We start from the raw sequence: 112,817 nt of genomic DNA, 5'->3' as shown, positions 1-112,817 counted from the left end.
GGGTGCGCGCGATGCGTTCGAGCATCTAATCGCTGATGTCGTGGGGATCGTTCATCCTGACGTTCAGGAGGTGCAAGCCAACCCCGGGGATTGGGGCATCGACGCGTTCGTGGGCGAGCTCACGACCGGGAGCGAAGTGCGCGTATGGCAGGCCAAGTACTTCATCCACGGCTTTGGAAAGACGCAGCAAGGCGACGTTCGTGAATCCTATGCTTCCGCGCTCAGGGCGGCAGCGAAGCACGGGTACGTGCTCAAATCTTGGACGCTCTGTCTGCCTATCGAACTCGACGGTCCAAACCTGAGCTGGTGGCAACGTTGGGCTAGGCGGACGGAAGCCGCTGACGGTGTCGGTATCGAGCTTTGGACTGCGGGGACGCTGCGGCGGCGGCTGATGGATGACGAAGCGACTAAGGTCCGCCTTTACTACTTCTCTCCAGTCTTTCCGATACCGGGCGAGGCTGGCGACGCGAACCCACCAGCGACGCGACCGCTGCAACACCTTCCTGATCTCGACGAATACCAGGATGCGTTGTTTGCGAGGCAGATGGATGAAGCAGGTCTGCCGGAAACCTATGCCGCCCGGGAAGCGTTCTTCAATGCGGAGATTCTTTCCCGCGAGGTCGACGACAAGGGGATACAAACGGAAGTCGACTCCCTGCGAGGCTGGCGCATCCGGGTGCACGCAACGTGGTCTCAAATTTTCAACGATGCGTGTCAGAGTTCAGGAGAGCGCGTTCCACCAGGGGTGTTTCGACAGGTGATGGAAGCAATCGAGGTGAACCACAAACCCGAAGCGGATGCGCTGCGAGCATCCGTTCTCCACGGCGCGGGATTGATGCATCAGTCGGTTGACAACGCGCGTGCGGGTTGGGTGCGGGACTGGCGAAGGGTGGCTGACGAATACGCGCGCGCATCGGCATCCAACGGTTCCCAGCCCAGAACGGATCCGGTCGAGGGTCGAACGAAGGAACAGCCCAATGACTGAGCCTGATGATGCAAACGGAATCCAACCCGAGTCGATTCAACAGTTCCGGATGGCTCAACTCTTGCTTGCACTCGCCGTCGCAGCCGAGTCGAAGAAGAGACTCGACCTCGAGCGTCTCGCGGTCATCGAGTTCTTGGCCGCAAACCCATTCTTGGTGATTGACGCGGACTCTTTGGAAGCAGAGCACCTGCGGTTGAAGGGATTCGGCCGCCATTCGATCGCGTATGCGTCTCCAGGTCAGCGATTTGTTTCGCGTCGACAACGGATCATGGCGGACGTGGCCCAGTTAGTGGTCTTAGGACTGGCCAGGGTCAGCGCGCACAACGGTCGAAGGGTGGTAGATCTGACGCAGCTGGGCCATGTCACTGAGCGAGAACTGAATTCGGTATACGCCGACGCGTACCGTGCGAGCTCGCGGAAGATGGTCCCAGTGGTCGCGAAACTGACAGATGCGGCGCTCTATAAACGGCTTCAGGAATGGCTGAGATCTGACCCACTGCTATTCGACCTACTCGATGTCAGCAGTGCAGAGGAGTGGGCAGACGCGCAAACAATTCTTGAGTGGAGAGACCAATGACCAATGCCCCGCTTGTTGTTCGAGGTCTCAAGCTGGTCGGGCCAGTACGAAGCTATCGGGTCGATTTCAACGAATCGCCCGACGCCTCAGCGAGGTCGTTGGCCATCATCGCCGGGGAAATCAGCACGGGCAAGACTACGATCTTGGAGTTCATCGATTGGTGTCTGGGCGCGAAAGCACATCCGGAACATGACGAGGTACTTACCAACGTGCGATCAGCTCAACTCGCCGTGGAGGTGCAGGACTCGGAAATCGGCGGGGACGGTCGATCTGGTCGTGCTCAATATGTAATCGAGCGACCGCTCGGCGGGCCGACCACGAAAGCCTGGCTGTATGCCGGCGATCTTGACTCGATGTCCGATCGCCCGCTGCGATCGTTGGAGGCGGATCCAGCCGACAACGACTCAGTGTCGCAGTACCTTCTTCAGCTCTGCGGTCTTGCGGGAGTGCGGTTGCGCTCAGCGCCCACGAAGGAAGACTCCGCAACGAGCATCCTGAGCTTTAGAGACTTGCAACCGTTGTGGTATCTCCAGAACCGGAGGATGGATAACGCCAATCTCGCGTTCGAGCGAGACCCCCATCGGTCGATCAAGCTTGTTCAGGTGGTGGACCTCATTTTCGGTGTCAGTGACGACACCTCATCCGCGCTTGCTCGACAAGTAGAAGAGCTGGCCGCGGAGGAGCGGGAGCTTCGACGAGCCCTCGAGACATTGAAGCGGTTCCTCGCGGATGCCGGATTCCAGAGCATCGAAGGAATCGATGAAACCTCTGACAAGGTGCGAGCTGAACTCGTAAGGCTGTCAGCTGAACTTGCCGGAGTGGATGCTCGCCTCGCTGCGTCAACACAGTTTGCCGAGACCCTGCGCATTGAGTATCGCCGTCAACTCGATAGAGCACGAGCACTAGAGAGCGACATTCGGGACCGCGAGACGCTGGCCAAACGGCTTGACCCTCTGAGATCTCAGTATGCGGATGAGCTGCGAAAGCTGGAACTCGCTGACGAGTCAATGAGCCTGTTCGACTCGCTTCACATCGTCACTTGCCCCGTTTGTCAGAATCCGCTCGACCCCACTCCCACGATACGTAACGGCCAATGCACGCTTTGCCACTCCGCGGTCGAAGCCTCAGTGGGGGAGTCCAAGGGTTCGACCGGCATCGACAAGTCAGAACATACAGACAGCGCAAGCCGGTCATTCGATCTATCCGTCGAGCGGAGCAGTCTCAAACGGAGACTAAATCAACTGAAAGGCTTCGCATCAGACGTTCGAGCTGAGAGTGACGGAATGCGGGGCCAGCTTCGGGCCACGCAGGCGGATGTCGAACGAGCTCGACATGAGTTGGACTTGGCGACCCGTGAGACACTCGCGCCCTTTATGGCTGAAAGGGACGTGCTCGCAATGCGGTCTGGTTCAGCTCGCGCAGAACTGGATTCGCTCGCTCAGTCGCGCGGAATGATGGCGCAACTTCGGCAGAAGGAGACAGAGCTTCAACGTGTCGACGCATCGCTGAAGGCTGCGAAGGATCGGAAGCGGGCGCATGCTGCGACATTCACTTCGCGTGATGGGGTGCTAGCGAGGCTCGGTGCAAGGATCGATCTCATTTTGCGAGACTTCGGGTACCCGAAGGTTGCCATGGTGAGAGTGGACAACGCTCTCGTTCCGCATGTTCGCGGCAAGCGCTACGACAAGGTGGGGTCGTCGGGCGCCATGACGCTGATTGCGCTCGCTTGGGAGTTGGCGATTTTTGAACTGGCGACCGAGGAAGGTGCGGGGCATCCGGGGTTCCTACTTATCGACAGCCCGCAGAAGAATCTGCGCCCAGCAAGATCATCGGCACGTCGATCTGAAGATGAAGCGCTGACCAATGAGATTGGTCGAAATCATGCAAGCATCGTGCACAACATCTACGGACACATCCTGCGTTGGCTTGAAAAGTACCCTGAGTCTCAGATCATCGTCGTCGACAACGAGCCTCCAGAATCTGTCGCACACGCAGAGGTCGTTCGGTACTCAGGCGACCCGAACGATCCCCCCTACGGTCTGATTGACAATGAGGACGGACGGGCATTGGAACGACCTATGTGATACCCAATCGCGGCTCGGCGGTCGCGGATGGGATAGCTCATCCCCGGCTATGAAGTGGGCTCAACGATTCTGTCGCGCAGTATCCTTCGTGCGGCCGTCCCGCTCAAATATTCCCCGGTACGGAGACTCCGGACCCATTGGCGCCCGGATCCGTCGAAGAACTCTACGTACCTGTCCCCAATGTCTTTCCTTTCGAATCCACTGAGTACCACCGAAGTCGATTGCGCCGGACCGATCGATACGCCTGTACCAGTCTTGTGTCCAAGTACCCGGCGATCGGCGACCGCAGGCGTTCGCCCCGTCGTTGCCTCCGTGATCCATGCCGAAGGCACCGGGACGGAGCCACCGTTGTGCGCATGAACAATCGCATCGTACGTAGGCGAAAGGGATCCGACTGCGGGCCGCTCTCTGAATTCATACCAAGTCGCGAAGGCGTCGGCCTGCAGCCGCTCATCCTTGCTCTTGTCGCGTTGCAGGATCAGAAATCCAAACAGAAATGCGCCGGCCGTTCCGACGGCCCCCACCCAGTCGGCCGCGCTGCCCCACAACCACTGGTCATAGCCAAAGAATTGAGCGATCGAGTCCCAGAAATCACGCACGTGCATGAGCCTAACCAGAGGTGGGATCGGGGAGCGTCGGGAGCAAGGCGTCCATCGCTGGCGCGCGCCCGCGCATGGGTGGACCGGATGCCTCGCTAATCTGCAGAGGGTGAACGTAGAGCGAGCGATAGAAGTGTTGGAATGGTGGGTTCGTCACGCGAAGTCCGCTTCCCGGCAGCAGGGATATGTCCTCCCGGGATCCAATGGGCTCTCCGAGTTGCAGGCTCGGGAAGATCAGACTCGCCGGGTACTGGCTCGTGTGCAAGGCTCAGACGCTCTCCCCACTCTGCTCTTCTACTCAAGCATGAACGACAACTATTGGGTCGATGATGGGATTCGCGATGCCGAGTATGCGCTAGGCAAGCTGCGCACTGACGCCGAAACTGACGCCATCCTTGGAAGCAACGGGCCAAGCATGAATGTGGACGCTTTGCACCCGCTCGTGTGGGGCGCCGCGTCCCAGCGCTGGGACGCGGGACACTACTCGGACGCCGTGCAGCGCGCAGCGACCTTTCTCAACGCGCACGTTCAGGACATGACGGATCGACGAGATGTTTCGGACTCCGAGCTAATGCGCGAGGCCTTCTCGCTTAGCGCTCCTGGCGCGAGGAAACCCAGGCTCTGGTGGCCAGGCAACGATTCCGACCTCACCGTTAAGTCGATGCGGGTTGGAATACTCAACCTGTCACAAGGCGTGTTCTCCGCGATCCGAAACCCCGCGACGCATTCGACAGAGGATATGAACGTCAGGAGGCCCTCGAACAGCTCGCGACCTTGAGCATTCTCGCTCGGTGGATCGAACGCTGCGAGCTTGTAACGGCATAGCGGCGTCGGCGCTTCGGCTACCAGGACTTCATCCAGCGCGCCCACGCCGGCCGGGCGGCAGCAGGCCGCGCTCGCGCGCCTTCGTGATCCAGCCCTGAGCGGTGGAGAGGGCGACGCCGTTGATCTCTGCCATTGTCGCGCTCGGGTTCTTGTCGTCTTTCCGGGAGAGCTGGCCGTGCTGCAGGGCAACCAGCTCGTAGAAATCGGGCGTCTTCTTCGGATCGCCGATCGGGTTGAGCAGGTCGCGCTCGCTGATCTTGTGGCCTGACGGCAGCACGATCTTGCCGCCGGATCTCGTCTCGGTGCGCTTCATCGCGAACAGCCGCTGGTTGATCGCGGCCTCGATGCGGGCGGTCGGCAACTCGCGGAGGAGCTGGCTCGTGATCGGTTGGCCGCCCCGCCAAGGAAGGTAGATGACACCGGTGATGCGCACTTCCTCCGGTAGGGCGAACGTCTGGCGCTGCAGGCGGATCATGACGCGTGTGTGCGTCGGAATGTGTTCGATCCATCGCCAGCGGCCGTCGATCGTCTCGTTCTGGTCGGACACGGAAACGCGGGACTGCTCATTCGGCGCGGACATCCACCGGTCGTAGCCGAGCAGTTCGTCGATCTCGAGCGACGGGTCGTCACCTCGGTCGCCCGGGAAGTGGAGATGCAGGTGCCACTCTTCAGGGAGGTCGTCGGCGACGAGGAGTCCGTCTCGAGACTGGTCCAGCCGCTGGGAGGGCTCGGGTAGATCCATGGCACGAGTCTAGCCACACAACTCAGATACTTGCCGAAACCCGTGACCGGTGATAATCTCAGGTACTTGCAAGTAGCCGCGCGTGGGTCGGCATGCACGAGATGCCAGCCGGCGGCCGATGAGTCGAGGGGGAGCGTCATGGCCGACACCGCGTGGAGGGTCGAGTATCTGAGCCGGGTCGAGGCGGCCGAGCGGTGTCGCATCCCGGTCTCGAGTTTCGACAAGCTGCGCCACGACGGGCTCATCCCCGAGCCCGACGCGCGCATGGGCAAGCACCTGCTCTGGAGCGCCGACACGATCGACGAGCTGCTCGCGCGGGGTGGAACGGAACACTGATGGCCGGGCGGCCGACGAAGGACACCCCGTCGCGGGTCGATCCGCGCACGGGTCGGCCGCTGCCCGAAGGCATCCGCTGGCGCGCCGACCGTCAGCGCTACCAGATCCGCGTCGTCGGCCCGAGCGTCGAGGGCGGCGCCGCCGAACGCTCGCGCACGTTCCTCACTCTCGCGGAAGCGAAGCGCGAGCTTGCGAAGATGGTCGCCGGCCGCAACCCGAACGGCTCGATGACACTCGACCAGTGGTACGACAAGTACTGGCCCGCGATCGAGTCCTCCATCCGCCCGGCGACAGCGCGCAGCTATGGCGTGGCCTGGCGGCTTCGCGTGAAGCCGAGTCTCGGCCGGCACCGGCTCGACGAGATCACCTCGCCCATGATCGAGTCGGCGATGGTCGCGTGGTCGGGCGGGGCATCCGCCAAGAACGACGCGCTCGCGGTTCTCTCGCGCTTGCTCGACGGCGCCCGCCGCTCGCGGTTCATCGACTTCAACCCGGCCCGCGAGGTGAAGCGGCCGAGCATGCGCGAATCGATCTCGCCGGTGTCGCGGGCGCTCACGCTCGAGCAGATCTCGACACTGCTCGATCTCATTCCCGATGGTCTGTGCCGCCGCTACTTCGCCGCGCTCGTCTACACAGGCATGCGCGCGGGCGAGGCGACTGCACTACGCGTCGGCGACGTCGACTTCGGGCGCGGCATCATCCGCGTCAGTCGCTCGCTGAGTCTGGGCATTCGCGGTGAGCTCATCGAGCAATCGCCCAAGAATCACAAGTCACGGGATGTCCCGCTGATCGACGCGCTGCGTCCGTACGCCGAGGCGGCCGCGCGCGGCAAGCGGGGGAGCGACCTGCTCTTCGACGGACCCGACGGCGGGCGCCTCACGAACCACAATGCCCGCCGCGCGGTGAACTGGGAGGAGCTGCGCGAGGCGATCGGCCGGCCCGACCTGCGCATCCATGACCTGCGGCACACGTTCGCGACGATCCTGTTCGACGCCGGCGCCACCGCGCCCGACGTGCAGGCGACCCTCGGCCACTCGAGCCTGCAGGTCACCGAGCGCTACTCACGTGCTCGCGAGGGGGTGGCGATCCGAGCCGGCGCAGCACTGAACGATGCGCTCAAGCGAGCTGACGAAAGCGCGGGCCAGAACGCCGCCCAGAGCGCCGCCAAGGCTGCCACCAACAGCGAAGCCAAGCCAGCCCGCCCAGAACCACAAATGGCACAACGCCGAACCAGGCGAAACCTTAATGGCACATTAATGGCACAGCCTCATGAGCACCCTCGAGGAATCTCCCGCTGACACGAAAAAACCCCCGGTGAACCGGGGGTTTTGACTGTGGCTCCGACCGGCATCGATCCGGTGACCTTTCGATTTTCAGTCGAACGCTCTACCAACTGAGCTACAGAGCCTCGAGGTGGAAAAGACCGCCTCGAAAGGAGAAAAGCCCCTTCTCTCGTAAGGGAAAGGGCTTGTCGCCTGAGCGACCCTGACGGGACTTGAACCCGCGACCTCCGCCGTGACAGGGCGGCACGCTAACCAACTGCGCTACAGGGCCTCGAAGTGAAGCTGTTCAATTATATACGCCTTGCAAAGTGACCCCAACGGGATTCGAACCCGTGCTGCCGCCGTGAAAGGGCGGTGTCCTAGGCCACTAAACGATGGGGCCGGAGGTCTCGCTCTTCAGCGCGACCGCCGAGAAGCAAGCATACGTGCTGATTCGCTTCTGCGCAAAACGAGCGCCGCGACGGTGTGAAACACGCGCGCGGGATGCCTCGCGGCGGGTGCCGCGCATCCGCGGACATGCCCGCCAAATCCCCGGAAACGATTGTCGGCATGCCTATCGTGAAGGCTGCCAGTGCCCGGAAACGAGAGCGAGGAGCGCGGGGTCCCGAAGCCCGCGTGGACGGGGAACCATGGACCGCACCACACGACGATCGCAGACCGCCCGAGCTCGAACGAGCCCGCCGGCGCCACCGAGTCTCGCGCGCCGCGCACTGGCCGGCGCCGCGCTCGTCGCCCTGGCGCTCGTCGGTTCGGTCGCGGTGCCGCAGAGCGCATTCGCCGCCGACTACCCCAGCTGGGACGAGGTCGAGCAGGCGAAGGCCGACACCGCCGCGGGCGCCGCGGCGGTCGACCAGATCGTCGGGCTCATCGGCGAGCTCGAGGCGAACGTCGAGCAGACGCGGCTCGAGGCGCAGCGACGCACCGACGAGCTGCTCGTCGCGCAGCAGAAGTACGACGATGCGGTGCGCAAGGCCGATCAGATCCAGGCCGAGGCCGACGCCTCCGCCGCGGAGGCGGCCGAGGCCGAGCAGAACGCCGGGCAGGTGGCCGCACAGCTTTACCGCACGGGCACCGGCGACCTCAGCGTGAACCTCTTCCTCGAGGCGGGCAACGCCACGTCGACCGATGCGCTGCTCTCGAAGCTCGGGAACATGAGCCAGATGGTCGAGCGCAGCTCCGAGGTGTACCGCACCGCGCAGGAGAAGGCGAACTCCGCGCAGTCGCTCGGCGACCAGGCCGAGGTCGCGCAGGGCGAGCGCGAGAAGCTGCGGGTCGCCGCGGAGGCGGCACTGCAGGCGGCGCAGGAGGCGCAGGCGGCCGCGGAGGCGGCGCTCGCCGAGTCGCAGGCGAGGAAGATCGAGCTCGAGGCGCAGCTGAGCTTCCTGAAGGACGCCGAGGCGAAGACCACGGCGGCGTACGAGGAGGGCGAGCGCAAGCGCAAGGAGGAAGAGGAGCGACGCCGCAAGGAGGAGGAGCGCCGTCGCAAGGAGGCGATGGAGAACGGCTCGCCCGGCGGGGTCGCGACCTCGGGCTGGGCGCTGCCCGCCTCGGGCTGGATCTCGGGCGACTACGGTCCCCGCGAGGTCATCTGCGGCGGCGGCTACTGCTCGAACCCCTTCCACTACGCGACCGACATCGCGACCGGATGCTGGTCGCCCATCTACGCGGCCAACAGCGGCACGGTCACCTACTCGGGCTGGTCGGGCAGCTACGGCAACTTCGTGAAGATCGACCACGGCGGCGGCATCTCGACCGGTTACGCCCACATCGTCGAGGGCGGCCTGCTCGTCGGGTACGGGCAGTGGGTCTCGGCCGGGCAGCAGATCGCCTGGTCGGGAACGACCGGCGCCTCGACCGGCTGCCACCTGCACTTCGAGGTCTACAGCGGGTGGGATCGCATCGATCCCGTACCGTTCATGGCGAACCGGGGTGTCTACCTTGGCTGAGCACCGCACTCGGCCCATCTCGCGGGTGAAGCCCGCGACCGTCTTCTCGGCCGTGGCCGTCGGCGCGGTGACCGCGTCGATCGGCCTCGTCGGCCCGCCGGCGGCGGCCGAGCCCGACTACCCGTCGTGGGGCGAGATCGAGCAGGCCAAGCAGAACGAGGCGACGAAGCAGGCCGAGATCGGCCGGCTGGGCGAGCTGCTCGCGGGCCTGCAGCAGACGGCGGATGCCGCGGTGCAGGTCTCGATGGTCGCGGACGAGGCCTATCGCGTGGCCGTCGACGAGCGCGACCGCGCCGCCGAGCGCGTGAAGACCCTCGGCAAGCAGGCCGCGGAGGCCGAGGCGGTCGCCGAGATCTCGAGGATGCGCGCGGGCCTGCTCGCGGCGCACCTCGCCCGGACCGCCGGCAAGGACCTCTCGGCCGAACTCGTCTTCAGCGGCGACGACGTCGACGGGCTGCTGAAGCAGCTCGGCCTCGCGTCGAAGCTCGGCGAGCAGTCGCAGGGCGTCTACGAGCAGGCCGAGAGCGACCGCAACGCCGCCGAGTCGCTGCGGGCGCAGGCGGTCGAGGCCGAGGCCGAGCACGAACGGCTCACCGCGCTCGCCGAGACCCGTGCCGACGAGGCCCGTGCCGCGGCCGATGCGGCGCTCGCCGCGGTCGCCGCGGCCGAGCAGCGTTCGGCGGAGCTGTACGCGCAGCTCGCCTCGCTGAAGGACACGACGGCCGCACTCGAGCGCGAGCGCGTCGAGGGGCAGGCCCGTGAGGCCGCGGAGGCCGCGCTCGAAGAAGCCGAGGAGGCGGAGTCCGGCGGCGGATCCGGCGGCGGTGGATCGAACAACGGCGGATCCGGCGGCGGTTCTAACAACGGCGGCGGCAGCTCCAACGGTGGCGGTGGCTCGAACGGCGGCGGTTCGAACGGCGGCGGCTCGACCCCGAACCCGAACCCGAAGCCGCCGAACCAGAACGCCGTCGAGTCGGCGATCGCGTTCGCGCGGCAGCAGCTCGGCGAGCGCTACGTGCTCGGCGGTGCCGGCCCCGACGTATGGGACTGCTCGGGCCTCACCCGCGAGGCCTACGGCTACGCGGGCATCGGCATCGGCACCCACTCGGCGACGAACCAGTACTACACGCTCGCCGGGCGCGGCAAGGCGGTCTCGCTCGGCAGCATCCAGCGCGGCGACCTGCTCTTCTGGGGATCGGGCGGCGACTACTACCACGTCGCGATCTACCTCGGCGGCGGCCGCATCCTCGAGGCCCCGCGCGAGGGCGTACCGGTGCGCGAGTACTTCATCTGGGGCAGCCCTTCGGCCGCGGCGCGGCCGGCCGGCTGAGTACCCGGGGACGACGAAGGGGGCGAGCCGTGCGGCTCGCCCCCTTCGCTGCGTCGGATGCCACGTGGCATCCGCAGAGCTCGATCGCTCAGTGACCGGGGAAGGCCTCGATCGCCTTCTGGATGAGCGCCTCGGCCTCGGCCGCGTTCGCCCAGCCCTCGGTCTTGACCCACTTGCCGGGCTCGAGGTCCTTGTAGTGCTCGAAGAAGTGCTCGATCTCCTTGCGCGTGAACTCGGGGATCGAGTCGACGTCCTGGATGTGGTTCCAGCGCGGGTCGCCCGCGGGCACCGCGATGACCTTGGCGTCGCCGCCGCCGTCGTCGGTCATGTGGAAGACGCCCACCGGGCGGACCTTCACGCCGACGCCCGGGAAGAGCGGGTACTCGAGGAGGACGAGCACGTCCAGCGGGTCGCCGTCGTCACCGAGGGTGTTCTCGAAGAAGCCGTAGTCGGTCGGGTAGACGAAGCCGGTGTAGAGCACGCGGTCGAGGAACACCCGGCCGGTCTCGTGGTCGACCTCGTACTTGTTGCGGCTCCCCTTGGGGATCTCGATGACGGCGTTGTACTCGCCCATGCGTTGGGTTCTCCTGTTCTGGAAGTCTCGCCGGGCGCTCGGCACGCGGCGGAATAAGGTTACCCCGATGCCTTCTGACCAGCACATGGATGCCACGGGCTCCCGCCGCCCGCGATTGACCCCGCCGATCGCCGACGTCCGTCGGGCGGTGCGCGCGGTGCTGCCCGACGCCGGAACGGTGCTCGTGGCGCTCTCGGGAGGTGCCGACTCGCTCGCCCTCGCGGCCGCCGCCGCCTTCGAGGCGCCCCGCGCGGGAATCGCGGCGGGCGCGGTGGTCGTCGACCATGGCCTGCAGCCCGGCTCGGCCGAGGTCGCGGAGCGCGCCGCGCGCGCCGCCCGCGAACTCGGGCTCGACCCGGTGCTCGTGCGGCGCGTCGAGGTGGGCGACGAGGGAGGGCCCGAGGCATCCGCCCGCATCGCCCGCTACGCCGCGCTCGACGCGGCCGCCCGCGAGACGGGCGCCGCGCTCGTGCTGCTCGGGCACACGCTCGACGACCAGGCCGAGACCGTGCTGCTCGGCCTCGCCCGCGGCTCGGGCGCCGCGAGCCTGTCCGGCATGGCGCCGGCCGCCGGGCGCTACGCGCGGCCGCTCCTCGGCATCCGGCGCGCGACGACCCGTCAGGCCTGCCTCGATGCGGGGCTCGAGCCGTGGGACGACCCGCACAACCTCGACCCGGCGTACGCGCGGGTGCGGGTGCGCGAGCGGGTGCTGCCCGTGCTCGAGGCCGAGCTCGGTCCGGGCATCGCCGAGGCGCTCGCACGCACCGCCGAGCAGCTGCGCGAAGACGACGCAGCCTTCGCCGAGCAGATCGAGGAGTTCATCGAGGAGATCTGCGAACCCGCCGAGGCCGGCATCGCCGTCTCGGTGGCCGCGCTCGCCGCGAACCCGGCCGCGCTCAGGCAGCGCATCATCCGGCACGTCGTCGCGAGCGAGTTCGGGGTGTCGCTGAGCCGCACGCAGACGCTCGAGGTGGCGAGGCTCGTCACCGAGTGGCACGGGCAGGGTCCGATCGACCTGCCCGGCGGCGCGCTCGTCACGCGCGCCGGCGCGCACCTCGTGTTCTCGACGACCGGGTCGACCGAGGTCCTCGAACACGACCACTGATCGCGACGGGGTCTCGTTTAGGATTTACGCATGGATGCGCGCGAGATTCAGGCCGACCTCACCGAGACCCTCGTCACCGAGGCCGAGATCCACGCGAAGCTCGCCGAACTCGCCAGGCGGATCGAAGCCGACTACGACGGCAAGGACCTGCTGCTCGTCGGCGTCCTCAAGGGCGCCGTCATGGTCATGGCCGACCTCGCCCGCGAGCTCCGGAGCCACGTCAACATGGACTGGATGGCGGTCTCCTCGTACGGCGCGGGCACGCAGTCGAGCGGTGTCGTCCGCATCCTGAAGGACCTCGACGCCGACCTCACCGGCCGCCACGTGCTCATCGTCGAGGACATCATCGACTCGGGCCTCACCCTCAGCTGGCTGCTCGGCAACCTCGAGTCGCGCGGTGCGGAGTCGGTCGAGATCTGCGCCCTGTTCCGCAAGCCCGACGCCGCCAAGGTCGAGGTCGGCGTGAAGTACCTCGGCTTCGACATCCCCAACCAGTTCGTCGTCGGCTACGGCCTCGACTACGCCGAGCGCTACCGCAACCTGCGCGACGTCGCGATCCTCGCACCGCACGTCTACAGCTGAGCCCGTCGGCCCAGAGGCCACCCGGACTGGGGTGGACTCCCGCCCCTGCGGCACCGCGCCCGACGCCCTAGAGTCGTGCCATGGGCGAGGGCGAGCGCCGGAGCAGACTGCGTGACGCTGCCGCCGCCTTCGCCAGCAATGCGCAGAACCCGAACCTCCGACGCGCCCAGCTGAGCTTCCTCGGCGCGTGGACCGCCGAATGGGCGTTCACCGTGGCGCTCGGCATCGTCGCCTACCGCGACGGCGGCGCCGCCGCGCTCGGGCTCGTCGGGCTGCTCAGGATGGTGCCGTCGGCGATCTTCGCCCCGCTCCTCTCGCCGATCGCCGATCGCGGGCGACGCGAGCGCGTGCTCATCCTCGTCTCGGTCGTGCGCGGCGTCGCGACCGCGGCCGCGGCGGTCGTCGTCGCCGTGGCCGGGCCGCCGGCGGTCGTCTACGCGCTCGCCGTGCTCTCGACGATCGCGGCGACGCTGTACCGGCCGGCGCACTCGGCACTCCTGCCCTCGCTCTGCCGCACCGGCTACGAACTCGCGAGCGCCAACATGGTGCGCGGGCTCCTCGACTCCGCCGCGACCCTCGTCGGGCCGCTGCTCGCCGCGGTGCTGCTGCAGTTCGCCGGCGTCGACGTCGTGTTCGCCGTCGCGGCGGCCGCCTCGTTCTGGGCGGCGGCGCTCCTCGTCCGGCTCCGCTACGAGGCACCGCCGCGGCCGGCCGCACCGGCACGCCGCAACCTCGCCGCCGAGGCGCTCGACGGCATCCGGGCGGTCGCCCGGAGCCGCGGCCTGCTGCTCATCCTCGGGCTCGCCTCGGCGCAGGCGCTCACGCGCGGCGCGCTGACCGTGCTCTCCGTGGTGGTGGCGATCGAGCTGCTGGGCACCGGTGAACCCGGGGTGGGCGCCCTCATGACCGCGGTCGGCGTCGGCGCCGTGCTCGGCTCGCTCGCCGCCTCCCTGCTCGTCGGCACGGGACGCCTGGGCGCCTGGTTCGCGGTCGGCGTCGGCCTCTGGGGCCTCCCGCTGACGCTCGTCGGCCTCGCCCCGCAGGGATCGACCGCGCTCGGGCTGCTCGCCTTCATCGGCGTCGGCAACGCGCTGATCGACGTCGCCGGGTTCACGCTGATCGGTCGCATGGCCCCCGACGACGTGCTCGCGCGGGTCTTCGGCGTGCTCGAGAGCCTCGTCGCGGTCTTCATCGGCATCGGCGCCGTCGTCGCCTCGACGATGGTCGACCTGCTCGGCGTGCAGACCGCGCTCATCGTCATCGGACTCGTGTGCCCGGTGCTCGCGGTGGTGACGTGGCATCCGCTTCGCCGTCTCGACCGCTCGGTGGGCGCGCTCGACGACGATGTTCGACTGCTGCGGGAGGTGGCGATGTTCCGCACCCTGCCGCTTCCGGCCGTCGAGCAGCTCGCGCGCGGCCTCGAACCCGTCACCATCGCGCGCGGCGACCCCGTGTTCAGCCAGGGCGACCTGGGCGATCGCTACTACCTGATCGAGACGGGCCGCGCCGAGGTGGTGGGCGACGGGCGTGTCGTGGCGACGCTCGGCCCGGGGGAGGGGTTCGGCGAGATCGCGTTGCTGCGTCGCACCCGGCGCACGGCGACCGTCACCGCCGCCACCGAGCTCCGACTGCGTGCGCTCGCCCCCGACCGCTTCCTGCCCGTCGTGCTCGGTTACACGCCCAGCGCGCAGCAGGCCGCCGCCGAGGTCGACGGGCGGCTCGAACGCTACGAGCCGAGCGAACGCTCCGACGAGCCCCCGGGCACCCCCGATTCGCGGGGTTGAGGCGGCGGGGGAACGGTGACACGCTGTGCCAATGGAGTCCGGCCGCGCGGTACTGCTGATCGCCGACATCGGTGGCTACACCGACTACATGAGCTCTCATCGGTTCAGCCTCGCGCACGCCGAGGTCAACACGGCGCGCATGCTCGACAAGATGATCGACGCCGCACCCGGCTACGACCTCATCGAGATCGAAGGCGATGCGGCCTTCCTCTCGCGGCAGGCCGACGGCGATTCGGATGCCGCGGTCGCCGAGATCCTCCGGACTGCCGTCGCGATGCACCGGGCGTTCCACCTCGAACGGCAGAACGTCGCCGCGAACCTCTGCCCCTGCGCGGGATGCAAGGAGGCCGCCGAGCTCAAGCTCAAGTTCGTCGCGCACGTCGGTGACGTGGCCACCCAGACGATCCGCGAGCGCATCAAGCTCGTCGGCATCGACGTCATCCACGTGCACCGCATGCTGAAGAACCCCGTCTCGATCCCCGAGTACGTGCTGCTCTCCGACGAACTCCACCGGACCGGTGCGGGCGCACTGCCCGCCGAGGTGCACGAGATCTCGCAGGACCTCGAGGGCATCGGCACGGTCAGGGCGTACTTCGTCGACGTCGGCGACCTCGACGGCGAGCTCCCGGCGCTGCCGGGGCCATCCGTTCGCGGGCGTCTCGGGCGCACCTTCGCGGCGGCCGGACTCGGCATGCCGTACCTGCTGGGCCTGCGCCGGAGCCGACGCGAGACGGCGACGAGCTGAGCGCTGCGCGCTGCGCTGCGCGCTTTCAGCGGCTGCGCCGGTCGGTCCGCTTCACGCGCTGCGCGCTTTCAGCGAACAGGCAGCCGCCGTCCAGTAGCGCCGTTGTAGCCTTGCAGGATCATGAACATGAAGAAGGTCTTCCGCGGGCCGATCATCTACATCCTGCTCGCGATCGTCGCCGTGTGGATCGGCTCGAGCCTCATCACCGCGTCCGGCTTCAAAGAGGTGTCGACGCAGCAGGGCCTCGAGCTGCTGAGCGACGGCAAGGTCGCCGCCGTGAAGATCGTCGACGGCGAGAACCGCGTCGACCTCACCCTCGCCAAGGAGGACGCGGAGCTCGGCAAGCAGGTGCAGTTCTACTACGTCACGCCCCGCGGCGCCGACGTGGTCGCGGCCGTCGACCAGGCCGACCCGAAGGACGGCTACAACGACGAGGTGCCGCAGCCGAACTGGTTCATGTCGATGCTCGGCATCCTCCTGCCGCTGCTGCTCATCGGCGTCTTCTTCTGGATCATGCTGTCGGGCATGCAGGGCGGCGGCAACCGCGTCATGCAGTTCGGCAAGTCGAAGGCCAAGCTCGTCTCGAAGGAGAGCCCGAAGGTCACCTTCGACGACGTCGCCGGCGCGAGCGAGGCGATCGAGGAGCTCCACGAGATCAAGGAGTTCCTGAAGGAGCCCGCGAAGTTCCAGGCCGTCGGCGCCCGCATCCCGAAGGGCGTGCTGCTGTACGGCCCTCCCGGCACCGGCAAGACCCTGCTGGCCCGCGCCGTCGCCGGTGAGGCGGGCGTGCCCTTCTACTCGATCTCGGGTTCCGACTTCGTCGAGATGTTCGTCGGCGTCGGCGCCAGCCGCGTGCGCGACCTCTTCGACCAGGCCAAGCAGAACGCGCCGGCCATCATCTTCGTCGACGAGATCGACGCGGTCGGCCGCCACCGCGGCGCCGGCCTCGGCGGCGGGCACGACGAGCGCGAGCAGACCCTGAACCAGCTGCTCGTCGAGATGGACGGCTTCGACCCGAAGACCAACGTCATCCTCATCGCGGCGACGAACCGCCCCGACATCCTCGACCCGGCGCTGCTGCGCCCCGGCCGCTTCGACCGCCAGATCGGCGTCGACGCCCCCGACCTCAAGGGCCGCCAGAAGATCCTCGAGGTGCACTCGAAGGGCAAGCCGCTCGCGCACGGCGTCGACCTCGAGGTGCTCGCTCGCAAGACGCCCGGGTTCACGGGCGCCGACCTCGCGAACGTGCTCAACGAGGCCGCGCTGCTCACCGCCCGCTCGAACGCGCAGCTCATCGACAACCGGGCCCTCGATGAGGCCGTCGACCGTGTCATCGCCGGCCCGCAGCGCCGCTCCCGCGTCATGAAGGACAAGGAGAAGCTCATCACCGCGTACCACGAGGGCGGCCACGCCCTCGCCGCGGCGGCGATGAACTACACCGACCCCGTGACGAAGATCACGATCCTCCCGCGCGGCCGGGCCCTCGGGTACACGATGGTCATGCCGCTCGAAGACAAGTACTCCGTCACCCGCAACGAGCTGCTCGACCAGCTCACCTACGCCATGGGCGGCCGCGTCGCCGAGGAGATCGTGTTCCACGACCCCTCCACCGGCGCGTCGAACGACATCGAGAAGGCCACCTCGACGGCCCGCAAGATGGTCACCGAGTACGGCATGTCGGCGAACGTCGGCGCGGTGAAGCTCGGCCAGTCGCAGGGCGAGGTCTTCCTCGGTCGCGACATGGGCCACCAGCGCGACTACTCCGAGGAGATCGCCGAGCGCGTCGACATCGAGGTGCGCACCCTCATCGAGCAGGCGCACGACGAGGCGTGGCAGGTGCTCAACGACAACCGCGACATCCTCGACAAACTCGCCGCCGAGCTGCTCGAGAACGAGACCCTCGACCACAACCAGATCGCCGAGATCTTCAAGGACGTCCGCAAGCTGCCGGAGCGCCCGCTGTGGCTCTCGAGCGACAAGCGCCCGGTCTCGAACATCCCGCCGATCACGTTCCCCGAAGACAAGCTGCCCATCGACCAGGGCGCCGTCGACGGCGGCGTCGACTCGAGCGAGCTGCCCGAGGAGACCCCCGCGGCTCGCTCGCCGCGGTCGAACCCCCGACCGGCGACGGCCTGACCGCCGCCCGGCTGAAGGGCTGACATGGCCGGAGTGGATGCCGAACGCATCGAGCGGGCCGTGCTCGAGATCCTCCTCGCGATCGGGGAGGATCCCGCGCGTCCCGGCCTCGAGCGCACCCCGCAGCGGGTCGCCGAGGCGTACGCCGACTTCTTCGGCGGACTCGACGTCGACCCGCTGACGCACCTCGCCGACAGTGTGCCGCTCGGCGCGACCGACGCGGGAGTGCCGGCGACCTCCGACGCGGTGATCCTGCGCGACCTCGCGTTCCGTTCGGTGTGCGAGCACCACCTGCTGCCGTTCGTGGGCACCGCCCACGTGGCCTACCTGCCCGGCGACCGCGTCGTCGGGCTCGGCCGCATCCCCGCCGTCGTCGACACGCTGGCCCGAAGGCCCCAGCTGCAGGAGCGCCTCGCCGAGGAGATCGCCGACACGCTCGTCGCAGGCCTCGATCCGAAGGGCGTGCTCGTCGTGCTCGACGCCCAGCACCGCTGCGTCACGACGCGCGGCTCCCGGCAGGAGCGCAGCTCGACCGTGACCATCGCGAGCCGCGGCGCACTCGCCGAACCGGCCGGCCGCGCCGAGATCATCGCCCTCATCGGAGTGCGCGATGCCTGAGGCGCCGTCGATGCTCGTCATGGGCGTCGTCAACGTCACCCCCGACTCGTTCAGCGACGGCGGCCGCTGGTTCGACGCCGAGGCGGCGATCGCGCACGGGGTCGAACTCGTCGCGCAGGGCGCCGACCTCGTCGACGTCGGGGGCGAGTCGACCCGGCCGGGCGCCGCCCGCGTCGAACCCGAGGAGGAGCTGCGCCGCGTGGTGCCGGTCATCCGCGCCCTCGCCGACCAGGGCATCCGGGTGAGCGTCGACACGATGCGCGCGGCGACCGCCCGCGCTGCGGTCGAGGCGGGCGCCGAGATCATCAACGACGTCTCGGCCGGACTCGCCGACACCGAGATGGCCCGCGTCGCCGCCGAGACGGGCGCGCATTACGTCGCGATGCACTGGCGCGGGCACTCCGACCGCATGGATCAGCTCGCCGAGTACGGCGACGTGGCCGCCGAGGTGCGCGACGAACTCGGCGCGCGCGTCGAGGCGCTGCTCGAGGCGGGCATCGCCGCAGACCGGCTCATCCTCGACCCCGGACTCGGGTTCTCCAAGCGCGGTGAGCAGAACTGGCAGCTGCTCGGGCGGCTCGACGTGCTCGCCGGGCTCGGCCTGCCGATCCTTGTGGGGGCGTCGCGCAAGCGGTTCCTCGGCGCGCTGCTTCCCGACGGGGCATCCGTCGCCGAACGCGACCTGCCGACCGCCGTCGTGAGCGTGCTCTCGGCGCAGGCCGGGGCGTGGGGCGTGCGCGTGCACGACGTGGTCGGCACGCGGCGCGCCCTCGACGTCCTCGGGGCGTGGCAGAGTGGACGTCGTGGCTGAACAGCGCGGACTTCGGCGGGGCGACCGCATCACGTTGACCGGGCTGCGCGTGCGCGCCCATCACGGCGTGTTCGACTTCGAACGGGCCGAGGGGCAGGAGTTCGTGATCGACGTCGTCGTCGCCGTCGACCTCGCCGCCGCGGCGGCGGGCGACGACCTCGCCCGTACCGTGCACTACGGCGAGCTCGCCGAACAGGTGGTCGCCGCCGTCGAGCGCGACCCCGTCGACCTCATCGAGACGGTGGCCGAGCGGGTCGCGGCCGTCGCGCTCTCGTTCGAGGCGGCCGACGAGGTCGAGGTGACGGTGCACAAGCCGCAGGCGCCCATCACGGTGCCCTTCGAGGATGTCGCGGTCACGATCGTCAGGCGTCGGGCATGAGCCGCGCCGTCGTCGCCTTCGGGGCGAACCTCGGCGACCGCGAGCAGACGATCGCCGCTGCCGCACGGGCACTGGCCGACGCCGAGGGGGTCGAGCTCGTCGCCGTCTCGCCGCTCTACGAGACGCCGGCGCTGAAGACGACGGGCGTCGACCACGATGCCCCCGGGTACCTCAACGGGGTGCTCATCGTCGAGACCGCGCTCGAGCCGCACGCGCTCCTCGACGTGCTGCAGGGCATCGAGACGGAGCAGGGCCGGGTGCGCGCCGAGCGCTGGGGCGATCGCACGCTCGACCTCGACCTCATCGACTTCGACGGGCGGCAGCTCGCCGACGAACGGCTCGAGCTGCCGCACCCGCGGGCCTGGCAGCGCGCGTTCGTGCTCGCCCCCTGGCTCGACCTCGAGCCCGATGCCGTGCTGCCCGGTCGGGGCCCCGTGGCGGCGCTCCGCGCCGAGGCATCCGACGAGGTGGTCAGGCGATGAAGCGCACGCACTTCTCGACGCTGCTCGCATTCGTGCTCGGCGGGCTCGTCATCGGCTACCTCGGAGACCTCGCGATCGTCAACACCGGCTCGAAGGCGCTGGTGCCGCCGCTCTCGCTCCCGATCACGCTCATCGGCGTCGCGGCGATCGTCGTCCTGCTGGCCTGGCCCATCCGCCGTGCCGTGAAGGGCAAGGCGACGAAGCACCTCGATCCGTTCCGGGCGATGCGCGTCGCCGTGCTCGCGAAGGCGTGCAGCCTCAGCGGGGCGCTCGTGCTCGGCGTCGGGCTCGGCATCGGGCTGTTCCTCCTGACCCGCAGCGTGGTGCCGCCCGCCGGCACGGTGTGGCTGGCGTTCGCGACCGCGATCGGCGCGGCGCTGCTGCTCGGCGGCGGACTCGTCGCCGAGTGGTTCTGCACGCTGCCGCCCGACGACCCCGAGAACGAGAAGGAAGAGCACGCACATGCCTGAGCACGACCCGGCCGAGCACGACGCCGACATCGCCGGCCCGGCCGAGACGCGCCGCTCCGACGAGTGGCGACGAGTCTCGCCGAAGTACGTCGTGGTCGAGGTGGTCGGCTCGCTCATCGGCATGGTGATCTTCGTCGGTGCCGCGCTCGTGGTGCACTTCCTCTGGCATCAGCCGTGGGCGCTGTGGGTGGCCGTCGCGATCGGCGTGGTCTCGCTCATCGGCATCGCGTTCGAGCCGCGTCGCGTGCGCTCGATCCAGTACCGGCTGCGCGCCGACGACCTCGTGGTCCGCCGGGGCATCATGTTCCAGCGACAGGTCGCCGTGCCGTACGGGCGCATGCAGCTCGTCGACATCACGCGCGGCCCCGTCGCGCGGGCGCTCGGCCTCGCCGACCTCAAGTTCGTCACGGCGGCGGCCGCCACCGCGGTCACCGTGCCCGGGCTGCCGATGGAGGAGGCCGACCGGCTCCGCGACGAGCTCGTCGCCCTCGCCGAGACCCGTCGGGCGGGGCTGTGAGCGCTCCGGTCCGTCCGGCACCGGTCCAGTCGCTCGCCGACGGGGAGTGGCATCGACTGCACCCGGCGAGCCCGCTGCTGCGGGGCGGGCTCGTGTTCATCGCCGTGCTCGGCTTCGTGATCGCGAACCTGCGCGAGCGGGTGGTCGACTTCTTCCTCACGGTGTTCTCGCCCGAGACGCGCGACGCGTTCGGCGACCGGTACGGCTCCGGTGAGGACGACTGGGCGAACGACCCGATCGGCGGCATCGTGAACCACGGCCTCGTGGGGTGGGCGCTGCTCGGCCTCGTCGCGGTGCTCGTCGTGGTCATCGCGGCGTTCTGGCTGTCCTGGCGCATGCACACCTTCCGGGTGACGACCGAGGCGGTCGAGGTGCGCAGCGGCATCCTCTTCCGGTCGCACCGCAGCGCCCGTCTCGACCGCATCCAGGGCATCAATGTCACCAGGCCCCTCTTCGCCCGCCTCTTCGGCACCGCGAAGCTCGAGGTCTCGGTCGCCGGCCAGTCGGCGAACGTGCAGCTGGCGTACCTCGGTTCGGCGCTCGCCGACCGGCTCCGCGCCGACGTGCTCCGGCTCGCCTCCGGCGCGCGCGCCGAGCGGGCGGCGGCTCGCGGTGAGACGCCGCAGACGAACGGCGGGCCGGCGGTCGCGGCGGCGTCGGGCGTCGCCGGTGCGCTGCACCCCGGAGAGGTCGACGCGAACGGGGCCGTGGTCGGCCCGGTTGCGGGCGAGTCGACGCCGGGCCGCGTCCCGGCCGCCTCGCGTGCCGGCGCGCTCGTGGGCCAGCGGGTCGACGAGTTCCTCGCCCCAGAGCTCGACCCCGATCTCGCCCCGCCCGAGTCGGTCGTGCACCTGCCGCTCGGCCGGGTGATCGGTTCGACCCTGCTCGGCGGTTCGACGATCTGGGCGATCATCCTCGTCGCGATCATCGTGGTCGGCGTCAGCACCGGTCAGGCCTGGGTGCTGTTCAGCTTCGTGCCCGCGGCGATCGGTCTCGTCAGCTACATGTGGTCGCGCATCACGAAGTCGCTGCGCTACTCGATCGCGGGCACTCCCGACGGCGTCCGCATCGGCCACGGGCTGCTCTCGACAGGCAACCAGACCATTCCGCCGGGGCGCATCCACGCGGTCGAGGCGACCCAGTGGATCTTCTGGCGGCCGTTCGGCTGGTGGTCGATCCGCATCAACGTCGCCGGCCAGTCGGTGTCCGCCTCGAACGAGGCGGCGCAGCGCACCACCGTGCTCCCCGTCGGCACCGCGGTCGACGTGCAGCGAGTGCTCGCCCTCCTGGTCCCCGATGCCGCCTCCGACGTCGCGCCGCTCGTCGCGGACGGGCTCGCCGGGCGCGGGGGCGACGGCGGCTTCTCGGTCACCCCGCGCCGTGGCGCGTGGCTTCGCCCGTTCTCGTGGCGCCGCATCGGCTGGGCCGCGGCCTCCGGCGTCGCGCTCATCCGGCGGGGCTCGCTCGTGCGCAGCCTGACGCTCGTGCCGCTCGCGCGCATGCAGTCGGTCGCCCTCTCGGTCGGCCCGATCGACCGGTGGCTCCGGCTCGCCGGCGTTCGGCTGCACACCGTGACCGGCCCGGTCAGCGCGGTGCTGCCGATCGTCGATCGCGACGAGGCCGAGCGGTTGTTCGAGCGTCTCGCCGAGGAGGCCGTCGATCGCGCTGCGAGCGACACCACCCACCACTGGGGCGCCGTCGCCGCAGCCCCGGCCCCCGAGGCGGTCACGGTCCCCGAGGCGACGCCGGTCCCCGAGGCATCCCCGGCGCCCGAACCTCCGCGCGCCGTCCCGGCGCCCGACGAGACGGGCGACGATCATGCCCGCTGAGCGCGCAGGCCGACTCGGCGTCGGAACGATCGGCGCCGGCCGCGTGGGCGCGGTGCTCGCCGCCGCCCTCGGCGGTGCGGGCCACGCCCTCACCGGCGTCGCCGCGGTCTCCGAGTCGAGCCGCGAACGCGCCTCGGTGATGCTGCCCGGCGTGCCGGTGCTCGCGGTGCCCGAGATCGTCGAGCGCAGCGAACTCGTGCTGCTCGCCGTGCCCGACGACGAGCTCGAGGCGCTCGTCTCGGGGCTCGCCGAGGCCGGGGTCTGGCAGCCGGGGCAGCTCGTGCTGCACACCTCGGCGAAGTTCGGCACCGGCGTGCTCGACCCCGCGCGGCGGTCGGGCGCGATCCCGCTCGCGGTGCACCCGGCGATGACCTTCACCGGTACGAGCCTCGACCTCGCACGCCTGCCCGGCACCTGGTTCGCCGTCACCGCGCCCGCGCCCGTCCTCCCGATCGGCCAGGCGCTCGTCGTCGAGATGGGCGGTGAGCCGTTCATCGTGGCCGAGGGCGACCGGGCCGCCTACGGCGAGGCCGTCGACACCGTCGTCTCGTTCTCGAGCGCGATCGTCGACCAGGCGAGCGCCCAGCTCGACGGCATCGGCGTCCCGCGCCCCGGCGCGGTGCTCGCCTCGCTCGCGCGCAGTGCCGTCGAGAACGCGCTCGCCCGGCACGACACCGGGCCGATGCCCGAGGGTGCCGGTACGATCGACGAGGCCGGATTCGACCGGCCGCTGGGAGGAGGCGCGTGAGCGAGATCCACGTCGAGCCGACCGCCGGCATCCGGGTCGTGACGACGATCGCCGAGCTCCGCGGGTTGCTCGCGGGGCGGCGGGCAGCCGGGGCATCCATCGCGCTCGTACCGACCATGGGCGCGCTGCACGACGGCCATTTCGCGCTCGTGCGCCGGGCGCGCGAACTCGCCGACGTCGTCGTCGTGTCGATCTTCGTGAACCCGCTGCAATTCGGGCCGACCGAAGACCTCGATCGCTACCCGCGCACGCTCGACGCCGACATCGCCGCCCTCGCCGAACTGGGCGTCGAGTTCGTGTTCGCGCCGTCGGCCGCCGAGATGTACCCCGACGGACCGAGCTCGACGCGCGTCGTCGCCGGGTCGGTCGGCGGGCTCTACGAGGGCGCTTCGCGCCCGGGCCATTTCGACGGCATGCTCACGGTCGTCGCGAAGCTCTTCAACATCGTCGCTCCCGAGTTCGCGGTGTTCGGCCAGAAGGACGCGCAGCAGGTCTTCCTCGTGCGCCGGATGGTGCGCGACCTCGACCTGCCGCTCGCGATCGACGTGGTGCCGACGGTGCGCGAGCACGACGGGCTCGCGCTCTCGAGCCGCAACCGGTTCCTCGGCGACGCCGAACGCGCAACCGCGCTGGTGCTCTCCGAGGCGCTCGCCGCCGCGGCCGAGTCGGCCGACGAGGGTCCTGCGGAGGCGCTCGCCGAGGCGGCGGCGGCCTTCGGCGACCACGACGGGGCCGACCTCGACTACTTCGTGATCGTCGACCCCGAGACCCTGCTGCCGGTCGCCGGCGACGCGACGGGGCCGGCGCTCGCGCTCGTCGCGGCGCGCATCGGTGCGACCCGGCTCATCGACAACCGGGTGATCCGGCTCGGCTGACGGGGCGTCGAGGCGCAAGTAGGCTTGTCTCGCACGTTTCCGCGCGACGAGAGTGCACGACGAGAGCGCACGACGATTCCGCCCGCGAGGCACCGACGAGAGAGAACCATGGCCGACGAGACGCCGAACCAGCCCGCCGAACCCACTGCCGAAGAGATCAGTGAGCAGAAGGCCGTGCGGCTCGCCAAGCGCGCGCGGCTCATCGACGAGGCATCCGACCTCGGACTCGGCGCCTACCCGGTTCGCCTGCCGATCACGGCGACGATCCCCGAGGTGCGCGACCGCTTCGTCGGTCTCGGCGTCGACGAGGCGTCGGGCGAGACCGTGGGGCTCGCCGGCCGCGTCGTGTTCTCCCGCAACACCGGCAAGCTCTGCTTCGCGACCCTGCAGTCGGGCGACGGCAACCGCATCCAGGCGATGGTCTCGCTCGCCGAGGTGGGCGAGGAGTCGCTCGCGGCGTGGAAGGAGCTCGTCGACCTCGGCGACCACGTCTTCGTCGCCGGCGAGGTGATCACGAGCCGCCGCGGCGAGCTCTCGATCATGGTGCGCGAGTGGCGCATCGCGTCGAAGGCGATCCTGCCCCTGCCGAACCTGCACAACGAGCTGAGTGAAGAGAACCGCGTGCGTTCGCGCTACCTCGACCTCATCGCCCGAGAGCAGGCGCGCCGCAACGTGATCGACCGTGCGAAGGTCAACGCGAGCCTGCGGGCGACCTTCACGAGCCTCGGCTTCATCGAGGTCGAGACCCCGATGCTGCAGGTCATGCACGGCGGCGCCTCGGCCCGTCCCTTCGTGACGCACTCGAACGCCTTCGACACCGAGCTGTACCTGCGGATCGCGCCCGAGCTGTACCTCAAGCGCGCCGTGGTCGGCGGCATCGAGCGCGTCTACGAGATCAACCGCAACTTCCGCAACGAGGGTGCCGACTCGACGCACTCGCCCGAGTTCGCGATGCTCGAGGCCTACGAGGCGTACGGCGACTACAACACGATCGCCGACCTCACCCAGCAGCTCATCCAGGACGCCGCGAAGTCGGTGTCGGGCTCGCACGTCGTGACCTGGGCCGACGGCACCGAGTACGACCTCGGCGGCGAGTGGGACCGCATCTCGATGTACGGCTCGCTCTCAGAGGCGGTCGGCGAGCAGATCACTCCCGAGACCCCGATGTCGCGCCTGAAGGAGCTCGCCGACGAGGCCGGCATCGAGATCGACCACCCGATCCCCGGCAAGTTCGTCGAAGAGCTGTGGGAGCACCACATCAAGGGCGGCCTCGTGCGGCCGACCTTCGTCATGGACTTCCCCGAGGACACCTCGCCGCTCGTGCGCGGGCACCGCGAGATCGCCGGCGTCGTCGAGAAGTGGGACCTCTACATCCGCGGGTTCGAGCTCGCCACCGGCTACTCCGAGCTCGTCGACCCGGTGATCCAGCGGGAGCGCTTCGTCGAGCAGGCGAAGCTCGCCGCGGGCGGCGACCCCGAGGCCATGCGCCTCGACGAGGAGTTCCTCCGGGCGCTCGAGTTCGGCATGCCGCCGTCGGGCGGCATGGGCATGGGCATCGACCGCCTGCTCATGGCGATCACGGGTCTCGGCATCCGCGAGACGATCCTCTTCCCGCTCGTCAAGTAGCGACCAGAGACGGATGTCACGGCGATGAACGACTACCTCCCGAAGGACCAGCTCGAACCCGAGCAGGACCCGAAGCGGCCCTCGAACACGCGGCTCGCGATCTGGATCGTGGTCGGCGCGATCGGGCTCTACCTCGTCGGGTCGGGCGTGTGGGGGCTGCTGACCCGGTGATGACGCGCGGTCGTGCGGCGGTGCCGGGGGCCCGGCCCCCGCACCGCCGCGCGGCCCGTCGTCAGCGGCGCCCGACGAACACGACGCCGCGGTAGCCGGCTTCGCCCCAGGCCACCATGCGGTCGAGGTCGGCGTGAGCGATCGGCAGCTCGTGGGAGTCGACCCAGGTCTCGCCCTCGTCCGAGCTGATCCAGGGGTCCTCGATGACGATGACGCCCTCTCCGGCGGCATGCGCGAGCACCCAGTGCGGACCGGTCTCGCCGTGCATCGGCGCCTCGTCGATGAGCAGCAGCGCGAGATCGCCGCCTGCGACGCGTCGCGCGATCTCCTCGATCGCGATGCGCGTACGGTGCACCGGCACTCCGGCGGCCTCGCCCTGGCGCAGCGACTCGGCCTGCAGCTCCGCCCGGAAGTCCCGTTCGAACCCGCTGTACGACTCGATCAGCACCGGTCCGTCGTGGTCGAGGAACACCTCGACCGGGACGTCGGCCGGCAGCGTCTCGCGCATGACCACGCCGAGACCGACCGGTTCGATGGCCGGATAGTTGCTCGCCCGCCGCCAGAACGCGAGTTCGAGGTCGCGGTCGGCCAGCGAGGGAGCAGGGCGGCCGTCGACCGGGACGCCGCGCGACGCATCCGCCGCCCCGAAGCCGGCCTCTCCGGCCGCCTCGGCCGCGAGCAGCCCGCTCACCGCGCCGCAGGTGTAGAGCGTGGTCTGCGCATAGTAGGGCGCCTCGTCATGGGGGACGTCGAGCAGCCAGCGCACGTAGCCGCGCGATCCGAGCGTGCCGGGTGCCGAGGGGTGCGGTGCGGCGAACGGCGCGAAGCCCCGCTCCATCGCGAACGACGGCAGTTCCTGGCCGGACGGCACCTCCCACTTCACGGCCGCGTCGCCGGCCGCCTCGGCGCGGGCGACGATCTCGTCGATGAGGGCGGCGGCCGCCGCGGCATCCGCCTCGTCGCGCCACCAGACGTCGACGATCTTGACTGCGGCGGTCGCGCCGCGCCGCGAGGTGAGCGCCGCCGCCACGGGCCCGCCGTCGCGGTGCGCGACGTCGATCCTCGGCGAGTACGGCGCCCGCGGCGAGGCCCAGCGGGCCGCCCGCGTCTCGCCGAGGGCCGCCCGCAGTTCGTCGTCGAGCCGGGCGTCGGTGATGGTCGTCATGCGACGGTCGTCCTTCCTGTGCTGTCGCGGTGCGCCGCCGCGACCAAGAGCTTCGTGTAGTCCTCCGACGGGTCGTCGAGAACCTGTGCGCATGAACCCCGCTCGACGACGCGTCCCTGCCAGACGACCGTCACGGTGTCGGCGATCCGGCGCACGACGGCGAGGTCGTGCGAGATGAAGAGGATCGCGATGTCGAGCTCGTCGCGCAGACTCCCGAGGAGGTCGAGGATCTGCGCCTGCACCTGCACGTCGAGCGCCGAGACCGACTCGTCGCAGATCAACAGCCGCGGCCGCGGTGCGAGTGCGCGGGCGATCGCGACGCGCTGGCGCTGGCCGCCCGACAGCTGAGCCGGCCGCTTCGACGACGCCTCCGCGGGCAGGCCGACGAGTTCGAGCAGCGCGGGGACCTCCTCGGGCCGGCGACCGCCGACCGCGAGCGCTTCGCGCAGGATCGCACCGATCGTCATCATCGGATTGAGCGAGGAGTACGGGTCCTGGAACACGATCTGCATCTGCTCGGGCGTGCGCGAGCGACGGCCCGGAGCGAGCGGCTGCCCGTCGAAGGCGATCGACCCGCCGTCCTCGCGTTCGAGGCCGGCGATGCAGCGGGCGAGCGTCGACTTGCCGGACCCGGATTCGCCGACGATTCCGACGACCTGTCCGGGGGCGATCGTGAGGTCGACCCCGTCGAGCACCGTGCGCAGGCCGAAGCGCTTCACAATGCCCGTGGCGGCGACGAGCGGAGTTCTCGCCGCGCGCGCGAGGTCGCCGGCGCGGACGCCCGGGTCGTCGGGTCGGTCCCGTCGGTCGGGGTCGGCGAGCTGGGCGGAGCTGTCGGAGCCGTCGGAGCGGCCGGCCTCGAGGGCGAGCGCCGGGTCGGCCGCGATGAGCGCGCGGGTGTACGCGTGCTCGGGGGCCGAGAGCACCGTCGCGGTGGATCCCCGCTCGACGACCTCGCCGTGCCGCATGACGAGCACCTCGTCCGTGCGACCGCGGACGAGTCCGAGGTCGTGCGTGATCAGGAGCATCGCCATCCCGCGCTCGCGCTGCAAGTCGCGGAGGAGGTCGAGGATCTCCGCCTGGTTCGACGCATCGAGTGCCGTCGTCGGCTCGTCGGCGATGAGGAGGCGGGGGTCGCTCGCGAGGGCAGCGGCGATCGCGACTCGCTGCCGCATGCCGCCCGAGAGCTCGTGCGGGTAGGCGCGCGCGACGCGAGCAGGCAGGTTGACCTCGTCGAGGCGCTTCGCGACGGCATCGTCGAGCTCTCGCGTCGCGAGTCGCCGGCCCGCCTTCGCCTCCAGCGTCCACCCGATCTGAGGCCCGCACCGGTGCACCGGCGAGAGGCTCGTGAACGGGTCCTGCAGCAGGAGCGAGACCTCGCGGCCGCGCACGCGTCGCCACGAGGCATCCGTCGCGTCGAGCGGGTGCGCTCGGCCGTCGACCCGCAGGACGCCCGTGGCACCGAAGCCGCTCGGAAGCAGCCCCACGAGGCTCTTGGCCGTGAGCGTCTTGCCCGAGCCGGACTCGCCGATGAGCGCGAGCGACGAACCCGGCTCGATGCGGAAGGCCACGGCCGCGACCATCGGCCCGGCGGGGCCGGCGATGCCGTCGATCGCCGCTTCGACGCCGGTCATGCGACACCTCCCGAGCGGGTCAGGCGCTGGCCGAGCCAGTCGCCGACGAGGTTGACGGAGCAGGCCACTGCGATGATGAGCAGCGCAGGAACGATCACCGCCGCCGGGTTGTCGAACATGATGGCCCGGTTGTCGGTGAGCTGGCGGCCCCAGTCGGCGGTGCCGGGCGGCACGCCCACGCCGAGGAACGACAGCGACGAGAAGGCGACGAGTGCGAACGCGACGTTGAGCATCGCATTCGTGATGACGAGCGAGGAGACGTTCGGCAGGATGTGCCGGAACATCACCCGCCAGCGCGAGAGCGAGAGCATCTGCGCCGCCTCGATGTACGGGCGCGCCGCCTGCTCGAGCACTCCGGCGCGCACGATACGGATGTCGGAGGGCGAGAAGAGCAGGACGAGCAACGCGACCGTGGTCCAGTAGCCGCCGCCGAAGACGCCGGAGACGACGATGGCGGCGAGCAGCACGGGCAGCGCGAGCAGCAGGTCGGTCCACCGGCTGATCGCGAAGTCGAGCGGGCCGCGCTCGTAGCCGGCGAGGGTTCCGAGCAGGATGCCGAGGAGCATCGAACCCACGGCGACGCAGACGGGGCCGACGAGCGCCGATGCGGCGCCCGCGACGGTGAGGGCGAGGATGTCACGACCGAGCTCGTCGGTTCCGAGCGGATGCCCGGGGGAGCCCGCGGGCATCAGACTCGACAGGATGTCCTGCTTGGTCGCGCCGGGGAAGAGGAGCGGGCCGAGGAGCACGGCGAGCAGCGCGACGGCGAGCACCGCGAGACAGGCGACGACGGTCGCCGGGATGCGTCGGCGGGAGCGGAACCCCACGCCGACGGCGCCGAGCGAGACGGTCATGCGGTACCTCCCTGGTCGCGGACGCGTGGATCGAGCATCAGGTAGGCGAGGTCGGCGAGCAGCGCGATCACGGCGATCACGAGCGCGACGAGCAGCGTGAGGGCCTGCACGACGGCGAGGTCCTTGAACAGCACCGAGTCCTGCAGCAGTGTGCCGAGGCCGGGGAGCGCGTACGTCGTCTCGGCGAGCACGGTGCCGCCGACGAGGAAGGTGAGCAGCAGGCTCGCGCCGGTGACGATCGGGATCGCGGCGTTGCGCAGGGCGATCCGGCGAGTGCGCGACTCGGGGATGCCGCGGGCGCGCGCCGAGGTGACGTAGTCGGCGTCGAGCTCGCGCAGCATCGCCGTGCGGGTGAGCTTCAGCACGATGGCGCCCAGGCCGGCTGCGAGCGTCACGGCCGGCAGGACGAGGTGGTAGAGCGTGTCGAGCGGACCACGTCCGCCGCCGTACACGGGGAAGATCGGCAGGTAGTACGCGAAGACGTAGAGCAGCAGCAGCCCGACCGCGAAAGTGGGGGCGCTGAGCCCGATGACGCCGAGCGTCGTGCCCGCACGGTCCAGCACGCCGCCGGCGCGCACGGCGCTCTGCACCCCGAGCGGGATGCCGACGGCCAGCGCGATCGCGAAGGCGAGCCCGCAGAGGGCGAGCGTCAGCCCGAGCCTCGAGGCGATGGCGTCGGAGACGGAGGTCTGCAGCCGGATCGACTCGCCGAGGTCGCCGCTCAGCACACCGCCGAGCCAGCGCAGGTACTGCACGGGCAACGGATCGTCGAGGTGGTACTGCTCGCGGATGGCGGCGACGGCCTCGGGCGAGGCGGGACGCGTGCCGAGGAGCGTCTTGACGAGGTCGCCGGGGGCGAGGTGCAGCATCGAGAACACGACGATCGAGAGCACGAACAGGATCGCCGCGGTGCCCAGCACGCGCACCGCGAGCATCCGGCCGATCGGCCGGAGTCGCGGTGCGCGTGCGGCGGGGACGGGTTCGGTCACGGCGCGGTGCGGTAGATCTGGGTCGGCCATGACGAGATGAAGGCGAACGAGCTGTAGTCGTCGAAGCCGAGGTCGTTCGCGAACGCGGTGGCCGATTGGCCCCACCAGAGCGGCACGTTCACGACGTCCTCGGCCTGCAGCGTCTCGGCCTGGACGAGCAGGTCGACGCGTGCGGCCGGGTCGGACTCGGTGCCGGCCTGCGCGAGCAGCTCATCGATCTCGGGGTTCGAGTACGCCGAGGGGTTCCCGGCGCCGAGCAGGTAGCTCGGCACCTCCGCCGGGTCGCCGAGGGTGGAGAAGTACCACATCATGCCGACGCCGTAGCTCGAGGATGCGTCGAGGCTCGCGAGCCATTCCTCGATGGGCACCTCGCGCACGTTCAGCGTGATCCCGATCGTCGAGAGGTTCTCGGCGAGCGACTGCGCGGCCGTGCCGAGCTGCGGACCGGTGGAGGGCGTGAGGAGTTCGGCCTCGAAGCCGTCGGGGTGCTCCGAGTCGGCGAGCGCCTGCTTCGCGGCGTCCAGGTCGAAGTCGTACTGGGGGATGCCGGAGAGGATTTCGCGGGCTTCGTCGCCGTCGTACGCCTTGCCGAGCGACTCGGGCGTCATGATCGCGGTCGCGGCCTCGCCGTGGCCGCGCAGCAGCTTCTCGACGACGGCGTCGCGGTCGACGGCGTGCGCGAACGCCTCGCGCACCTTGGGGTCGTCGAACGGGGCGAGCGAGGTGTTGAAGTAGAGACCGACGTACGAGAGGTCGTTGACGTACTCGACGCGCATGGTCTGGAGCTGCTCCCACTGCGTCGACTGGGCGAGCGGCACGTTGAAGGCGACGTCGACGTCGCCCGACTGCGCCGCGAGCAGGCGCGTCGACTCGTCGGGGATGAACTCCACGGTGATCGACTTCACCTTCGGCAGCTCGCCCCACCAGGTGTCGACCCGTTCGAACTGCACGTGCGAATCGGGCACGAACTCGGTCACCTGGTACGGGCCGGTGCCGAGCAGCAGCGCGTCGGCCGTGCCGACCTTGCCGCCGTGCTCCTCCCAGAAGGCCTGCGAGGTGATGAAGGCGGCACCGCCCGAGCTCATGTTGGCTGCGAAGGCGGCGTCGGGGGCGGCGAGCGTGATCGTCACCTCGTGCTCCTCGGTCTTCTCGATCGTGTCGACGCCGGCGAGGTAGTAGGCGAGGCCCGGCGAGGCCGTCTCGTCGCGGGCCTGCTCGAGGCTGAACACGACGTCGTCGGCGGTGACGGGCGTGCCGTCCTGGAACACGGCGTCGTCGCGGAGCTCGTAGACGTAGGTCACGTCGTCGGTCTGCTCCCACGATTCGGCGAGCCCCGGCTGCACCCGGCCCTGGGCGTCGACCGAGACGAGGCCCTCCTGGGCGATCGAGGCGATGTAGTAGTTCAGGATGCCGGCCTCCTGGCCGACGTAGAGGTTCGAGAGCGACCCCGGCAGGGCGACGCTGATGTGGTCGATCTCCTCACCGGTGTCGGTGCCGGTACTCGACTCTGCGGCGCCGCTCGTGCAGGCGGCCAGCAGCAGCACACCGGCTGCTGCGGCGCCCGCGCGCGCGATGCGGGAACGTGATGTTGCGGACATGAGGGGGTCCTCCTCTTGCAATCGGGGGAGTGTTGCGAGGGCGATCGGACGCGCGAAGCGCGCGCGGTGACTGTTCGAACGGCGACGGGCCTCGGCGAGGGCCTCCACCTCGTAGCCGCTCGGACGGCGCGCGGCGAGCATGCGCAGGCTCGCCGCGACGGCGGGGATCTCGCTCGCCTCGGCGAGCGTGATGGCGACGGTGCGCAGGCTCGAGGCCGGGCTCAGCCCGAGGGCCCGCACTCCGGGCGGCGGCGCCGTCGCGAACGCGCTCTCGGGGAGGAAGGCGACGCCGAAGCCTCCCGCGACGAGTGCGAGCGCGGCGTCGGGACGGCTGACCTCGAGGTCGGCGGGGCCGCTCGCGCGGCCCAGGCCCTCTGCGACGACGCCCGACCGGGTGCCGTCTCCGAAGATCCACGGCAGGTGGGCGAGCGCGGATGCCTCGACGCGCAGGCCCGGCTCGGGCGTCTCCTCGGACGGGAACACGGCGATGACCTCCTCGCCGTAGAGGAACGTCGACCGCAGGCCGTCGCGTCGCAGGCGCTGCCCGCGCTCGCCGGCGGCGCCGATGGTCACGGCGATGTCGACGCGCCCCGAGCGCACCAGTTCGAGGGCCTCGTCGTGCTCTGCCTCGACGAAGCGGACCTCGACCCCGGGGATGTCGGCGGCGATGCGGGCGAGGGCCGGGGCGATCGTGCCGACGACGGCGTCGGCGGGCGCCGCGATCCGGACGGTGCCGACTCGATGCCCGAGGGCCCTCGCGAGCTCGGTGGCGGCCGCGGTCAGACTCGCGTCGATGCGGGGCGCATGGGCCGCGAGCAGTTGCCCGATCGCGGTGAGGCTGGCCGAGCGCGCGGTGCGGGCGACGAGCGGGGTGCCGAGGCGGGACTCCAGGCGCTGCACGTGCTGCGTGATGGTGGGCTGGCTGAAGCCGAGCGAGCGCGCGGCCGCGCTGATCGAGCCGGTCCGGTCGATCGCGACGAGGATCCGCAGCGAGTGGACGTCGAGCACACGAGTGAGGGCATCGATCTCGATGGGTCCTGCGTTCTCCAGCTCCATAGGCACAGGCTATATATCTCGAGGTTTCGATGGTGTAACAATATGTACTCGAACGTCACACGGCGTTGCGGAGGGGACAGGACGGGAGCCCGCATGGAGCTGCGAGCGGAGCACGAGCGCTGGATCGACGAGCGGGAGACGCGCGTGTGGGGCGAGTGGGGCGTCGCGACGCTCGCCGCGACGCACTGGCTCACGACCGAGCCCACCGCCGTCGACGGGCTGCCGGGTCTCTGGAGCGTGAGCGACGGCGAGGTGCACGGCGACGGCGTCCGGCTCGCACCGGGGCAGCAGTTCGAGGCGGAGGGCCTCCTCCTGCGCGGCTTCTCCCGCGACGGTTCGATCGCCCTTCGAGTGCTCGACCCCGGAGCGCCCGCCGCACGGGGCATCTCGTCGATCGAGCGATTCGAGTTCTCGGAGGCCGCCCGCCTGCGCGGACGCGTCCGCAGTGCGGCCACCACCGCCGAGACGCGGTCGGTCGACGACCACGCCGCCACGCAGTCGTTCGACGCGATCGTCGAACTCGAGTGGGAGGGCGAGCCGTTCTCCTTGACGGTGCAGGAGGACGACGGCTGGTACTTCGCCGCCTTCGCCGACGGGACGGCGGGGGCCGAGAGCCACGCGTTCCGGTTCATCCGATTCCCGGTGCCCGCCGACGGCGAGGCCGTGGTGGACTTCAACCGCGCCTACCTCCCCCCGTGCGCCTTCTCGGACCACTACGTCTGCGTGATGCCGGTGCCCGGCAACCGGTGGCCGGTGCCGATCCGGGCGGGCGAGCGCCTCGTGCGATGACGGGCGCCTGACGGGGGCCCGGCGCAGTCGGTGGAGTTCGCAGGGAAGCCATATATCCTGAGTGGACTATGGACGACTACTGGGCCAACGCGATCTGGTCGCTTGCGCCGACCGTGCTCATCGGCCTCATCTTCTGGTTCGTGATGCGCTCGATCATCCGCGCCGACCGCACCGAGCGCAAGGCGTATTCGCGCATCGAGGCCGAGGAGCGCGCCAAGCTCGGTCGCGAACGGCCGACGGCCTAGCCCGGCATGGAGGCGGGGCTCTCGCAGACGACGCTCGTCGTCGGCGCACTTCTCCTCGTCCTCGACCTCATCGTCCGCGTCATCGCGGTGATCGTCGTGCCGCGCAACCGCCGCCCGACGGCGGGCATGGCGTGGCTCCTTGCGATCTTCTTCATCCCGATCCTCGGGGTGCTGTTCTTCGTGCTCATCGGCAACCCGAAGCTGCCGAAGCACCGCCGTGAGAAGCAGGCCGAGGTCGACCGGTACATCCGCGACTCCACGCACGGCGTCGAGCGGGTGAGCGATCCGAACTCGTGGCCGAGCTGGTTCGAGGGGGTGGTGCGCCTGAACCGCAACCTCGGTTCGATGCCGCTGATCGGCCAGAACAGCGCGAGCCTCATCGGCGACTACGCGGGCTCGCTCGCGGCGATGACCGACGCGATCCGCGACGCGAAGCGCTTCGTGCACGTCGAGTTCTACATCTTCGCGCTCGACGCCACCACCGAGCCGTTCTTCGAGGCGCTGGGCGACGCCGTCGCCCGCGGGGTCGAGGTCCGGGTGCTGCTCGACCACATCGCCTCGCGCCGCGTCACGGGGTATCGCAAGACCCTGGCGCGACTCGATGCGATGGGGGTGCGCTGGCAGCTCATGCTCCCGGTGCAGCCGCTGAAGGGCAAGTACCAACGGCCCGACCTCCGCAACCACCGCAAGATCCTCGTCGTCGACGGCGAGGTGGGGTTCATGGGCTCGCAGAACGTCATCGACCGCAGCTACAACAAGCGCAGCAACCAGCGTCGCGGGTTGAAGTGGAAGGAGCTCGTCGCGCGGGTCGAGGGGCCGATCGTCGCCGGCCTCGAGGCCATCTTCGCCACCGACTGGTTCCTCGAGACGGGCGAGGAGCCGACGCGCGATCTCTCCGAGTCGCTCACGCAGCCCGGCGAGGCCCAGGACCTCGACTGCCAGGTGGTGCCGAGCGGGCCGGGGTTCCGCAGCGAGAACAACCTCAAGCTCTTCCTCGCGCTGCTCTACGCGGCGCGGGAGAAGATCATCATCACCAGCCCGTACTTCGTGCCCGACGAGGCGATGCTCTACGCGATCAGCGGGGCGACCCAGCGGGGCATCCACGTCGAGCTCTTCGTCTCGGAGATCGGCGACCAGGCGCTCGTCTACCACGCGCAGCGCTCGTACTACGAGGCGCTGCTGCGGGCGGGCGTCAAGATCTACATGTACAAGGCGCCGTACATCCTGCACGCGAAGCACTTCACGATCGACGACGATGTGGCCGTGATCGGTTCGAGCAACATGGACATCCGCTCGTTCGAACTCAACATGGAGGTGTCGCTCCTCGTGCGCGGGCGCTCGTTCGTGCGCGAGATGCGCGCCGTCGAGGACGGCTACCGGCGTGACAGCCGCGAACTCACCCTCGACGAGTGGCTGAAGCAGCCGCTCGGTGCGACGGTGCTCGACAACCTCGCCCGGCTGACCTCCGCACTGCAGTAGGCGGTCGCCGGATGCCTCGGGGCGGCCCTCAGCCGCGGGGCTTCAGCCGCACGGTCGGCAGTTCCGGAGCGGGCAGCGGTTCACCTTCGTAGTCGACGCGCCCGAAGCGGCCGTCGAGGTTGTCGCGGCCGATGACCTCGGACTGCCATTGCCGGCGCGACTCGACGATCTCGTCGTGGTCGCGGCCGATGAAGTTCCACCACATGACGAGCTCTTCACCGAACGGCACGCCGCCGAGCAAGACCACCCGCACCGGCCCGTCGTTCGCGGTCAGGCGCACGCCCTCGTGGCCGGTCGGCAGGTACCCGAGCTCGCTCCATTCGAGCGTCGCCGAGTGCCCTGCGACAGTGAGCCCGTCGGCGTCGACGGGGGAGTCGTCGACCTCGTCATCGGTCGCGGCGATCGTGACCCTCACGGGGCCAGCGTCGACGAGCACGCCGTGCTCGAAGGCGGGGTCGAGTTCGATCCAGGCCTCGCCGCCGGCGGGCAGGTCGATCTGGGCGCCGACGAGCGGGCTGAAGAGCGTGACGGATGCCTCGTCGCCGACGCCGGGCAGCGACCCGGCGAACACCCGGACGACCGCGTCGTCGACCGTCGCCGCGGCGATCTCGTCGTGCTCGAAGAACGGGACGACGTTGCGGGAGGCGTCGGGCAGGGCGACCCAGAGCTGGACGCCGTGCAGGCGGGTCGTGGCGGGGGTGGAGACCTCGGAGTGCGAGATGCCGCGGCCGGCGGTCATGAGGTTCACCTGGCCGGGTCGCACGAGTTCGCGGCTGCCGGTGGAGTCACGGTGCTCGATCTCGCCCTCGAAGAGCCAGCTGACGGTCTGCAGCCCGGTGTGGGGGTGCGGCGGCACCACCATCCCGCCTGAGTCGGCGACGTCGTCGGGGCCGTAGTGGTCGGCGAAGCACCAGGCGCCGATCGTGGTGCGCCCGCGCTGCGGGAGCGTGCGCCGCACGTTCATGGCGCGCGGGCCGCCGAGCGGCACGTCGCGCGGCGCGAGCACCTGCACGGCCGGGCCCTGCCGCCCTTCGGGCGGGCACAGCAGCTCGAGCGGGTCCTTCTCGAGATTGCTCATACCGCCAGCCTATGACGCGCCGCCGACCGGTCGCTCGAGTGGCGCGGAGGCGGTGCAGCGAGGTGCCGAACCGATACCATTGCGGCATGGCTACCTCCGTGCGTCTCCGTCGTGCCGGCCTCGCTGCCGCGGCCCTCGCTTCCGTGTTCCTCCTCGCCGCGTGCGCACCGCCCACGCGGGCGGCCGAGAACTTTCCGGGCGAGCCCGTCGCCGAGCACGGCGAAGAGAGCAGTCACGAGGAGGAGAACGCCGAGGGCGGGCCGCAGGCCGCTTGGGTCGGCCAGGGCGGACAGCTCGCAGTGACCATCTGGGGCAGCTCGACCTGCCCGGTCGTCGGCGAGAGCATCAGCGTCGTCGAGCCCGCGGGCGAGGGCAACCGGGTCGCGATCGACCTCGTCGAGCGCCCTGCCGACGAGATGTGCACCATGGACCTCGTGCCGCACACCACCGTCTTCTGGACGCCGATGAACGTCACGACGACCGAGCCGCTCGTCGTCGAGGTGCAGGACACCGAGGTCACCGTCCCGGTCAAGTAGTACTGCGAAGCTTCCGCCTCGCGCGATCGGATCGCACCGCGCAGAGGCCGACGGCGGGCCGCAGGGGGAGACCCCGGCGGCCCGCCGTCGTCGTCTCGTCAGCCGCGGCGAAGCACGAGGAGTTCGCCGATCTCGCAGTCGAGCGCCTCGCAGACCGCCTGCAACGTCGAGAAGCGGATGGCCCGCGCCCGGTCGTTCTTCAGCACGCTGAGGTTCACCACGCTCACGCCGACGAGTTCGGCGAGGCGGGTCAGCGTCAGGCCGCGAGACTCGAGCAGCTCATCGAGCCGGCAGTGCACGTCGGTCGCTTCGTCGGGCTCGGCGGGCGACATCAGACGAGGCCCTCGGTGTCGCGGCGCAGCCGATCGCCGACGGTGAAGACCGTGGCGGCCATTGCTGCGAGGAAGGCGAGGAAGAACAGGGGCATCACGTCGACCGTCATCACGACGTTGTCGAAGTCGCCGTCGCTGAGACGGACGAATGCGCCGTTCGCCGCCATGTTGCCGAAGAACGGCACCGCGGCGAAGCCGATGGTCCCGGTGATGCCGGCCACCGCCACCAACGCGGTGTTGCGGCGGCTGAAGACCTGATTGCGCATGACCGACCAGCAGAGGAGCAGGAGGCAGGCGACGACGACCCCGATCGTCGCTGCGGCGATCACCTGCTGCAGGATGAGCGACGCCCACGACGCGCCGGGGAGCGAAGGGACGGTCACGATCGCCCGGTCGAGCTCGACCGCAACGAGAGCGCCATCGGGTCCGATCGGTGCTTCTGCAGAGGTTCCGACGAATTCGGCGGCCACGGCGACGTGGCGATTCGGCGCGACCTCGAGGATGCGCAGCACGGCAGCAGTGATGCCCCACGCCGCGATGGCCACGCCCGCGACCATGAACAGCAGGAGTGCGACCGTATCGGATCGGCTGATGGGGGGTGCGGCGGTTGCGCTCATCGCATTCCTAACGTTTATCGATAATAACGATAATCGTTAAGCTAGCGTCGCCTGCGGATCGGGTCAACCCCGAAGCGTGATGCGCCCACGGCGAACAGTCGCCCACGGGGCATCCGGAGTGTTTACGCTCGTTGTAACGACGTCCCCTGCCCAGTGGGGCCGTGAGGAGTAGAGCATGTTCGAGAGATTCACCGACCGAGCCCGTCGTGTCGTCGTCCTGGCCCAAGAAGAGGCCAAGATGCTCAACCACAACTACATCGGCACCGAGCACATCCTGCTCGGGCTCATCCACGAGGGTGAGGGCGTCGCCGCCAAGGCGCTCGAGTCGCTCGGAATCTCGCTCGACGCCGTGCGCGAGCAGGTCCAGGACATCATCGGCCAGGGGCAGCAGCAGCCGACGGGGCACATCCCGTTCACGCCGCGCGCCAAGAAGGTGCTCGAGCTCTCGCTCCGCGAGGCGCTGCAGCTGGGCCACAACTACATCGGCACCGAGCACATCCTCCTCGGCCTCATCCGCGAGGGCGAGGGCGTCGCCGCCCAGGTGCTCGTCAAGCTCGGCGCCGACCTCAACCGCGTGCGCCAGCAGGTCATCCAGCTGCTCTCGGGCTACCAGGGCAAGGAGCAGGTGCAGGTCGGCGCGAACGAGCAGCAGACCCCGCAGGGCGGCTCGCAGATCCTCGACCAGTTCGGCCGCAACCTCACGCAGGCGGCCCGCGAGTCGAAGCTCGACCCGGTGATCGGCCGTGAGAAGGAGATCGAGCGGGTCATGCAGATCCTCTCGCGCCGCTCCAAGAACAACCCCGTGCTGATCGGCGAGCCCGGCGTCGGCAAGACCGCCGTCGTCGAGGGCCTCGCGCAGGCCATCGTCAAGGGTGAGGTGCCCGAGACGCTGAAGGACAAGCAGCTCTACTCGCTCGACCTCGGCTCGCTCATCGCCGGCTCCCGCTACCGCGGTGACTTCGAGGAGCGTCTGAAGAAGGTCACGAAGGAGATCCGCACCCGCGGCGACATCATCGTCTTCATCGACGAGATCCACACCCTCGTGGGCGCAGGTGCGGCCGAGGGGGCAATAGACGCCGCCTCGATCCTGAAGCCGCTGCTCGCCCGCGGCGAGCTGCAGACCATCGGCGCGACGACGCTCGACGAGTACCGCAAGCACTTCGAGAAGGACGCCGCGCTCGAGCGCCGCTTCCAGCCGATCCAGGTCGCCGAGCCCTCGCTGCCCCACGCGATCAACATCCTCAAGGGTCTCCGCGACCGCTACGAGGCGCACCACAAGGTGTCGATCACCGACGGCGCGATCGTCGCCGCGGCGAACCTCGCCGACCGCTACATCTCCGACCGCTTCCTGCCCGACAAGGCGATCGACCTGATCGACGAGGCCGGCGCGCGCCTGCGCCTCTCGATCCTCTCGTCGCCGCCCGAGCTTCGCGAGTTCGACGAGAAGATCGCCGTGGTCCGCGCCGCGAAGGAGACCGCGATCGAGGAGCAGGACTTCGAGAAGGCCGCGTCGCTGCGCGACGAGGAGAAGAACCTCCTCGGCGAGCGTCTGCGCCTCGAGAAGCAGTGGAAGTCGGGCGACGTCAAGACGACCGCGGTCGTCGACGAGGGCCTGATCGCCGAGGTGCTCGCGCAGGCCACCGGCATCCCCGTCTTCAAGCTCACCGAAGAGGAGTCGTCGCGGCTCGTCTTCATGGAGAAGGCGCTGCACGAGCGCGTCATCGGCCAGGAGGAGGCGATCTCCGCCCTGTCGAAGACGATCCGCCGCACCCGCGCCGGTCTCAAGGACCCGAAGCGCCCCTCGGGGTCGTTCATCTTCGCCGGCCCCACGGGCGTCGGCAAGACCGAGCTGGCCAAGGCGCTTGCCGAGTTCCTCTTCGACGACGAGGCCGCCATGATCTCGCTCGACATGTCGGAGTACGGCGAGAAGCACACCGTCTCGCGACTGTTCGGCGCCCCTCCCGGGTTCGTCGGCTTCGAAGAGGGCGGCCAGCTCACCGAGAAGGTTCGTCGCAAGCCGTTCAGCGTGGTGCTCTTCGACGAGATCGAGAAGGCGCACCCCGACATCTTCAACTCGCTCCTGCAGATCCTCGAAGAGGGCCGTCTGACCGACGGCCAGGGACGCGTCGTCGACTTCAAGAACACCGTCATCATCATGACGACGAACCTCGGCACGAAGGACATCTCGAGCGGCCCCGTGGGCTTCGCGCTCGAGGGTGACACCCGCACCGGGTACGACCTCATGCGCGGCAAGGTGAACGAAGAGCTGAAGAAGCACTTCAAGCCCGAGTTCCTGAACCGCGTCGACGAGATCATCGTGTTCCCGCAGCTCTCGAAGCCCGAGCTGCTGCAGATCGTCGACCTCTTCCTGAAGCGGCTCAGCGAGCGCATGCTCGACCGCGACATGACCGTCGAGCTCACGGTTCCCGCGAAGGAGCGCCTCATCGAGGTCGGCTTCGACCCGGCGCTCGGCGCCCGTCCGCTGCGCCGTGCGGTGCAGCACGAGGTCGAGGACCGCCTGTCGGAGAAGATCCTGCACGGCGAGCTCAACTCGGGCGACCACGTGCACGTCGACTTCAAGGACGGCGAGTTCATCTTCACGACCACCCAGCGCGAGCTGCCGGTGAGCGTCGGCGTGAACACGAACGCCGCCATCGGCACGGGGCCGGCGACGCCCGACCTCGCGGCCGCTTCGGGCGACTAGACGCGAACGACACGACGGGGCGGATGCTTGGGCATCCGCCCCGTCGTCGTACCCGGGCCGACTTGACCCTGCACCATGGTGCAGGGTCGACGATGACGGTATGACGACCTCCACCGCCTCGGGCGGCACCGCAGAACCCACCGCCCTCACCGCCCCGACCGCTTCTCCCGGCCTCGCCTCCAGCCGAGGGCGGACGCCGGTTCCGGGCTTCGCGCGACCCCGGTGGGGCCGAGCCGGGGCGATCTACGACCTCGTCGTGACCGTCGGCTTCGCGACGCCATTCACCGCCGCGGCGCTGCTCGACCTCACCAGGTGGGTCCACGACGCGTTCGACCTCCCGGGCGCGCAACTGCCCGAGCTCGGGGCGACCGCCCTGATGTTCACGAGCATGTTCGGCACCGCGGTGACCATGTGGGCGATCGCGCGGATCCTGCGCCCCGAACCCCGCTTCATCGCGATCGACACCGGCGGTCGCCTGCTCTTCTCGCTCTGGATGACGTGGGCGCTGTTGAATGGGCAGAGCGCGACGATCGTCGTGTTCCTGATCGGGGAGGTCGTGTGGCTGGTTCTGCAGCTCAGCGGGCTGATGCGCCTGCGCCGGCGCTGACGATCGGGGCGCTCGCCGCGGCAGCCGGCGTCGCGATCAGCACGGTTCGGTTCTACGAGCGCGAGGGCCTCGTGGAGCCGGTCGAGCGCTCCTCGGCGGGGTATCGGCACTTCTCCGTCGACACGGTCCGCCGCGTCCGGTTCATCCGTCGCGGGCAGGAGCTCGGGTTCACGCTTCGTGAGGTGCGCGACGTGCTCCGGCTCTCCGACGAACCCGAGCTCATCACCTTCTCGGACGTCGCCCGGCAGGTGGGCGACAAGCTCGCCGAGCTCGAGCAGCGGATCATCGACCTGGGGCGCGTCCGCGACGCGCTCGCGCTGCTCGTCGAGACCGGACCCACCCACCCGCGATGCCCGGTGGTCGACGCCGTCGTCTGAGGTCGGCGCAGCTCGCGTGCGACCGGGGCGGACCGCAACCGGGAATACGATGGGCGGATGACGACCGAGTTCCACGTGCGCCGGGCGCGCACGAGCGATGTGCCGAAGATCATCGACGTCGTGGAGCCGCTCGTCAGCCGACGAATCCTGCTCGGCAAGGAACGAGTCGACCTGTACGGCGCGATCCAGGAGTTCCGGGTCGCCGAGGACGCCGACGGCCGCGTGATCGGCGCCGGCGCCCTGCACGTCATGTGGGAGGACCTCGGCGAGGTGCGCACCCTGGCCGTCGACGACGCTTGGCTCGGCAAGGGCGTCGGCCACGCGCTGCTGAGCGCGCTCGAGCAGGAGGCACGCGAGCTCGGGCTGAGCCGGCTGTTCTGCCTGACCTTCGAGATCGGTTTCTTCGGACGCCACGGCTTCGAGGACATGGGTGCAGAGACCGTCGACCCCGAGGTGTACGCCGAGCTCGTGCGCTCCCACGACGAGGGCGTCGCCGAGTTCCTCGACCTCGCACGCGTCAAGCAGAACACCCTCGGCAACACCCGCATGCTGAAGCGGCTCTGACACTCCGCTCGGCGCGCCGGGCGGATGCCTCGGGGCGGGGCCGCGCGGCCGTACCCTGTGACCATGTCGACGAATTCTGCACCCTCAGGGCGCCAGACGCCCCAGGTGTACCGCCGGCGCCGGTTGCTGGTGCTGCTCGGCATCGTGGCCGTGATCGTCGCAATCGTGCTCATCATCGTACGGCCGGGTGCGAGCGAGGGCGGCGAGGTCCCGCCGACGTCGTCACCCACCGAGTCGACCTCACCTGAGACGGCCATCCCGACCGAGCCGACCGCGGCGGACGGCGACCCGTGCGGTCCCGAGCAGATCACCGTCGAGGCGATCACCGACAAGAGCTCGTACGCGGCGGGCGAGCAGCCGCAGCTCTCGGTCGAGATCACGAACACCGGCAAGAACGTCTGCGTGCTCAACGCGGGCACGAAGGCGCAGGTCTTCACCATCACGAGCGGCGACGAGGTGTATTGGACCTCGACGGACTGCCAGACCGACGCGATCGACGCCGAGGTCTCGCTCACCCCGGGCACGCCGATCAGCTCGAGCGCCCCCATCGTCTGGGACCGCACGCGGTCGACGCCCGAGACCTGCGACGGCCCCCGCGAGGCGGTGCCGGCCGGCGGCGCGTCGTACCACCTCGCCGTCTCGGTCGACGGCTTCGAGTCGGCCGAGCAGAAGCAGTTCCTGCTGTACTGAGCCGGAGGCGCACGGGCGCCGCCGAGCGGCGGCGGCTGCTCCGTTAGCCTTGAGGCATGGCAGGCAAGGCACGCAAGAAGCCCGCGGGCGAACAGCTCGAGTTCCGCTCCCAGGCACTCGCCGAGGCGCTCGAGCGCCAGGACATGGCAGCGGTCGCGCTCGCGCTGCGCAACGGCAACACGGTCGTGCCGCTCATCAAGCCCGGCCCGCGCGACAAGCCGCTCGACGGTGGCGAGGTGTGGACGTTCCGCGACCCCAAGTCGGGCGAGGTCGCGCTGCTGCTCTTCAGCGATGCCGCGAACAAGCCGGCGAACCTGCCGCCGGCCGTGGGCCTGCAGAGCCCGGCGTGGCTGCGCTCGTTCCTGAAGCGGTACGAGTCGACGATCACCACCGTGTTCCTGGACATCGCCGGTCCTCACCCGATGCAGGCCCCGCCCGGCGAGCTGCTGCGGGCGCTCGAGGCCTGACCGGCAGCAGTCTGCCGACCGACGGCCGGGCTTGCACAGGATGAGCGCGTCGGCACGCCCGGATACGGGCGAGGTGGCCGGCTGGTCCTGTTCACGCGGTAGCCGGCCGCGTGGGCTGGCCCCGCACGGTGCTCAGCGCCGCGCTCAGAACGCGGCGTCGAGCTCTCGCGTGCGCGCGTCGTTCGCGACGAGCATCGCCTGCGTGACGGCCGCGCGCACGCTGCCCGCCTCGACATCGAGGATGGTCGTGTAGCCGAGGCGTCGCGCCTCGGCGGCGCGCTGCTTGGCGGCGGTGACCGGGCGTACCTCGCCGGCGAGGCTGATCTCGCCGAAGGCGGCGAGCTCGTGCGGCACGGCGGAGTCGCGCATGGCCGAGGCGATGGCGACGGCGATCGCCAGGTCGGCACCCGGCTCGGACAGCCTCACCCCGCCGACGGTCGACACGTAGACGTCGTGCTCGCCGAGGGCCTTGAGGCCGGCGCGGCGCTCGAGCACGGCGATGATCATCGCGACGCGGGCGGGGTCGACCCCGTTGACCACGCGACGCGGCTGGGGCGCCTTCGTCGACACCACGAGCGCCTGCACCTCGACGGGGAGCGCACGACGGCCTTCGAGGGCGACGGTGACGCAGGTGCCGCTCACGAGGCTGCGGCCGCTCGAGAGGAAGAGGCCCGAGGGATCGGGCACCTCGGCGATGCCGTCGCCCGTCATCTCGAAGCAGCCGACCTCGTCGGTCGGACCGAAGCGGTTCTTGAGCGCACGCACGAAGCGGAGCGCGGTCTGGCGGTCGCCCTCGAACTGGCAGACGACGTCGACGAGGTGCTCGAGCAGCCGAGGGCCGGCGATCGAGCCGTCTTTCGTGACGTGTCCGACGAGCAGCACGGGCAGCTGTCGCTCTTTCGCGACGCGGATCAGGGTCGACGCGACCTCGCGAACCTGGCTCGGCTGGCCGGGGAGCCCGTCGGAGAGCGAGGATGACACCGTCTGCACGGAGTCGACGATCAGCAGATCGGGGCGGGTGGCGTCGACCTGCCCGAGGATCGTCGCGAGGTCGGTCTCGGCGGCGAGGTAGAGCTCGTCGTGCAGGGCGCCCGTGCGGCCGGCCCGCAGCCGCACCTGGGCCACCGACTCCTCGGCGGTGACGTACAGCACGCGGCGACCGGTCGCGGCGACGCGCGCGGCGACCTCGAGCAGCAGGGTCGACTTGCCGACCCCGGGCTCGCCCGAGAGCAGGATCGCGGCGCCCGCGACGATGCCGCCGCCGAGCACCCGGTCGAACTCGCCGATGCCGCTCGGCCGGTGGGCGGCGTCGGCCGTCTCGACGTCGACGATCGGCCGCGCGGTGCGCGCCTCGCCGAGCTGCACGGCCTGCACCGCGCGCACGATGCCGGTCTTCTCGGCGGCCTCGACCACGGTGCCCCACTGCTGGCATTCGACGCAGCGGCCGACCCATTTGACGGTCGACCAACCGCACTCGGTGCAACGGAACGCGGAGGTGGGTCGGGCCATGCCCTGAGACTAGCCGCGGCCTCCGACATCGACGGCATCGAGCAGCTCGAGTCTCTCGGCCGCCCCGAGCGCGTCGAGCCGCGCCGCGACGAGCGGCCGGAACGCCTCGGCCCACACCGCGTAGCCGCCGTCGTTCGGGTGGAACATGTCGCGCGCGAACTGCGTCAGGATGCCCGGCAGGCCCTGACGACGCGTCGCGGAGTGGAGGGGCGCCACGGCCAGCCCGCGCGAGCGGGCGGCGGCGCGCAGCATCCCGTTCGCCTCGGCGACCTTGCGCTCGTTGCGCGGGAAGTGGAAGCAGGGCAGCTCGCCGACGATGGCGTGCTCGGGCAACTCGTCGAGGATCGCCCGCACGTTGCGGTCGAACGCCGCGGCATCCCAGTCGGCGATGTCGTTGGCGCCGATCGCGACCGTGACGACGTCGGGCGCGAGGGTGCGCAGTCGCGGCAGCTGGTCTCGCACCGCGAGCGCGGTCGTCGCGCCCGAGACGCTGAGGTTCACGGTGCGGATGCTCCGCTCGGAGGCCGCGCGCATCCCCTCGGCGAGCACGCCGACGTAGCTGCGATCAGGACGAGTCGCGCCGATGCCCTGGGCGGCCGAGTCGCCGAGGGCGACGTAGAGCAGCTCGCCGTCGGCCCTGCCATGCTCGCGCCACCACTTCGAGTGCACCGGCAGGGTGTCGTTGAGCGCCCCGCGGCGGAGCTCCATCCGCTCGCGGAAGGGGCGCACGCCCGCCGTGCCGAGCACCGTCGACATCGCGAGCGAGGTGCCCGCGGCGAGCGCGCGCGGGGAGGTGCGCGGCCGGGGCGGCGCGAAGGCCGAGTTGAGCAGTGCGGTGGTCATGCGGCGACGGTATCGAGGCACGCTTCGAGGTGACTGGGCGCCGGCTGGGCGCCCGCTGGGCTTTCGATGACGAAACGATCACGGCGAGGATGCCACGTGGCCGACGAGCGCGCGAACTCGCTGAACTCGCCGCTGATCAGGGGAGAAGTGCCCGAAACGGCGATGCCCGAACCGAACCGTGGCCCCGTGGCATCCGCTCGTTTTGGCAGTCTTGGCGTCGTCGCCTACTATTGATCCCGGTACCGTGTCCGAGCGGCCGAAGGTGCAACTCTCGAAAAGTTGTGTGCGTGAAAGCGCACCGTGGGTTCAAATCCCACCGGTACCGCCACAGAACCCCGCGATCGTCATGATCGCGGGGTTCTTCTGTATCCGGGCAGTGGTACGAGATCTCGCTACACGGGCTGTCGGAGCTCGGTCGTCGCGGGACTGGCCGGCACGGCGGCGATTCGAGGCCACGTCCAGGCGGAGCGCAGGACGAAGGCCAGGAGCAGCAACTCGAGTCCGATGGAGATGCCGTAGAAGCCGGCCCACTCCCAGGTCGTCCCTGCCGCGTTGAAGATCGTGTACGGGATGAGGAGCGACGCGACGACGAGGTTCGCGGCGCGGTTCACCAGGGCGGGCAGCGTCATGGAGAGCGCGACCATCATGGCCGGGATCGAAACGGACACGAGGACGACGGTCAGCAGCGTCGAGCTGACGTCGAACCGCCACATGAGCCCGTTCAGGATGCCGTCGACGACGCCCGGCTTGTAGAAGTTGAGGACGTCGACGTAGACGTAGAGGAACATGAAGCTGGCCCACGCGGCGGCGAGCTTGGCCTGCACCGGCATCGGCCGGTCGTCGAGCGGGCGCGGGCTGTTCGTTCGGATGGTCATCGGTTCTTCCTTCGAGTCGAGCGGTCGGTCCGCCGGAGCGCCAGTAGGTCTGGGCGGTCGGCGCGTACGCCGTACGCGTACACTGTACTCTTACGCGTACGGTGTACGCTTGTCAAGCCGTTCGAGAGGGTGAGGAGACCCCGTGACTGCGATGGAGCAACGCCAGGCCGCGTCGGATGCGGGGCTGAGCAAGCAGCGGGTGGTGGTCGAGGCGATCCGCCTCGCCGACCGCGAGGGGGCCGACGGGCTGAGCATGCGCCGGCTGGCCGGCGCGCTCGGCGCGGGCGCGATGTCCCTCTACCGCTACGTGGCGAGCAAGGATGAGTTGCTGGACGCCATGATCGATGTCGTGTTCGACGAGATCGAGCTCCCGTCGCCGGCGAACGACTGGCAGTCGGCGATGCGACAGCGCGCGGTATCCGCCCGACAGGTGCTCGCTCGCCACCCGTGGGCGATCCCGCTGATGGAGTCGCGGACATCGCCGGGGCCCGCGAACCTCCGCCACCGCGAAGCGGTCACCGCCTGCCTGCGGAGGGCCGGCTTCCCGGTCGTGATGGCGACGCACGCCAACTGGCTGCTCGACAGCTACGTCTATGGATTCGCCCTGCAGGAGGCGAGCCTGCCGTACGACACCGCCGAAGTGCTCGCGGACATGACCGAGAAGGTCTTCCTGCCCCAGCTCCCGCCCGACGAATACCCCTACCTCAATGAGTCGGCCGCGGCGCTCGTCGCTGCCGGCTACGACCAGGCGGAGGAGTTCGTCTTCGGCCTCGACCTCCTCCTCGCCGCGCTCGAGCCGCTGAGAGCCTCCGCAGCATGACGCTCACGGACCGTCGGACTCCGATCGTATGATCGCGGGGTCCGCTGTTTCTCGGGGAGGCGCTGTGTTCGACGCGGTGGAACTCGACGACGACGTCGTGATGCGGCTCGTCGCCGCGGGCGACGGCCCGGCGCTCGCCGCGGCCTACACGCGCAATCGCGAGCACCTCGCGCCCTGGGAGCCGCTGCGCACGCCCGAGTTCTTCACCGCGGCCTGGCACCACCGCGACGTCGCCGGGGCCATCGCTCGCCTGCAGGCCGGGACCTCGGTGCCGTTCGTGCTCGCGCAGGGCGAGGAGATCGTCGGACGGGTGAACCTCTCGGATCTCGTGCGGGGCGTGTTCGAGAACGCCCACCTCGGCTACTGGGTCGATGAGCGCTTCGTCGGGCGAGGGCTCGCCACGACGGCGGTCGGCGTCGCCCTGCACCACGCCCGCGCCGCCGGCCTGCATCGGGTGCAGGCCGGCACGCTCGTGCACAACACGGGATCGCAGCGGGTGCTCGAGCGCAACGGCTTCGAACGGTTCGGGCTCGCCCGCCGCTACCTGCGCATCGCGGGGGAGTGGCAGGACCACGTCATGTACGAGCGGCTGCTCGACGAGTGAACGAGCGCGCCCGTGGGCGAGCTCGCCGGCGCGATCACGATCGCCGGTGGTAGCGTGACTGCGTCGGGAGGAGGCATCGTGATCGAGTTAATCGGCGCGCTCCTGCGCTCGCTGCAGGCCTCCCTCGAGCTCTCGCTCGCGTCGAACGGCCTGCTCGCCGTGCTCCTCGTCGGTGTCGTCGGCGCCGCGGCGGTCGCCGTCGTGGTCATCGCGTGCCGCGCACTGCCCGCACTCGTGGCGGCCGATGCGAGCGGCGCAGCGCGGCGGCTCCGGCAGACCGCCGACCCCGGGCGGCTGCTCTCGCAGAGCGACCCCGATGCGCCGGGACGTGCCCGGCCGAGGGCCCCGGGTCGCGGCCTCGCGGCCGCGTAGCGCCCCCTCCCGCCTCCGCCGAACCCGCGCCCGTCGTCTCCTGACGTGCGCCGCCGGCGACTCCCCGGTGAGGTTCGGCGACCCTTCGCGGCCAGACGGAACCCCGTTTCGCCGACCGCTAAGGACTCACCATGGATCTCTATGCCTTCCCGCCCATCGCCGCACTCCTCGACGGGGCGCACGCCCTCCTCATGGGGCTCGCCGACCTGCTCGCCCCGTTCACGGGCGGCGCGAGCGCCGCCGCGGCGATCGTGCTCGTCACGCTGCTCGTCCGCGCCGCGCTCATCCCCGTCGGCATCTCGCAGGCGAAGGCCGAGCAGGGGCGCGCCCGGCTCGCGCCGAGGCTCGCCGAGCTGCAGCGCAAGCACGCCAAGAACCCCGAGCGCCTGCAGCGCGAGATGATGGCGCTCTACCGCGACGAGGGCACGAGCCCGTTCGCGGGGTGCCTGCCGATGCTCGCCCAGGCTCCCGTCGTGGGCATCATCTACGCCCTGTTCATCCTGCCGACGATCGCGGGGCACGAGAACGCGCTGCTGCAGGAGACGCTCGCGGGCGTCCCGCTCGGCTCGAGCCTCGCCGGCTCGATCGTCGACGGCACGCTCACGCCCGCAGGCTTCGCCGTGTTCGCCACGATCATCCTCTCGATCGCGCTCGTGGGCGAGGTGACGCGGCGGGTGTTCCGAGCGCAGGCCCCGGCGGCGCCCGCGGCCTCCTCGGCGACCGCACGGGGGGCGACGGGCGGCGCGCGCGACGCGGCATCCCTCTCGCCCCTCTCGACCGTCGGCGCCCAACGGATGCTCGGCCTCCTGCAGTTCGTCACGGCGATCATCGCGGTCTTCGTTCCGCTCGCCGCGGGCCTCTACCTGCTCGTCACGGTCGCGTGGACGCTCGCGCAGCGAGTGCTGTTGCGTCGGGTGTATCCGCTGCCGCAGCCGAATCCGGCCTGATCGGCGGGTTTCGCACGACCGTCGCACGCCGGCGACACGCGCGGCAAGGGCTTGCTCCGCAGACGCCGCGGTGCCAAGTTTGGAGCATTGAACGAAGGAGCAACCATGAGTTTCCTCGCGTTTCTGATCCTCGGCCTGATCGCCGGGGCCATCGCCAAGCTGATCCTGCCCGGCAAGCAGGCGGGCGGCTGGTTCATCACCCTGCTGCTCGGCGTCGTCGGGGCTCTCCTCGGCGGCTGGCTGGGCAGCCTCATCCTCAATCGCCCCCTGACGGAGTTCTGGGACCTCGGGACCTGGCTCCTCGCGATCGGCGGCTCGATCATCGTGCTGCTCATCTGGGGACTGGTCACGCGCGGAAGCCGCAACAGCGCGGCCTGATCGCCGTCGGCGAAGCGGATGCCCCGTGGGGCATCCGCTTCGCTTCGGCGCGCCGGCTCAGCGCCAGTCGGTGTCGGCGAGTTCGACGAAGCGGGCGAGCAGTCGCTGCGGTTCGGTGACGCTGGCAGAGTCGAGCCGGGCGCTCACCTCGCGCAGCTCGCTCGCCGGGAAGTAGCCGTGGTGGCGGTAGACCTGCGCCCGGGCGATGAAGTCGGTCGTCGTCACCTCGGGGTGGAACTGGGTCGCGTAGAGACGGGCGCCGGCCCGGTAGATCTGCACGGGGCATCCGGCCGAACTCGCGAGGAGCACGGCGGCGCCGGGAAGTTCCTCGACCGACTCCTTGTGGCCGACGAGCGCATCGAACCGCCGCGGCAGCGCCCCCACGAGCGCATCTGCGGCGCCGTCGTCGGTGAGGGTGATCTCGACGGCCGCGGCGTTCTCGCCGTGCAGCGTGCCGACGGCGCCGCCGAGCACCTGCGTCAGCACGCCGATGCCGTAGCAGGTGAAGAGCAGCGGGAACTCCGCGACGAGCGCCCACTCGGCCAGCTCGGCGAGTTCGGCCTCGACCCTGCGCTGGACCGCGTGCTTGTTCACCTCGGGAGTCGTCACGTTGTAGGGGCTGCCGCCGACGATGATGCCCGCGTACGCGGCGAGCGGCACCTGCCGGAGTGACTCGACGTCGAGGCGGTGGTGCTCGAGCCGCCCGGCATCGAGTCCGGTCGCGCGCCGCACCGACTCGTACTCGGGGCCGACCGCCTCGATCTCGGGGCGCGCCGACAGGAACAGGTACGGCTTCGGCCCCGTCATCGGCCCTTCCTCTTCCCGCGCTGCGAAGCGGTCCGGGCGGATGCACCGCGGCCCGTGCTGGAGCGGCCGGACGTGCTCTTGCCGCCCTTGCCGGTCTTGGCGCCGCCCTTGCCGCCGCCGCGAGCCGCCTCGGCCGCACGGCGTTCGGCCGCCGCCTTCTTCGCCGCCTTCGCGGGCGAGAGCTCGGGCGTCTCGTCGGCCCGAGAACTGCGCGCGGTGCGGCCTCGCACCACGCCGACGAACTCCTGGATGTCGTCGTCGTCGCGCTCGGTGCGCCAGACGAGGGCGATCCTGGTGGGCGGGGCGTCGACGAGCGGGATCGCGACGACGTCGCGCCGCTGATGGAGCCGGGCGATCGAGTGGGGCACGATCGCGTAGCCGGTGCCGGCCGCGACGAGCTCGAGGGTCATCGCGGGGTCGGGCTGCACGGGCGCGAGCGGCTCGCCGTCGAGATCGGCGACGGCGAGTTCGGCCTGGTCGGCGAAGGGATGCTCCTTCGGCAGCACGACGACGGCGAGCTCCTCCCAGAGCCGGATCTGGTGCAGCCCCTCGGTCTCGACCGGCAGCCGCACGAAGGCGAGGTCGACCTCGCTCGCCCGCAGGCGCTCGAGCTGCTCGCGCTCGTCGACCCTGGCGGCCTCGAGGGGCAGGTCGGGGCGACGCTCGCCCCACGCGCGCAGCCACTTCGCCGGCGAGACGCCCGCGACGTAATCGAGCCGCAATGCCATTCGGCGCCCCCCTGTTCCCTGCGTGCGGATGCCTCTCAGGCTACCGTCGGCTACGGTTGCAGGGTGAGCGAGAAGCAGCCGAAGGCCATGAAGCCGCAGTCCATGAAAGCGGAGACCGCGGCGAAGAAGCTCGGCATCCTGCTCGACGCCGCGCCCGAGGAGTTCCGCAGCGCGTCGATCACGCGCGACGAGCTCGCCGCGCTGCAGTCCGAACCGCCCGAGTGGCTCGAGACCCTGCGCCGCGACGGGCCGCACCCCCGCCCGGTTGTGGCGGCCAAGCTCGGCGTCTCGAACTCCGGTCTCGCCCGTGGCGGCGTCACCGAGCCGCTCACGACGGCCGAGATCAAGGCGCTCCTCGCCGCGCCGCCCGCGTGGCTCGTGCAGGAGCGCGCCACGCAGGCCGCCGTGCGCGCGGAGAAGATCCGCGTCGCCGATCGCGACAAGGAGCGCGCCGCGCGCCGTGCCGCCGGCGGCGGTGGCGGCTCGGGCGTCTGACCCTGCGGCGGGCCTACTCGCCCGAGGCGCTGTAGCGCGCGCGGAGGAAGCCCGCGACGTCGGCGAGCTCGCGGTCGGACACCGAGTGCCCGAGCCCCTCGTAGACGCGGGCATCGAGCGTCGAGTGCTCGGGCAGCCAGGCCAGCGTCCGCGAGACGGATGCCTCGGGGATCACCTCGTCGGCCGTGCCGCGACCCCAGAACACGTGCGGCGCGAGCCGTGACATCCGCTCGTCGCCCTCGCGGTCGCCCGGGAGGGCGAATCCGGCGAGGCTGACCGCGAACGAGAACCGCTCGGGTGCGCGCCGCAGGAGCTCGAGGGCCATCGCGCCGCCCTGCGAGAATCCGAGGAGGCCCACCGGCCCGGCGTCGGGTGCCGCCCGATCGAGCCAGGCGAGGAGTGCATCGACCGCCGCGTCGGCAACCTCGACCGAGCGCTCCGCGCCCTCGGCGAGCAGCGGGAACCACGCGTAGCCGTAACCCGCGAACAGCGGCGCCCGCAGCGAGGCGACGGCGGGCTCGAGCGGCAGGTACGGCGTGAGCCCGAACAGGTCGCCCTCGTTCGAGTTGTAGCCGTGCAGCAGCACGAGGAGCGGACGCCCCTCGCGGTCGGCCGCGGAGGCCGACCAGAGCACCGCTTCGTCGTCGATCAGCACACTCGTCATGCGACAACGCTATCGGCGTGGGGCAGAATCGAGGGCATGAGCGTACGCACCCCCGATCCCGACTGGAATCCCGGCGACGAGCCCGTCGTGCGTCCACCGGCGAACCCGGGCTGGCTGAGCGACCTCGAGCTCGCCGAGGTGCGCGGTCGCCTCCCGCTGCTCTACGTCGAGGCCGTCCCGGTGCGCGTCGACGGCCTCGGGCAGGTCACCGAGGTGGGCGTGCTGCTGCGCGCGAACGCCGTCGGCGAGATGACCCGCACGCTCGTGTCGGGGCGCGTGATGTACGGCGAGACCATCAGGGACGCCCTGTTCCGGCACCTCGAGAAGGACCTCGGGCCGATGGCGTTCCCGCTGCTGCCCGCCAGCCCGGTGCCGTTCACCGTCGCCGAGTACTTCCCGCTGCCGGGCATCACGCCGTTCACCGACGAGCGGCAGCACGCCGTGTCGCTCGCCTTCGTCGTGCCCGTCACCGGCACGTGCGAGCCTCGCCAGGACGCGCTCGAGGTGACCTGGATGACGCCGGCCGAAGCGGTCGGCGACACGGTCGTGAGTGAGATGGAGGGCGGGCGGGGCCTGCTCGTCAAGCAGGGCCTCGCCTCGGTGGGCGCGCTGCGCTGACCGCCGCGCCGGCCGGGCCGGCCGGGGCCTCAGCGGACCAGTCGCACCTCGTGGATCTCCTCGCCGAGGAACGGCACGTGCTGGTCGGCGCCGTCGGCGGTGAAGCCGTTGCGGGTGTAGAAGCGGTGCGCGCGGGGGTTGTCGGAGGCGACCCAGAGGTAGACCGGGTCGGTGCCGACCGCCGCATCGAAGAGCTTCTGGCCGATGCCGGTGCCGTGGTAGGCGTCGAGCAGGTAGATGAAGTAGAGCTCGCGCTCGCGCGGGGCGTTCTCGTCGCGGGCGGGGCCCGAGCCGACGAATCCGACGATCTCGCCGTCGACGAGCGCGGCGAACTGCGCGTACTCCTCGCCGCGTTCGGCGTAGTGGTTCCAGAGCTCGGCCATGCGTCGCGGCGAGAGCTTCTCGAACGCGGCGGAGCTGATCAGGTGGTCGTACGTCTCGTGCCAGCAGGTCGCGTGAACCCGGCCCAGCGCTTCGACGTCGGAATCGCGGATGGGACGGACGACGACTTCGGCAACGACTTCGGTGCTCATGTCCCCGAGACTAAGCCAGTCCGTCGCCGCCGCGAAATCGAGGGAGGGGTCGACGGATCGGGAACCCCCGCGGGGCATCCGGACATATCAGTGCATGGCCACTCTCACGAATCCGCGATCGGTGCGCCGCCCGGTTAGGCTTGGCCGACCATGGGCGAAGACGGGCGGACCGACGCGGCGCTCTGGCTCGAGGCCACCTCGGGCACAGAGGCGTCGTTCGGCGTGGTCTACGACCGATACCGCGCCCGCGTCTTCCGTCGCGCCTTCGCGCAGGTCCAGAACGTCTCCGATGCGGAGGACATCGTGGCGGTGGTCTTCCTCGAGGCCTGGCGGCGTCGCAAAGATGTGCGCTTCGTCGACGGCTCGCTGCTGCCGTGGCTGCTCGTCGTGACCACCAACGTGACCCTCAACTCCCAGCGCGCGGCGCGGCGCCACAAGCGGCTGCTCGCGGCGATCCCCGCCGCCGAGCACGCCGTCGATCCCGGGCATGAGATCGAGGAGCGCCTCGACGGGCAACTGCTCAACGGGCGGCTGCAGGCGGCGCTGCACCGACTGAACCCCGCGGAGCGTCGGGTCGTCGAACTGTGCTTCATCGAGGAGCTCCCGCTCGCCGACGCCGCCGCGGCGCTCGACGTGCCGCTCGGCTCGGTCAAGTCGCGGTTGTCGCGCGCCCGCCGCAAGCTGCAGGCCGAGCTCGGCGATGCGGTGTGGCCCGGAGAGCGGCAGGCGGACGATGCGCCGGCACCCCTTCCGCGCGCGGCCGACGGACTGGAGGTGACCGGATGACCGGCCCCGAGATGCGTCCCGAGCGCGCCCAAGCGATCCGCGCGATGCTCGTCGAGCACGCCCGTACCGAACCGGCCGTGCGTGCGCGGCGACGTCGCAACCGCGTCGTCGGCTGGGGCGGCCTCGGCGTGCTCGCCGTGGGCGTCGCGGCCACGGCCGGGACGATGCTGCTCGCTCCAGAACCGGTGACGGAGAGCGCGTACGTCCTCTGCATGAGCGAGGCGAGCCGCAACTCGGACGGCTCCTATCCCGGTTCGGGGGCGATGGTCGCGGAGGGGAGCGGCCTGCCGACCGATCCGATCGAACTCTGCACGCTCATGTGGGAGTCGGGGGCCCTCGAGCCCGGTTACGACCCGGTCGCTCCGGAGAATCCACCCGGCAGGGTGCCGCGCGACCTGCAGGTCTGCGTCATGAGCGACGGCGCCGCCGCCGTCGTGCCGTCGTCGAACGAGTCGATCTGCGCGGCGCTCGGCCTGGCCGAGCCGAAGGACTGAGCCGCCGCCGGCCTAGCCGAGGGTGCCGGTCGGCCGGAAGACAAGCGACTTGACCCGGTCGTTGAAGGCGCCGAGACTGCTGCAGTACGGGGTGCAGTTCAGGCGGTTGCCGCCGTACGACGTGGCCGTGTAGGCCGTTGCCCAGCACCCGTTGAGACCCGTGAGCGAGCTGACCGAGGTGTTCCAGCCCGACGACAGGGAGGGGAACCCGTACGTCGCTCCGAGGCAGCCGTTCGCTCCCCAGAAGGTGAGGCTCGAACCTCCCTTGGAGGCGTCCTTGTAAATGCGGCCGACCCCGACCGATGCGGTCGCGGCGGCGAGGCGCGAGTCGGCTGCGGCGATGGAGCGCCGCTCGAGGAACCGCTCGACCTCCTCGATCGACGAGAAGCAGACCGGCTCGGGTGCGTCGAGGCCGAGGTCCTCGGCCGCGGCCGCGACGCCGATGTCGAGCGCGCAGTGCTGTTCAGCGGCGAGAGCCGGGACGAGTGCGGCCTGCTCGATCGAGCTGGACCCGGGCTGGAGCGGTTCGGCGCTCGCCGGCAGGGCCGGAGCGAGCGCGCCGACCGCGAAGGCGAGCGCGGTGGCGGTGGTCAGGACGGCGCGGCGGATCGGCATGGAAGGCTCCCTCGGGTCGGGTGGGCTCAGTCTCGGAGTACGGGCTGAACTGGTATGTCCGGATGCCAGAAGAAAGTTCCACGAATCGGGAACCTTTTCCGCGCACCCGGACATACCTGTCATGAGGGAAGGGGTTGCGATGCGACGCACGAAGGCGATGGCCACCACGGTGGTGGTGTTCTCCGCCGTCGTGATGGTCGCCCTGGCGATGGTCGTCGGCGGAGAGATCGGCCGAGCCGTCATGCCGGGGGTCTAGGCGCGCATCGCCACCGACCGGGCCGAGGGGACGCGGCCCGATCCCGTCGGGGGACGGGAGCGCGGGCCGGTGATTCGGGGGAACGCCGGCCCGCAGCAACGGGGCCCGTGGAGTCGAACTCCACGGGCCCCGTTGCATTCACGGAAGGGCTCAGCCCTGCGCGCGCCGATTGGTGCGCGAGTTGCGCGACGGCGAGACGAGGCTGCCGACGCGGATCGGCTGCTTGGCCGCGCCGCGCGAGCTGCTGCTGCGCTGGGCGCCGCTCGTCTGCGCGCCGCGGCTCTGGCCCGAGCCCTGCTTGGGTGCGTTCGACTTGGTCTCGGCGGGGCGGCCCGAGCGGTCGCGGCGCGGGGCGCCGGCCGAGACATCCGACTGGCCGGCGCGGCCGCGGCCGCGGCCGCCCTGCGACTGACCCTGGCGCTCGCCGCCCTGGCCCTCGCGGGCCGCGCGCTTGCGCTGCGCGTTCGCACCCTGCGAGCGCCCGCCGCCCTGCTGCGGCGCAGCCGCGCGGGGCGCGGGCTTCACGTACGGCGCGACGTCGCCGACGAGCTTCACGACCTCGGGAGTGGTGGGCACGGCGGGCGACGGGGTCACCGTGATCGCCGCCTTGCGGAGCAGCTGCTTGAGGTCCTGGAGCTGGCCCGGCATCGCGATCGTCACGACGTCGCCCTCGCTGCCGGCGCGCGCCGTGCGGCCCGAGCGGTGCAGGTAGGCCTTGTGCTCCATGGGCGGGTCGACGTGCACCACGAGCTCGATGTCATCGACGTGCACGCCGCGCGCCGCGACATCCGTCGCGACCATGACCTTCGCCGAGCCGTCTGAGAACGCCGCGAGGTTGCGGTCGCGCTGCGGCTGCGACAGGTTGCCGTGCAGGTCGACGGCGGGGATGCCGGCCTCGGTGAGCTTCTTCGCGAGCTTCTTCGCGTGGTGCTTCGTGCGCATGAAGAGGATGCGGCGGCCCATGCCGCTCGCGAGGGTCTTCACGAGCTCGAACTTCGTGTCGGCGTCCTCGGTGAGGAAGACGTGGTGGGTCATCGCCGCGACCGGCGAGTTCGCCTCGTCGACCGAGTGCAGCACCTCGTTCTCGAGGTAGCGCTTCACCAGCTTGTCGACCCCGTTGTCGAGGGTCGCCGAGAAGAGCAGGCGCTGCCCGCCGCGCGGGGTCTTGTCGAGGATGCGGGTGACCACGGGGAGGAAGCCGAGGTCGGCCATGTGGTCGGCCTCGTCGAGCACCGTGATCTCGACGGCGTCGAGGTGCACGAAGCCCTGCTTCATGAGGTCCTCGAGACGGCCGGGGGCCGCCACGACGATGTCGACGCCGGTGCGGAGCGCCTCGACCTGGCGCTTCTGGTTGATGCCGCCGAAGATCGTGGTGACCTTGAGGCCGTAGGCGTCGGCGAGGGGCTCGATGGTGCGGGCGATCTGGGTGACGAGCTCGCGGGTCGGGGCGAGTACGAGGCCGAGCGGACGGCCGGCGCGGCGCTGGCCGCCGGCGAGGGTGGTGCCGAGGCGCGCGACCATGGGCAGCGCGAAGGCGATCGTCTTGCCGGAGCCGGTCTTGCCGCGGCCGAGCACGTCGCGGCCGGCGAGCGTGTCGGGCAGCGAGTCGGCCTGGATGGGGGTGGGGACGGTCTTGCCGTCGGCCGCGAGGACCGCCACGAGAGGGGCGGGCACGCCGAGCGTTGCGAAGGTGATGTCGGTCACTGGTGCCTTTCAGGGCATGGTTCACCGCGCGCCGACACGGAAGTGCGTCGGACCCGGCGGTGGGAGTGTGGCGAAGGCGCCGGTCGGCGCATCCGTTCGCCGTATGAGAGTCATCGGGCGGCTCGATGAGGAGCCGGGCCCGGAAGCGTTTCTACGACGCAGGCGGCGCGATCGTCGCGCGCACCGCCAGTCAGCATAGCGGATGCCCCTGTGCGGACGCCGTCAGCGGGGCATCCGCTCGCCGACGGGCACCTCGGCGCGCAACGTGCTGCCCTCCTGCGCGAGCGGGCAGGACCACGACGGGTCGTAGGCGCACGAGGGGTTGTAGGCGAAGTTGAAGTCGACGACGAGGGTGTCGCCGTCGGAGCCCGGCCCGAGGTCGGCGCCCTTGATCGTGTCGAGCAGGTAGCGCCCGCCGCCGTAGGTGCCGCCGGGCGCCCCGGCGAGGGCGTCCTTCACGGGGAGGAACAGGCCGCCGCCGTACCCGGTGAGCCGCCAGACGTCGAGCGTGCCGAGGTAGGGCAGGCGCACCGTGCCGACGAGCGTGAACGGGATGACGCCGTCGGTCGCGCTGTCGACCTTCATCCGCTGCGGCTCCTCGGTGCGCCGCACCTCGAGCTCGAAGCGCCAGTCGGGGTCGTAGCGGGCGACGGTGAGGCCGGTGAAGCGCGCGCGGTCGTCGGGCAGCAGCGGTGACTGCGGATGCCCCGCGAAGAGCTCGTCGCGACCCGAGATCCAGAGGGCGTGGCCGGCCGCGGGGTCGTGCACGCTGAGCTGGCGCACGCCCGCGTAGAGGCCGAACACGCGTCGGCGCCAGTCGGCGAGCTGGAGGGCGCCGATCGAGTCGGTCATCGTCGGGTCTCCGATCCGCGGGCGTCGGCATCGGCGGTGCCGGGCGGATCGTACGACCAGCCCGGTGCGAGGTCGCGAAGCCGTCGCCCGCGCCACTGCCAGAACAGCCAGGTCGGGTACCAGGCGGCCGCATCCCACGGGCCTGCGCTCGCGAGCAGCCGGTCGCGGTAGAGCGTGCGGCCGTCGGGAAGCGCGGACACCGCCATCCGGTGATCCCAACGGCGGAACACCGCGAGCGGACCGGTGATCGCGCCGCCGCCGTCGCGGAGCATCCGCACGCCCTCGGGCAGCCCGCCCGGGAAGCTCACGTCGACGAACTCCTCGCCCGCGGGGAAGCGACGGAAGGCGAGCGCGAGCACCCGGTGCCGGCCCTCGGGCCAGACGGTCGGAAGGCCGCCCGGTTCGAGCGAGGAGAAGTCGAGCCACGGCGCCACCACCTCGCGCAGCACCGCGGGGCTCCGGATCGCGCGCCACGCCGCATCCGGCGTGCAGTCGAGCGTGAGTTTCAGGAGCACCCGCATGTGCCGAGAGTAGGCCGGAGCCCTCGTCGATGCCAAGGGATCCGAGGCGATTCCCGGCCCGTGATCGGGGCCACCGCCTAGACTCGCGCCATGCCCGATGCCCTCTCGTGGTTGCCGTCGCTCGTCGTCTTCGGGGCGGCCGCGGTCGCCCTCGTCGGCGCTCTGGTGGGCCTGCGCCGAGCCGGCGTCCGACGCGAGCGGGCCGAGCTCGCCGCCGGCCGCGACGCCGAGGTGCGCGCGAAGCAGCTCATCGTGCGGGCCGACGAGGCCGTGCGCGACGCCGAGCGCGAGATCGCCTTCGCCGGGGCGCAGTTCGGCGACGCCGCCGCGCGCGACACGCGAGCGGCCGTCGAGATCGCCCGCGGCCGCCTCCGCGAAGCCCTGCTCCTGCAGCAGCGACTCGACGACGCCGAGTCCGACACGGCGGCCGAGCGCCGGAGCTGGAGCGCGCGCATCGACGACCTCTGCCGCTCCGCGCTCGCCGCGATCGACGACGTCACCGCCGAGCTCGGCCGCCGCCGCAGGCTGGAGCGCGGTGCTGGAGACGAGCTGCCCGCGCTGCGCGACGACGCCGCGGCGCTCGCACGACGACTCGAGGGCGCCGAGCCGCGCCTCGCCGACCTCGCCTCGCGCTTCGCGCCGACCGCGCTCGCCGGGGCGGAGGCCGCCCGCTCCCGTGCGGCGGCGGGCCTCGACCGCGCCAGTACGGCGCTCGGCGAGGCCGAGGCACTCGTCGCGCGAACGCAGCCCGCGGCCCCGGTGCTCGCCGAGGCCGCCGACGCGATCGAGCGGGCCGGGCGCGATCTCGACGAGGTCGACGGACTGGAGGCTGCGCTCGACGCCGCGCGCGCCGAGGCGGAGCAGGAGGCGGTTCGGCTCGGCGAGGAGCTCGCAGCCGCGCGCGGCGAACGCGACGGTCACGCCGACCCCGACTCGGCGTCGGCGCTCGCGGCGGCGGTGGGCGAGGCATCCGCCGTGCTCGCGGCGCGCGCCGAGCATCGGGGCGACCCGTTCCTCGATCGCGACCGGCTGCGCGCCGCCCGCGACCGGCTCGAGGTCGCGCGGGCGGCGGCCCGCACCGCGCAGAACCGCATCGACGGCGCCCTGGGCGCCCTCGGCGGGGCGATCTCGATCGCCGAGAGCCAGCTGCGCGTGGCCGAGGCGGCGATCGCGAGGGGCCGGGGCGGGGTGGGGGCCGCCGCTCGCACGCGGCTCGCCGAGGCCGAACGGCAGCTCCAGATCGCACGGCAGGAGTCCGACCCCGTCCTCGCGCTCGACGCGGCCCGCCGGGCGAACGCCCGGGCGAGCGACGCTGAGGCGCTCGCGCTCTACGACGCGCTCGGCCGGGATGGTGCGCGCGGCGGGTAACCTGTCGCGGTGAGCGCGACGACGGATCCCTTCGGACAGACCAAGTACCAGGTGCGATTCGACTGGGGCGCCGCCGGCGCCGATCGCATCGTTCCCGGCGTGCACGCCGTCGTGCTGGTGGACGCCCTCTCGTTCACGACGGCGGTCGTCGTCGCCGCGGAGCACGGCACCGCCATTGCACCGTGGCCGAGCGGCGACCCCGCGGGTGCTGCCGCCTTCGCCGCCGAGCACGACGGCGTCGTCGCCGTTCGACGGGGCGAAGCCGGACCCAGCCTTTCGCCCTCGAGCTTCATCGCTGCACCCGTCGCCACACCGCTCGTCGTCCTGCCCTCGCCGAACGGCGGCGCCCTCGCGCATCGGCTCGGCGTGCTCGGCGTCCCCGTCATCGCGGCCTCGATGCGCAACCGCGCCGCGGTCGCCGAGCGACTGCTCGCGCTGCAGGCCGAGCACGGCGACCGGTTCATGATCGCGATCGTCGCCGCCGGCGAGCGGTCGGCGATCTGGCAGGCGGGCGACTCGGCGGAGCCGGGCTCGCCGCTCGCCGACGGCACCCGCTTCGCGATCGAGGACCTGCTCGTCGCGGGTGCCGTCATCGACGCGCTCGTCGCGCGCGGCGTCGACCACACCTCGCCCGAGGCGGCGGTCGCCTGCGCCGCCTACGAGGGGCTGCAGCGAGCCACACGCCACCTCATCAGCGCGTCGGGCAGCGGCGTCGAGCTGCGCGAGCACGGCTCCGGCGCCGACACCGTGCTCGCCGCCGAGCGCGACGTCACCGACGTCGTGCCGGTGCTGCGCGACGGGGTCTTCAACGCCGAATAGGATCTCTGCATGACGACGGCGACCAAGCGAGGCATCCTCGCCGTCGTCACCGCCCTCGTGCTCGTCGCGCTCGGTCTCGGCGTCGCGTTCGCCGTGGGCGACGCGCTCGGCATCCGCACCGAGCCGAGCGAGCAGATGCAGCCGGCCGCCGCCGCCGTGCCCGACGTCGCGCCGCCGGTGGCGCCGCCCGAGTTCACGACGCTCGACGTGCCCGAGACCGTGCAGTTCGAGGTCGCGGTCGACGAGCTGCGCGACGCCGTCGCCGATGCTCCGGCCCGCGAGGGCGAGGCCTCGGTCGCGGTCGAGCTGATCCCCGGTCAGGAGGCCGATTCGGGGCCGGGCGACGACGGGTACGAACTGCGCGGGGACGCCTCGGCGCTGCGCATCGTCGCGTTCACCGAAGTCGGCGCGGTGCGCGCGATCTACGACCTCGCGGCCCAGGTGCGGGCGGCAGCACCGATCGCCGACCTCGTCGGCGTGCACGAGCCCTCCGAGCTGCCGCTGCGCATGACCGACCTCGGCGCCGTGGGCGTCGAGCCCGATCCGTCCGAGTGGGAGACGGGCGACGACTACTCCCACGCGTCGAAGGCGTTCGCCGCGGTCGTGCAGCCCGAGGCGCCGTACATCGACGAGGCTGCGCTCGCCGAGGCCTACGACGACTTCGACGAGTTCCTGCGGCACTCGCTCGCGAACGGGTCCGATGCCGTCGCCTTCCCCGGGTTCGTCGAGTTCGTGACCTTCGACGAGGCGCCGGGCGGCCCGGTGTACGCCGAGGGCGACGAGCACCGCGACCGGGCGCTCGCGCTGCGCTCGGCGTTCGCCCCGTTCTGGGAGCGCGCCGACGAGCTCGGCGTGCAGGTGTTCCTTCGCACCGACATGCTCGCCCTCACCGGCCCCCTCGAGCGCGCCCTCACCGACCGCTTCGGCTCGCTCGACACCGAGGACCCCGAGTTCTGGAGCGTCTACACCGCGGGCCTCGACGAGCTGTACGAGGCGGTGCCCGCGCTCGACGGCGTGCTCATCCGCATCGGCGAGGCCGGCGCGATCTACGACGTCGGCGGCTGGGACTACTACTCGGCGCTGAAGGTGACGACCGTCGACGCCGTGCGCACGATGCTCGGCGCGTTCACCGGGCAGGCCGAGGAGTCGGGCCGCGAGGTGATCTTCCGCACCTGGAGCGTCGGCGTCGGCGCCGTCGGCGACATGCACACGAACGACGCGTCCTACGAGGCGGTGCTGGGCGGCATCGACTCGCCCGCGCTCATCGTCTCGACCAAGTACACGCTCGGCGACTTCTACAGCTGGCTCCCGCTCAACCACACGCTCGAGCAGGGGGCCCAGCGCCGCATCGTCGAGTTCCAGAGCCGTCGCGAGTTCGAGAACTTCGGCGCGTTCCCCAACGACCTCGGACCGCAGTACCAGTGGGCCCTCCAGCAGCTGCTCGCGGCCAACGACCGCATCGAGGGCGTCTGGGTGTGGACCCAGGACGGCGGCCCGTGGCGGGCCGGGCCGATGTCGCTCACCCTGAAGGCCGGGTTCTGGCAGCTCTACGAGCTCAACACGCAGCTCGCGGCCGAGCTCGCACGCGATCCCGAGGCCGACGTCGCCGCGATCACCGCGGCGTGGGCGCGCGAGTGGTTCTCCGACGACCCCGCCACGGTCGAGGCGATCGTCGGGGCGATGACCCGGTCGCGCGAGGCGATCGAGCAGGGCATGTACATCGAGCAGTTCGCCGAGCAGCGCGTCTTCGCGATCGGCCTCGAGCCGCCGCCCATGATGTGGATCTTCGAGTGGGACATCCTCACCGGCGACTCGGCCGTGCTCGACGTCATGTACTCGATCGTGCGCGACTCGGCGGGCGGCGGCGGAGCCGAGGGCGTCGACGCCGCGATCGCGAGCGGAGCCGAGGCGGTGGCCGCGGTCGAGGACATGCGCGAGACCGTGAGGGCGACGGATGCCTCGAGCTGGCGCTCGCCCGAGCTGCGGGAGGCGTTCGTCTCGACGCTCGACTACGAGCTCGACACCCTCCGCCTCCTCGAGGCGTATCGCGCGCTGATCCTGCACCAGGGGCAGTGGCACGACACGCGCTCGCCCGAGGCCCGCGAGGCCTGGGAGGCCGACCGCGCCCGGTTCGACGAGCTGGCGGCCGAGCATCTCGCGCGGTACGACGGCGACCTCGACCACCCCGCGCTCAACCTCACGGCCGCGCAGCTCGGCATCGACCGCACCGAACGCGACCCCGCCATGGCGTGGGTGGCGCGCGTCCTCCTGGTGCTCGCGCTCGCGTGGCTCGTCATCGGCGTGATCTCCTCGCGCACCCGGCTCGTCGCGAAGCCCGGTGCGGCCGCGGCCTGTGCGACCTGGGTCGCGTCGATCCGTCCGTGGCGGGCCCGCGAGACGGCGCTCGGCCTGTACGACCTCGACCGCTGGCTGCTCCTCGCCGTCCCGGTGGCCCTGCTCGTCGGAACCCGCGCCGTGCAGACCTCGTTCCTGTCATGGACCCACCTCGCGGTCGTGCTCGGCGCGTGGACCGTGTTCGCGCTCGTGCTGCGGTTCTGCGTCGGGCGGCGTTCGCCCTGGCCGGTGATCGCCGCGGTCGGCGGCGTCGTGGTGCTCCGCTGCATCCTGACCCTCGTCGCGCTGTCGTTCACCGGACCCGGCGGGTACTGGTTCGCGTTCTGGACCGACCCGGTGCTGCGCACCGCCTACGTCGCGCTGGCCTTCGCGCTCTTCGTCTGGGTGTTCGTCGCCGCCGGGTGGGCGCTCGCAGGGCAGGTCGGGGCGCGCCGTGCCGTCGGCTTCGTGCTCGCGGCCGTCGGCGCGGCGCTCCTGCTGCCGTCGCTCGTCGTCGGCGCGATCGGGCTCGAACAGGCGCTGACCCTCTGGAACGACGAGCTGGGCCTGCTGCCGTGGGGTCTCGCGAGGATCCTCGGCATCACGACCTACCTCGACATCCCGGGCGAGACGGCCTGGTACTCGGCCGGGTTCGCGGCCGCGCTGCTCGTCGCTGGCGCCCTGCTGGCGCTGCCGAAGCGACGGGGTGCGGGCTCGCGCGGTTGACGGGTGCCGGGTCGGGCAGACCCGCCGGGCTCAGGGCGGCGAGCCCGTCAGGCCGCGCGTTCGGGTTCTGCCGACTCGGTCGCGACGGTCGCGGCGGGCGCGGATGCCAGGGGTTCGGGCGTCGCGGGTGCGGGCTCTGCGAGCAGGGGCTCGTCGAAGAGGGGCTCGGCGAGTTCGTTCGACGCCCGCGACCGGCTGCTCTTGCGGGCGCGGTGCGCCCGCACCTTGGCGCGGTTGCCGCAGCGCTGCATGGAGCACCAGCGGCGGGTCGCCGCGCGCGAGGTGTCGAGGTACACGATGTCGCAGTCGTCGCCCGAGCACTCGCGGATGCGCTCGAGGTTCGCGGGGGCGAACAGGTCGACCGCGTCGCGGGCGATCGTCGACAGCGCCTGCGGCACGGTGTGCACCGAGCGGCCGGCCTGGCGGGAGCCCCCGGCGAGCGACGGCGGCACGTCGGGCGTCGCCGCGTAGAGATTCACGAGGTCGACGTCGCCGGAACGCGGCGCCTCGCGGCGGCTGGCGGCGAGGGCCATGCGCGCGATCGCGTCGCGGAGCGCGACGGCGTCGAACAGGTCGCGGGACCGTGCGACGCCGACGGGCACGGGGAATCGCTCGCGCAGCCACGCGGTGAGGTCGTCGGGGGAGTGGAGGCGTTCGACGCCGGCTCCGGCCGCGGTGCCCCCGATCGACCCGGTCGTCGCGAAATCGAGCGCGAACGAGCCTGAGTCGAACCACCAGCGGACGCCCTCGGCGGGAATGAGCCACTGCCCGATGGGGATCGAGACGGTGGAGACGGGCATCCGTCCAGCGTAGTGGTATCGGAGGGTCAGCCGACGGCCGCGCTCGCCGCCCTGCGGCGCACCGCGGGCGTGATCTCGCGGTGGTGCCAGACGATGAGATTGGCCCGATCGAAGCCCCGACGGCAGAGACCGCAGCTCAGCGGGCGGGTCGGCTGCCGGTATCGGAAGTGCTCGTGTCCGGCGGGGCAGCGGCCGACCCAGGGCGCGAGCTCGTGGGCCACCTCGCCGTCATGTGTGCGTCGTCCGACGTAGCCGAGCTCCGCGCCGACGGCGGCCCACTTCGGCCCGTGCGCCGCGCGGGGGCCCGCGATCGCGTGCGCGACCTCGTGCAGCAGGATCTGGTGGATCTCGTCGTCGTCGTAGCGGGCCGCGAGGTAGCGCGACACCGAGATGCGCTTGGCCGTGTAGTTGCAGAGGCCCGCGCGCTTCTTGGCGTTGTCGAACTCGAAGCTCCACACGGCCGGGTCGAGATGCAGCACGATGAGCGCCTCCGCCCAGCGCCGCACTCGATCGAGATCCGCCATGGGATGAGAATAACCCCGCCCGCCCCCTCAGGGGAGGGGCTCGGTACCCCCGAACGGGGCCATACGAGCGACGGGCCGGGCGCGACGGCGGGCTCAACCGGCCGGGGCGAGCCCGACGGCGAACAGCCGGTCGTCGCCCTCGCGCGGTGAACCCCGCCCGTCGGTGTTGTTGCCGATGAACCAGAGCCCGCCGTCGGGGGCCGCGGCGACATCGCGGATCCGGCCGAACTCGCCCGCGAACCAGGGCGTCGCGACGAGCGAGGCCCCGGCGCCCGAGCCGATCGCGGGCGCGATCGTCCACACCCGTTCGCCTCGGAGCGCCGCGAGGAAGAGCGTGTCGCCGATCACGGCGAGCCCGCTCGGGCTCGCGTCGCCCGTGGCCCACTGCTGCACGGGGTCGGTGAAGCGCGGATCGCCCGCGGCGCCCTCGACGACCGGCCAGCCGTAGTTCGCGCCGCGGTCGATGCGGTTGAGCTCGTCCCACGTGTTCTGACCGAACTCCGCGGCCCACATGCGGCCCGAGGCATCCCAGGCGAGACCCTGCGGATTGCGGTGCCCGAACGACCAGGTGTAGTTGCCGAACGGATTGCCCGGGGCGGGGTCGCCGTCGGGCGTCATCCGCAGGATCTTGCCCGAGAGCGAGTCGGGGTCCTGCGCGGCGTCGCGGTTGCCGGCGTCGCCGGCGGTCGCGTAGAGCATGCCGTCGGGGCCGAACGCGAGACGCCCGCCGTTGTGGTTGCCGGCCTTGGGGATGCCGGTGAGCACCTCCTCGGGCGCGCCGAGGGAGAGCCTGCCCCGCGCGCCGCCCAGGGGCATCCGTACGATCCGGTTGTCGTTCGCGGCGGTGAAGCACGCGTACACGTACGGCGGACGGTCGGCGTCGCCCGGCAGGAGCGCGAGTCCCATCAGCCCGCCCTCGCCCCCGGCGGCGACGCCGGGAACGGCGGTGACGACCCGGAGGCCGCCGTCGGGCAGCACCTCGACGATGTCGCCGCGGTCGCGCTGCGAGACGAGGGTGCCGCCGCCCGGCAGCACGAGGATCGACCACGGTGCGTCGAGCCCCTCGGCGACGACCGATACCGGGCCCGACGGCTGCAGCACCTCGGGCGGGGGTGCGGGGGTCGCACTCGGGGGCGGCGTCGCGGTCGCCGAAGGCGCAGGCGTCGGCGTGCGGGAGGGCGTCGGCACCGGCGGCGCAGCCGTGCAACCGAAGAGCGCCGCGACGACGAGCACGGAGCACGCGGCGCCGAGCGCGCTCCCGATCGGCCGCCGGGCGGGCGCACGGGGCGGGCGCGAGGCATCCACCGCCCTGTCGCCGCGCGCGCGTCGCATGCCGCCTCCCCTCCCCAGTCTGCGCGTCGCGGCGGCAGAATGGGAGGATGCGGCCCGCGATCGACCTCAACAGCGACCTCGGCGAGTCGTTCGGCGCCTGGCGCGTCGGCGACGACGAGGCGATGTTCGGCCTGGTGTCGAGCGCGAACGTCGCCTGCGGGTTCCACGCCGGCGACCCCGTCACGATGCTCGAGAGCGCCCGCCGCGCGGTTCGCCACGGCGTCGCGCTCGGCGCGCACCCCGGCTATCGCGACCTCGTCGGCTTCGGCCGGCGGGCGCTCGACGTCGCCCCGGGCGAGATCGCGGCCGAGGTCGTGGCGCAGCTCGGTTCGCTCGACGCCCTCGCCCGCCTCGCGGGCACGCGGGTGCGCTACGTCAAGGCCCACGGGGCGCTCTACCACCGCCTCGCCGTCGACCGAGCGGCGGCGCGCGCCGTCGCCGAGGCGATCGCGGCCGCCGACCCGACGCTCGCCCTGCTCGGCCCGCGCGCGAGCGAGATCGAGTCCGCCGCCGAGGCCGCCGGCATCGTCTTCGCCCGGGAGGCGTTCGTCGATCGCGGTTACACCGCCGACGGCTCGCTGAGCCCGCGCGGCGAGCCGGGCGCGATCGTCGACGACCCCGCCGCGGCCGCCGACCGCGCGCTCGAACTCGTCGAGACGGGCGGCATCACCGCCGACGACGGCAGCCGGCTCGAACTCGCCCCCGACTCGCTCTGCCTGCACGGCGACACCCCCGGCGCAGTGGCGATCGCCCGCGCCGTGCGCGCCGCGCTCGAGGGCTCGGGGCACCGCATCGAGGCGTTCGCGTGACCCGGCGCCTGCTGCCGAGCGGCGAGTCCGCGCTCCTCGTCGAGTGCGACGACCTCGACGAGGTGCTGGCGCTGCACGACGCGCTCGCGGTCGAACGCCGGCCCGGCGTGGTCGAACTCGTGCCGGCCGCACGCACGGTGCTCGTCGCCGTCGATCCGGCGGTGCTCCCGCTCGAATCGCTCGAGACGTGGCTGCGGCGCATCCGGGTCGACGGGGCGGCGGCGACCGCCCGCGCGCTCGACGAGGCGGTGATCCGGGTGGTCTACGACGGCGACGACCTCGACGAGACGGCGGCGCTGCTGCAGGTCTCGCCCGAGGCCCTCGTCGCCCGCCATCTCGCCGCGTCGTGGCGGGTCGCGTTCGGCGGCTTCGCACCCGGGTTCGGCTACCTCGTGAGCGACGACTGGGCGTTCGAGGTGCCGCGCCTCGGCGCCCCGCGGCCCCGGGTGCCCGCGGGATCCGTCGCGCTCGCCGGAGCCTTCGCCGGCGTCTACCCGCGGCAGAGCCCCGGCGGCTGGCGCCTCATCGGCCGCACCGACGCCGTGCTCTGGGACGCCGGGCGGGCTGAGCCCGCCCTGCTCGCGCCCGGTCGACGGGTGCGCTTCGAACGGGCGAGCGGATGACCCGCGCGCTCGTCGTCGATCGGGCGAGCGGATGACCCGCGCGCTCGTCGTCGAGGCGCCCGGCCCGCTCGCACTCGTCGAGGACCTCGGCCGGCCGGGATACGCCCATCTCGGGGTGACGGGCTCGGGCGCACTCGACCGCGGCGCCGCCCGGCTCGCGAACCGGCTCGTGGGCAACCCCGACGGCGCCGCCCTCGTGGAGGTGCTCGTCGGCGGGTTCCGGGCGCGGTTCACCGGCGGGGCGTGCTGGTTCGCGGTGACGGGCGCCTGGGGCCCGGTCGTCCTCGACGGGCGTCCCGTGGCGCCGTACACGGCCGTGCGCGCGACCGACGGCGGGGTGCTCGAGCTCGGGCCCGCCGCCCGCGGGCTCCGCTACTCGCTCGCGGTGCGCGGCGGGGTCGACGAGACGCCGGTGCTCGGCTCTCGCTCGCGCGACACGCTCGCGGGCCTCGGCCCCGAACCGCTCGGGCCGGGCAGGGCGCTCGCGATCGGCGCCGAGCCCGGGGCATCCGTGCCGCTCATCGACCAGGAGGCCGCCTTCGCACCGCCCGACGGCGCGGTGACCCTGGCCCTGCGCCCGGGCCCGCGCGCCGACTGGTTCACCGAGGAGGCCCGGGCGACGCTCTTCGACGCGCCGTGGCGGCTCTCGGAGCAGGCGGATCGCATCGGCGCGCGGCTGCTCGGCCCGGTGCTCGAGCGGCGCGCGTCGGGCGAGCTCGCGAGCGAGGCGACGGTGCCCGGATCGGTGCAGGTGGCGGGCGACGGGCGGCCGACGATCCTGCTCGCGGATCGACCGGTGACCGGCGGGTACCCGGTGATCGCGATCGTCGCGGCCTCCTCGCTCGACGCGGTGGCGCAATTGCGGCCGGGCCAGGAGGTCCGGTTCCGGCACGCCTGATCGTCTGGAAATTACTCTTCACAACTTCGAGCGGGTATGGAAGTATCTTCCAAAACCCTACGACTCGGAGGTCCGATGATGCCCCTCGACGACACGCGCGACGACCACGCGACGCACCCCGGAGGCGCCGAGCCTCCCGCCGACTCCTCGGCGGGCCTCCACCGGCGCGGCTTCCTCACCCTTGCCGTCGCGGGGGTCGCCGCCTCCGCCCTCACCGTGACGGTCGGCAGCCTCGCCCCGACCCCGGCGTTCGCCGCGGGCGCGGCGGCGGGCACCGCCGGCGCCGCGATCACCGGCCCGCGCAAGCGCGAACTCCGCGCCATGTGGATCTCCTCGGTCGTCAACATCGACTGGCCCAGCCGCACCGGCCTCACCGCCGACGAGCAGCGCGCCGAGTTCCTGCACTGGCTCGACGTCGCCGAGCAGTTCAACCTCAACGCCGTCTTCGTGCAGGTGCGGCCCACCGCCGACGCGTTCTGGCCGAGCCCGCTCGAGCCGTGGTCGCAGTACCTCACGGGCGTGCAGGGGCAGGACCCGGGCTACGACCCGCTCGCCTTCATCGTCGAGGAGGCGCACGCCCGCAACCTCGAGCTGCACGCCTGGTACAACCCGTACCGCGTCTCGATGCAGGCCGACCCGGCGAAGCTCGTGCCCGAGCACCCGGCGCGCGTGCACCCCGAGTGGGTGTGGGCGTACGGCGGCAAGCTCTACTTCGACCCGGGGCTGCCCGAGGTGCAGGAGCACATCCAGCGGGTCATCCTGCACTCGGTCGAGCACTACGACCTCGACGGCGTGCACTTCGACGACTACTTCTACCCGTACCCGGTGGCGGGGCAGACCATCCCGGACGCCGCGACCTTCGCCGCGCACGGCGCCGGCTTCGACGACGTCGCCGACTGGCGTCGTCACAACGTCGACACCTTCGTGAGCTCGATCTCCGAGCGCATCAAGGCGCTGAAGCCCTGGGTGAAGTTCGGCATCAGCCCCTTCGGCATCTGGCGCAACCGCACGACCGATCCGCTCGGCTCGGAGACCGGCGGCTCGCAGTCGTACGACCTGCAGTTCGCCGACACCCGCAAGTGGGTGCTCGAGGGCTGGCTCGACTACATCAACCCGCAGATCTACTGGCAGATCGGACTCGCCGTCGCCGACTACGCGAAGCTCGCACCCTGGTGGGCCGACGTCGCCGCGACCTCGGGCACGCACCTCTACATCGGCGAGGCGCTCTACAAGGTGACCTCGGGCGCCTTCACCGACCCGGCCGAGCTCTCGAACCACCTGACGATGGACCGCGGGATCGACGCGTCGGGCACGCCCGTGCACGGCAACGTGTACTTCTCCGCGAAGCACGTGCCCGCCGATCCGCAGGGCTCGATGTCACGGGTGTTGGCCGACCACTACGCGCACCCGGCGATCGTTCCGGCCATGGAGTGGCTGCCCGCCACGGCGGTGCGCGCCCCGGTGCTCACGCCGCCGGTGCGCGGCGACGCGGGCGTCGTGCTGCAGTGGCAGGATGCGGCGCCGCCGACGAGGCGGGCCACCTCCTTCGCCGTCTACCGCATCGAGGGCGACGGGGCGATCGACGTCGAGGATGCCACGGCGCTCCTCGCGACCGTTCGCGCGGGTGCGGGCGTGGTGCAGCGATTCACCGACGCCTCGGCGGAGGCGGGCCGCTCGTACTCGTACGCGGTGACGGCGCTCGACCGGGTCTGGAACGAGAGCGCGCCGAGTCGGGTGCGCACGATCGGCTGAGCCGGGCCGCGCGGTCGGGTGCGCGCCGGGGTCACCGCCCCGGCTTCGCGAGGAAGATCGATCGGGCGGGCGGCGGTGACGGCACCGCCGTGGCGTCGGTCACGATCGGCGCACCGGCGATGAAGCGGCGGAGCTCGTCGCCGTCGACGAGCTTCGCCGGGGCCGGGTCGCTCGCGAGCCGGCGGGGCATCTCGTCGAACGGCAGCGGCGCGTTCGAGGCGTACATGACGACGTTGCCGAAGCGGCGGCCCTTCAGCATGCTCGCGTCGGCGGCGATCGCCACGTGGGGGAAGACGTGCGCGAGGGTCGCCGCCTGCGAGCGGGCGAAGGCGAGGCCGGCGCCGTCGGCGACGTTCACGGCGACGATGCCCCCGGGGGCGAGTCGTGGGGCGATGAGCCCGTAGAACTCGACGCTCGTGACGTGCGCGGGCGTGCGGGCGCCCGAGAAGATGTCGACGATCGCGAGGTCGACGGCGCCGTCGAGCCCGCCGGGGAGCTTCGCGAGGACCTCGCGGGCATCGCCGTGCCGGACACGGAGTTGCGCGCCGCGGGGGAGCGGCAGGTGCTCGCGCACGAGGTCGACGAGCTCCGACTCGAGTTCGACGACCTGCTGGCGCGAGCCGGGCCGGGTCGCGATGACGTAACGCGGCAGGGTCAGCGCCCCGCCGCCGAGGTGCACGGCGGTGATCGCCTCGCCCTCGGGTCGCACGAGGTCGGCCGCGTGCCCGATGCGGCGCACGTACTCGAAGCCGAGCCAGTCGGGCCGCTCGAGCTCGACGTGCGACTGGGGGGTGCCGTCGACGTACAGGGTCCACGAACCCGGCGTCTGCCGCGACTCCTCGAGGTGCGCGAGGTGTCCGCTCACGGCGAGGCGGCGTTGGAGCGAGTCGTCGGGGGAGGGCACGAGCCCACGCTACCGCTCGTCGCGCAGCGCCGGCTGGGAGCGCGGTGCCCGCCGGAGGCCGACGCACGGGGCGTGGTTCAGCAGGCGCCCCACAGCACGAAGTCGAGCCGCTCGCCCGTGAGCACCGCGGCCGGGTGCGGCCCGTGCGCGGCCAGGCGCTCGACGAGTCCGTCGGGGAGCCCCGCGGGGGCGGCGACGAGCACGGTGTTGCCCTCCTCCGTGCCCGCCAGCACCGCGGCGTCGCCCGTGACGAGCAGTTCGGCCGACGGTGCCGCTCGCGCGACCGCCCGCGCCTGCGCCCGCAACCGGGCGAGGCCCGCTGCATCGGCCACGTTCACGACGAGGAGCCCCCGGGTCGAGAGCAGCCCGAGGCATCCGCCCATGAACTCGCGCGTCTCGACGAAATCGGGCGCCTGCAGGTGGTCGTAGAGGTCGACGATGACGAGATCGAAGGGCGGCGCGGCGCCGAGCTCGGCGATGACGGATGCCGCGTCGCCGATCTGCACGGCGATGCGAGCGCCGGCGGGCAGCGGCAGGCGGGCGAGCACATGGTCGATGAGTTCGCCGTCGAGGTCGACCACGTGCTGCACCGAGTCGGGGCGGGTCGCGGCGAGGTAGCGCGGCAGCGTCATGGCGCCGCCGCCCAGGTGCAGTGCACGGAGCGGCTCGCCCGGCATGCCCATCGCGTCGATCACATGCCCGATGCGTCGCACGTACTCGAAGAAGAGGTGCGTCGGATCGGCGGCGTCGACGTGGGACTGCGCCGTTCCGTCGACGAGCAGCGTGAGACCCGTCGACGAGAAGATGTCGGTCTCGAACTCGATGCGCGGGGGTGTCGGCGCCACGGAAGCATCGTCCCATGCGAGCGGCGGGAGTCCGAGCCGGTGGAGCGGAATGAGCAACGATTGCTCAGGCGCGGCCGCCGCCGGATGGCCCATGCTGGGGTTCGACGCCGAAGGAGGCCGGATGCACGCGATCTACGACGAGCTCGGGGGCGGTGACGGGGTGCGCACCGCGGTGACGGTCATGTACCACCGCATCGTCGCCGATCCCGAGCTCGCGCCCTGGTTCGAGGGCATCGACACCGATCGGCTGAAGGCCCACCAGCGCGCGTTCCTCGCCGCAGCCTTCGGTGGACCGCAGGTCTTCACCGGGCGTCCGATCCCCGAGGCGCACCGCGGCATGGAGATCACCGACGACGCCTTCGACCGGGTGGTCTCCGCGTTGATGACCGCGCTCGCCGACCTCGGCGTCGCCAAGGAGGCCGTGAACACCGTCGGCGAGCGTCTCGAGGGCATGCGCGGCGACATCGTCGGCGCCTAGCTCGCCTGGGCCGCTCGCAGGGGCGCTCGTCAGGGTTGCAGTTCGCGCCGTCCCCGGATGCCGAGCTTCGTGTACGTCGACTGCAGGTGGTTGTTCACCGTGCGCGGCGACAGGAACAGCCGCTGCGCGATCTCATTCGAGCTCAGCCCCTGCGCGGCGAGCGAGGCGATCTCGCGCTCGCGCGGGGTGAGCGGCTCGGTGCCGTCGGTGAAGCAGAGCAGCGGCGTGCGTGCGCCTTCGCAGGCGGCCGCGAGCGCCGCGGCCCGCTGCAGATCGGCGGATGCCTCGCGCCCGCGCCCGCCGGCGCGGGCGGCCTGCCCGGCCGAGGCGAACGACTCGGCGGCGAACAGGAGACCCCCGAGCCGCTCCCACTCCTCGCCGACACTGCGCAGCATCGCGGCATCGGCGGAGGCCTCGGCACGCGCGTGCCGGCTGCGGAGGGCGATCTCGGGCGCGCCCGTCCGCTGCGCGAGGGCGGCGAGCCGCTCGGCCGCCTCGGCGACGCGGGTCCGCGGACCCATGCGGGCGAGCGTGTGGAGGAACGACGCGGCCACGTGGAACGCGCCGAGCGGCAGCACCTGGTCGACCCGGGTGAGCAGGATCCTCGCCGCCGCGTCGGCGTCGCCCTCGGTGCGGGCGAGCCAGGCGTCGGAGAGCGCCGTGAGCGTGTCCTCGCGGTCGTAGCCGGCCTCGAAGCGCCCGCGCAGCTCCCTGGCCCGTTCGAGGTCGCCCTGCATGCACGCGATCACGGTGAGGAACCCGAGGGAGGGGCCGCGCAGCGAAGCCGGCCCCCGCAGCTCGGCACCGCTCAGGCTGTCGCGGAACCAGCGCGCGGCCGTGTCGAGCCGGCCCGCCGCCCAGAACTGGCGGCCCATGAGGAACTCGGCGTGGCGGGCCGTCAGCTCGTCGTCGTTGCGGATCGCGTCGTGCAGCATCTCGATCGTGGTGCGGCGGGCGTCGTCGTAGCGGTCGCTCTCGATGAGGGCATAGGCGTAGGGCACCTGCGCTCGACGCTTCGGGATGTGGGCGTCCTCGTCGGAGGCGTAGGCGACGGCGGCCTCCGCCTCCGCGAGCGCCTCGGCCGAGCGCTGCATCTGCGAGAGCGGCATGGCGCGGGCGAGTGAGACGATCGCACGCTCGACCGGGCTGTCGCCGAGGCGGCCGTCGGCCTCGTCGACGAGCGCGAGCGCCTCCTCGGCCCGCAGCAGGTGCAGCACGAGGGTCGCCTTGCTGATGAGCAGCATGGGCAGCTGCTCGGGCAGCGCCCGCCCGATCTCCTCGAGCAGGCGGATGCCCCGTTCGCTGCCGAGCGGGTCGCCGCCGTAGATCTCGGCCCGCTTCGTCGCGATCGCCGCGAGCGCCGCCCCGGGATGCTCGGTCGCACGGGCGGCGGTCTCGGCGTTCGCCAGCGCGGCGAGCGCCTCGGCGCCGCGGCCGAGCGACCACAGCAGCTCTCCGTGCATGAGGTGCGCCGAGGCATCCGTCGCGCCCGCGCCGATCGCGGCGGACGCGAGCCGTTCGGCGGTGCGATGGTCGTGCGCGCGTCGCGCGAGGTCGGCCGAGCGGATCAGCAGCTCGGGGTCGGAGGGGCGGCCGGCGTCGAGCCGCCACATCGCGATGCGGAGCTCGTCGACCACCGTCATCGGGCCGTTCGCGACGACGTCGGCCTGCTCGGCGAGCAGCGAGATCGCCCGGATGCGGGGGAGCGACTCGCGCACGGCGCCGGCGTACTGCGGGTGCGCGAGGGTGATCGCGATACCGTGGCCCGACTCGTCGACCCGCACCATGCCGCGCAGTTCGAGCTCGGCGAGCGCCTCCGGGGCGCCGGGCCGCACGAACTCGTCGATGCCGAGCGGTTCGCAGAGGGCGAGGCGCTCGACGGCGTCGCGCTCCTCGACGCCGAGGTTGCGCAGGCGTGCGCGGATCAGGTCGCGGAGCGCCGGGGTGCCGACCGGGTCGCCGTGGAGCTGCCAGAGCCCGCCCGTGTGGGCGAGGGTGCCCGCCTCGACCGCGCCGATCGCCAGTTCGCGGAGGAAGAGCGGGTTGCCGTGCGAGGCGCGGTGCAGCTCGACCGCGTCGCGATGCGCGATCGGGGCATCGAGCGCGAGCGCGAGCAGTTCGCTCACCTCGTCGAGGTCGAGGGAGGCGACGTCGACGCGCAGCGAATCGGGCGAGGCCGCCACCGGGAGGGTGCCCTCCGGCATCGGCTCGCCCTCGGGCAGGGTCGCGATGAGCGAGATCGCCCCCGCGGCGACGAGCTGGGCGATGAGCGCGACCGAGACGGTGTCGGCCGCCGAGAGGTCGTCGACGGCCAGGATCACCGGCCGACCGGCGGCGAGCTCGGCGATCGTCGCGTTCGTCGCGCTGAACAGCGCCAGCGGGTCGGTCGTCGCGGGCAGCGTCGGGTTCTCGACGCCGCGCGCGAGTGCCGGTGCGACCGTCGCGAAGGGCACCGACGACAGTGCCGGGTTGCCGCTCGCGGTGAGCACGAGCCATCCGGCCTCGGCCAGGCGGTCGCCCACCTCCGACTGGATGCGGCTCTTGCCGATGCCCGACGGGCCGTAGAGGAAGACCGAGCGCGCCTCGCCCGAGCCGAGCGCCCCCGTCGCGCGAGCGACCTGGGGTTCCCGACCGACGAGCGGCCAGGGCCGGTCGAGCGTCGGTTCGGCTTCGGGCGCGGAAGCGGGATCGGTCGGGGCCATCGCCGCCTCTCGCGTCGTCGGTGGGTCGGTCGATTCACTGTACGGCTCGCACGCGTACCGGCGCAGTACCCCGCATCGGGGGGTGTCGCTGAGCAATCCGGAGGTGGTGCTGAGCAATCCGGGCAGGTCGTGAGTAATGCCCGGAGGCCGGTTGAGCAGACGCTGCCCATCCGGCGCGAACCCCGGCCGCGGGAACCTCTGGTCATCGGGCCGCACGGCCCACGGACACCGAGCATCACCACGACAAGGACACGATCATGAACCTCTTCAAGCAGTTCGGCGACATGGCGAAGATGGTCGAGGCGGCCCCCGGCCTCATCGACCAGGCGAACACCCTGCAGGCGCAGTCCGCGCAGTACCAGCAGCAGATGAACGCGCAGGCCGCGTACGCGATGACCGCCGAGGCGGCACCCGGCGCCCTCGAGCCGATCGCCGGCGTCGACCTCGAGCGTTACGCCCGCATCTCCAAGGGCATCGCCGCCTACGGCTACGACGCGGCCATGCTGCCGACCGTCGCCGCCATGTTCGGCGTCGACGGCCCCTCGTGGGAGGCCGCCGCCGCCGGATGGGGCGCCCGCATCCAGGCCGACCGCGGGGTCGGGCGTCGATTCAACGAGATCTACTCGGCGGTGTGACGTGGGATTCCTCAAGGACCTCGCAACGCTGACCCGCCAGGGATACGAGGCGCAGCAGCGCATGGATGTCGGCGCCACGATGGCGCAGGCCAGCGCCTCGATGGAGCAGGCGAGCCGCATCATGGCCGCGACGACGCCCGCCCCCGCCGAACCCCACCTCGAGGCGCAGCGGCTGCGCACGACCGCGACGGTGCTCGGCGCCCGGCAACTGCCGATCATGTTCGGAATGAACGCGGTCGTCGAGCTCGAGCTGCACGTGCGGATGCCGGGCGGCGTGCCGATGCCCGTCGCGCGGACCGAGCAGCTCGCGCCGCTGCACCTCGCTCGAGCGGTGCCCGGCGCGACCCTCGACGTCAGCCTCCTGCCGGGCCGCGCCGACACCCTGCGGATCGAGTGGGCCTGACCCGCTTCCGCCGAACCGACTCCAGACCGACCCAGCAGAGAAGCGAGAACACCGTGTACACCACTGAAACCGAGGAACCGAAGTTCCGCCGCAGACCGGTCGCCGGCCTCGCGGGCCTCGCGCTCGCCGCCGTCATCGGCTGCGCGGCGATCACCGCGCCGCTCGGCGCGGCCGCCGACGAGCTGCCCGCCGAACCGACCTCGGCCGCCGAATCGTCGGAGCCCGCCGCTGAGTCGGGCGAGGCATCGGCCGAGGCCGAGGCGCCGACGCCCGACGCCGAGGCCGACGGGAGTGCCGAAGACCCCGCCGAGGGGGCGGGCGTCCCGGTCGAGGACGCCGACGAGGCATCCGCCCCCACGCCCGCCGACGAGGCATCCACTGCCGAGGCCGTCGACGCACCGCCCGCCCCAGAGGCGAACGCGGGCCGGCCCGAGGCGAAGGCGGGCGTCGCGGAGCCGGCGCAGTTCGGGCCGGTGAACACCGCGCCGGTGCCGGTCGACGACCACTGGCAGATGCTCGAGGGCACGACACTCCGCATCGCCGACCCCGCAATGCTGATCAACGACGCCGACCCCGAGGGCGACTGGTTCACGCTCAACGACTCGACCGAGCCGTCGGTCGGAACCCGATCGGGCTGGGGAACGTACCCGGGTTTCGCCTACACCCCGCCCGCGGGCTTCACGGGCACGGTCACGTGGGAGTACAAGATCCGCGACGACCACGGCGCCGACGACCTCACGAGCGACTGGGCGACGATCACGGTCGACGTGCTGCCCGCCGGCAGCGATGTCGACGCCCCGCCCGTCGCCGCCGACGACACCTACCTCTACACGCCCGGCGCCTCCCTCTACATCGGCGACGTCCAGGGGCTCCTGCAGAACGACGCGCTCGACGGGCAGCCGGTGACTTCGCTCGTGTTCCCCTACGGCAAGCAGGTCGGCAACGGCGACGCACGGATGCTCGGCACGGGCGGCGCCTTCTACGCCGAGCTCGCCGACTCGCCGGCCACGCCGTACACGCTGACGTACCGCGTCTGCACCGCGGTCGCCTGCAGCGAGGCGTTCCTCTGGCTCTATCCCGCGGCGGACGGCGTCGAGCCCTCGGGCCCCGACGTCATCCCCGAGGCGCCCGTCGCCGCGCCCGACGTGTACGGCGTCGTGCAGGACACCCCGCTCACCGTCGGCGCCGAGCAGGGACTGCTCGCGAACGACAGCGACGCCGAACTCGGCGAGCCCGGCGAACTGCTCGAGGCGATCGTCGACGACGACGGCCTGAAGGGGGCGCTGACCTGGTCGACCGACGGCAGCTTCACCTACACGCCGCCGGCCGGATTCACCGGGATCGAGGACTTCGAGTACTTCGTCAACGACCAGCACGCGTACCGGAGCAGTACCGTGCGGGTCGAACTGCAGGTCGGCGACGGTTCGATCAACCACGCGCCGGTCGCGAACGACGACCACTTCGTCGTGAAGGCGGGGCAGACGAACCTGCTGCCCGCGCCGCTCGGGCTCGCCAACGACAGCGACCCAGACGGCGACGCGATCTCGGTCGGCTCGTTCGGGTCGACCGGCGACGGCCAGCTCAACTGGTACTCGGGCGACTGGGGGCGCTACACGCCGCCCGCCGGGTTCGTCGGCATCGACGTGTTCACCTACGCGGTGAAGGACGAGCACGGCAAGTACAGCGACGAGGCGAAGCTCGTGTTCGAGGTCGTCGGCGACGACGCGACGAACACCGCGCCCGAACCGCACGAGGACCAAGCGGTCGTGGCCGCGGGGGAGACCCTCGTCGTCGCGGCGCCCGGTGTGCTCGCGAACGACTTCGACGCCGACGGCGACGCGCTCGCCGTGCTCGTGCCGCCGTCCGCGCAGCACGGCACGTTCTCGATCGACGCCGACGGCGGCTACCGCTACACGCCGGTGCCCGGCTTCGTCGGCACCGACAACGTCGACGTCACGATCACCGACGGGCTCGAGCACCGCTCCGGCCGGCTCTGGATCGAGGTCGTCGAGCCCGGGACGGAACCCGTGATCGGCGCCGAGGACTTCTACGTCGCGGTGGCCGGCGAGACGCTCGAGGTCGGCGCACCCGGCGTGCTCGCCAACGACGTCGCGCCCGCCTCCGCAGTCAAGGAGCTCGCCGGCATCGGGGTCGCGCCGAAGCACGGCACCGTGACCTGGGAGGCCGACGGCTCGTTCGCCTACACCCCCGACGAGGGGTACGTCGGCCCCGACGAGTTCCGCTACAACCTCCACGCCGCAGACGAGTGGCAGTACCCGGTCGTCCGACTGCAGGTCGTCGCCGAGACGGAGACGCCCGGAGGCGGCACGCCGACCGAGCCGGGCACGCCGACCGAGCCGGGCACGCCGACCGAGCCGGGCACGCCGGCCGAGCCGGGCGACTCCACCGACCCGGGCGACTCCACCGACCCCGGCGACCAGGAATCGGAGCCCGCGCGGCCCGAGGAGGCAGTCCCTGCCGGTGTCGCGGCCGACGACGAGGAGCCCGCCGGCACGGAACTCGCCGAGACCGGCGCCGACGTGCGGGGCGCGGCCGAGGCATCCGCCCTCGCCCTGCTGCTGGGTCTCGTGGCGCTCGCCGCCGCCCGGGTCCGCCGCCGAGGCGGCACCCGCTGAACCACGTCACGAGGGGCCGATCTCCGCGGAGTTCGGCCCCTCGTGGCATCCTGGAAACGGGCCGGACGCGTGGTTATACCGGACATCCGCGAACAAATCAAGAATCCGGCTGGACTTGGCGCGTCGGATCGCATATAGTTGACGTTTGCGCTCCCAGACCCTGCATGCCTTCATATTGCGGTCGGCTTCGTGCGTGTCGAGATCCTGTGATTCCGACATACGCACCATGTCTGAGGGGTACTGAACTCTCTCCGCTACCGACAGTGAACCGGCCCGACGGGGCCATGGAGGTTATTCACTTGGCTGCTGCGCGCAACGCAACCACGCCCACCCCCAAGAACGGACGCGGTGCAAGCCGCCTCTCGTTCGCGAAGATCGCCGATACCCTCACGGTACCCGACCTCCTCGCACTCCAGACCGAGAGCTTCGACTGGCTCGTCGGCAACGATGCGTGGAAGGCACGCGTCGCCGAGGCCCAGACGGCCGGACGCAAGGACCTGCCCGAGACCACCGGTCTCGAGGAGATCTTCGAGGAGATCTCTCCCATCGAGGACCTCGGCGAGACCATGCAGCTCTCGTTCACGAACCCCGAGCTCGAGCCTCCGAAGTACACGATCGACGAGTGCAAGGAGAAGTCGAAGACCTACTCCGCCCCGCTCTACGTGAACGCGGAGTTCATGAACCACCTCACAGGTGAGATCAAGACCCAGACGGTCTTCATGGGCGACTTCCCGCTCATGACCCCCAAGGGCACCTTCGTCATCAACGGCACCGAGCGCGTCGTCGTCTCGCAGCTCGTCCGTTCGCCCGGCGTCTACTTCGAGCGCACCCCCGAGAAGACCTCCGACAAGGACATCTACTCGGCCCGCGTCATCCCGAGCCGCGGTGCCTGGCTCGAGTTCGAGATCGACAAGCGCGACCAGGTCGGCGTCCGCATCGACCGCAAGCGCAAGCAGTCGGTCACGGTCTTCCTGAAGGCCCTCGGCCTCACCTCCGAGGAGATCCTCGAGGAGTTCGCCGGCTACGAGTCGATCGCCCTCACCCTCGAGAAGGACAACATCCTCACGAAGGAAGAGGCGCTCAAGGACATCTACCGCAAGCTCCGTCCGGGCGAGCAGGTCGCCGCCGAGGCCGCGCGTGCGCTCCTCGACAACTTCTACTTCAACCCGAAGCGCTACGACCTCGCGAAGGTCGGCCGGTACAAGATCAACCAGAAGCTCGGTCTCGAGGCACCCCTCACCGACTCGGTGCTGACGGTCCAGGACATCGTCGCCACGATCAAGTACCTCGTCGCCCTCCACGACGAGCGCGAGACGCTGCCCGGCCGCCGCGGCGGCAAGGCGGTCGACCTCCGCCTCGACGTCGACGACATCGACAACTTCGGCAACCGTCGCATCCGCGCGGTCGGCGAGCTCATCCAGAACCAGGTGCGCACCGGCCTCAGCCGCATGGAGCGCGTCGTCCGCGAGCGCATGACGACGCAGGACATCGAGGCGATCACCCCGCAGACCCTGATCAACGTGCGACCCGTCGTCGCCGCGATCAAGGAGTTCTTCGGCACCTCGCAGCTGTCGCAGTTCATGGACCAGAACAACCCGCTCGCGGGTCTGACCCACAAGCGCCGTCTCTCGGCGCTCGGCCCCGGCGGTCTCTCGCGAGACCGCGCCGGCGTCGAGGTCCGAGACGTCCACCCCTCGCACTACGGCCGCATGTGCCCGATCGAGACGCCGGAAGGCCCGAACATCGGCCTCATCGGCTCGCTCGCGTCGTTCGCGCGCATCAACTCCTTCGGCTTCATCGAGACGCCGTACCGCAAGGTCGTCGCCGGCAAGGTCACCGACCAGATCGACTACCTCACCGCGATGGAGGAGAACGACTTCATCGTCGCTCAGGCCAACGCGCCGCTCAAGGCCGACGGCCACTTCTCGGAGGAGCGCGTGCTCGCCCGTCAGAAGGGCGGCGAGGTCGACCTGATCCCCGCCGACGAGATCGGCTACATGGATGTCTCGCCGCGCCAGATGGTGTCGGTCGGCACCTCGCTCATCCCGTTCCTCGAGCACGACGACGCGAACCGCGCCCTCATGGGTGCGAACATGCAGCGTCAGGCGGTGCCGCTGCTCCGCAGCGACTCGCCGTACGTCGGCACCGGTATGGAGGGCTACGCCGCGATCGACGCCGGTGACGTCATCACCGCCGACAAGGCCGGTGTCGTCTCCGAGGTCTCGGCCGACTCCGTCACGGTCCAGCTCGACGAGGGCGGCACGCAGACCTACTTCCTGCGCAAGTTCGACCGCTCGAACCAGGGCACCTCGTACAACAACCGCGTCATCGTGAACACGGGCGACCGCATCGAGGCCGGCGAGGTCATCGCCGACGGTCCCGCGACCGACAACGGCGAGCTCGCGCTCGGCAAGAACCTGCTCGTCGCGTTCATGCCGTGGGAGGGTCACAACTTCGAGGACGCGATCATCCTCAGCCAGAACCTGGTGAAGGACGACGTCCTCTCCTCGATTCACATCGAGGAGTACGAGGTCGACGCCCGCGACACCAAGCTCGGCAAGGAGGAGATCACCCGTGATCTCCCGAACGTGAGCCCCGACCTGCTGGCCGACCTCGACGAGCGCGGCATCATCCGCATCGGCGCCGAGGTCCGCCCCGGCGACATCCTCGTCGGCAAGGTCACGCCGAAGGGCGAGACCGAGCTGTCGGCGGAGGAGCGCCTGCTCCGCGCGATCTTCAACGAGAAGAGCCGCGAAGTGCGCGACACCTCGCTGAAGGTGCCTCACGGCGAGCAGGGCACGATCATCGCCGTCAAGGTGTTCGACTCGCAGGACGGCGACGACGAGCTCGGCTCGGGCGTCAACCAGCGCGTGGTCGTCTACATCGCCCAGAAGCGCAAGATCACCGAGGGCGACAAGCTCGCCGGCCGTCACGGCAACAAGGGCGTCATCTCGAAGATCCTCCCCGTCGAGGACATGCCGTTCCTCGCGGACGGCACGCCGGTCGACGTCGTGCTCAACCCGCTCGGCATCCCCGGTCGAATGAACTTCGGCCAGGTCCTCGAGACCCACCTCGGCTGGGTCGCGAAGCAGGGCTGGAAGGTCGAGGGCAAGCCGGCGTGGGCCAAGCGCCTGCCCGAGGCCGCCCACGAGGCCGCCCCCGGCACCAAGGTCGCCACCCCGGTGTTCGACGGCGCGTTCGAGGAGGAGATCGCGGGTCTGCTCGACTCGACCCTCCCCAACCGCGACGGCGAGCGGCTCATCGACTCGAGCGGCAAGACGCAGCTCTTCGACGGCCGCTCGGGCGAGCCCTTCCCGTACCCGGTCTCGGTCGGCTACATGTACATCCTGAAGCTGCACCACCTCGTCGACGACAAGATCCACGCGCGTTCGACGGGTCCGTACTCGATGATCACCCAGCAGCCGCTCGGTGGTAAGGCGCAGTTCGGTGGCCAGCGATTCGGTGAGATGGAGGTCTGGGCGCTCCAGGCCTACGGCGCCGCGTACGCGCTGCAGGAGCTCCTCACGATCAAGTCCGACGACATCCTCGGCCGCGTCAAGGTGTACGAGGCGATCGTCAAGGGCGAGAACATCCAGGAGCCCGGCATCCCCGAGTCCTTCAAGGTGCTCATGAAGGAGATGCAGTCGCTCTGCCTGAACGTCGAGGTCCTCTCGGCCGACGGCACGGCGGTCTCCCTCCGCGACACCGACGACGAGGCCTTCCGCGCTGCGGAAGAACTCGGCATCAACATCTCCGCGCGCTTCGAGTCGTCGAACATCGACGAGATCTAAGCCAGGCCAGTAGACGACTACAGAGACTTTCCAAGGAGAGAAATTGCTCGACGCAACGACTTTTGACGAGCTTCGGATCGGCCTGGCCACCGCAGAGGACATCCGCAAGTGGTCCTACGGCGAAGTGAAGAAGCCCGAGACCATCAACTACCGCACCCTCAAGCCCGAGAAGGACGGTCTGTTCGGTGAGCAGATCTTCGGCCCGAGCCGCGACTGGGAGTGCGCGTGCGGCAAGTACAAGCGCGTGCGCTTCAAGGGCATCGTGTGCGAGCGCTGCGGCGTGGAGGTCACCAAGTCCTCCGTCCGCCGCGAGCGCATGGGCCACATCGAGCTCGCCGCGCCGGTCACGCACATCTGGTACTTCAAGGGTGTGCCCAGCCGCCTCGGCTACCTGCTCGACATGGCACCGAAGGACCTCGAGAAGGTCATCTACTTCGCCGCCTACATGGTGATCGACGTCGATGACGAGGGCCGCCACGCCGACATGCCCGGCCTCGAGAACGAGCTCCGCCTCGAGATCAAGACCATCGGCGACCAGCGCGACGCCCGCATCGCGACCCTCATGGCCCGCAAGGAGGAGGAGCTCGCGACCCTCGAGGCCGAGGGCGCCAAGAGCGACCAGCGCAAGCGCGCCGAGGCCGCTGCCGACAAGGAGATGACGCAGGTCCGCAAGTCGGGCGACGAGCAGATCGCGCACCTCGAGCGCGTGTGGGAGGCCTTCCGCACCCTCAAGGTCGGCGACCTCAAGCCCGAGGACGCGGACTTCCACGAGCTCCAGGACCGCTTCGGCATGTACTTCGACGCCTACATGGGCGCCGAGGCCATCAAGAAGCGCCTCGAGGCGTTCGACCTGGCCGCCGAGGCGGAGGACCTGCACCTGCAGATCGCCGAGGGCAAGGGTCAGAAGAAGATCCGCGCGATCAAGCGCCTGCGCGTCGTCAACTCGTTCCTCGCGACGGGCAACTCGCCCGCGGCGATGGTGCTCGACGTCGTGCCGGTGATCCCGCCCGAGCTCCGCCCGATGGTGCAGCTCGACGGTGGCCGCTTCGCGACCAGCGACCTGAACGACCTCTACCGTCGTGTGATCAACCGCAACAACCGCCTTCGTCGTCTGCTCGACCTCGGTGCCCCCGAGATCATCGTCAACAACGAGAAGCGGATGCTGCAGGAGGCCGTCGACGCACTGTTCGACAACGGCCGCCGCGGTCGCCCCGTCACCGGTACCGGCAACCGCGCCCTCAAGTCCCTGAGCGACATGCTCAAGGGCAAGCAGGGGCGCTTCCGCCAGAACCTGCTCGGCAAGCGCGTCGACTACTCGGGCCGTTCGGTCATCGTCGTCGGCCCGCAGCTGAAGCTGCACCAGTGCGGTCTGCCCAAGCAGATGGCGCTCGAGCTCTTCAAGCCGTTCGTGATCAAGCGCCTGATCGACCTGAGCCACGCTCAGAACATCAAGGCCGCCAAGCGCATGGTCGAGCGTTCGCGCCCGCAGGTGTGGGACGTCCTCGAGGAGATCATCCGCGAGCGCCCCGTGCTGCTGAACCGTGCGCCCACGCTGCACCGTCTCGGCATCCAGGCGTTCGAGCCGCAGCTCGTCGAGGGCAAGGCCATCCAGCTCCACCCGCTCGTCTGCGCCGCCTTCAACGCGGACTTCGACGGCGACCAGATGGCCGTGCACCTTCCGCTCTCGGTCGAGGCCCAGGCCGAGGCGCGCATCCTCATGCTCGCCTCGAACAACATCCTGAAGCCGTCGGACGGCCGCCCGGTGACCCTGCCCTCGCAGGACATGATCATCGGTCTGCACCACCTGACGACCGAGAAGCCCGGCGCAGCCGGCGAGGGCCGCGCGTTCTCGTCGATCGCCGAGGCCATCCTCGCGTTCGACCAGAACCGTCCCGGCGACCTCGAGCTCGACCTCGGCGCCAAGGTGAAGATCCGGCTCGACGGTCTCTACTTCGGCGAGGGCGACGAGCCCGAGGGCTTCGTGCAGGGCAAGCCGTTCCTCATGGAGACGACCCTCGGTCGCGCGCTCTTCAACGAGGCGCTCCCGGTCGACTACCCGTACTTCAACCGCCAGGCCGGCAAGGGCCAGATCTCGGAGATCGTCAACGACCTCGCCGAGCGCTACCCGAAGACCGAGGTGGCCGCGACCCTCGACCGGATCAAGGACGCCGGCTTCCGCTGGGCGACCCGTTCGGGCGTCACCGTCGCGCTCTCCGACATCATCACGCCCCCCTCGAAGGGCGAGATCGTGTCGAAGTACGAGAAGCAGGCCGCCAAGGTGCAGTCGCAGTTCGAGAAGGGTCTCACGACCGACCTCGAGCGTCGTCAGGAGCTCATCCAGATCTGGACCAAGGCCACCGACGAGGTCGCCAAGGCCATGCAGGAGAACTTCCCGACCGACAACACCATCAACCGCATGGTGACCTCGGGCGCTCGTGGTAACTGGCTGCAGGTGCGCAACATCGCCGGCATGCGAGGCCTCGTGAACAACCCGAAGGGTGAGATCATCCCTCGCCCGATCATCTCGAGCTACCGCGAGGGCCTCTCGGTCGCCGAGTACTTCATCGCGACGCACGGTGCCCGTAAGGGTCTGGCCGACACGGCTCTCCGTACGGCCGACTCGGGTTACCTCACGCGTCGTCTGGTGGATGTCTCGCAGGACGTCATCATCCGCGAGGAGGACTGCGGCACGTCGAAGGGCCTCGAGCTCCCGATCGCCACGGTCGACTCCTCGGGCGAGCTCGTCCGCGACCCGAACGTCGAGAACTCGGTGTTCGCCCGTTCGCTCGCCGCCGACGCGGTGAACGCCAAGGGCGAGGTCGTCGCCGAGGCCGGCAGCGACGTCGGCGACGTGCTCATCAACGAGCTCATCGCCGCGGGCGTCGAGTCGATCCGGGTCCGCTCGGTCCTCACCTGCGAGTCGGCGGTCGGCGTCTGCGCGAAGTGCTACGGCCGTTCGCTCGCGACCGGCAAGCTCGTCGACATCGGCGAGGCCGTCGGCATCATCGCGGCCCAGTCGATCGGTGAGCCCGGAACGCAGCTCACGATGCGTACCTTCCACACCGGTGGTTCGGCCTCGGCCGACGACATCACGCAGGGTCTTCCCCGCGTGCAGGAGCTCTTCGAGGCCCGTACCCCCAAGGGTGCGTCGCCGATCGTCGAGGCTCCCGGTCGCATCACGATCGACGAGACCGACAAGCAGCGCAAGGTCATCCTCACGCCCGACAACGGCGACGAGCCGATCGCGTACAACGTGCTCAAGCGTTCGACGCTGCTCGTCGAGGACGGCCAGCACGTCGAGCTCGGCCAGCAGCTGATCGTCGGCACCGTCGACCCGAAGGAAGTCCTCCGGGTCAAGGGCGTCCGCGAGGTGCAGAAGCACCTCGTGAACGGCGTGCAGGACGTCTACCGTTCGCAGGGTGTGCCGATCCACGACAAGCACATCGAGGTCATCGTGCGCCAGATGCTGCGCAAGGTCACCGTCGTCGACCACGGCGACACCGACCTGCTGCCCGGTGAGCTCGTCGACCGGCTGAAGTACAACGGCATCAACCGTGCGACGCTCACCGAGGGCAAGAAGACGGCCTCGGCCCGCCAGGAGGTCATGGGTATCACCAAGGCCTCGCTCGCGACCGAGTCGTGGCTGTCGGCCGCCTCCTTCCAGGAGACGACCCGCGTGCTCACGCAGGCCGCCATGGAGGGCAAGAGCGACCCGCTGGTCGGCCTCAAGGAGAACGTGATCATCGGAAAGCTGATCCCCGCCGGCACCGGTCTGCAGAAGTACCGGAACGTCGCGGTCGAGGCCACGGAGGAGGCGAAGGCGGAGCGTTACCCGAACCGCATCTTCACCGACGACGCGGCCTTCAGCGAGGGCGACCTCAGCTTCGTCGACTTCGACGCGTTCTCGAGCGACGACTTCACGCCCGGCAACTACAGCTGAACCCGGTGATCGACTGACGCCGCGCGAAGCGCGACGCCCGTCGAGATCCACGAACGGCCTCCGATCCCACCGGATCGGGGGCCGTTCGGCGTTGTGGGCGCTGCGACGGGTCGACCGGCGGCCGCACTCGGGGATCCGCCCTGGGATCGATATCGCGCCGAGATCTGGGGTGCCTATATTGGGTCCACGTCCCGTCGCGACTCGCGTCGCCCGAACTCGAGGTTCCAGTGCCGCGCCTTGCCCCTGCCCCTACCGAGGTCCCGAACCCCCACCGCGAGCACGGCGCGGCCGCACGCTGGGCGCGGCCGCTGCTGGCGCTGTTGCTCGCGACGACCGTGCTCCTCAGCGGGCTCCTCGTCTCCCCTCTCGCCGCGCATGCGCTGGACTCGTCCGATCCGTTGCCGGTCGTGACCGGGCGCATCGTCGACGGCGGCGGCGCCGGAGTCGGCGACGCGCGCGTCACCCTCTTCCGGTTTCAGCGCCAACCGACCGGGCAGGTCGCGGAGCACGACTTCGGGTGGGCGGTGAGCACGGCGGATGGAACGTACTCGATCGCACTCAAGACTCCGGTGTCTCCCGGGGACTACTTCCGGATCGTCGCTGTGAGCCCGTCATCCTCACCGTTCATGGCGCGGACCGAGGGGCCGCTCTTCCGCATCGACGGGAGCCGGGCCGAAGCAGATCTCGAAGTCCAGCGGAGTGCGAGCGTCACCGGGACGTTGCGCGATCACCTCGGGCGGATCGTGGCCGGGAGTGTGCGGCTCCATCGACTCGTCGAGGGATCGGCCCCCGAGCTCACGGCCGGACGGAGCCAGTTCAGCGACCGGTTCTCGATTCCGAAGGTGCCACCCGGTGAATACCTGCTCGAATACCAGATCGAGGGCGAGCCGGCGCTGTGGTGGCCGGCGGCCGCGAGTTCGGCCGACGCTGAGCGCTTCGAACTGACTGACGGGAGCACGCGGTCGTTCACCCTCACGACGATCCAGCCAGCGGTGGTCACCGGAGACGTCACTGGCCCCGACGGCGAAATCGACGCCGATGCGCAAGTCACCGCGCATCGTCTCGTGGGCGATCGCTTGGACCAGGACCGGACGGCGTACGCCGATGAGACCGGGCGATTCGAGCTTCGGCTGATGCCGGGCCGCTATGCGTTCGAGTACACGGGCGGCCCCGACGCGGCGCGAGAGTACTCAGGCGGGACGTCGCTCCTGAGCGCGGCCGAACTCCACGACCTCGCCGCGGGCGGAGCGCTGGAGCAGCATCCGGTGCTCGCACCCGCAGCCTCCGTGGCGGGGCGCAGCTCGTCGAGGCGAGTCGTCGTGTTCGATGCGGACGGGCGAATCGCGGGATCGATCGAACCGGACTACGACGAGTACCGCGTCGGTGGGCTCGCGGCCGGTGCGTACACCGTTCGTACGCTCGACGGGTGGGACGAGAGCCCGTCCTACCTGGACGGCTGGCGATCTGATTCGCAGATGGACGCGTCGCGCTTCCTCGGCGAGTGGTGGCCGGGTGTGCGCGAGGAGTCGGACGCCGAATCGGTCGTCGTCGGCGAAGGCGAAGCGCGCGACGGCATCGACTTCGCGGAGTTCGAGGGAGCCGAGATCCGAGGGACGGTCCGTCTGTACGATGGCGGCTGGATGCCCGTCGGCGATGCCGTGGTGACGGCCGTCGACAGCGCGGGCTCCGATATCGCGTCCACCGAGAGCGACGTCCTCGGCGGTTTCGCGCTCGAGGGAGTGCGGCCCGGCGAGATCCGACTCAGGATCACACCGAGATCGGGCGCGGAATGGTATTGGCCCGCTGCCGAGACCCTCGAATCTGCCGGCATCCTCACCGTGAAGCCGAACGGATATCTCACCGGCGTCGTCACGGGGCGGCAGGCGACGGTCAGCGTGCCCACCATCAGCGGCACGCCTGCGATCGGTGAGACGCTCACCGCCTCCGCGACCTCGCCGATCCCGGGGGTCGAGATCGTCTACCGATGGGTCGGAGGGTTCGCGCCCGCTCATGTCGGCCCGGAGCTGGTCGTCACGCCCGAGATGGCGAACGCCGAGATCAAGGTGACGGCGACGGCGACCAAGGCCGGCTACTCGACGATGACGGCGGACTCCGCGTGGACCCCGAAGGTCCTCAAGTGGGGCACGCCCTGGTTCGACGACGGCGGGGAGCCCGCCGTCGGCGTCGAACTCCTCATTCGGGACGCGTACGGAAACACGTCGGGCTCGACGACGACCGCCCGGCAGTGGTTCGCGGACGGCGTCCCGATCTCGGGCGCGACCGGTGAACGATACACGCCGACCGTCGCGGACGAGGGGAAGCGCCTCACAGTGCGGACGACGGGGAGTGCGCCGAGGTACGCCGATGGTTCGGCCGTCTCCGAGCCGTCTCTCCGTGTGATCAAGCCCGCGACGCCGACGATCTCCGGCATCGCGGGCGTCGGCAACGTCCTGAAGGTCGACCTGGGCGACTGGACAGACGGTGCGCATGTGAACTGGGAGTGGCTGCTCGACGGTGAGTGGGTCGTCGGTTACTCGCAGGGCGATTCCGAGTTCACCGTGCCGCCCGAAGCGGTCGGCAAGCGGATCAGTGTCATCGCATGGGGCAGCAAGGACGGGTACGGCGAGGCCTCGATGAAATCTGTGGCGACCGCGAAGGCCGTTGCCGCTCGGGTCCCCGTCATCACGGGAACCCCGTACGTCGGTGCGACCCTCGCCGCGAACGCCGGCGACTGGGGTGCTGGCGCACCGGTGAAGTTCCAGTGGTACGCGAACGGCTCGGCGATCGTGAACGCCCAGTCGAGCAGCTTCGCGCCGACTTCCTCTCAGGTCGGAGCACAACTCTCGGTGAGGGCGTACGTCGACGACCCTGCCTGGGCGCCGTTGTCCAAGACATCGGCGTCGTCGACGCGGGTGGCGTTGGCGCCGGTGCCGACGGTGTCGGGGACGGCGCGTGTGGGTGGGAAGTTGTCTGCGGTGCCGGGGACGTGGACGAAGGGCACGGTGCTGTCGTACCAGTGGTTCGTGGGCGGGGTGGCGGTGTCGGGTGCGTCGTCGTCGTCGTACACGTTGCCGTCGTCGAGTGCGGGCAAGTCGGTGGTGGTGAAGGTGACCGGGCGTTTGTCGGGGTATCCGACGGTGACGCAGTCGAGCGCGGCGACGCCGAAGGTGTTGGCGTGGGCGACGCCGACCGTGTCGGGGACGACTCGGACGGGTGGCACGATGACGGCGAACACGGGGATGTGGTCGTCGGGGACGTCATTCTCGTATCAGTGGTACGCGGACGGGGTCGCGGTGTCGGGTGCGACGGGGAAGACGTTCGTGCCGTCGTCCGCGCAGGTGGGCAAGTTCCTGTCGGTGCGGGTCACGGGTCGCCAGGCGGGCTTCGGGTCGATGGCGGTGACGTCGAAGGCGTCGTCGACGCGGGTGGCGTTGGCGCCGGTGCCGACGGTGTCGGGGACGGCGCGTGTGGGTGGGAAGTTGTCTGCGGTGCCGGGGACGTGGACGAAGGGCACGGTGCTGTCGTACCAGTGGTTCGTGGGCGGGGTGGCGGTGTCGGGTGCGTCGTCGTCGTCGTACACGTTGCCGTCGTCGAGTGCGGGCAAGTCGGTGGTGGTGAAGGTGACCGGGCGTTTGTCGGGGTATCCGACGGTGACGCAGTCGAGCGCGGCGACGGGCAGCGTCGTGGGCATGGGAACGCCGACGATCTCGGGGACGGCCGGCGTGGGTGAGACGCTGGTCGCCGACGCCGGCAGCTGGTCCGGTGCCTCGGCGTTCTCGTATCGATGGCTGGCGGACGGCGAGCCGATCCCGGCTGCAACGGAACGCGAGTTCACCATCCCACCGGATCTGCTCGGGCGTCGCCTCGCCGTCCGGGTCGCGTCAAGCGGTGCCGGCGTCGCCGTGGTCCACGTCGACTCCGCTCCGACGGCGGCGGTCGCTGCGGGCGTCATGCAGCCGGGAGCTCCGGCGCTCGTGCTCGACGGCGCGATGCTGACGGCAGACCCGGGGTCCTGGACGCCGGCGGTGGCTTTCGAGTACCGCTGGTATCTGGACGGCGAACCCCTCGGGGAGACCGGCGACGTGGTGGATGTCACCGGGCGGGACGGTCGATACCGAGTCGAGATCGTCGGCATCGCACCCGGCTACGCCAGCAGCGTCGCGACCTCGCCCGAACTCGTCGTCACGACTCCGGTCGTGGAGCCGCCCACCGGAGGATGAGGTCCCCTCGCCGTCGCGACGACGTGCCGGGGCGTGCATGGGAAACACCGCCGGATCCGCGCGGCGCGGGGCTGCGGCGGCCTCGCGGCGTTACAGTTGGCGCACCGCGGGTACGAGGCGTACCCGAAAGGAGCGCGATCATGAGCAGCACGACTCCCGGATCCGAGTCGGACGACGAGGTGCGGCGCGACGAGACGAGCGAGCCCGCCGAGGCCGTCGAGCCTGCCGAGACCGACGCGGCCTCGGCCGAGCCCGCGGGAGCCGCCGACTCCGGTACCGCCGAAGAGGATGAGCCCATCGCGCCTGAGGACTCCGCCGCGCCCGCCGAGGCCGCGGGCACCGCCGCGCCCGCCGCTGCGGACGACGCCGACGCCACCGCAGCGATGCCCGCCGAACCCGCCGTTCCGGATGCCGCGGAGCCCGAACTGTTCGACGAGCCCGCGCAGTCCGACACTGCCGAGACGAGCGCGCTCGACGCCGCAGTGCTGCGCGCGAACGCGGGCGCCGAGACCTCCGCTTCCGACGACGACGAGGGCAACGGCATCGACGACGCCGATGCCGCACCGCTGCCGGTGCCCGCGGGTTCCGTGCGTCGCGAGACCTACGTCCCCGCCTCGACGGCCGCCGTCGCGGCGGCATCGGGTGCGGCCACCCTCGCCCCCGAGCCGGCCCCCGAGGTCGCGCCCCCGTTCGGCGCGCAGACCGTCTACGTCCAGGCTCCCGAGCCGCCGCGCGCGAAGGGCAATCGGGGGTTCGGTGCGCTCGTCGCGCTCATCGGCGCGGCCCTGTTCGCGGCGCTCTACGCGGGCATCGCCTACTTGCTGCTGCTGAGCCAGGGCGACGCGGCCGAGGTCAGCACCGTCTTCGTCGAGCGGTTCCTGGCGAAGCCCGTCTACTGGGTGCCGATCATCGCCTTCTTCGTCGGCTTCGCGCTGCTGGCGGCGATCGTGAATCGCGGACGCTGGTGGGCGTACGTCGTGTTCGGACTGCTCGTCGGGGTGCTCGTCTACTTCTCGTACCTCGGCGGCGCGCTGCTCACGATCGAGGCGTGGACCCTCACCTTCGAGGACGCGCAGTCGTTCATCGCCCAGCGCTGGCTCGACCCGTTCGCGATCGTCGCGGCCCTGATCGCACGCGAGATCCCGATCTGGCTCGGCGGGTGGATCGCCGCTCGCGGGCGCACCGTGAACGAGCGCAACCGGCTCGCGCTCGAGGCGTACGACCGAGAGCTGGCCGCGGGGCCGCAGCCGCAGCCGCTGCGCTGATCGAGGCCGCCGCGGGCGGCTGTGCACAACGCGCAACAGAGCCGGAGGCTGCGGGTACGCTCGTCAGACGGGGATGGTGACTCCTCCCCATCGACAGCGTGCCCACGATCGGGTTGGGTAGCAGCTTGGACCACCCTGCCGACCTGCCGACTCGAGGAGCGACGTGAGCGTCACCATGGACATCGACGACGAGCCGACGCCCGGCCTCCGACCCGATGGTCGTCCCGACCCCGAGTACGCGCGGGCGCTCGGGCTCCAGCCCGCGCCGAGCGGTCGACGCTCCGGGGCCTTCGCGCTCGACGCCGCCATCTGGGCGGTGCTCGCGACGCCGACCCTGATCGGGGTGCTGCTGCTCGTCGACCCGGTGCTCGCGTCGGGCGGTGACCCGACCCGTCTCGGCTCGGCGGCCACCGGCCCGCTCATCGCGATCCTGGTCGGCGAGGCGCTCACCGTCGTCTTCGGCTTCGTGCAACTGGTGCTGCACGGCCGGCTCGGCGTCACCGTCGGCAAGGCCGCGGCGGGGCTCCGCTCCGTGAGCGTGCGCGACTTCGGACCGGCCGGGTTCTGGCGCATCGTGCTGCGCGCACTCGTGCTCGGCGCCGCGCAATTCGTGCTGCCGTTCATCGGCCCGGCGATCCTGTTCGCCTCGGGTTCGTGGGATCCCGAGCAGCGCGGCCGCTCCTGGCTCGATCGGGTGGGCGGATGCTACGTCGTCGACGCCCGTCGCGCGCTCGACCCCTTCGACGCCCGGGCGATGCGACGGGCCCGGCGCGTCGCGGCCGCGCCGCCCGAGGCCGAGGCGGTCCGGCTCCCGTCGCTCGCGAGCGATCGCCCGCTCGGCGAGGTGTTCCAGATCCCGGCCGAGCGGTCGAGCTCAGGAGTCGTGTCGCCCGGCGCGACGGGCATCGAGTCGTGGACCCCGCCGCCGATCGGCGGTGAGGCGCCGCCCGCGGCGCCGCCGGCCTTCGCTCCGCCCCCTCCGCCCCAGGCCGCACCGGCTCCGCCCGCGCCGCCGCAGCTCGTTCCGACCCAGCTCCCGGCGGGCGCGCCCGCCGCAACCGCAGCGTCGCCCGAGGTCGCCCTGCCTCCGGGCTCGTCGACGCCGACCCGGATCGTGCTCCGCTTCGACGACGGCACCGCCGTCGAGGCATCCGCATTCGGCCTGCTCGGCCGCGCGCCCGATGCCGGGCCCGGAGCGAACGCGCAACTGCTGCCCGTCGACGATCCCTCGAAGCGCATCTCGAAGGTGCACGCGGAGTTCGGCGCCGTCGACGGCGGCTTCTGGATCGCCGATCGCGGCTCGACCAACGGCACCGAGGTGCGACTGCCCGACGGACGGATCGTCGAACTCGTTCCCGGTGTCCGCACCCCGCTCGCACCCGGTGCGCTCGTGGTCGTCGGCGGTCGCAGCTTCACCATCACGAGCGAGCCCGGAAGGTAAGGCATGAAGCTCAAACTCGGACTCCGGCGTCAGCAGGGCGCACCGGTCGACCTCGTCATCACCGCCGACGCGACGGCGACCGTCGGCGATGTCGCGCGCGCGATCGCCACGAACGATCCGAGCACTCCGGTGCTCGGCAGCACCTCCGGGGTGACCCTCGCGGTCGCGCCGCCGACCTCGAGCGAGCCCGTCGTGCTCGACCCGCAGGTGCTCATCGGCGACGCACCGATCGGCTCGGGCTTCAACGCCGCGGTCGTGGCGCACGCGCCTCGGCCGAACGGCGCGACCGCCGAGGCGGTCGCCGTGATGCGGGTGCACTCGGGCGCCGACGCCGGCCGAGAGTTCGGGCTGCCGCGCGGGGCGAGCGTCATCGGGCGCGGCGCCGACGCCGACCTCCTGCTCGCCGATTCGCTCGTCTCGAAGCGGCACGCTCGAATCGAGGTCGACCACTCGATCGAACTCGTCGACCTCAACTCGGCGAACGGCCTGCTCGTCGACGGCGGGCTCGTGCAGCGCGTCCGCGTCATCCCCGGCCAGGTCATCACCATCGGCGCCACCGAAGTCTCCTTCGATCTCGCCGCCAGCGCGGCCGGCGCGCCCGACGCCTCGGTGCTCGAGCGCGGCGGCGCGCTCATGTTCAACCGTTCGCCGCGGGTCGAGGTGCGCTACCCGGGCACCGAGCACCGCCACCCGGTGATCCCCTCGGAGGCCGAGCCGCGCCTGTTCCCGTGGCCGATGATCATGGCGCCGGTCCTGCTCGGGCTCGCCATGTTCGCGATGACCCAACGCCCGACGTCGCTCCTCATCGTGGTGATGGCGCCGCTCATGATGCTCGGCAACTTCGTCGGCCAGCGCACCCAGCAGGGCAAGAAGTTGCGGCTCGAGATCGAGACCTTCGAGACGCAGATCGAAGACCTCGAGGAGTCGCTCCGCGCCGAGACGATCGTCGAACGCGAGCGCCGGCACGAGGAGGCCCCCGCGGTCGCGCACGTGTACGAGCAGGCGATGCGCCTCGGGCCGCTCCTCTGGACCAGGCGTCCCGAGCACTGGAACTTCCTCGGGCTGCGGCTCGGCGTCGGCCGGGCGCGCAGCCGCAACACCGTCGCCGAGTCGAGCGACCAGCGCGGCATCGCCCGCTACGCGAAGCAGGTCGACGTGCTCCGCAACCGGCACGAGCGCATCGACGACGTGCCGCTCATCGAGCTGCTGCCGGTGTCGGGCGCGATCGGCATCGCAGGTCCCCGGCACCTCGCGGCCGACGTGCTCCGCGGGCTCGGCGTGCAGCTGTTCGGCTTGCACGCGCCGAACGAGCTCATCACCACCGCGATCGTCGACCCCGCCTGGGCGAAGGAACTCGAGTGGATGAAGTGGCTCCCGCACACCACGAGCCCGCGTTCGCCGTTCGCCGAGATGGCCCTCGCCGACAGTCAGTCGGCGGGCACGGCGCTCCTCAACGGGCTCGAGGAGTCGATCATGTCGCGGCTGTCGGGCTCGCCGGGCCGGCGCGGGCCGCTGCGGCTGCCCGACACGAGCATGGAGCGCGGCGCGAAGGTCGGCGAGGAGATCGGGCCGAACCGTGAGGCCGCCTCCGACCTCGCCCTCGTGCTCGTCGCGTCGAACGACGCGCCCGTCGACCGCCCCCGCCTCACCCAGCTGATCGAGCGCGGCGCCGACGTCGGCGTGTACACCATCTTCCTCGCCCCGACGGTCGAGTCGCTGCCCGCCGCCTGCCGCACCTACATCGACGCGAGCGACGGGCTCGACCGTGCCAAGGTCGGCTACGTCCGCGCCGGCGAGCACTACGAGCGGGTCGCGATCGAAGGCGTGTCGAACCAGTACGCCGAAGTCTTCGCGAAGCGACTGGCTCCCGTCGCGGACTCGAGCTCGGTCACCGCCGACTCGTCGGACCTGCCGCGGAGCGTCTCGTTCCTGAAGCTCGTCGGCACCGAGATGGCCGCGCAGCCGCTCTCGGTCGCCGAGCGCTGGCGGCAGAACAACTCGATCCTCGACCGGTCGCGCGGGCAGCGGCCGAGGCTCAAGCGCGCCGGAACGCTGAAGGCGTACATCGGCCAGGGCAGCCCCGACGCGATGTCGCTCGACCTGCGCACGCAGGGCCCGCACGCCCTCGTCGGCGGGACGACGGGTTCGGGCAAGTCCGAGTTCCTGCAGGCCTGGGTGCTCGGCATGGCGGCCGAGTACAGTCCCGACCGCGTCACCTTCCTCTTCGTCGACTACAAGGGCGGTTCGGCGTTCGCCGACTGCGTCGAGCTGCCGCACTGCGTCGGGCTCGTCACCGACCTCAGCCCGCACCTCGTGCGTCGCGCACTCACGAGCCTCCGGGCCGAGCTGCACCATCGTGAGCACCTCTTCAATCGTAAGAAGGCGAAGGACCTCCTCGAACTCGAGAAGCGTCAGGACCCCGAGACCCCGCCGGCGCTCGTGCTCGTGATCGACGAGTTCGCCGCGCTCGCGGGTGAGGTCCCCGAGTTCGTCGACGGCGTCGTCGACATCGCCCAGCGCGGTCGTTCGCTCGGCATCCACCTGATCATGGCGACGCAGCGCCCCGCCGGCGTCATCAAGGACAACCTGCGCGCGAACACCAACCTCCGCGTCGCGCTGCGCATGGCCGACGAGTCCGACTCCAACGACGTGGTCGGCGACCCCGTCGCGGGCACCTTCGACCCGTCGATCCCGGGTCGCGGCATCGCGAAGACCGGGCCGGGGCGTCTCGTGCCCTTCCAGTCGGGCTACGCGGGCGGGTGGACGTCGGACACCCCCGAGCAGGCCCAGGTGAAGGTCGCCGAGCTGCGCTTCGGCTCGATCACGCTCTGGGAGTCGGACAACGACCAGGAGTCGGACTCGCACGACGAGGACCTCGGCCCGAACGACCAGAAGCGCCTCGTCGCGTCGCTGGTCTCGGCGGCCGCCGACAGCCGCATCCCCGCTCCGCGGCGACCCTGGCTCGACGAGCTGGCGACGACCGTCGATCTCGCCGAACTCGCCCTCGACGGCGACGCCCGCATCCCGCTCGGGCGCGCCGACATCCCCGAGCGGCAGCTGCAGGAAGCCGTCTACTTCGAGCCCGACACCGACGGGCACCTGCTCGTCTACGGCACGAGCGGCGCCGGCAAGACGACCGTGCTGCGCACCATCGCCGTGGCGGCGGGGGCACGGCCCGAGCTCGGCCGCGTGCACGTCTACGGCCTCGACTTCGGCACGGGCTCACTGCGCTCGCTCGAGTCGCTCCCGCAGGTCGGCTCGATCGTCCCGGGTGACGACGCCGAGCGCGTGCAGCGCCTGCTGAAGACCCTGCGCGGCATGCTCGACGACCGCGCGAAGCGCTTCTCCGCCGTGAACGCCGCGAGCCTCACGGAGTATCGGGCGATCACCGGCCGCGATGAAGCCCGCCTCCTGGTGCTCATCGACGGCTTCGGCACGTTCAAGCAGGAGTGGGAGGGCACCTCCGCGCGTGCGCCGTTCTACAACGTGTTCATGCGCATGCTCGGCGAGGGCCGCCCGCTCGGCATCCACGCGGTCGCGACGGCCGATCGCTACGGCGCCGTGCCCACGGCGGTGAGCGCCAACGTCAACCGGCGCGTGGTCCTCCGCCTCGCCGACGAGAGCTCGTACGCGATCCTCGGCGCCCCGAAGGACGTGCTCAACGAGCGCAGTGCCCCCGGTCGCGCGATCGTCGACGGGCTCGAGACGCAGATCGCCGTGCTCGGCGGCACCACGAACGTCGCCGAGCAGACCCAGGCGATGGAGGCGTTCGCCACCTCGCTGCGCGAGCGCGGGGCATCCGAAGCGCCCGAGATCGGCTCGCTGCCGACCGAGCTCCGCGCCGACGAACTGCCCGATTCGATCGACGGGGCGCCGGTCATCGGCGTCGCCGACGACGTGCTCGGCCCCAAGGGCTTCGAGCCGATCGGCACCTTCGTGGTCGCGGGCCCGCCGCAGAGCGGCAAGACGAACGCGCTCCGCGCGCTCATCGCGGCGGTCGCCCGCTTCGACCCCGAGACGGAGTTCTTCCACTTCGGCGGGCGCCGGGCCGCACTGCGTGACGCGCAGGCGTGGCGGCGGACGGTCTCGTCCATCGAGGACGCGCGGGCGCTCGCGAAGGAGCTCAAGGAGCTCGTCGCCGACGAGGGCATCACGAAGCGCATCATGATCGTCGTCGAGAACATCACCGAGTTCGGCGACACCGACGCCGAGCGCCCCATGAAGGAGCTCTTCCAGGCGGTCAACCGCAGCGAGCACTTCCTCATCGGCGACGGGGATGTCTCGCAGCTCTCGAGCGGCTACGGCCTCGTCGGCGAGCTCAAGGCGGGACGTCGGGGCATCGCGCTGCGGCCCGAGACCTACGACGGCGACTCGCTCTTCAAGGTGCCGTTCCCGAAGGTGGCGCGCCACGAGTTCCCGGCCGGTCGGGGCATCTTCGTCGAGAACGGCCGCTTCGTCACGGTGCAGCTGCCGCTCGTCGAGGTCGCCGGGTGACTCGGGACGACCTCGATCGCGTCGACGCCGAAGCACCGGCCGCAGCGTGGCTCGGGGTCGTCGAGCGGGTCGAGCCGGCCGCGCGCGCCGTCGCGGAGCTGGGTGAGGGCGGCGACGGCCGACGTCGCGCCGTGCGCGCGTGCGCCGAGCGAGAGGACCTCGACGACGGCTTCGGCGCCGTCCCCATCGTCCTCGCCCTCCAGCGCGAGGCCGCGGGAGTCGCGCTCCGCCCGGCGCTCGCGGCCCTCGTGGACCGCGACGCCACCGCCCGCATCGAGGCGATCCGACGCTCGGACGAGCGCTTCGTCGCCGGGGCCGCCACGGGTCCCGGGGGAGCCGGCGGCCGCCCGATCTGGCCGTTGGTGCTCGCCACCCTCGCCGCCTTCACTGGTCCGGTGCTCGCGTTCCCCGGCAAGGGCGGGGGCTTCCTGCTCGACGCCGACGCGGCCGCGATCTGGGGCGGTGCACTCACCGCGGCTGCGGCGCTCTGGATGGCGTTCGCCGAACCCCGTCGACGCGACGTGCTCGCGCTGCAGTACCCGCCGAAGTTCCTCGTCTTCCTCGCGGTGCTCGGCGGCGTCGGACTCGCGATGCTCTGGTGGCAGGTCTCGCGCGACGGATGGTGGGTCACCTGGCTGGTCGTGGTGGGATCCCTCATGTTCGTCGGTGCGATCGTGCTCGAGCTCCGGGCGTACGCCGAGTACCGGGCCTGGCACCGTGAGCATGCGCCCGAGGCGATGGCCGTGGCCGAGCGTGCGGTCGCCGACGCCGATGCCGAACTCGCGCGGATCGACGACGAATCGCTCGTCGCCCTCGGCGCGATCCTCGCGGCCGAACCCGAGGGCGACGCGCTCGTCCGGCGCGTGGCGGTCGTCGACGGGCTCGGTGTGCTCTGTCTGCGGCGGCGCATCGACGCGGAGTTCGCCGAGGCGTGCCTGGCGCGCGGCCTGTACTGAGTCGCGAACGTGCGGGCGGTCGGGAGCAGGCAGCGGGTGCCAGGCGGTCGGGCCGCGGGAGCATGGGGAGTGCTGCCCATTCTCGTGGCTCGCAGGCTGCGGTTAGTCTCATGGAGGTCGCCCGTCCGGGTGGCGGAGGATTCTGATGGATGGGGTTGATGATGGCTGATTTCAAGGCGTCGTACGGTGAGATGGAGTCGATGGCCGGTCGTCTCGACTCGGGCCGTGAGGAGATCGGCGACGTGCTGCGTCGTCTGAAGGACGATGTGGACCGTCTCCTCGGTGACGACTTCAAGACGCAGCACGCGTCGGGCAAGTTCGGTGAGGGCTACACGGAGCTGACGACCGGTCTGGAGAAGGCGATCGAGGGCATCTCCGACATGGGCGAGTCGCTGCGCAAGATGATGCAGGCGATCAAGGACACCGACCAGGCACTCGCCGGCAACTAGTCCTCGCGGCTCGGCGGGTGCGGCCTCGGCCGCACCCGCCGAGGACTGTTCGGCCCCGCCGGACACCGCGCCCCGCATCGAGAGGAGCAGCTGATGGGCATGATCAGACTCGACCTCGCCGTGATCGGCGAGGGGGCGCGCAACGCGAGTTCGCTCGCGAACGCGTTCGACGGCACCGACGGCGTCGCCGGCGCGGCCGCCGACGCCTGCGGCCACGGCGATCTGGCCGGGACGATCCGCGACTTCGAATCGACCTGGTCGCATCGCCGCGACGAGTTCGCCGAGCAGCTCGACACGGTCGCCTCGGCCCTCGTCGCGGTGCACGACGCATTCACCACGCTCGACCGCGACCTGGCCTCGGAGGGGTGATGGAACCGATCCACGGAGAACCCGCGATCGTGCGCCGGAGCGGCGCGCGACTCGTCGACACCGCGCAGGCGATCCGAAGCGCGGTCGCCGAGCTGGAGGCGATCGCGAGCCCCGACGACATGCGCAGTCTCGCCCTCGACCGGATTCGCCGCGAAGCAGGCGCCCTCGCCGGCGAGATCCAGCGGGCCGAGGCCCGGTACTCCGAGACGGGACGCGCGCTGCTCGACTTCGCCGCGGTCCATGAGCGCGCGCAGGCCGACGCCGCGGCGGCGATCGACGACGCCGAAGCGGCCGAGGCCGCGGCCGATCGGGCTGCCGACGCGCGTCGCGCCGCGGTCCTCGATCTGCAGGCGCTCCCGACCGCCGCGGAGGCCGATGAACGGCGCGCCGCGGAGCGCAGGGTCGGCCGTGCGGGCGCCGCCGCCGACGAGCACGGCGCCGACGCGGCAGCCGCGCAGCGACGTCACGCCCAGGCCGTCGAGGAGTTCGAGCAGGCTGCCCGCCGGGCGATGGAACGCATCGAGAACGTCGTCGAGGGCAGCGACCTCAACGACTCGCTCTGGGACCGCTTCACCGGCGCCCTCGACGGGCTCTTCGACTTCGTGCGCGACGCGGTCAAGGCCGTCTTCGAGGCGATCACGGCGGTCGTCAAGGCCATCGTCGAGCTCATCACGGCGGTGCTCATCGTCATCGCCGCCCTCGTCCTGCTCGGGGTGATCGCACTGCTGGCGCTCGCGGTGCTCGCGCTCGCGGTCGTCGCCCTGCTCGCGGCGATCGCGCTGATCGCGTTCGCCGCGGTCGTGCTGCTGGCCATCGGCATGGCCCTCGTCGCGGTGGTGCTCGTGCTGGTCGCACTCGTGACGGCGGCGGTCATCGGGCTGCTCCTCACCGTGGTCATGTTCACGGCGGTGAATCTCATGACCGGGATGGACCCGGTCGAGGCGCTCACCCAGGCGCTCATCGTGGCCCTGTTCGCGCTCGCCCCCGCGCTCTGGCTCGTCGTCAAGCTCGCCTCGGGCGCCGAGGCCGGCGACCCCGTCTTCGTCGATCGGACCGAGGGGTGGAAGCCGCAACAGGACCAGGGCCTCGCCGACCTGTTCGAGGATCTCCAGGACATCGACGAGGCGGGCCACCTCGATCCGAACGACCCCGACACCAATCACGAGTCCGTGGTCCGCATCGTGCCGTGCGTGGCGGCGGACGGCACCATCGTCTATCGGATCCACATCCCGAGCACCCAGCAGTGGACGCCGGGCGGCGAGAGCGGCAACGACGTCACGAGCGACATCGTCGCGAAGATGGACCAGGCACAGCAGACGCAGCTCGAGAAGATGGTGATCGCGGCGATGCAGGAGCACGGCATCCCCCCGGGGTCGCATGTGATGCTCGCCGGCTGGAGCCTCGGCGGCATCACCGCGGGCAACCTCGCCTCCGACCCCGACTTCACGTCGACGTACAAGGTGGACGCGATCGCGGTCGCCGGGTCATCGGTCGACGACCTCCCCATCCCGCCGAGCATCCGAGTGCTCGACGTCTCCCACACGACCGATCCGGTGCCTCGCACCGAGAACCCCTGGGCGCCCGACTACTCGAACCAGCCGAACCGCTACAAGATCGACGTCCCGCCGCCCGGCGGGGCCGACGCGCTCGGTCACGACTCCGAGAAGTACAAGACGACCATGCAGAACCAGGTCGACGAGGGCGGGTCGTCGCAGGGCACGGCGTTCATGGCCGACGACCCCGACGCCGACGACGGGATCCAGGTCTCCGACTACTTCAGGGAGCCGACCGGCAGCACCGACTACGCGTACACGAGGGGCGACTAGATGCGGGCGCGCAGATCTCGCCTGCTGCTCGGCGGAGCCGTCGTGCTCGCCGCGCTGACCGGGTGCACCACGCCCACGACGGAGGGAACCGAGATGAAGATCGATGCGGCGGCCATCGAGCGCGAGCTCGAGTCGATCGACGGGGTCGCCTCGGCGACGATCGGCACTGCGAGCGCCGGTACCCCCGGCTCGTACCGGCTCAGCGCGAAGATCGAGCTCGACGAGCAGGGCGACGCCGCCCTCGGCGAGGTGCTCCTCGGCGCGGTGCGGGCGGTCGACGCGGGCGCCGACGGCTTCACGACGTACGCCTTCCATGTGGCCGCTCCCGATCCCGCCGGCGGCGAGGCTCCGGCCGAGCTGCGCCTGTCCGAGCGCCGGTCCGAGATCCCGATCGAGGTGGGGGCCTACCGCGGCAGCGGGCTCGTCCTCACCGACGAGGAACTCGCCGAGGCTGCGGGGTGACCGCGGCACGGGCCGCACTGGAGTTCCGGCTTCCGGGGGAGTGGTGGGAGGTGCCGCTCGGTTCGCCGGCGGAGGCCGCCGAGTCGATCCGCGAGCTCGTCCGGCGCGAGTACGGCCGACGCGACGACGACGCGGCGATCAGGGCGGCGCACCGGCGACGCCTGACGGATGCCGCGGGGCGGGCGATCTCCGCGGGCGCCACCCAGCAGCACATCGCGCTGCGCCTGGCGTCGCGGGCGACGCTCGCGACGACGCTCATCGAGTACCGGCCGGCGCTTCCCCTCGGCGATCGCCCCGAACCGGCGCTCGTCGCGGAGCACCTCGTCGCCGGCCTCCTCGGGGGCACCGCGGGCGCCGACTCCGACCGCCTGTGGTCCGAGTTCGCCGAGGACGAGGGAGTGGCGTTCGAGAAGGGCGACTCGATCGTGCTGCGCCGCTCGCGTCTCGTGACCTCGGGTTCGGGCGACGACGAGGCCGAGGCGCTGCAGGTCGACTACTGGCTCACGGAGCCCGGCCGGCCGGCCGCGGTGCTCGTGGGGTTCTCGACGATCCTCGTCGACGCCGGGCCGCTCATGCTCGAGCTCTTCGACGCGATCGTCGCGGCGGCCGAGTGGCGCCCTGCGGAGCGCACGGGCGATCTGCGGGCCGAGCTCGCCTCCCGATGACGCGGCCGCCGGGCAGGCGTGCGATGCTGTCCGGATGAGACTCGAACTCGACGCCCCGAGCAGCGCCTGGGTGCGCGTGCCCACCGACCCGAGCGAGCGCGGCGAGGCGTGGGTCGACGAGGCGCTCGACGGCGTCCGTCGCCGGCACGCCGATGCGACGGACGAGCAGCTCGAGGCCGTTCGCCAGTGGCTCTCGCAGGCCCGCGACCGCCTGCTGCCGGGCGCCGCGGTCGGACTCGTCCACCTGCCCGAGCTGGCGCCGTTCGGCCTCGTCGTGAGCATCGGCGTCTCCGAGCCGCAGACGATCGAGGGCTCGCTCGTGCGGGCGCTGCTCGGCGACGCCGAGCTCGTCGGCCGGCCGGTCGTCGACCCGGTGGAGGTGCCCGGCATCGGCAGCGGCATCTCGGTCCGCTGCCTGTTCGCACCCGCGCCCGAGCGGAGGCCGGCCGCGGGCCTGGCGTACCTGCTCCAGGGGGAGCGGGCGACCGTGCGCGTCATGGCGAGCCCGGCCCCGCAGGAGCTCGTCGCGAGCGCCGCGCCCTCGCTCGCCAAGATCGTCGCGTCGCTGCGCCTCGTCGACTGATCACCCGGGTGACCGAACCGGCGTAGCCTCGGGTCATGGCCGACGAATCGCGCGGGAGCGAACCGCAGCGCACGCGTGACGCATGGGTCGTCGCGAGCTTCGCCGCGGCGCTCGACCTCGCGCTCGTCGTCTGCGGGTTCGGCTTCGTGAGCCTGCTGCTCGACCTCGAGGTCGTCGGGGACCCGTCGGTCGGCCTCCTCGTCGGACCCGCGGCGGTCGGGGCATCCGTCGTGACGGTCTTCATCGCGCTGGGCGTGCTGCTGCGCCGTCCCGAACGCATGGCGGGCACCGTGATCGTCGCCGCGGTCGCGAGCTGGCTCGCCTTCGTCGCGGTCGCCGCGATCGGGCACCTGCTCGGCTCCTCGTCGGCGGTGTTCGCGAGCCTGCGGTTCGCCCTGGTGCTCGGCTCCGGCTGGTTCGGCCTGCTCGTGCCCGCCTGCGCGGCGCTCACGGCGTCCCTGGCCGTCCTCGTCGCGCGCGGACGGCGCGGCGGGATGGAGCGTCCGCGCTGGCCGTGGGAGCGCGACGAGGAGGAGTAGGGCGAACGCCAGACTCCCGAGCACGCGGGACGAGCGGAGCGGCGCGGCGCCACTCGTTCGCCGACTGGGCGCGCCGCGGCATCCGGCGCAGTATCGTGAACCCGATGGAGGGTTCGGTCGAGGCGCGCGTGAGCCACGAGGTCGACCGCTGGCTGCAGTGGCTGCCGCGGTGGCGACCCGGCACGCATCGTGCCCGCGTTCGCCTCTGCCAGCGCTGTTTCGGTTCGCCGATCCTCGCCGCGGCGGGCCTCGACGTCGACATCCCGCATCCGGTGCAGCATGCCTTCTCGATGCGCATGAAGGGGGTCATCGACGTGTCCGTCGACGACTACACCGCACGCAACCTGCCGATGCTGCACCGCGAGATCCGGCTCGCCGAAGAGCGCAAGGCCCGGCGCCCGTACCGTGCGGGTGAGGGCCTCGACCCCGAGTACCTCGGCCTCGAGGTCGACCCCGAGCCGGTTCCCGACCAGCCGTTCCTCTTCACACTCGGCGGCCTCGAGGCCGTCACGGCGGCCGAGGCGAACGAGCCCGCACCGCGCCCCTTCACCCTGGAGGAGAAGGAGGCGCTGCGTGAAGAGGTGCGACTTGCCGACGAGTTCGCCAAGCAGCTCGGTCGACGCATCTGCATCGAGCTCGCCCAGCACCGCTACCGCATCGGCAATGCGATCGAACGGCTCGTCGAGCCGCAGGTCGCCGAGATGCTCGCCGACCTCGACCGCGAACTCGACGCCCCGGGGTGGCCGGGCTGACGGGCGCGCCCGCGGCATCCGCCGTCATTTGACCGCAACGTTACGTGGCATTACCATAGATCGGGTGTGTGCGCTCAGGCGCGCGCATTCGGGTGCCTGCGCTGTTCAGCGGGTCACCCCCACGGCATACCCACCATTGCAGGCTCCGCGGTTCCGCGGCGCCGGTGGGTCTGATGTGAAATCCATCACCGCTGTCACCGTGCAGCACCAACAAGGAGAAGCAGTGCCAACCATTCAGCAGTTGGTCCGCAAGGGTCGCTCGCCGAAGGTCACCAAGACCAAGGCTCCCGCCCTGAAGGCCAACCCCCAGCAGCGCGGCGTGTGCACGCGTGTGTACACCACCACCCCGAAGAAGCCGAACTCCGCGCTCCGCAAGGTCGCCCGTGTGAAGCTCTCGAACGGCACCGAGGTCACCGCCTACATCCCCGGTGAGGGCCACAACCTGCAGGAGCACTCGATGGTGCTCGTTCGCGGCGGTCGTGTGAAGGACCTCCCGGGTGTCCGTTACAAGATCATCCGCGGCGCCCTCGACACGCAGGCCGTGAAGAACCGCAAGCAGGCTCGCAGCCGCTACGGCGCGAAGATGGAGAAGAAGTAATGCCTCGCAAGGGACCCGCTCCGAAGCGCCCCGTCGTCGCAGACCCCGTCTACGGCTCGCCGGTCGTCAGCCAGCTCGTCAACAAGATCCTTGTCGACGGCAAGAAGGACCTCGCGCAGCGCATCGTCTACGAAGCGCTCGAGAACGTCGCCGCCAAGTCCGGCCAGGACGCCGTCGCCACCCTCAAGAAGGCGCTCGACAACGTGCGCCCCACCCTCGAGGTGCGCTCGCGCCGCGTCGGCGGCTCGACCTACCAGGTCCCCGTCGAGGTCAAGCCCCACCGTGCGAACACCCTGGCGCTCCGCTGGCTCACCAGCTACGCCAAGGCTCGTCGCGAGAAGACCATGACCGAGCGTCTCACCAACGAGATCCTCGACGCGTCGAACAGCCTGGGTGCTGCGGTCAAGCGCCGCGAAGACACGCACAAGATGGCTGAGTCGAACCGCGCCTTCGCCCACTACCGCTGGTAGTAGGCCGGGTGGATGCCTCCGCACCGCGGCTGCATCCCTCAGGCCCACTGCCGTTGGCAGTAGGCCGGGTGGATGCCCCAGCACCGCGCCGAGGCATCCACCCGCCCCCCACCTTCGCTTCCTGAATCCTCCGGAGGAACCCCCGTGGCACAAGACGTGCTCACCGACCTGAACAAGGTCCGCAACATCGGCATCATGGCGCACATCGATGCCGGCAAGACCACCACGACCGAGCGCATCCTGTTCTACACGGGCGTCAACCACAAGATCGGCGAGACCCACGACGGCGCCTCGACGACCGACTGGATGGAGCAGGAGAAGGAGCGCGGCATCACGATCACGTCTGCCGCCGTGACCTGCTTCTGGAACAAGAACCAGATCAACATCATCGACACCCCCGGCCACGTGGACTTCACGGTCGAGGTGGAGCGTTCGCTCCGCGTGCTCGACGGTGCGGTCGCCGTCTTCGACGGCAAGGAGGGCGTCGAGCCCCAGTCCGAGACAGTCTGGCGCCAGGCCGACAAGTACAACGTCCCGCGCATCTGCTTCGTCAACAAGATGGACAAGCTCGGCGCCGACTTCTACTTCACAGTCGACACGATCATCTCGCGCCTCGGCGCGAAGCCGCTCGTGCTGCAGCTCCCGATCGGTGCGGAGTCCTCGTTCGAGGGCGTCGTCGACCTGGTCGAGATGCGCGCGCTCACGTGGCGCGGCGACGCCAAGGGTGACGTCCAGATGGGCGCGAAGTACGCCGTCGAGGAGATCCCCGCCGACCTCGTGGAGAAGGCCGCCGAGTACCGCACCGCGCTGCTCGAGACCGTCGCCGAGACGAGCGACGAGCTCATGGAGAAGTACTTCGGCGGCGAAGAGCTGACCGTGGCCGAGATCAAGGCCGCGATCCGCAAGCTCACCGTCAACTCCGAGATCTACCCCGTGCTCTGCGGCTCCGCGTTCAAGAACCGCGGCGTCCAGCCGATGCTCGACGCGGTCATCGACTTCCTGCCGTCGCCGCTCGACGTGCCGGCCGTCGAGGCCCGCGACCCGCGCGACGAGGAGAAGATCATCCTCCGTCACGCCGACGCGAAGGACCCCTTCGCCGCGCTCGCGTTCAAGGTCGCCGTGCACCCGTTCTTCGGTCGCCTCACCTACGTGCGCGTCTACTCGGGTCGTCTCGACTCGGGCGGGCAGGTCGTGAACTCGACCAAGGGCCGCAAGGAGCGCATCGGCAAGATCTTCCAGATGCACGCCAACAAGGAGAACCCGGTCGACTTCCTGACCGCGGGCAACATCTACGCCGTCATCGGTCTGAAGGACACGACGACCGGTGACACGCTGTGCGACCCCGACAACCAGGTCGTGCTCGAGTCGATGACCTTCCCTGACCCCGTGATCGAGGTCGCCATCGAGCCGAAGACCAAGGCCGACCAGGAGAAGCTCGGCACCGCGATCCAGAAGCTCGCCGAGGAGGACCCGACCTTCCGCACCGAGCAGAACCAGGAGACCGGTCAGACGGTCATCAAGGGCATGGGCGAGCTCCACCTCGACATCCTCGTCGACCGCATGAAGCGCGAGTTCAACGTCGAGGCGAACGTCGGCAAGCCCCAGGTGGCCTACCGCGAGACGATCCGCCGCGCGGTCGAGCGTCACGACTACACCCACAAGAAGCAGACCGGTGGTTCCGGCCAGTTCGCGAAGATCCAGTTCGCGCTCGAGCCGCTCGAGATCGAAGGCGACAAGACCTACGAGTTCGAGAACAAGGTCACGGGTGGCCGCGTGCCGCGCGAGTACATCCCCTCGGTCGACGCCGGCTTCCAGGACGCGATGCAGTACGGCATCCTCGCCGGCTACCCGATGGTCGGTGTCAAGGCGAGCCTGCTCGACGGTGCCGCCCACGACGTCGACTCCTCGGAGATGGCGTTCAAGATCGCCGGCTCGATGGGCTTCAAGGAAGCCGCTCGCAAGGCGAACCCCGTCCTGCTCGAACCGCTGATGAGCGTCGAGGTCCGTACTCCTGAGGAGTACATGGGCGACGTCATCGGCGACCTGAACTCGCGCCGCGGCCAGATCCAGTCCATGGAGGACGCCGCCGGTGTGAAGGTCGTGCGTGCGCACGTCCCGCTCTCGGAGATGTTCGGATATATCGGTGACCTGCGGTCGAAGACCTCGGGCCGTGCGGTGTACTCGATGGAGTTCGAGAGCTACGCGGAGGTCCCGAAGGCTGTCGCCGACGAGATCGTCCAGAAGAACAAGGGCGAATAGCCCTGCCCGCACGAACCTTCCGGTTCGCGTAACATATCAACACAACCCCCGTAGGCCACCGGTCGCAATCCAGCGCCCGGCGGCTCTACACGAGTCCTGAGGAGGACCCACAGTGGCTAAGGCCAAGTTCGAGCGGACCAAGCCGCACGTCAACATCGGAACGATCGGTCACGTCGACCACGGCAAGACCACGCTCACCGCTGCGATCTCGAAGGTGCTTGCTGACAAGTACCCCTCGGCGACCAACGTTCAGCGCGACTTCGCGTCGATCGACTCGGCTCCCGAAGAGCGTCAGCGCGGCATCACGATCAACATCTCGCACGTCGAGTACGAGACGCCGAAGCGCCACTACGCGCACGTCGACGCCCCTGGTCACGCCGACTACATCAAGAACATGATCACCGGTGCGGCTCAGATGGACGGCGCGATCCTCGTGGTCGCCGCCACCGACGGCCCGATGGCTCAGACGCGTGAGCACGTGCTGCTCGCCAAGCAGGTCGGCGTGCCCTACCTGCTCGTCGCGCTCAACAAGAGCGACATGGTCGACGACGAGGAGATCCTGGAGCTCGTCGAGCTCGAGGTCCGCGAGCTGCTCTCGTCGCAGGGCTTCCCCGGCGACGACGCTCCGGTCGTTCGCGTCTCGGGCCTCAAGGCGCTCGAAGGCGACGAGAAGTGGGTCAACTCGGTTCTCGAGCTCATGGAGGCCGTCGACTCGTCCGTGCCCGACCCGGTGCGCGACCGCGACAAGCCGTTCCTCATGCCCGTCGAGGACGTCTTCACGATCACCGGCCGTGGCACGGTCGTCACGGGCCGCGCCGAGCGTGGCACGCTGAAGATCAACTCCGAGGTCGAGATCGTCGGCATCCGCCCGACGCAGAAGACCACCGTCACCGGTATCGAGATGTTCCACAAGCAGCTCGACGAGGCATGGGCCGGCGAGAACTGCGGTCTCCTGCTCCGCGGCACCAAGCGCGAGGACGTCGAGCGCGGCCAGGTCGTCGTGGCGCCGGGTTCGGTCACCCCCCACACCAACTTCGAGGGCACTGCCTACATCCTCTCGAAGGACGAGGGCGGCCGTCACAACCCGTTCTACGCGAACTACCGTCCGCAGTTCTACTTCCGCACCACCGACGTCACCGGCGTCATCACGCTGCCCGAGGGCACCGAGATGGTCATGCCCGGCGACACCACCGACATGGTCGTCGAGCTGATCCAGCCGATCGCCATGGAGGAGGGCCTCGGCTTCGCCATCCGCGAGGGTGGCCGCACCGTCGGCGCCGGTACCGTCACGAAGATCATCAAGTAATCTTCGCGATACGCGACCTGTGAGGGGGTCGGGCTTCGGCCCGGCCCCCTTCGTCGTTCCCTCCGAGGGTCGGGGCGCCTCCGAGGGGCGGTATCGCGAAAGTCGCCCTTGGGCGAACGATCGCCTTCACCGTAGGGTTGAGCCGATGGCTGCTTCACCCCCGCCATTCGCTCGATCCACGGTACGTCCCGAGATCCAGGCTCTCCGGGCCGTCGCCGTGGGGGCGGTTGTGCTCCATCACGGTTGGCCGGCCGTGGCACCCGCCGGCTACATGGGCGTCGACGTCTTCTTCGTCGTCTCCGGGTTCCTCATTACCGGGCTCCTCATGCGGGAGGTCGAGCGATCGGGCCGCCTCTCACTGCGCGACTTTTACCTCCGCAGGGCCCGCCGCATCCTGCCCGCGGCGATCGCGACCCTCGCGGCCGTCTCGGCGCTCACCCTGCTGCTCGTCCCGCAGCGCGAGTGGCGTTCGTGGTTCCGCGAGATCGTCGCGGCCACCCTCTACTACGAGAACTGGCAGCTGGCGGTCGACTCCCAGATCCCTCGGCGCGCCGATCTCGAATCGACCCCTGTGCAGCACTTCTGGTCGCTGTCGGTCGAGGAGCAGTTCTACCTCTTCTGGCCGCTGCTCATCATCGTCGCGCTCTGGATCGCCGCCCGGCGGGGCGGGGCATCCACCGTCGTGGTGCTCGTGATGCTGTCGGTCGTCACCGTCGCCTCGTTCGTGCACTCGGTGCTCCTCACCGTGCAGGATCCGAACCTCGCCTACTTCTCGACCTTCGCGCGCACCTGGGAGTTCGGCGTCGGCGGGATCCTCGCGATCGTGAGCCGCCCCCAGCTCACCGGCAGGGCGGGGGTGCGCTCCGTCGTCTCATGGGCGGGGCTCGTGCTCATCGTGGTGCCGATCGTCGCCTTCCGTTCGCCCGAGGTGTTCCCCGGACTCGTGGTGCTGATGCCGGTGGTGGGCACGCTCGCAGTCATCTGGGCGGGCATGCCGGAGCGCGCCTGGTCGCCCGCGAGCGTCGCCCGGCTGCGTCCGGTGCAGTGGACGGGCGACGTCTCGTACTCGCTGTACCTCTGGCACTGGCCGATCTTCATGTTCACCCCCTACCTGACCGGGATGCCGAGCCCGCCGTGGCTGATGGTGGTCCTCGTCGCGGTGTCGGTGCTCGTCGCGGGGCTGTCGAAGCGCTGGATCGAGGATCCGTTCCGCCAGGGCCGCCGCGGGCTCGGGCTTCGCCCCGTGTTCCTGCTGAGCGGCCTCGCCGGACTCATCGCCGTCATCGTGGGAGCGGGCGTCGTCGCTCCGAGCATGGCGGGCGAGCGCGCGGCGGCGTGCGAGAACTCCGTCGAGGAGTGAGCGGCGTCCGGCGCGGCTACGCCGGGGAACCGTCGATGGTGGTGTCGAGCTCGATGCTGTCCTCGACGCTGCGCGCCACGGTGCATCCCCGCTCGATCGCCCGGGCCATGATCTCGATGAGCTTGGTGCGATCGGATGCCTCGAGCCCGCCGAGATCGACGAGCAACTCCTCCTCGACGCGGGTGTACCGGTTCGTCTCGGGGTCGCTCAGGCCGTGCGCCCAGATGGTGATCGCGTAGTCGTCGCCGAGCCGCCGGGCCGCGACCCGGTCGGTGCTGAGGCCCGCGCAGCCGATGAGGGCGAGCTTCAGTAGCTCGCCCGGCGAGAAGTGCACGCCCTCGAGTTCGTCGCCGCCGATGCGCACCGTGGCGCCGCGCTCGTTCAGCCCCTCGTAGCTGCGAGGACCGGTGCGCGTGACCGAGACGCTGCCCGGTCCGATCCGATCGCTGACCTGATGTGCGTGCTCGCTCATTGCGCCTCCAGACGGGGTCATGGCCCCTCCACCCATCATGCGGCATCGCGCGGATCGGAGCCGTTTCCTGCGACGTCCCTGTGAGGAGCGGCGGGCGCGACACGCCCGGGTTGCACGGACGTCTCGACTGTGGCAAACTCGTTGAGTTCAACATTTCGAACGCGTGCCCTCGTGCGCGCGTTCGAATCACTGTCAGGCAGTGCATAACCACCCGAAGCGCAGCTCCGGGGTCAGGTTAGGCGGCAGGCAGCAGAACACACAACCGACAACCACCTGGCACGGGTCTTCCCGTGCTGCGTGCGCGCCGGTTGGGGCTCGAAGGTCGAGCGTGTCGAGGGCACCGCCCCGGGTCATCCGGGCGGGTGGCTTCGACAGGCTCGATCACCGGCCTTTGACAGAAGAACAGTGGTGCTTCACACGGAGTAGCTACGCGGCGTCCGATGCCCTCGGAAGGGGTAAGACGCCTTGACAGAGAGAGAGTCAGCAATGGCGGGACAGAAGATCCGCATTCGACTGAAGTCGTATGACCACGAGGTCATCGACACCTCGGCGCGCAAGATCGTCGACACGGTGACCCGCGCGGGCGCCACGGTCGTCGGCCCCGTGCCGCTTCCGACGGAGAAGAACGTGGTGTGCGTCATCCGCTCGCCC

105 protein-coding genes and 4 tRNA genes (2 of these 109 running past the window's edge) are annotated in these 112,817 nt (G+C 70.9%); 77 read left to right on the top strand and 32 right to left on the bottom strand.

Translation table 11 applies throughout. From position 1 onward, the window contains the following. The 3 genes in view from ACFVTR_RS06865 to ACFVTR_RS06855 are tightly spaced (each overlapping or abutting the next) and all read left to right on the top strand, a layout consistent with a single transcriptional unit that may run on beyond the window. Positions 1 to 985: the 3' portion of a hypothetical protein gene (locus ACFVTR_RS06865; protein WP_387035860.1), read on the top strand. The gene continues 77 nt to the left of window position 1, outside the view; only the last 985 of its 1,062 coding nucleotides appear in the window; the start codon falls outside the window, past its left edge; its stop codon occupies positions 983 to 985. Beyond that, positions 978 to 1,562: a hypothetical protein gene (locus tag ACFVTR_RS06860; RefSeq protein ID WP_387035857.1), complete on the top strand. Its 585-nt coding sequence runs from the start codon at positions 978 to 980 to the stop codon at positions 1,560 to 1,562. Before ACFVTR_RS06865 ends, ACFVTR_RS06860 begins: the two co-directional genes overlap by 8 nt. Continuing rightward, positions 1,559 to 3,646: a hypothetical protein gene (locus ACFVTR_RS06855; protein ID WP_387035856.1), complete on the top strand. Its 2,088-nt coding sequence runs from the start codon at positions 1,559 to 1,561 to the stop codon at positions 3,644 to 3,646. The genes ACFVTR_RS06860 and ACFVTR_RS06855 overlap by 4 nt, the downstream gene beginning before the upstream one ends. A gap of 47 nt (positions 3,647 to 3,693) precedes the next feature. Here the strand turns inward: ACFVTR_RS06855 and ACFVTR_RS06850 are convergent, their stop codons facing one another. Then, positions 3,694 to 4,245, bottom strand: a complete 552-nt coding sequence (locus ACFVTR_RS06850; protein ID WP_387035853.1) for a hypothetical protein — start codon at positions 4,243 to 4,245, stop codon at positions 3,694 to 3,696. A gap of 304 nt (positions 4,246 to 4,549) precedes the next feature. Between ACFVTR_RS06850 and ACFVTR_RS06845 the strand changes: the two genes are divergently transcribed. Beyond that, entirely contained in the window at positions 4,550 to 5,023 is a 474-nt protein-coding gene (locus ACFVTR_RS06845; RefSeq protein WP_387035850.1) for a TIGR02391 family protein, read from the top strand. 75 nt (positions 5,024 to 5,098) lie between these two features. On the opposite strand, the gene ACFVTR_RS06840 is transcribed toward ACFVTR_RS06845, so the two are convergent. Further along, positions 5,099 to 5,812, bottom strand: a complete 714-nt coding sequence (locus ACFVTR_RS06840) for a hypothetical protein (RefSeq protein WP_387035848.1) — start codon at positions 5,810 to 5,812, stop codon at positions 5,099 to 5,101. A 138-nt stretch (positions 5,813 to 5,950) separates the two neighbouring features. Between ACFVTR_RS06840 and ACFVTR_RS06835 the strand changes: the two genes are divergently transcribed. After that, the gene (locus ACFVTR_RS06835; protein ID WP_127794348.1) at positions 5,951 to 6,148 is read left to right on the top strand and encodes an XRE family transcriptional regulator; all 198 of its coding nucleotides are present in this window, start codon (positions 5,951 to 5,953) and stop codon (positions 6,146 to 6,148) included. Next, entirely contained in the window at positions 6,148 to 7,446 is a 1,299-nt protein-coding gene (locus tag ACFVTR_RS06830; RefSeq protein WP_387035846.1) for a tyrosine-type recombinase/integrase, read from the top strand. Before ACFVTR_RS06835 ends, ACFVTR_RS06830 begins: the two co-directional genes overlap by 1 nt. 37 nt (positions 7,447 to 7,483) lie before the next feature. Here ACFVTR_RS06830 and ACFVTR_RS06825 read toward each other — a convergent pair. From ACFVTR_RS06825 to ACFVTR_RS06815, 3 genes are all read right to left on the bottom strand, one after another. Beyond that, a tRNA-Phe gene (locus ACFVTR_RS06825) sits at positions 7,484 to 7,556 on the bottom strand. A gap of 72 nt (positions 7,557 to 7,628) precedes the next feature. Next, positions 7,629 to 7,702 (bottom strand) — tRNA-Asp (locus tag ACFVTR_RS06820). 38 nt (positions 7,703 to 7,740) lie between these two features. Next, positions 7,741 to 7,813: transfer RNA gene (locus ACFVTR_RS06815), tRNA-Glu, on the bottom strand. Positions 7,814 to 8,060: 247 nt separating this feature from the next. Between ACFVTR_RS06815 and ACFVTR_RS06810 the strand changes: the two genes are divergently transcribed. Beyond that, positions 8,061 to 9,377, top strand: coding sequence for a M23 family metallopeptidase (locus ACFVTR_RS06810; RefSeq protein ID WP_387035843.1), 1,317 nt, complete (start codon positions 8,061 to 8,063; stop codon positions 9,375 to 9,377). Next, positions 9,370 to 10,707 carry a C40 family peptidase gene (locus tag ACFVTR_RS06805; RefSeq protein ID WP_387035840.1) on the top strand — a complete coding sequence of 446 codons (1,338 nt, stop codon included), beginning with the start codon at positions 9,370 to 9,372 and terminating at the stop codon, positions 10,705 to 10,707. Before ACFVTR_RS06810 ends, ACFVTR_RS06805 begins: the two co-directional genes overlap by 8 nt. Before the next feature lie 88 nt (positions 10,708 to 10,795). On the opposite strand, the gene ppa is transcribed toward ACFVTR_RS06805, so the two are convergent. After that, positions 10,796 to 11,281, bottom strand: a complete 486-nt coding sequence (gene ppa, locus ACFVTR_RS06800; RefSeq protein WP_231429998.1) for an inorganic diphosphatase — start codon at positions 11,279 to 11,281, stop codon at positions 10,796 to 10,798. A gap of 67 nt (positions 11,282 to 11,348) precedes the next feature. Here ppa and tilS point away from each other — a divergent pair, with 67 nt between their 5' ends. The 16 genes from tilS (at position 11,349) to ACFVTR_RS06720 (ending at position 26,159) form a co-directional block, all read left to right on the top strand. Further along, on the top strand, positions 11,349 to 12,386 hold the full coding sequence (gene tilS / locus ACFVTR_RS06795) for a tRNA lysidine(34) synthetase TilS (protein ID WP_387035839.1): 1,038 nt from the start codon (positions 11,349 to 11,351) through the stop codon (positions 12,384 to 12,386). A gap of 30 nt (positions 12,387 to 12,416) precedes the next feature. Beyond that, the gene (hpt, locus tag ACFVTR_RS06790; RefSeq protein WP_376944136.1) at positions 12,417 to 12,968 is read left to right on the top strand and encodes a hypoxanthine phosphoribosyltransferase; all 552 of its coding nucleotides are present in this window, start codon (positions 12,417 to 12,419) and stop codon (positions 12,966 to 12,968) included. A gap of 80 nt (positions 12,969 to 13,048) precedes the next feature. Further along, the gene (locus ACFVTR_RS06785) at positions 13,049 to 14,752 is read left to right on the top strand and encodes an MFS transporter (RefSeq protein WP_387035837.1); all 1,704 of its coding nucleotides are present in this window, start codon (positions 13,049 to 13,051) and stop codon (positions 14,750 to 14,752) included. Between the two features lie 31 nt (positions 14,753 to 14,783). Next, a complete protein-coding gene (locus ACFVTR_RS06780) occupies positions 14,784 to 15,497 on the top strand; it encodes a DUF2652 domain-containing protein (protein WP_387035835.1) in 714 nt (237 codons plus the stop codon). Between the two features lie 120 nt (positions 15,498 to 15,617). Continuing rightward, positions 15,618 to 17,633, top strand: a complete 2,016-nt coding sequence (gene ftsH / locus ACFVTR_RS06775) for an ATP-dependent zinc metalloprotease FtsH (protein ID WP_387035834.1) — start codon at positions 15,618 to 15,620, stop codon at positions 17,631 to 17,633. 24 nt (positions 17,634 to 17,657) lie between these two features. Then, on the top strand, positions 17,658 to 18,251 hold the full coding sequence (gene folE, locus ACFVTR_RS06770) for a GTP cyclohydrolase I (RefSeq protein WP_376944144.1): 594 nt from the start codon (positions 17,658 to 17,660) through the stop codon (positions 18,249 to 18,251). Next, complete coding sequence (gene folP, locus ACFVTR_RS06765) at positions 18,244 to 19,062, top strand: dihydropteroate synthase (RefSeq protein WP_387035832.1); 819 nt, start codon at positions 18,244 to 18,246, stop codon at positions 19,060 to 19,062. The genes folE and folP overlap by 8 nt, the downstream gene beginning before the upstream one ends. Further along, positions 19,055 to 19,441, top strand: coding sequence for a dihydroneopterin aldolase (folB, locus tag ACFVTR_RS06760; protein ID WP_387035830.1), 387 nt, complete (start codon positions 19,055 to 19,057; stop codon positions 19,439 to 19,441). The genes folP and folB overlap by 8 nt, the downstream gene beginning before the upstream one ends. Then, the gene (gene folK, locus ACFVTR_RS06755; protein ID WP_387035828.1) at positions 19,438 to 19,923 is read left to right on the top strand and encodes a 2-amino-4-hydroxy-6-hydroxymethyldihydropteridine diphosphokinase; all 486 of its coding nucleotides are present in this window, start codon (positions 19,438 to 19,440) and stop codon (positions 19,921 to 19,923) included. Before folB ends, folK begins: the two co-directional genes overlap by 4 nt. After that, positions 19,920 to 20,393 (top strand): DUF3180 domain-containing protein, encoded by a 474-nt coding sequence (locus ACFVTR_RS06750; RefSeq protein WP_387035826.1) that lies wholly within the window; start codon positions 19,920 to 19,922, stop codon positions 20,391 to 20,393. The genes folK and ACFVTR_RS06750 overlap by 4 nt, the downstream gene beginning before the upstream one ends. Then, on the top strand, positions 20,386 to 20,910 hold the full coding sequence (locus tag ACFVTR_RS06745; RefSeq protein ID WP_387035824.1) for a PH domain-containing protein: 525 nt from the start codon (positions 20,386 to 20,388) through the stop codon (positions 20,908 to 20,910). The genes ACFVTR_RS06750 and ACFVTR_RS06745 overlap by 8 nt, the downstream gene beginning before the upstream one ends. Continuing rightward, entirely contained in the window at positions 20,907 to 22,739 is a 1,833-nt protein-coding gene (locus ACFVTR_RS06740) for a PH domain-containing protein (RefSeq protein ID WP_387035823.1), read from the top strand. Before ACFVTR_RS06745 ends, ACFVTR_RS06740 begins: the two co-directional genes overlap by 4 nt. Next, complete coding sequence (locus ACFVTR_RS06735; protein ID WP_387035821.1) at positions 22,729 to 23,487, top strand: Rossmann-like and DUF2520 domain-containing protein; 759 nt, start codon at positions 22,729 to 22,731, stop codon at positions 23,485 to 23,487. Before ACFVTR_RS06740 ends, ACFVTR_RS06735 begins: the two co-directional genes overlap by 11 nt. Further along, a complete protein-coding gene (panC, locus tag ACFVTR_RS06730) occupies positions 23,484 to 24,362 on the top strand; it encodes a pantoate--beta-alanine ligase (protein WP_387035820.1) in 879 nt (292 codons plus the stop codon). The genes ACFVTR_RS06735 and panC overlap by 4 nt, the downstream gene beginning before the upstream one ends. 108 nt (positions 24,363 to 24,470) lie before the next feature. Further along, the gene (gene lysS / locus ACFVTR_RS06725; RefSeq protein WP_387035818.1) at positions 24,471 to 25,988 is read left to right on the top strand and encodes a lysine--tRNA ligase; all 1,518 of its coding nucleotides are present in this window, start codon (positions 24,471 to 24,473) and stop codon (positions 25,986 to 25,988) included. Positions 25,989 to 26,012: 24 nt separating this feature from the next. Continuing rightward, on the top strand, positions 26,013 to 26,159 hold the full coding sequence (locus ACFVTR_RS06720; protein ID WP_376944164.1) for a hypothetical protein: 147 nt from the start codon (positions 26,013 to 26,015) through the stop codon (positions 26,157 to 26,159). A 61-nt stretch (positions 26,160 to 26,220) separates the two neighbouring features. On the opposite strand, the gene ACFVTR_RS06715 is transcribed toward ACFVTR_RS06720, so the two are convergent. The 5 genes from ACFVTR_RS06715 to ACFVTR_RS06695 are packed head-to-tail and all read right to left on the bottom strand — an operon-like array spanning position 26,221 to position 33,455. Further along, positions 26,221 to 27,324 (bottom strand): peptidase C39 family protein, encoded by a 1,104-nt coding sequence (locus ACFVTR_RS06715; protein WP_387035816.1) that lies wholly within the window; start codon positions 27,322 to 27,324, stop codon positions 26,221 to 26,223. After that, a complete protein-coding gene (locus tag ACFVTR_RS06710; protein WP_387035814.1) occupies positions 27,321 to 28,958 on the bottom strand; it encodes a dipeptide ABC transporter ATP-binding protein in 1,638 nt (545 codons plus the stop codon). The genes ACFVTR_RS06715 and ACFVTR_RS06710 overlap by 4 nt, the downstream gene beginning before the upstream one ends. Further along, complete coding sequence (locus ACFVTR_RS06705; protein WP_387035812.1) at positions 28,955 to 29,812, bottom strand: ABC transporter permease; 858 nt, start codon at positions 29,810 to 29,812, stop codon at positions 28,955 to 28,957. Before ACFVTR_RS06705 ends, ACFVTR_RS06710 begins: the two co-directional genes overlap by 4 nt. Further along, positions 29,809 to 30,801 carry an ABC transporter permease gene (locus ACFVTR_RS06700; protein ID WP_387035810.1) on the bottom strand — a complete coding sequence of 331 codons (993 nt, stop codon included), beginning with the start codon at positions 30,799 to 30,801 and terminating at the stop codon, positions 29,809 to 29,811. The genes ACFVTR_RS06705 and ACFVTR_RS06700 overlap by 4 nt, the downstream gene beginning before the upstream one ends. Next, the gene (locus ACFVTR_RS06695) at positions 30,798 to 33,455 is read right to left on the bottom strand and encodes an ABC transporter substrate-binding protein (protein ID WP_387035808.1); all 2,658 of its coding nucleotides are present in this window, start codon (positions 33,453 to 33,455) and stop codon (positions 30,798 to 30,800) included. Before ACFVTR_RS06695 ends, ACFVTR_RS06700 begins: the two co-directional genes overlap by 4 nt. A 93-nt stretch (positions 33,456 to 33,548) precedes the next feature. Between ACFVTR_RS06695 and ACFVTR_RS06690 the strand changes: the two genes are divergently transcribed. The 3 genes from ACFVTR_RS06690 to cls all read left to right on the top strand — a co-directional run bounded on the left by ACFVTR_RS06690 (position 33,549) and on the right by cls (position 35,968). Next, the gene (locus tag ACFVTR_RS06690) at positions 33,549 to 34,244 is read left to right on the top strand and encodes a DUF1684 domain-containing protein (protein WP_387035806.1); all 696 of its coding nucleotides are present in this window, start codon (positions 33,549 to 33,551) and stop codon (positions 34,242 to 34,244) included. Between the two features lie 68 nt (positions 34,245 to 34,312). Further along, positions 34,313 to 34,489: a hypothetical protein gene (locus ACFVTR_RS06685; protein WP_170296129.1), complete on the top strand. Its 177-nt coding sequence runs from the start codon at positions 34,313 to 34,315 to the stop codon at positions 34,487 to 34,489. Positions 34,490 to 34,495: 6 nt separating this feature from the next. Further along, a complete protein-coding gene (gene cls, locus ACFVTR_RS06680; RefSeq protein ID WP_387035803.1) occupies positions 34,496 to 35,968 on the top strand; it encodes a cardiolipin synthase in 1,473 nt (490 codons plus the stop codon). Positions 35,969 to 35,996: 28 nt separating this feature from the next. Here the strand turns inward: cls and ACFVTR_RS06675 are convergent, their stop codons facing one another. Further along, positions 35,997 to 37,046, bottom strand: coding sequence for a pirin family protein (locus ACFVTR_RS06675; RefSeq protein WP_387035802.1), 1,050 nt, complete (start codon positions 37,044 to 37,046; stop codon positions 35,997 to 35,999). 86 nt (positions 37,047 to 37,132) lie between these two features. On the opposite strand from ACFVTR_RS06675, the gene ACFVTR_RS06670 reads away from it, so the two are divergent. Further along, positions 37,133 to 37,582, top strand: a complete 450-nt coding sequence (locus ACFVTR_RS06670; protein WP_387035801.1) for a hypothetical protein — start codon at positions 37,133 to 37,135, stop codon at positions 37,580 to 37,582. 98 nt (positions 37,583 to 37,680) lie between these two features. Here ACFVTR_RS06670 and ACFVTR_RS06665 read toward each other — a convergent pair whose 3' ends face one another. Further along, positions 37,681 to 37,914: a helix-turn-helix domain-containing protein gene (locus ACFVTR_RS06665; protein WP_387035799.1), complete on the bottom strand. Its 234-nt coding sequence runs from the start codon at positions 37,912 to 37,914 to the stop codon at positions 37,681 to 37,683. Further along, on the bottom strand, positions 37,914 to 38,531 hold the full coding sequence (locus tag ACFVTR_RS06660; protein WP_387035798.1) for a hypothetical protein: 618 nt from the start codon (positions 38,529 to 38,531) through the stop codon (positions 37,914 to 37,916). Before ACFVTR_RS06660 ends, ACFVTR_RS06665 begins: the two co-directional genes overlap by 1 nt. Before the next feature lie 175 nt (positions 38,532 to 38,706). Here ACFVTR_RS06660 and ACFVTR_RS06655 point away from each other — a divergent pair, with 175 nt between their 5' ends. The 6 genes from ACFVTR_RS06655 to ACFVTR_RS06630 all read left to right on the top strand — a co-directional run bounded on the left by ACFVTR_RS06655 (position 38,707) and on the right by ACFVTR_RS06630 (position 43,940). Further along, positions 38,707 to 41,235: an ATP-dependent Clp protease ATP-binding subunit gene (locus tag ACFVTR_RS06655; RefSeq protein WP_387035796.1), complete on the top strand. Its 2,529-nt coding sequence runs from the start codon at positions 38,707 to 38,709 to the stop codon at positions 41,233 to 41,235. Between the two features lie 100 nt (positions 41,236 to 41,335). After that, positions 41,336 to 41,842 carry a hypothetical protein gene (locus ACFVTR_RS06650; RefSeq protein ID WP_387035795.1) on the top strand — a complete coding sequence of 169 codons (507 nt, stop codon included), beginning with the start codon at positions 41,336 to 41,338 and terminating at the stop codon, positions 41,840 to 41,842. Then, the gene (locus ACFVTR_RS06645) at positions 41,794 to 42,219 is read left to right on the top strand and encodes a MerR family transcriptional regulator (protein WP_387035793.1); all 426 of its coding nucleotides are present in this window, start codon (positions 41,794 to 41,796) and stop codon (positions 42,217 to 42,219) included. Before ACFVTR_RS06650 ends, ACFVTR_RS06645 begins: the two co-directional genes overlap by 49 nt. A gap of 57 nt (positions 42,220 to 42,276) precedes the next feature. Beyond that, entirely contained in the window at positions 42,277 to 42,783 is a 507-nt protein-coding gene (locus ACFVTR_RS06640) for an amino-acid N-acetyltransferase (RefSeq protein ID WP_376944194.1), read from the top strand. Positions 42,784 to 42,846: 63 nt separating this feature from the next. Beyond that, the gene (locus tag ACFVTR_RS06635; RefSeq protein ID WP_387035791.1) at positions 42,847 to 43,473 is read left to right on the top strand and encodes a hypothetical protein; all 627 of its coding nucleotides are present in this window, start codon (positions 42,847 to 42,849) and stop codon (positions 43,471 to 43,473) included. A gap of 56 nt (positions 43,474 to 43,529) precedes the next feature. After that, complete coding sequence (locus ACFVTR_RS06630) at positions 43,530 to 43,940, top strand: dehydrogenase (RefSeq protein WP_387035789.1); 411 nt, start codon at positions 43,530 to 43,532, stop codon at positions 43,938 to 43,940. A 144-nt stretch (positions 43,941 to 44,084) separates the two neighbouring features. Here ACFVTR_RS06630 and radA read toward each other — a convergent pair whose 3' ends face one another. Both radA and ACFVTR_RS06620 read right to left on the bottom strand, forming a co-directional pair. Then, positions 44,085 to 45,449: a DNA repair protein RadA gene (gene radA, locus ACFVTR_RS06625; protein WP_387035788.1), complete on the bottom strand. Its 1,365-nt coding sequence runs from the start codon at positions 45,447 to 45,449 to the stop codon at positions 44,085 to 44,087. Between the two features lie 9 nt (positions 45,450 to 45,458). After that, entirely contained in the window at positions 45,459 to 46,292 is an 834-nt protein-coding gene (locus ACFVTR_RS06620; RefSeq protein WP_387035786.1) for an SGNH/GDSL hydrolase family protein, read from the bottom strand. Between the two features lie 96 nt (positions 46,293 to 46,388). Here ACFVTR_RS06620 and ACFVTR_RS06615 point away from each other — a divergent pair, with 96 nt between their 5' ends. Both ACFVTR_RS06615 and ACFVTR_RS06610 read left to right on the top strand, forming a co-directional pair. Beyond that, positions 46,389 to 46,526: a hypothetical protein gene (locus tag ACFVTR_RS06615; RefSeq protein WP_387035784.1), complete on the top strand. Its 138-nt coding sequence runs from the start codon at positions 46,389 to 46,391 to the stop codon at positions 46,524 to 46,526. Positions 46,527 to 46,530: 4 nt separating this feature from the next. After that, a tRNA-Ser gene (locus tag ACFVTR_RS06610) sits at positions 46,531 to 46,620 on the top strand. Positions 46,621 to 46,684: 64 nt separating this feature from the next. Here the strand turns inward: ACFVTR_RS06610 and ACFVTR_RS06605 are convergent. Beyond that, positions 46,685 to 47,167, bottom strand: coding sequence for a DUF6326 family protein (locus ACFVTR_RS06605; protein WP_387035782.1), 483 nt, complete (start codon positions 47,165 to 47,167; stop codon positions 46,685 to 46,687). Between the two features lie 142 nt (positions 47,168 to 47,309). Here ACFVTR_RS06605 and ACFVTR_RS06600 point away from each other — a divergent pair, with 142 nt between their 5' ends. From ACFVTR_RS06600 to ACFVTR_RS06580, 5 genes are all read left to right on the top strand, one after another. Beyond that, the gene (locus tag ACFVTR_RS06600; RefSeq protein WP_387035780.1) at positions 47,310 to 47,987 is read left to right on the top strand and encodes a TetR/AcrR family transcriptional regulator; all 678 of its coding nucleotides are present in this window, start codon (positions 47,310 to 47,312) and stop codon (positions 47,985 to 47,987) included. Positions 47,988 to 48,051: 64 nt separating this feature from the next. Then, the gene (locus ACFVTR_RS06595; protein ID WP_376944203.1) at positions 48,052 to 48,591 is read left to right on the top strand and encodes a GNAT family N-acetyltransferase; all 540 of its coding nucleotides are present in this window, start codon (positions 48,052 to 48,054) and stop codon (positions 48,589 to 48,591) included. Between the two features lie 12 nt (positions 48,592 to 48,603). Then, positions 48,604 to 48,963 (top strand): DUF6412 domain-containing protein, encoded by a 360-nt coding sequence (locus ACFVTR_RS06590; protein WP_387035778.1) that lies wholly within the window; start codon positions 48,604 to 48,606, stop codon positions 48,961 to 48,963. Between the two features lie 131 nt (positions 48,964 to 49,094). Then, the gene (locus tag ACFVTR_RS06585; RefSeq protein WP_387035776.1) at positions 49,095 to 49,910 is read left to right on the top strand and encodes a YidC/Oxa1 family membrane protein insertase; all 816 of its coding nucleotides are present in this window, start codon (positions 49,095 to 49,097) and stop codon (positions 49,908 to 49,910) included. Between the two features lie 105 nt (positions 49,911 to 50,015). Then, complete coding sequence (locus ACFVTR_RS06580) at positions 50,016 to 50,288, top strand: GlsB/YeaQ/YmgE family stress response membrane protein (RefSeq protein ID WP_376944209.1); 273 nt, start codon at positions 50,016 to 50,018, stop codon at positions 50,286 to 50,288. Positions 50,289 to 50,345: 57 nt separating this feature from the next. Here ACFVTR_RS06580 and ACFVTR_RS06575 read toward each other — a convergent pair whose 3' ends face one another. After that, on the bottom strand, positions 50,346 to 51,095 hold the full coding sequence (locus ACFVTR_RS06575) for a glutamine amidotransferase (protein WP_387035774.1): 750 nt from the start codon (positions 51,093 to 51,095) through the stop codon (positions 50,346 to 50,348). Continuing rightward, positions 51,092 to 51,823, bottom strand: a complete 732-nt coding sequence (locus tag ACFVTR_RS06570) for a LysR family transcriptional regulator substrate-binding protein (protein ID WP_387035772.1) — start codon at positions 51,821 to 51,823, stop codon at positions 51,092 to 51,094. The genes ACFVTR_RS06575 and ACFVTR_RS06570 overlap by 4 nt, the downstream gene beginning before the upstream one ends. 87 nt (positions 51,824 to 51,910) lie before the next feature. On the opposite strand from ACFVTR_RS06570, the gene ACFVTR_RS06565 reads away from it, so the two are divergent. Beyond that, a complete protein-coding gene (locus ACFVTR_RS06565) occupies positions 51,911 to 52,318 on the top strand; it encodes a DUF5997 family protein (protein ID WP_387036595.1) in 408 nt (135 codons plus the stop codon). Between the two features lie 13 nt (positions 52,319 to 52,331). On the opposite strand, the gene ACFVTR_RS06560 is transcribed toward ACFVTR_RS06565, so the two are convergent. Next, on the bottom strand, positions 52,332 to 52,982 hold the full coding sequence (locus tag ACFVTR_RS06560) for an alpha/beta hydrolase (RefSeq protein ID WP_387035771.1): 651 nt from the start codon (positions 52,980 to 52,982) through the stop codon (positions 52,332 to 52,334). A 36-nt stretch (positions 52,983 to 53,018) separates the two neighbouring features. Between ACFVTR_RS06560 and ACFVTR_RS06555 the strand changes: the two genes are divergently transcribed. Beyond that, positions 53,019 to 53,600: an NUDIX hydrolase family protein gene (locus tag ACFVTR_RS06555; RefSeq protein WP_387035769.1), complete on the top strand. Its 582-nt coding sequence runs from the start codon at positions 53,019 to 53,021 to the stop codon at positions 53,598 to 53,600. A gap of 29 nt (positions 53,601 to 53,629) precedes the next feature. Here ACFVTR_RS06555 and ACFVTR_RS06550 read toward each other — a convergent pair whose 3' ends face one another. Further along, positions 53,630 to 54,133, bottom strand: coding sequence for a GNAT family N-acetyltransferase (locus ACFVTR_RS06550; protein WP_157423176.1), 504 nt, complete (start codon positions 54,131 to 54,133; stop codon positions 53,630 to 53,632). Positions 54,134 to 54,283: 150 nt separating this feature from the next. On the opposite strand from ACFVTR_RS06550, the gene ACFVTR_RS06545 reads away from it, so the two are divergent. Together ACFVTR_RS06545 and ACFVTR_RS06540 are read left to right on the top strand one after the other, a co-directional pair. Then, positions 54,284 to 54,919 (top strand): RNA polymerase sigma factor, encoded by a 636-nt coding sequence (locus tag ACFVTR_RS06545; RefSeq protein WP_387035766.1) that lies wholly within the window; start codon positions 54,284 to 54,286, stop codon positions 54,917 to 54,919. Further along, positions 54,916 to 55,413, top strand: a complete 498-nt coding sequence (locus ACFVTR_RS06540; protein ID WP_387035764.1) for a hypothetical protein — start codon at positions 54,916 to 54,918, stop codon at positions 55,411 to 55,413. The genes ACFVTR_RS06545 and ACFVTR_RS06540 overlap by 4 nt, the downstream gene beginning before the upstream one ends. Positions 55,414 to 55,425: 12 nt before the next feature. Here ACFVTR_RS06540 and ACFVTR_RS06535 read toward each other — a convergent pair whose 3' ends face one another. The 4 genes from ACFVTR_RS06535 to ACFVTR_RS06520 form a co-directional block, all read right to left on the bottom strand. After that, positions 55,426 to 56,028: a hypothetical protein gene (locus ACFVTR_RS06535; protein ID WP_387035762.1), complete on the bottom strand. Its 603-nt coding sequence runs from the start codon at positions 56,026 to 56,028 to the stop codon at positions 55,426 to 55,428. 406 nt (positions 56,029 to 56,434) lie between these two features. Next, a complete protein-coding gene (locus ACFVTR_RS06530) occupies positions 56,435 to 57,988 on the bottom strand; it encodes a DEAD/DEAH box helicase (protein WP_387035760.1) in 1,554 nt (517 codons plus the stop codon). Between the two features lie 222 nt (positions 57,989 to 58,210). Next, positions 58,211 to 58,840: a DUF1684 domain-containing protein gene (locus ACFVTR_RS06525; RefSeq protein ID WP_387035758.1), complete on the bottom strand. Its 630-nt coding sequence runs from the start codon at positions 58,838 to 58,840 to the stop codon at positions 58,211 to 58,213. Beyond that, positions 58,837 to 59,361, bottom strand: coding sequence for a hypothetical protein (locus ACFVTR_RS06520; RefSeq protein ID WP_387035756.1), 525 nt, complete (start codon positions 59,359 to 59,361; stop codon positions 58,837 to 58,839). The genes ACFVTR_RS06525 and ACFVTR_RS06520 overlap by 4 nt, the downstream gene beginning before the upstream one ends. Before the next feature lie 90 nt (positions 59,362 to 59,451). Between ACFVTR_RS06520 and ACFVTR_RS06515 the strand changes: the two genes are divergently transcribed. Genes ACFVTR_RS06515 through ACFVTR_RS06505 form a run of 3 tightly spaced genes read left to right on the top strand, consistent with a single transcriptional unit; the run spans position 59,452 to position 64,608 of the window. After that, positions 59,452 to 60,729, top strand: coding sequence for a hypothetical protein (locus tag ACFVTR_RS06515; RefSeq protein ID WP_387035754.1), 1,278 nt, complete (start codon positions 59,452 to 59,454; stop codon positions 60,727 to 60,729). Positions 60,730 to 60,738: 9 nt separating this feature from the next. Continuing rightward, positions 60,739 to 61,548, top strand: a complete 810-nt coding sequence (locus ACFVTR_RS06510) for a 2-phosphosulfolactate phosphatase (RefSeq protein WP_387035752.1) — start codon at positions 60,739 to 60,741, stop codon at positions 61,546 to 61,548. A 9-nt stretch (positions 61,549 to 61,557) separates the two neighbouring features. Next, positions 61,558 to 64,608, top strand: coding sequence for a hypothetical protein (locus tag ACFVTR_RS06505; RefSeq protein WP_387035750.1), 3,051 nt, complete (start codon positions 61,558 to 61,560; stop codon positions 64,606 to 64,608). A 47-nt stretch (positions 64,609 to 64,655) separates the two neighbouring features. Here ACFVTR_RS06505 and ACFVTR_RS06500 read toward each other — a convergent pair whose 3' ends face one another. The 3 genes from ACFVTR_RS06500 to ACFVTR_RS06490 form a co-directional block, all read right to left on the bottom strand. After that, entirely contained in the window at positions 64,656 to 65,408 is a 753-nt protein-coding gene (locus ACFVTR_RS06500; protein WP_387035748.1) for a CGNR zinc finger domain-containing protein, read from the bottom strand. Positions 65,409 to 65,434: 26 nt separating this feature from the next. Continuing rightward, positions 65,435 to 65,932: a SprT-like domain-containing protein gene (locus ACFVTR_RS06495; protein WP_376944239.1), complete on the bottom strand. Its 498-nt coding sequence runs from the start codon at positions 65,930 to 65,932 to the stop codon at positions 65,435 to 65,437. A gap of 93 nt (positions 65,933 to 66,025) precedes the next feature. Beyond that, positions 66,026 to 67,264 carry a PQQ-dependent sugar dehydrogenase gene (locus ACFVTR_RS06490; protein WP_387035746.1) on the bottom strand — a complete coding sequence of 413 codons (1,239 nt, stop codon included), beginning with the start codon at positions 67,262 to 67,264 and terminating at the stop codon, positions 66,026 to 66,028. A gap of 47 nt (positions 67,265 to 67,311) precedes the next feature. On the opposite strand from ACFVTR_RS06490, the gene ACFVTR_RS06485 reads away from it, so the two are divergent. The 4 genes from ACFVTR_RS06485 to ACFVTR_RS06470 all read left to right on the top strand — a co-directional run bounded on the left by ACFVTR_RS06485 (position 67,312) and on the right by ACFVTR_RS06470 (position 71,346). Beyond that, positions 67,312 to 68,073: a LamB/YcsF family protein gene (locus tag ACFVTR_RS06485; protein ID WP_387035744.1), complete on the top strand. Its 762-nt coding sequence runs from the start codon at positions 67,312 to 67,314 to the stop codon at positions 68,071 to 68,073. Beyond that, positions 68,070 to 68,696, top strand: coding sequence for an allophanate hydrolase subunit 1 (locus ACFVTR_RS06480; RefSeq protein WP_387035742.1), 627 nt, complete (start codon positions 68,070 to 68,072; stop codon positions 68,694 to 68,696). Before ACFVTR_RS06485 ends, ACFVTR_RS06480 begins: the two co-directional genes overlap by 4 nt. A gap of 31 nt (positions 68,697 to 68,727) precedes the next feature. Next, entirely contained in the window at positions 68,728 to 69,594 is an 867-nt protein-coding gene (locus ACFVTR_RS06475; protein ID WP_387035740.1) for a biotin-dependent carboxyltransferase family protein, read from the top strand. Between the two features lie 78 nt (positions 69,595 to 69,672). After that, positions 69,673 to 71,346, top strand: a complete 1,674-nt coding sequence (locus tag ACFVTR_RS06470; RefSeq protein ID WP_387035738.1) for a glycoside hydrolase family 10 protein — start codon at positions 69,673 to 69,675, stop codon at positions 71,344 to 71,346. A 31-nt stretch (positions 71,347 to 71,377) separates the two neighbouring features. Here the strand turns inward: ACFVTR_RS06470 and ACFVTR_RS06465 are convergent, their stop codons facing one another. Beyond that, positions 71,378 to 72,250, bottom strand: coding sequence for a spermidine synthase (locus tag ACFVTR_RS06465; protein ID WP_387035735.1), 873 nt, complete (start codon positions 72,248 to 72,250; stop codon positions 71,378 to 71,380). A 77-nt stretch (positions 72,251 to 72,327) separates the two neighbouring features. After that, the gene (locus ACFVTR_RS06460) at positions 72,328 to 73,095 is read right to left on the bottom strand and encodes a spermidine synthase (RefSeq protein WP_387035733.1); all 768 of its coding nucleotides are present in this window, start codon (positions 73,093 to 73,095) and stop codon (positions 72,328 to 72,330) included. A 121-nt stretch (positions 73,096 to 73,216) separates the two neighbouring features. On the opposite strand from ACFVTR_RS06460, the gene ACFVTR_RS06455 reads away from it, so the two are divergent. After that, positions 73,217 to 73,573: a group 1 truncated hemoglobin gene (locus tag ACFVTR_RS06455; RefSeq protein WP_376944255.1), complete on the top strand. Its 357-nt coding sequence runs from the start codon at positions 73,217 to 73,219 to the stop codon at positions 73,571 to 73,573. A gap of 29 nt (positions 73,574 to 73,602) precedes the next feature. On the opposite strand, the gene ACFVTR_RS06450 is transcribed toward ACFVTR_RS06455, so the two are convergent. Further along, positions 73,603 to 76,275, bottom strand: a complete 2,673-nt coding sequence (locus ACFVTR_RS06450) for a LuxR C-terminal-related transcriptional regulator (protein WP_387035731.1) — start codon at positions 76,273 to 76,275, stop codon at positions 73,603 to 73,605. Between the two features lie 257 nt (positions 76,276 to 76,532). Between ACFVTR_RS06450 and ACFVTR_RS06445 the strand changes: the two genes are divergently transcribed. From ACFVTR_RS06445 to ACFVTR_RS06335, 23 genes are all read left to right on the top strand, one after another. Beyond that, positions 76,533 to 76,910 carry a hypothetical protein gene (locus tag ACFVTR_RS06445; protein WP_387035729.1) on the top strand — a complete coding sequence of 126 codons (378 nt, stop codon included), beginning with the start codon at positions 76,533 to 76,535 and terminating at the stop codon, positions 76,908 to 76,910. A gap of 1 nt (position 76,911) precedes the next feature. Next, complete coding sequence (locus ACFVTR_RS06440) at positions 76,912 to 77,313, top strand: hypothetical protein (RefSeq protein WP_387035727.1); 402 nt, start codon at positions 76,912 to 76,914, stop codon at positions 77,311 to 77,313. 53 nt (positions 77,314 to 77,366) lie between these two features. Beyond that, positions 77,367 to 79,949: an Ig-like domain-containing protein gene (locus tag ACFVTR_RS06435; RefSeq protein WP_387035725.1), complete on the top strand. Its 2,583-nt coding sequence runs from the start codon at positions 77,367 to 77,369 to the stop codon at positions 79,947 to 79,949. A gap of 299 nt (positions 79,950 to 80,248) precedes the next feature. After that, positions 80,249 to 83,740, top strand: coding sequence for a DNA-directed RNA polymerase subunit beta (locus ACFVTR_RS06430; RefSeq protein ID WP_387035723.1), 3,492 nt, complete (start codon positions 80,249 to 80,251; stop codon positions 83,738 to 83,740). Positions 83,741 to 83,783: 43 nt separating this feature from the next. After that, complete coding sequence (rpoC, locus tag ACFVTR_RS06425; protein ID WP_387035721.1) at positions 83,784 to 87,680, top strand: DNA-directed RNA polymerase subunit beta'; 3,897 nt, start codon at positions 83,784 to 83,786, stop codon at positions 87,678 to 87,680. Between the two features lie 227 nt (positions 87,681 to 87,907). After that, positions 87,908 to 91,900 (top strand): hypothetical protein, encoded by a 3,993-nt coding sequence (locus ACFVTR_RS06420; RefSeq protein ID WP_387035719.1) that lies wholly within the window; start codon positions 87,908 to 87,910, stop codon positions 91,898 to 91,900. Positions 91,901 to 92,040: 140 nt separating this feature from the next. After that, positions 92,041 to 93,165, top strand: coding sequence for a hypothetical protein (locus ACFVTR_RS06415; RefSeq protein ID WP_387035717.1), 1,125 nt, complete (start codon positions 92,041 to 92,043; stop codon positions 93,163 to 93,165). A 163-nt stretch (positions 93,166 to 93,328) separates the two neighbouring features. After that, positions 93,329 to 94,606 carry an RDD family protein gene (locus tag ACFVTR_RS06410; RefSeq protein WP_387035715.1) on the top strand — a complete coding sequence of 426 codons (1,278 nt, stop codon included), beginning with the start codon at positions 93,329 to 93,331 and terminating at the stop codon, positions 94,604 to 94,606. A gap of 3 nt (positions 94,607 to 94,609) precedes the next feature. Further along, positions 94,610 to 99,100, top strand: a complete 4,491-nt coding sequence (locus ACFVTR_RS06405; RefSeq protein ID WP_387035713.1) for an FtsK/SpoIIIE domain-containing protein — start codon at positions 94,610 to 94,612, stop codon at positions 99,098 to 99,100. After that, entirely contained in the window at positions 99,097 to 100,056 is a 960-nt protein-coding gene (locus ACFVTR_RS06400) for a hypothetical protein (RefSeq protein WP_387035711.1), read from the top strand. Before ACFVTR_RS06405 ends, ACFVTR_RS06400 begins: the two co-directional genes overlap by 4 nt. Positions 100,057 to 100,217: 161 nt before the next feature. Continuing rightward, positions 100,218 to 100,505, top strand: coding sequence for a WXG100 family type VII secretion target (locus ACFVTR_RS06395; protein ID WP_157423389.1), 288 nt, complete (start codon positions 100,218 to 100,220; stop codon positions 100,503 to 100,505). 93 nt (positions 100,506 to 100,598) lie between these two features. Next, the gene (locus tag ACFVTR_RS06390) at positions 100,599 to 100,874 is read left to right on the top strand and encodes a hypothetical protein (protein WP_387035709.1); all 276 of its coding nucleotides are present in this window, start codon (positions 100,599 to 100,601) and stop codon (positions 100,872 to 100,874) included. Continuing rightward, the gene (locus ACFVTR_RS06385; protein ID WP_387035707.1) at positions 100,874 to 102,700 is read left to right on the top strand and encodes a hypothetical protein; all 1,827 of its coding nucleotides are present in this window, start codon (positions 100,874 to 100,876) and stop codon (positions 102,698 to 102,700) included. The genes ACFVTR_RS06390 and ACFVTR_RS06385 overlap by 1 nt, the downstream gene beginning before the upstream one ends. Then, a complete protein-coding gene (locus ACFVTR_RS06380) occupies positions 102,701 to 103,162 on the top strand; it encodes a hypothetical protein (RefSeq protein ID WP_387035705.1) in 462 nt (153 codons plus the stop codon). Further along, positions 103,159 to 103,827: a hypothetical protein gene (locus ACFVTR_RS06375; protein ID WP_387035703.1), complete on the top strand. Its 669-nt coding sequence runs from the start codon at positions 103,159 to 103,161 to the stop codon at positions 103,825 to 103,827. Before ACFVTR_RS06380 ends, ACFVTR_RS06375 begins: the two co-directional genes overlap by 4 nt. Positions 103,828 to 103,861: 34 nt before the next feature. Then, positions 103,862 to 104,410, top strand: coding sequence for a hypothetical protein (locus ACFVTR_RS06370; protein ID WP_387035700.1), 549 nt, complete (start codon positions 103,862 to 103,864; stop codon positions 104,408 to 104,410). A 35-nt stretch (positions 104,411 to 104,445) separates the two neighbouring features. Further along, complete coding sequence (locus tag ACFVTR_RS06365) at positions 104,446 to 104,949, top strand: DUF6121 family protein (protein ID WP_387035697.1); 504 nt, start codon at positions 104,446 to 104,448, stop codon at positions 104,947 to 104,949. Positions 104,950 to 105,053: 104 nt separating this feature from the next. Beyond that, positions 105,054 to 105,701, top strand: coding sequence for a spermidine/putrescine ABC transporter substrate-binding protein (locus tag ACFVTR_RS06360; RefSeq protein WP_157423390.1), 648 nt, complete (start codon positions 105,054 to 105,056; stop codon positions 105,699 to 105,701). A 223-nt stretch (positions 105,702 to 105,924) separates the two neighbouring features. Next, a complete protein-coding gene (gene rpsL / locus ACFVTR_RS06355; protein WP_022889720.1) occupies positions 105,925 to 106,299 on the top strand; it encodes a 30S ribosomal protein S12 in 375 nt (124 codons plus the stop codon). Beyond that, complete coding sequence (gene rpsG, locus ACFVTR_RS06350) at positions 106,299 to 106,769, top strand: 30S ribosomal protein S7 (protein WP_022889721.1); 471 nt, start codon at positions 106,299 to 106,301, stop codon at positions 106,767 to 106,769. Before rpsL ends, rpsG begins: the two co-directional genes overlap by 1 nt. Before the next feature lie 144 nt (positions 106,770 to 106,913). Continuing rightward, positions 106,914 to 109,028 carry an elongation factor G gene (gene fusA, locus ACFVTR_RS06345; RefSeq protein ID WP_387035695.1) on the top strand — a complete coding sequence of 705 codons (2,115 nt, stop codon included), beginning with the start codon at positions 106,914 to 106,916 and terminating at the stop codon, positions 109,026 to 109,028. A 112-nt stretch (positions 109,029 to 109,140) separates the two neighbouring features. Further along, positions 109,141 to 110,334, top strand: coding sequence for an elongation factor Tu (gene tuf / locus ACFVTR_RS06340; RefSeq protein WP_376944293.1), 1,194 nt, complete (start codon positions 109,141 to 109,143; stop codon positions 110,332 to 110,334). Between the two features lie 145 nt (positions 110,335 to 110,479). After that, positions 110,480 to 111,694, top strand: coding sequence for an acyltransferase family protein (locus tag ACFVTR_RS06335; RefSeq protein WP_387035693.1), 1,215 nt, complete (start codon positions 110,480 to 110,482; stop codon positions 111,692 to 111,694). Positions 111,695 to 111,710: 16 nt separating this feature from the next. On the opposite strand, the gene ACFVTR_RS06330 is transcribed toward ACFVTR_RS06335, so the two are convergent. Further along, positions 111,711 to 112,166, bottom strand: coding sequence for an OsmC family protein (locus ACFVTR_RS06330; protein WP_387035691.1), 456 nt, complete (start codon positions 112,164 to 112,166; stop codon positions 111,711 to 111,713). Positions 112,167 to 112,652: 486 nt separating this feature from the next. Here ACFVTR_RS06330 and rpsJ point away from each other — a divergent pair, with 486 nt between their 5' ends. Beyond that, a protein-coding gene (rpsJ, locus tag ACFVTR_RS06325) for a 30S ribosomal protein S10 (protein ID WP_017201594.1) crosses the window boundary here: on the top strand, positions 112,653 to 112,817 show its 5' portion. 144 nt of this gene lie beyond the right edge of the window; only the first 165 of its 309 coding nucleotides appear in the window; it begins with the start codon at positions 112,653 to 112,655; the stop codon falls past the right edge of the window.

The organism is Agromyces sp. NPDC058126 (assembly GCF_042884595.1).
GTDB lineage: Bacteria > Actinomycetota > Actinomycetes > Actinomycetales > Microbacteriaceae > Agromyces.
The sequence above is the reverse complement of the archived record's forward strand: the minus strand, read 5'-3'. Positions and strand labels throughout refer to the sequence as shown.

Coding starts and splice junctions, on each gene's coding strand:
- ACFVTR_RS06660 (WP_387035798.1), bottom strand. CDS start 38,531: ATGAGCGCAACCGCCGCACCCCCCATCAGCCGATCCGATACGGTCGCA.
- ACFVTR_RS06705 (WP_387035812.1), bottom strand. CDS start 29,812: ATGACCGTCTCGCTCGGCGCCGTCGGCGTGGGGTTCCGCTCCCGCCGA.
- ACFVTR_RS06335 (WP_387035693.1), top strand. CDS start 110,480: ATGGCTGCTTCACCCCCGCCATTCGCTCGATCCACGGTACGTCCCGAG.
- ACFVTR_RS06565 (WP_387036595.1), top strand. CDS start 51,911: ATGAAGCCGCAGTCCATGAAAGCGGAGACCGCGGCGAAGAAGCTCGGC.
- ACFVTR_RS06605 (WP_387035782.1), bottom strand. CDS start 47,167: ATGACCATCCGAACGAACAGCCCGCGCCCGCTCGACGACCGGCCGATG.
- ACFVTR_RS06735 (WP_387035821.1), top strand. CDS start 22,729: ATGCCCGCTGAGCGCGCAGGCCGACTCGGCGTCGGAACGATCGGCGCC.
- tilS (WP_387035839.1), top strand. CDS start 11,349: ATGCCTTCTGACCAGCACATGGATGCCACGGGCTCCCGCCGCCCGCGA.
- ACFVTR_RS06370 (WP_387035700.1), top strand. CDS start 103,862: ATGAGACTCGAACTCGACGCCCCGAGCAGCGCCTGGGTGCGCGTGCCC.
- ACFVTR_RS06470 (WP_387035738.1), top strand. CDS start 69,673: ATGCCCCTCGACGACACGCGCGACGACCACGCGACGCACCCCGGAGGC.
- ACFVTR_RS06415 (WP_387035717.1), top strand. CDS start 92,041: ATGAGCAGCACGACTCCCGGATCCGAGTCGGACGACGAGGTGCGGCGC.
- ppa (WP_231429998.1), bottom strand. CDS start 11,281: ATGGGCGAGTACAACGCCGTCATCGAGATCCCCAAGGGGAGCCGCAAC.
- ACFVTR_RS06665 (WP_387035799.1), bottom strand. CDS start 37,914: ATGTCGCCCGCCGAGCCCGACGAAGCGACCGACGTGCACTGCCGGCTC.
- ACFVTR_RS06505 (WP_387035750.1), top strand. CDS start 61,558: ATGACGACGGCGACCAAGCGAGGCATCCTCGCCGTCGTCACCGCCCTC.
- ftsH (WP_387035834.1), top strand. CDS start 15,618: ATGAACATGAAGAAGGTCTTCCGCGGGCCGATCATCTACATCCTGCTC.
- ACFVTR_RS06675 (WP_387035802.1), bottom strand. CDS start 37,046: ATGAGCAATCTCGAGAAGGACCCGCTCGAGCTGCTGTGCCCGCCCGAA.
- lysS (WP_387035818.1), top strand. CDS start 24,471: ATGGCCGACGAGACGCCGAACCAGCCCGCCGAACCCACTGCCGAAGAG.
- ACFVTR_RS06710 (WP_387035814.1), bottom strand. CDS start 28,958: ATGACCGGCGTCGAAGCGGCGATCGACGGCATCGCCGGCCCCGCCGGG.
- ACFVTR_RS06635 (WP_387035791.1), top strand. CDS start 42,847: ATGTCGACGAATTCTGCACCCTCAGGGCGCCAGACGCCCCAGGTGTAC.
- ACFVTR_RS06655 (WP_387035796.1), top strand. CDS start 38,707: ATGTTCGAGAGATTCACCGACCGAGCCCGTCGTGTCGTCGTCCTGGCC.
- ACFVTR_RS06575 (WP_387035774.1), bottom strand. CDS start 51,095: ATGACGGGGCCGAAGCCGTACCTGTTCCTGTCGGCGCGCCCCGAGATC.
- ACFVTR_RS06785 (WP_387035837.1), top strand. CDS start 13,049: ATGGGCGAGGGCGAGCGCCGGAGCAGACTGCGTGACGCTGCCGCCGCC.
- ACFVTR_RS06330 (WP_387035691.1), bottom strand. CDS start 112,166: ATGAGCGAGCACGCACATCAGGTCAGCGATCGGATCGGACCGGGCAGC.
- hpt (WP_376944136.1), top strand. CDS start 12,417: ATGGATGCGCGCGAGATTCAGGCCGACCTCACCGAGACCCTCGTCACC.
- ACFVTR_RS06390 (WP_387035709.1), top strand. CDS start 100,599: ATGGGCATGATCAGACTCGACCTCGCCGTGATCGGCGAGGGGGCGCGC.
- ACFVTR_RS06620 (WP_387035786.1), bottom strand. CDS start 46,292: ATGACCACCGCACTGCTCAACTCGGCCTTCGCGCCGCCCCGGCCGCGC.
- ACFVTR_RS06515 (WP_387035754.1), top strand. CDS start 59,452: ATGCCCGATGCCCTCTCGTGGTTGCCGTCGCTCGTCGTCTTCGGGGCG.
- ACFVTR_RS06525 (WP_387035758.1), bottom strand. CDS start 58,840: ATGACCGACTCGATCGGCGCCCTCCAGCTCGCCGACTGGCGCCGACGC.
- ACFVTR_RS06585 (WP_387035776.1), top strand. CDS start 49,095: ATGGATCTCTATGCCTTCCCGCCCATCGCCGCACTCCTCGACGGGGCG.
- ACFVTR_RS06380 (WP_387035705.1), top strand. CDS start 102,701: ATGCGGGCGCGCAGATCTCGCCTGCTGCTCGGCGGAGCCGTCGTGCTC.
- ACFVTR_RS06640 (WP_376944194.1), top strand. CDS start 42,277: ATGACGACCGAGTTCCACGTGCGCCGGGCGCGCACGAGCGATGTGCCG.
- ACFVTR_RS06830 (WP_387035846.1), top strand. CDS start 6,148: ATGGCCGGGCGGCCGACGAAGGACACCCCGTCGCGGGTCGATCCGCGC.
- ACFVTR_RS06745 (WP_387035824.1), top strand. CDS start 20,386: ATGCCTGAGCACGACCCGGCCGAGCACGACGCCGACATCGCCGGCCCG.
- ACFVTR_RS06490 (WP_387035746.1), bottom strand. CDS start 67,264: ATGCGACGCGCGCGCGGCGACAGGGCGGTGGATGCCTCGCGCCCGCCC.
- ACFVTR_RS06840 (WP_387035848.1), bottom strand. CDS start 5,812: ATGGATCTACCCGAGCCCTCCCAGCGGCTGGACCAGTCTCGAGACGGA.
- ACFVTR_RS06630 (WP_387035789.1), top strand. CDS start 43,530: ATGGCAGGCAAGGCACGCAAGAAGCCCGCGGGCGAACAGCTCGAGTTC.
- ACFVTR_RS06860 (WP_387035857.1), top strand. CDS start 978: ATGACTGAGCCTGATGATGCAAACGGAATCCAACCCGAGTCGATTCAA.
- ACFVTR_RS06405 (WP_387035713.1), top strand. CDS start 94,610: ATGAAGCTCAAACTCGGACTCCGGCGTCAGCAGGGCGCACCGGTCGAC.
- ACFVTR_RS06720 (WP_376944164.1), top strand. CDS start 26,013: ATGAACGACTACCTCCCGAAGGACCAGCTCGAACCCGAGCAGGACCCG.
- ACFVTR_RS06690 (WP_387035806.1), top strand. CDS start 33,549: ATGGAGCTGCGAGCGGAGCACGAGCGCTGGATCGACGAGCGGGAGACG.
- ACFVTR_RS06475 (WP_387035740.1), top strand. CDS start 68,728: ATGACCCGCGCGCTCGTCGTCGAGGCGCCCGGCCCGCTCGCACTCGTC.
- ACFVTR_RS06385 (WP_387035707.1), top strand. CDS start 100,874: ATGGAACCGATCCACGGAGAACCCGCGATCGTGCGCCGGAGCGGCGCG.
- ACFVTR_RS06780 (WP_387035835.1), top strand. CDS start 14,784: ATGGAGTCCGGCCGCGCGGTACTGCTGATCGCCGACATCGGTGGCTAC.
- ACFVTR_RS06670 (WP_387035801.1), top strand. CDS start 37,133: ATGGCTACCTCCGTGCGTCTCCGTCGTGCCGGCCTCGCTGCCGCGGCC.
- ACFVTR_RS06715 (WP_387035816.1), bottom strand. CDS start 27,324: ATGACGACCATCACCGACGCCCGGCTCGACGACGAACTGCGGGCGGCC.
- ACFVTR_RS06445 (WP_387035729.1), top strand. CDS start 76,533: ATGAACCTCTTCAAGCAGTTCGGCGACATGGCGAAGATGGTCGAGGCG.
- ACFVTR_RS06360 (WP_157423390.1), top strand. CDS start 105,054: ATGGAGGGTTCGGTCGAGGCGCGCGTGAGCCACGAGGTCGACCGCTGG.
- ACFVTR_RS06545 (WP_387035766.1), top strand. CDS start 54,284: ATGGGCGAAGACGGGCGGACCGACGCGGCGCTCTGGCTCGAGGCCACC.
- ACFVTR_RS06695 (WP_387035808.1), bottom strand. CDS start 33,455: ATGGAGCTGGAGAACGCAGGACCCATCGAGATCGATGCCCTCACTCGT.
- folE (WP_376944144.1), top strand. CDS start 17,658: ATGGCCGGAGTGGATGCCGAACGCATCGAGCGGGCCGTGCTCGAGATC.
- ACFVTR_RS06685 (WP_170296129.1), top strand. CDS start 34,313: ATGGACGACTACTGGGCCAACGCGATCTGGTCGCTTGCGCCGACCGTG.
- ACFVTR_RS06535 (WP_387035762.1), bottom strand. CDS start 56,028: ATGCCGATCCGCCGCGCCGTCCTGACCACCGCCACCGCGCTCGCCTTC.
- radA (WP_387035788.1), bottom strand. CDS start 45,449: ATGGCCCGACCCACCTCCGCGTTCCGTTGCACCGAGTGCGGTTGGTCG.
- ACFVTR_RS06555 (WP_387035769.1), top strand. CDS start 53,019: ATGAGCGTACGCACCCCCGATCCCGACTGGAATCCCGGCGACGAGCCC.
- ACFVTR_RS06455 (WP_376944255.1), top strand. CDS start 73,217: ATGCACGCGATCTACGACGAGCTCGGGGGCGGTGACGGGGTGCGCACC.
- ACFVTR_RS06580 (WP_376944209.1), top strand. CDS start 50,016: ATGAGTTTCCTCGCGTTTCTGATCCTCGGCCTGATCGCCGGGGCCATC.
- ACFVTR_RS06845 (WP_387035850.1), top strand. CDS start 4,550: ATGAACGACAACTATTGGGTCGATGATGGGATTCGCGATGCCGAGTAT.
- cls (WP_387035803.1), top strand. CDS start 34,496: ATGGAGGCGGGGCTCTCGCAGACGACGCTCGTCGTCGGCGCACTTCTC.
- ACFVTR_RS06450 (WP_387035731.1), bottom strand. CDS start 76,275: ATGGCCCCGACCGATCCCGCTTCCGCGCCCGAAGCCGAACCGACGCTC.
- folK (WP_387035828.1), top strand. CDS start 19,438: ATGAGCCGCGCCGTCGTCGCCTTCGGGGCGAACCTCGGCGACCGCGAG.
- ACFVTR_RS06750 (WP_387035826.1), top strand. CDS start 19,920: ATGAAGCGCACGCACTTCTCGACGCTGCTCGCATTCGTGCTCGGCGGG.
- ACFVTR_RS06485 (WP_387035744.1), top strand. CDS start 67,312: ATGCGGCCCGCGATCGACCTCAACAGCGACCTCGGCGAGTCGTTCGGC.
- ACFVTR_RS06540 (WP_387035764.1), top strand. CDS start 54,916: ATGACCGGCCCCGAGATGCGTCCCGAGCGCGCCCAAGCGATCCGCGCG.
- ACFVTR_RS06810 (WP_387035843.1), top strand. CDS start 8,061: ATGGACCGCACCACACGACGATCGCAGACCGCCCGAGCTCGAACGAGC.
- ACFVTR_RS06835 (WP_127794348.1), top strand. CDS start 5,951: ATGGCCGACACCGCGTGGAGGGTCGAGTATCTGAGCCGGGTCGAGGCG.
- ACFVTR_RS06550 (WP_157423176.1), bottom strand. CDS start 54,133: ATGAGCACCGAAGTCGTTGCCGAAGTCGTCGTCCGTCCCATCCGCGAT.
- ACFVTR_RS06500 (WP_387035748.1), bottom strand. CDS start 65,408: ATGCCCGTCTCCACCGTCTCGATCCCCATCGGGCAGTGGCTCATTCCC.
- ACFVTR_RS06560 (WP_387035771.1), bottom strand. CDS start 52,982: ATGACGAGTGTGCTGATCGACGACGAAGCGGTGCTCTGGTCGGCCTCC.
- folP (WP_387035832.1), top strand. CDS start 18,244: ATGCCTGAGGCGCCGTCGATGCTCGTCATGGGCGTCGTCAACGTCACC.
- ACFVTR_RS06495 (WP_376944239.1), bottom strand. CDS start 65,932: ATGGCGGATCTCGATCGAGTGCGGCGCTGGGCGGAGGCGCTCATCGTG.
- rpsG (WP_022889721.1), top strand. CDS start 106,299: ATGCCTCGCAAGGGACCCGCTCCGAAGCGCCCCGTCGTCGCAGACCCC.
- ACFVTR_RS06395 (WP_157423389.1), top strand. CDS start 100,218: ATGGCTGATTTCAAGGCGTCGTACGGTGAGATGGAGTCGATGGCCGGT.
- ACFVTR_RS06650 (WP_387035795.1), top strand. CDS start 41,336: ATGACGACCTCCACCGCCTCGGGCGGCACCGCAGAACCCACCGCCCTC.
- ACFVTR_RS06365 (WP_387035697.1), top strand. CDS start 104,446: ATGGCCGACGAATCGCGCGGGAGCGAACCGCAGCGCACGCGTGACGCA.
- ACFVTR_RS06855 (WP_387035856.1), top strand. CDS start 1,559: ATGACCAATGCCCCGCTTGTTGTTCGAGGTCTCAAGCTGGTCGGGCCA.
- ACFVTR_RS06570 (WP_387035772.1), bottom strand. CDS start 51,823: ATGGCATTGCGGCTCGATTACGTCGCGGGCGTCTCGCCGGCGAAGTGG.
- ACFVTR_RS06520 (WP_387035756.1), bottom strand. CDS start 59,361: ATGCGGGTGCTCCTGAAACTCACGCTCGACTGCACGCCGGATGCGGCG.